We start from the raw sequence: 115,343 nt of genomic DNA on the forward strand, positions 1-115,343 counted from the left end.
GAAGTCCGCCGCGAACTGATCGAACGCTACGGCATCGGCACCACGATGGAAGGGGGGCTTTCGGTCCATACATCGCTTGATTCCCACCTGCAGCAGGCGGCCACCACGGCGCTGCGCGAGGGCCTGATGCGCTATGACCGCGCGCATGGCGGCTGGCGCGGCGCGTTCACGCATATCGACGCGGCCGACGTGGGCGGGGACTGGGCGGGCATGCTTGCGCATGTAACGCCGCCGCCCGCCATGCTGGAACAGTGGCGCGTGGCGGTGGTGCTGTCCGCCGCCACGGGCCGCGTGGGCTGGCTGGAAGGGCATGATCCCGCCGTGCCCCATACGGGGGAACTGCCCGCGCGCGAGCGTGCGTGGATGCATACGGGCAAGGGCTTCCAGACCGGCGATGTCATCATGATCGAGCCGCTGGCCGCTGGCGGCGGCGTGGCCGTGCGGCAGGTGCCGCAGGTGGAGGGTGCGCTGGCCAGCGTCGATGTCCGCACCGGGCGCGTCGTGGCGATGGTGGGGGGGTGGTCGTTCAAGGCCTCGCAGTTCAACCGCGCGACACAGGCGGCGCGCCAGCCGGGTTCGTCGTTCAAGCCGTTCGTCTATCTGGCGGCGATGGAAAACGGGATTTCGCCGTCCCAGAAATTCGATGATTCACCTGTAAGCTACGGCGAATGGCACCCCAATAACTATGAAAAGGATTTCTGGGGCCCCACCACGCTGCATGACGCGCTGCGTGAATCGCGCAATCTCGTCACGATCCGCCTCGCCGCCCAGATCGGCATGAAACCCGTGGCTGGTCTGGCGCAGAGCCTTGGCCTTGTCCACTCCATGCCGCTGGTGCTGCCCGCGGCCCTGGGCGCGGTGGAAACCACCGTAATGCGCGAGGCCGGGGCCTATGCCACCATCGCCAATGGCGGCCGGCTGGTGACGCCCACCCTGATTGACGACATCAAGGACCGCAATGGCAACGTCCTGTGGCGGCCCGAGGGACTGGCATGGCAGCCCGACGGCGCCCCCGCGACCGGGCCGCAGATGGCCGATACCCGCCCGCAGGTCGTCTCCGCCGCCAGCGCCAGCCAGATCGTGACGATGATGCAGGATGTCGTGCGCCGGGGCACCGGCGTGCATGCGGGCGCGGGCATCGACCGCCCCATCGCGGGCAAGACCGGCACCAGCCAGGATTTCAATGATGCATGGTTTGCCGGTTTCTCCCCCGATCTGGTGACGGTGGTGTGGATCGGGTATGATACCCCGCAATCTCTGGGCAAGAACGAGACGGGTGGCGTCATTGCCGGTCCGATCTGGAACCAGGTGATGAAGGTGGCGCTGGCCGACCGCCCGCGTCTTGACTTTCCCGTGCCCGAAGGCGTGCAGCTTGCCCGTTACGATACGGGCATGGGCATGGCGATCGATGCCTTCAAGCCAGGCCAGGCGCCCGGCGTGAGCGTCGATCTGGGGGCGGGGTCCGGCACGGCGCTGACCGCGGCGGATACCGGGGCCGAGAACATGCCTGATTCCGAGAATGACATGGCGGCCAGCCCCGGCAATCCCGCCGCCCCTGTCGCGGGGGCGACCTCGGCGGGGCAGCCCGTGGTCCCGTCCGGTCCGGTCGTGGCCCCCGTTTCCGGGGGTGACATCGGCATGGGCGGGCTGTATTGACGCCCATTGCCGGGCATGACGGCGTGCATGCCCGAACAGTTTACCGTTGACCAAGGAGCAAGCCCATGTCCGCCGAGACAGAGGCCCTGAACGACCAGATCAAGCAGTCGGTGGCGCTGCTGAGGAGGCATCTTTGACTGGGATGTCGCAATCGACCGCCTCGCGGAACTGAACAACCGGGCCGAAGACCCCGAACTGTGGAACGATTCGGAAGCCGCGCAGAAACTCATGCGCGAGCGTACGATGCTGGCCAACCAGATCGAGGGCGTGCAGCGGCTTGAAACCGATGTGAACGATACGCTCGAACTGGTTGAACTGGCGGAGATGGAAGGCGACGAGGCCGTCGTGGCCGAGGCGGTCGGCGCGCTGCGGGCCCTGGCGGAAGAAGCCAAGCGCCGTGAGACGGAAAGCCTGCTTTCGGGTGAGGCGGACAGCAATGACTGCTATCTGGAAGTCAATGCGGGCGCAGGCGGGACGGAGGCGCAGGACTGGGCGGAGATGCTGCTGCGCATGTACACCCGCTGGGCCGAGCAGCATGGCTACAAGGTCACGATGATGGAAAGCTCGGAGGGCGAGCAGGCCGGCATCAAGTCCGCCACCATCCAGGTTTCCGGCCCCAACGCCTATGGCTGGCTCAAGACCGAGGCGGGCGTGCACCGGCTGGTCCGTATCTCCCCATTCGACGCGGCGGCGCGGCGGCAGACCTCGTTCGCATCCGTATGGGTCTATCCGGTGGTGGACGATTCCATCGAGATCGAGATCAACGAGGCCGACCTGCGGGTCGATACGTTCCGTGCCTCGGGCGCGGGCGGCCAGCATGTCAACAAGACGGAATCGGCCATCCGCATCACCCACATCCCCACGGGCATCGTGGTGGCCTGCCAGACCGACCGCTCGCAGCACCGCAACCGCGCCACCGCCATGACCATGCTCAAGGCGCGTATGTACGAGCAGGAACTGCAAAAGCGCGAGGCCGCCGCCGCCCAGACCGAGGCGAACAAGACCGATATCGGCTGGGGGCACCAGATCCGCTCCTACGTCCTTGCGCCCTACCAGCTGGTCAAGGATCTGCGCACCAATGTCGAGAAAACCAATCCCGACGCCATTCTGGATGGGGATATCGACGACTTCATGGCCGCGGCACTCGCGGCCCGTGTCGGGGCCACCCGGTCGGAGGCCAGCGCCCAGGCCCAGTGAGCGGGCCAGTGAGCGGCCCCGTACCCCTGTTTTCCACCCGCGGCCCCTGGTCGCGGGTTTTTTTTATGTTCCGGGTCGGATCATTGTTACGTAATAATAAATTTGTTTCGTAACTGCCGCATAACATGCTTGACACGCATGGCCCGACCACGCCCAATTCACGCTCTGGCAATCAATGGCGGGCAGGCCACGCGCGGGGTGTCGCGTGGCGGCGGGGAAACGGGAACGGCATGTGGTCTGACGAAGTCATGGGGATGGATTACGCGGCGCGGCAGCGGCGACGCACGCCATATGTGCGTATCATTGGCGTGATCGTCCTCATTCATGTCGTCGCCGTGTCGGTGCTGGCCTACGGGCTGCGCCCCAAGGCCACGCCCATGTTCCCCACCCCCTACCGTCCGCTGCCGCCCCTGACTGTCCGGATTATCCGTGAACCGCTGCCCGCCGCGCCGCCAGCCCCCCGGCTTGGGCCCCCGGTCATGATCCAGCCGGTGGTTCCCGTCATTCCCGCACCGCATATCGGGCGTGACAGGCGTGTGCATCAGCCGGAAATTGTTCCGAATTCGATACAGGCGGATTGATTTTCAATGTCCGGGCTGGTCAGATGGCAACCAGGATTTGCAGGCCCGAGCGTGGCCTTATTCGTCAGAGGATTTCATGTAAATGACCCGACACCATCGTAATATTGCCGTCGCAGCCGCGCTGCTGACCGCACTGCCGGCGTTTGCGTACGCAAAAACCGGCGGCGCGGCCGAAGCCAACCCGTACGGGCTGGAAGCGTTGTGGACGAATGGTGACTTCATCGCCCGCACCGTGCTGCTGATCATGGTCGTGATGTCTGTCGGGACATGGTACATCATGCTGTCCAAATTCGTCGAACAGGCCCGCATGATGAAGGCGGCGAAGGAAGTGAAGGCGAAATTCTGGCAGGCGGCCGACATACGCCAGGGCGCGGCCCAGCTCGATACCGCATCCCCGTTCCGCTATATCGCCGATAGCGGCATCAAGGCCGCCGAACACCATGAAGGCACGATGCAGGAATCCATCGACCTGCATTCGTGGACCTCGATGTCCATCCAGCGCTCGGTGGACTTCATCCAGAACCGCCTGCAGGGCGGGCTTGCCTTCCTTGGGACGGTGGGGTCCACCTCGCCGTTCGTGGGTCTGTTCGGCACGGTCTGGGGCATCTACCACGCGCTGACGGCCATCGGCATCGCGGGGCAGGCCTCGATCGACAAGGTGGCCGGTCCGGTGGGTGAATCCCTGATCATGACTGCCATCGGCCTTGGCACCGCGGTGCCGGCGGTGCTGGGCTACAACATGCTGGTGCGCCGCAACAAGGGCGCGATGGATGAGGTGCGTGACTTCGCGGCGGATGTGCAGTCGATCCTGATTGGCGGCTACCGCCATGAATCGCACGACGTGGCGGAATAGATTTTCAGACCATATGTGATCCGCGTTCAGGTTATGGCACGGCAGGCACGCATGGCGTGGCCTGCCGTGTTCGGGTCGGGCGGCGGATTGATTGATGGGCGGCGCGGGTCCATCGTGACGCCCTGGCCGATCACTCGGGCCATGACCCGTTCATGGAAGGATATCCAGTTGAAAAACATCACATCCAAATCGCTGTTCCGGCGGCAGGGGCGCCTGCTGGCCGGGGTCATGACGGTGGCGCTGGCGGGCGTGACGGCCCTGCCGCCGCAGGCCGCGCATGCGGCCGATGTGCTGGGGCAGCAGGTGGGCACGGCGCTCCAGCAGGCCCAGACCGCGCTGGCCGCCCATAAATACCCGCAGGCCATGACGGCGATTGATGAAGCGGACAAGGTCGCGGGCAAGAGCGATTACGAATCCTACACCATCGAGCAGATGCGCGCCGCCGTTGCCGCGCAGTCCGGCAATGTTCCGGTGGCGATCTCGGCCTATGACAGGCTGATCGCATCCCCCCGCACCCCGGCGGCGACAAAGGAACAGATGGCGCTGGCCGAAGGCAGCATGGCCTTTACCGCAAAGAATTATCCGCAGGCCATTGCCGTGACGGAGAAATACATCAAGGCGGGCGGCAAGAACCCGCAGATGCTGACCATCCTGATCCAGTCCTATTACCTGCAACATGATTTCGCCAACGCGGCGCGCGTGCAGCAGGCGCAGATCGACGCCGCGATCAAGGCGGGTGGCAAGCCGACGGAAAACCAGCTCCAGCTTCTTGCCGCCTGTCAGGCGCAGTTGCGTGACAATGCGGGCCTGACCCACACCTATGTCCAGCTCGCCACCTATTACCCCAAGCCGGATTACTGGGCGCAGGTGGTCCATTCCGTGCTGAGCAACCCGAACATGGCGCCCGCCCTGCGGCTGGATATCGACCGCGTGCGGCTGGAGGCCGGGCTGGTCAAGACCTCGGCCGAATATATGGATATCGCCGAACTGGCCCTGCAGGCCGGACTGCCGCAACTGGGGCTGGATATCCTCAATCAGGGTTATGCCAGCGGCGTGCTGGGTCATGACGCCAATGCCCCGCGCACGGACCGCCTGAAGGCGCTGGTGAGTCAGAACGCGACGCAGGCCAAGGCGGCGCTGGACACCACGGCGGCGCAGGCCACCACGGGCAATGCGATGCTGACGGCGGGGTACAACTATGTCCTGTCCGGTCAGGCGGACAAGGGGCTGGCCCTGATGAAGCAGGGGCTCGCCAAGGCCCCCACGGATGTGAACATCGGCCGCCTGCATCTGGGCCTGGCGCAGGCCGCAGCCGGGCAGAAGGCGGATGCCATCGCCACGCTCGACAGCGTGGGCGGCACCAATGGCGCGCGCGACATCGCGCAGTTCTGGGTGCTGAAACTGGGCGCCGCCCCCGCCGCGCACTGAACGGCCAGCGTGTCACGACTGGCGGGGCGTCGGAGGGATCCGGCGCCCCGTTATGGTTTCAGGCCCGGGCGGGACAGACATTTTATGACATGAACGATGGTCTTATCCCGCCCCGATGCGTTGGATATGCTGCTGCTGTCGCTTGAATGGCGTCATGACTGCCCCGAACACGAACATGGCCGAGAGAATGACACAGATACCCGCCACCGCCGATCTGCCCGCCCGTATCCTGGTGGTGGAAGATGACCCCGGCATGCGCACCCTGATCGTCCGTGCGCTGCAGGGCGACGGCTACCGGGTGCGGGGTGTGCAGGGGGGGCCGGAAATGTGGGATGCGCTGAAGGTGCAGGCAGCCGACCTCATCATTCTGGATGTCATGCTGCCGGGCACCAACGGGCTTGACCTGTGCCGCAGCCTGCGCGCGCGCGCCGATCCCCTTGGCCCCGATGAGCAGCCGCTGAGGGAAGTGCCGGTTATTATCGTCTCCGCGCGCGGCGAGGAACTGGACCGCGTGCAGGGGCTGGAACTGGGGGCCGATGATTACGTCCCCAAGCCCTTTGGCCAGAAGGAACTGCTGGCGCGGGTACGCGCGGTGCTGCGGCGGCGCGGCGGCGGGGTCACCACGCCCAGCGCCGGGCGCCCGCGCAAGGAAACCGTGCGCTTTTCCGGTTGGACGCTGGATCTGAGGCGGCGGGAACTGACCGACCCGGCGGGTAGTGCCGTGGAAATATCGGGGGCCGAACACGACCTGCTCACCAGCTTTCTGGACAATCCGCAGCGCGTGATCGGGCGTGACCGGCTGCTTGAACTCTCGCGCACCCGGCTGGGCGATGTGTCGGACCGGAGCGTGGACGTGCTGGTCAGCCGCCTGCGCCGCAAGCTGGGGCCGGATTCGGATGGCCTGATCCGCACCGTGCGCGGCATGGGATATATCTTTACCGCCGAGGTCGAACGGGTCTGACGCGCGACATGGGGCAGGATGCGACGCCGCCGGCGCGTCCGGCGGTTCCCGTGACGCGGCGCATCACGCTGTGGCCGCGCGGGCTGGTCGGGCGCGTCATGTTCGTGCTGCTGGCGGCGGTGGCGCTCGTCTTTATCGGCAGTTCCGTTTTTTATGAGGAAGCCGAGACCTACACCATAGACGACGCCCAGCTGGAACAGGTGGGGGAGCGGCTGGTGATCGACGCCCGCGTGCTGGCCGCCACCCCCACATCGCAGCGCATGGTGCTGGCGGCCATGCTTTCCACCGGGGATCTGACGGTGGACTGGCGCACCCAGACGCAGCAGGGGATGATGAAGGGGGAATCCCCCTCGCTGCGCAAGCTGCATGACCGCATGGCGGGACCGCTGACCGCCCTGCAGGGCGATGCGCTGAACCTGTCGGGCACCATAGCCGAGACGACGGACGTGCGCGGCACGCTGCGCCTGCCCGATGGCAGTTACATGGGGTTTCTGGCCCCGGACATCCTGCAACCCCACCACATGCGGCGCGGCCTGCTCTCGGCGGCGATTCTGGCGGGGGCCGTGCTGCTGGCGGCGGGGATGCTGGTGCGCGCATTGAGCATGCCGCTGCGCGCGCTGGCCGATGTGGCCGATACGGTCGGCTCGGGCCGGTGGGTGCCGCTGGCCGACAAGGGTCCGCGTGAGGTGCGGTACCTCGCCCATGCCATCAACAAGATGCAGGATCGCATCAACCGCCTGATCACCGACCGCACCGAAGCCCTGGCCGCCGTATCGCATGACCTGCGCACGCCGCTGGCCCGCCTGCGGCTGCGCGCCGGATTCCTGGACGACCCGGCGGCCCAGCAGGAAATCGAGGCCGATGTCACGGAAATGGAGGCCATGATCGCGGGGGTGCTGGCCTATCTGTCGGGGGAGAAGGATCCCGAACCCGCGCGCCCGGTCAACGTGGCCTCGATTCTCGCGACACGGGTGGATGACGAAGCCGATCAGGGCCGCGATGTGACCTATGACGGCCCCGATCAGGCGCAGGCCGTGGTGCGCCCGCTGGCCATGAAGCGGGTGATGGGCAATCTGATTGACAATGCCGTGAACTATGGGGGCAACGCCCATGTCAGCCTGCGGGTGACGGAGCATGCGCTGTGCATCCGCGTGGAGGATGACGGCCCCGGCCTGCCGGAGGCCGAGATCGGTCGTGTCACCACGCCCTTCTACCGTGTGGAAGGCTCGCGTTCGCGCAGTACGGGCGGGCTGGGGCTGGGGCTTGCGATCGTCAGCCGCGAGGTGGCGCGGGACGGCGGACAGTTCCGCCTGTTCAACCGGCCACAGGGCGGTTTGTGCGCCGAAATTGTCCTGCCCCGCAATGCCGTGATACGGCAGGGCGCCTAAACGCGACCGCCTGGGGTTGGATTTGCCGCCGGGTCGATCATATAACAGGACTGGGAAAGTACTTTTGCATCTTTTCCCGTCCCGTCATGTCTGGAAGACCGAGCAATGTTCATTGAAACAGAAGACACACCCAATCCCGCGACCCTGAAATTCCTGCCGGGGCGTGAGATCATGGCCAATGGGGCGACGGCGGATTTCATCAATCCCGATTCCGTGGCGGGGCGCTCACGCCTTGCGGAACTGGTGTTCGATCTTGATGGTGTGGCGCGCGTCTTCTTTGGCAATGACTTCGTGGCCGTGACCCGTGGCGACTCGGTCCAGTGGGATGAACTGCGCCCGCAGGTGCTGTCCGTGCTGGCCGATTACCTGGCCACCGGCCAGCCGGTTGTGGAAAGTGACGCGCAGGTTGTGGAAGAACTGGTCGCACCGGGGGATGAGGACATCGTGCAGCAGATCAAGGAACTGCTCGATACCCGCGTGCGCCCCGCCGTTGCGGGTGACGGGGGGGACATCGTGTTCCGTGGGTATCGTGACGGGATTGTCCGGCTGACCATGCAGGGGGCATGTTCGGGCTGCCCCTCCTCACGCGCGACGCTCAAGCACGGGGTGGAGAACATGCTGCGCCATTACGTGCCGGAAGTGGTATCGGTGGAGCAGGTAGAGGCCTGATCGGCGGGCCTGCGTAATCTGGGAATGTTTCATGGCGCTTGATGATGCTGGGCTTGATCTTCTGTTTCGCAAGGCACGCACGCCGCTCGCCTGGAACGACCGCCCCGTGGGGCAGGAGACGCTGCGGCAACTGTATGATCTGGTCAGCCTCGGGCCGACGTCGGGCAACTGCTGCCCGGGCCGGTTCGTGTTCATCACCACCGAAAGCTGCCGCGAGCGCCTGCGTCCCGCCCTGTCCGCCGGTAATGTGCCGCGTGTGATGACCGCGCCCGTCACGGTTATCGTGGCGCATGACCCGCTGTTTTTCGAGCGTATGGATACCCTCAGCCCCATTGCCGGTGTGCGGCAGTGGTTCGCGGCCGATGTGGGACTGGCGGAGGAAACCGCCTTTCGCAACGGGACGCTTCAGGGGGGCTACCTGATCATGGCGGCGCGCGCGCTGGGCCTGTCGGTGCTGCCGCTGTCGGGGTTTGACGCCGCGATGGTGGAGGACGCCTTTCTGGCGCAGCAGGGCTGGCGGGCCAATTTCCTGGTCAGCCTTGGCTATACCGACGGGCCGCCCCCCACGCCCCGCGCGCCGCGCCCTGGCTTTGATGATGCCTGCGTGGTCATATAACCCATGCGTATTCTGGTCATGGATGGCGCCGCGACCGGCGCGCAGGCGCAGGCCGTCATTACCTGCCTGAAGGCGGGGGAGGATGGCCTGTCGGTGCTGGCCACCCGTGTCGCCACGGGGCGGGGGGCGGCGGAACAGTTCCCGCTTCTCGCACGGGAACTGTTTGCCGAATGTGGATGGACCCACGCCATGCCGGAACTGGTGGGCGTGGTTGTCGGGCCGGGATCGTTTACGGGGCTGCGGGCCTCGCTGGCCTTTGCCCATGGGCTTGCCGCCGGGTCGGGCTGCGCCGTGGCGGGCGTTACCGGCGGGGAAGCCGTGGGGGCCGCCCTGTGCGCGGCCGCCCGCCCGCTTGGCGCCCACGCGCTGCACTGCACGATCGCCCGGCGCGATCGCGTATTTGTCGAGACACTGGAAGCGGGCGGCGCGTCCGGCACGGTCTCGGCCCATATGCTCGGTGCGCTCGACCTGCCTGCCGGCCCGTTGCTTGTGGCGGGGAACGCGGCCGCCCTGGTGGCCGAAGCCCTGCCGCACCGGGGGGATCTCCACCGCGCCACCCTGCCCGTATCCGACCCGTGCGCCATCGCCACGGTCGCCCTGCGCCGACTGCGCGGTGAACTGCCGCCGCGCGCGGCCGTGCCGCTTTATGTCGATGCGCCGGAAGCCAAACTGCCCATGGCGGGGCTGCGGCCACCGCCGGTCATGTCAGGCGCATGAGTACGGGCACGCTCCAGCCCGCGTCGGTCAGGGCCCGTGCCCTCATGCTGGCGCGGATTCACGCCGCCGCCTTCCCCCCCACCCATCAATGGGACGCGAAGGCGATGGAAACGCTGATGGGCATGCCCGGCGTGTCCGTGTTGCTGGCGGACGGGGCGACGGAGGGGGATGCGCCAGGTTTCATCATGGTGCGGACCATGGGCGATGAGGCCGAAATCCTTACCTTCGCCGTCATGCCCCTAGCTCGCCGGCGCGGGATCGGGCGTGAGCTGCTGGCGCGGTGCGCGGACCAAGCGGCGCTGGCGGGGGTGGCGACCGTGTTTTTGGAAGTCGCGCGCGATAACGCGCCCGCCATGGCGCTGTACCGCAGGGCGGGATTTACGCAGGTGGGCCTGCGCCGCAACTATTACCCCGATGGCATGGACGCATGCGTCATGCGCCGGGAGATTTAAGGACGGTCAGGCGATGGGTCATGCCATCTGCTTCTGTCTGTATTTCCTCCACAACATGACCCAGCAGCTTCAGGCTGCGCGATACATTGTCCAGCGGGGTGGGGCCGCGCAGGCGCACAAGCAGTCTTTCCCCCGCCGGAAGTCCGTCAAGCGCCAGACGCGTGCGAACGAAAGTCATGGGGCACACTTCATTGGTTATATCTATCGCCGTCATCTCAATATCGGACATATTACCATCAAACCTTTGGTGAAGTCGGTTGCGATCCATCGGGAATTATTTATATAGGACGTATATTTATTCCAGCATGACAGGATCAGACGAATGGCGGATGCAACTGCGGAAGTTGAAGTGCGGGAACTGACCGCCGAAATCGTTTCGGCCTATGTATCGCGTAACGAGCTCAGCGCGGAGACCCTTCCCGATCTGATTCACCGGGTTTACGAGGCGATTTCCACCCTCGGGCGCGTGGAGCCCGTGGTGGAAAAGCCGGTGCCGGCGGTTCCCCTCAAGAAATCGGTCTTCCCTGATTATATCATCTGCCTGGAAGACGGGAAGAAGCTCAAGATGCTCAAGCGCCACCTCAAGACCGCCTATAACATGACGCCCGAGGACTATCGCGAACGCTGGGGCCTGCCGCATGACTACCCCATGGTCGCCCCCAATTACGCCAGCCACCGTTCCACGCTGGCGCGCAAGATCGGCCTCGGCACGAAACGTGAGGACTGAACCACCTGTCGTATGGTAACGTAGACAAGCATCTACATGATCGGCTACGCCCGTAAACATGGCAACAGACAGTAACGGACTGCAATCGCGCATCGAGCGTATGTGCACGGAGCGCGGGCTGAAAATGACAGGCCAGCGCCGCGTTATCGCGCGCGTGCTGTCTGAGTCCCATGACCACCCGGATGTGGAGGAACTCTACCGCCGCGCCGCAGCGCTCGATGAGCGTATTTCGGTCGCCACGGTCTATCGCACCGTGCGCCTGCTGGAAGAGAACGGCATTCTCGAGCGGCGTGACTTCGGCGGTGGCCGCGCCCGCTACGAAGCCACGGAGGAAGGTGACCACTACCACCTGATCGATGTGGAAAGCGGGCAGGTGGTGGAATTCACCCATGCCGGGCATGCCGCGCTGCTGCGCAAGATAACGGCGGAACTCGGGTTTGATCTGGTATCCCACCGGCTGGAACTGTTTGCGCGCAGGTTGCCGGACGTGTCACAAGACCAGACCGACCAGGCGGCACCAACACAGCGGAAAGGCAGATCACAGCCTTGAGTATTGAGAAAACCATACAGTCCCTTTCTACCCTGGACCTGGAACGCAACGGTTTTCCTGAGCTGCGGGGGGGCAATCTTGGTGTCAGGATCGCCGAAACCGAGGAAGAGCGTGATGCCGCCCAGGCGCTGCGCTACCGGGTTTTTTACGAGGAAATGGGGGCCCGCCCCGATTCCCGCACCGCGCGGCTGCGGCGTGACGTGGATGAATTCGACGAATATGCCGATCACCTTCTGGTGATCGACCATGCCATTTCATCCGGCGCGAAGGGGGTTGTGGGGACCTATCGCCTGATGCAGGGCGATGCGGCGAAAAAGCTGGGCCGGTTCTATTCCTCCAGCGAATACGACATCTCGCCCCTGACCGAATTTCCCGGTCGCCTGCTGGAAGTCGGGCGGTCGTGCGTGGATCGGGATTACCGGGGCCGCTCGGCCATGCAACTGCTGTGGCGCGGCATCGCGTCCTATATCTTCCTGCACCGGATTGATGTGCTGTTCGGTTGCGCCAGCCTGCCCGGCACCGATCCCGATGCCCTGTCGGATGAACTGACCTATCTCTACCATAACCACCTTGCCCCCCCGGCGCTGCGTGTCAGGGCGCTGGCGGAGCGGCGGGTGGAAATGCTGCGTTCGGACCCGCAACTGATCGACCACCGCCGTTCGCTCGCTCGCCTACCCCCGCTGATAAAGGGCTACCTGCGGCTGGGTGGTTATGTGGGCGATGGCGCGGTGATCGACGCGCAGTTCAACACCACTGATGTCGCGGTTCTGGTCAAGAGCGAACTGCTGGCCGACAAATACTACCGTCATTACGAACGCCGCCTGCGTGACGCGCTGGACTAGTCCGGCGGGCGGCACCAGAGCGGAATACGGCGCTTCATAATGTTTCTGTACGAGAATTACATGAAGCTGTCGCGCCTGCGCGGGTGGCGGGCGGATCTCGTCATGGCGTTGGCGGGGGGCGTGTACGCCCTGGGTTTCCCGCCGTTGCACATGGTGTTTGTGCTGCCGGTCGCGTTCTGCCTGCTGGCGCGCGCGATTGACGGCGCGGCGGACTGGCGTGAGGCCGCCCGGCGCGGCTTCATGTTCGCGATGGGGCTTTATACGATTGGCCTGTACTGGCTGATGTACGCCATCCTGATCCGGGCGGATGATTTCTGGTGGCTGGTGCCGCTGGCCTCACCGGGCTGCGCGCTCATCCTCGCACCGCTGAGCGCGCTGACAGCCGGGCTGAGCAGGCTGGTCCCGCGTGGAACCGGACGGCTTCTGGCATTTGCGGCCCTGTGGACGTTGACGGACATGGCGCGGGTGTTCGTGTTCAGTGGCTTTCCATGGAATCCGCCGGGAAGCGTGTGGGAGTTTCCCGGTCTCGCCGGAGATATCATGATCCAGCCCGCCGCATGGATCGGCGTGGACGGCCTGACCCTGCTGACCTGCCTGCTGTCGCTGGCGCCCCTGTACGCGCGGGTGGGGCGGCTGGTCTGCCTTGCGTTGATGGTGGCGTGGGTGACCGGCGGCGCCCTGCGCCTGACCAGCGTGCATGACACCTATCGGCATAACCCCGAGGTTGTTCTGGTGCAGGGCAATGTGCCCGAGACGGACAAGATTACCGGAAGCTCCGATGTCGCGATCTTTCGCCGTTATCTTGCCCTGACCCGGCAGGGCGTCACGCAGGCCCTGCGGGAATCGGATGGGCGGCCCGTTGTCTTCGCGTGGCCGGAATCGGCCTTTCCGGGGCTGCTTCTGGAAGATGACATCGCCCGGCCCATGATCGCGCAGGCCGGGGCAGGGGCGGCGGCGGGGATCATCGGCACCGTGCGCTGGGCGCAGGACCGCCACTGGCGCAACAGCATGGCGGCACTTCTTCCCCCCGATGGGCATGCCGCCGCCCTTTACGACAAGGCGCATCTGGTGCCCTTTGGTGAATACCAGCCCGCTTTCCTGCCCTTTCACGTCGTACCGGGGGATGGCATGACACCCGGCCCGAATGTGGGAACATGGCACTTGCCCGGCATCGCCCCGGTTGGTCCGCTGATCTGTTACGAGGTGATTTTTTCCGGTCAGGTGGTCGATCCCCATGACCGGCCGGACTGGCTCATGAACAGCACCAATGATGCGTGGTACGGCAACAGCGCCGGCCCCCGCCAGCATCTTGCCGCGGTCCGCCTGCGCGCGGTGGAGGAGGGGATTCCCGTGGCCCGCGCCGCCAATACCGGCATTTCGGCTGTTTATGACGGGCGCGGCCATGAACTGGCACGGCTGGGCTGGGACCGGCAGGGGGTGCTTGTCCATGCCCTGCCCGATGCCCTGCCCTGCACGCCTTTTGGCCGTTATGGCCGCCTGATTCCCCTGTTTCTGGCCCTGCTGACGGGTCTTGCGGGGCTGTGGTGCGGCCGGGTATGGCGCAGGGCGGGCTAGGGAAAAATCCGTTTTATTGACCCCGGTCCAAATTCATGCATTTTAAATGCAGGAATTTTCCCGAATCACCCCTAGCTCCCGGGGCATGGAACGATTTTATGCCGGTCCCGAACCAGTATGACGGATAATTACGAGTGTATTATAGCAGGGAATGATTTAAAAAGGATTAACATTCTCAACCAGCGTATCCCTGTTCTCATTTTTGAATTTGCCCCTCATACCGATCAGGAAAGGTAACGCCATTATTGTGACCGGAAAACTGCTTGCAACCTCCAATCCGGTAGATGTGCATGTGGGCAATCGTATCCGGCTGCGTCGTACGTTGCTGGGTATGTCCCAGGAACGGTTGGGGACGGCCTTGGGGCTGACATTCCAGCAGATCCAGAAATATGAACGGGGCCGGAACCGTGTCGGTGCGTCACGCCTGTATGATCTGGCGGTTGTGCTGGGCGTGCCGGTGGCCTTCTTTTTTGAAGGACTGTCCGAGCAGGGGGATGCCGCGCCAGAAGCGGGAAATGTAGCGGGCATGGCCGCGCCCGATGAGGCAGTGCCCACCGGTTCGCTTGAGCAGTGCGCGCCCTCATCGGTCCAGCCCGATGACCTGACCCTGTTTTCGCGCCGCGAGACGATTGATCTGGTCCGCGCGTATTACGGCATTGAGGACAGCGGCACGCGCCGGCGCGTGCTGGATCTTGTCCGCTCCATGAGTGCGAACTGAGACCGGGCTATTCGCGCCGCAGGACCTGATCGTTCATGAAGGATGCGATTTTGCCCGCCCGGAAGTCGGCGCGCAGGCGTTCCTCGTCATATTCCGTGCGCACCCAGTCCATGAAGGGAAGACGCCCTTCCGCTTCCGCCTGGTAGCGCAGGAAAAACGCGTCGAGCACCCCGGTACGTGACGTGTTGAAATGCCCGTTCTTCCATGAAAGCTGGCGCAGGGCCTCCTTCGCCGTGCCGCCTTCAAACAGAATGACAAGGCCCGCCGCCAGTCCGGTACGGTCCGCGCCGGATTTGCAGTGCATGAGCATGGGAAAGCGGATGTCGCGATAAAGCCGCTCGAATCGCTCGATCCGATCCTTGTGCGGTGCATTGCGGCTTTCAAACGCCATATCGACATGGCGCAGCCCGATCCGGTGCGCTGCCTCCCGCGACAGGACATCGGAACCGCATTTGCGCTGCCCGCGCAGGTTGACCAGCGTTTTCAGACCATGGCGGCGCACGGCAAGCCGCAGCCGCCATGGCGTGGGATGGTTGCAGCGATAGACGCGGCCGGGAATGACCACACGGAAGTTGGTCCATGTCTGGCGCAATATGGCATGGTCAACAAACAGGCTGTCGATCCATGCGCGGCTTCGGCCGGCAATGGTGGACAGGTTTCCCTCAAACACCAGCCATGTCCTTTCAGATGGAACAGATACGAAAAAGGCGCCGGAGTTTTCACATCCGGCGCCCCATCAGTCAATCATGAATGGTGAAACAGTATGTTACACCTTGCGTTCAAGCTGCAGTTCCTTGATCCGGCCAATGGCGCGGGCGGGGTTCAGGCCCTTGGGGCAGGTCTGGGTGCAGTTCATGATCGTGCGGCAGGCATAGAGCTTGAGCGGATCTTCCAGCGCATCCAGCCGGTCGCCCGCATGCTCGTCGCGGCTGTCGGCAATCCAGCGATAGGCTGCCAGCAGCGTCGCGGGGCCAAGATAGCGGTCCCCGTTCCACCAGTAGGACGGGCACGATGTCGAGCAGCAGAAGCACAGGATGCACTCCCACATGCCATCGAGCTCCGCGCGCTCCTCGATGCTCTGGCGGCGTTCGGCATCCGGCGGCGGCGCGGTATCGGATTTGAGCCACGGCTCGATCGAGCGGAGCTGGGCATAGGCCCCATCCAGATCCGGCACCAGATCCTTGATGATCGGCATGTGCGGCAGCGGGTAGATCGCGACGTCGCCTTCAATGTCCCTGATGGGCTTGAGGCAGGCCAGCGTGTTTTCCCCCGCGATGTTCATGGCGCAGGAACCGCAGATTCCCTCGCGGCAGGAACGCCGGAACGTCAGGGTGGAGTCGATATCGTTCTTGATGTGGATCAGCGCGTCGAGCACCATCGGCCCGATGCGGTCCAGATCGATCTCGTAGGTATCGACCACGGGGTTGTTGTCATCATCCGGGGTCCAGCGATAGATCCGGAAGGTCTTGACATTGGTGGCGCCGGTGGGGGCCGTAAAGGTGCGGCCTTTTCCCACGGTGCTGTTCTGTGGCAGTCTGAATTCGACCATCGTCTCGTTCCTTTTCCGCCGTTACGTCAGTAGACGCGCTTCTTGGGGGGGAAGACCTGCACATCGTTGGTCAGCGTTTTCATGTGCACGGGGCGGTAGCTTAGCGTGACATCGCCCGTGTCTGTCATGTGGGCGACGGTGTGCTTCATCCAGTTCTTGTCGTCACGGTCGGGATAGTCGTCATGCGCCTGCGCGCCGCGGCTTTCGTGGCGTGCTTCGGCGCCCGCCATCGTAACGGTGGCGTTGGCCAGCAGGTTCTCGAACTCGAGCGCTTCCATAAGGTCGCTGTTCCAGATCAGGGACCGGTCGTTGATCGAGATATCGGGCAGTTCGCCCCAGATTTCCTTGATCTTCTCGACACCCTGCGCAAGGCTTTCGGTGTTGCGGAACACGGCGGCGTGCTTTTGCATGGTGCGCTGGAGCTTGCCACGCATATCGGCCACATGCGTCTTGCCCTTGGCGTAGCGCAGGCGGTCAAAGCGCGCGATCGCGGCGTCCCCGGCCCCTTCCGGCAGCGGCGGGATCGTCTCTTCGCTCTTGATGGTCGCGGCGGCGCGCTGGGCGGCGGCACGGCCAAACACGACCAGATCCAGCAGCGAGTTCGTGCCCAGGCGGTTCGCGCCATGCACTGACACGCAGGCCGCTTCACCCACGGCCATAAGGCCCGGCACCACCGCGTCCACATCCTCCGCCGTGGGGCGGATGACTTCACCATGGTAGTTGGTGGGAATGCCGCCCATGTTGTAATGCACGGTCGGCAGCACCGGCACGGGTTCCTTGGTCACGTCGATGCCCGCGAAGATGCGCGCCGTTTCCAGGATGCCGGGCAGGCGTTCATGCAGGATGTCGGCACCGAGATGCTCGAGATGCAGCATGATGTAGTTCTTTTCCGGACCACAGCCACGGCCTTCGTTGATCTCGATGGTCATGGCGCGCGAAACCACGTCGCGCGATGCGAGATCCTTCGCCGTGGGGGCATAGCGTTCCATGAAGCGCTCACCCTCGGAATTGGTCAGGTAGCCACCTTCGCCACGGCAGCCTTCCGTCAGCAGGCAGCCGGCGGGGTAGATGCCGGTCGGGTGGAACTGCACGAATTCCATGTCCTGCATCGGCAGGCCCGCGCGGATCGCCATGCCACCGCCATCACCCGTGCAGGTATGCGCCGAGGTGCAGGAATGGTAGGCGCGGCCATAGCCGCCGGTCGCGAGCACGACCTTCTGCGCGCGGAAGCGGTGCAGCGAGCCGTCTTCCAGGCACCATGCCATGACGCCACGGCATGCGCCGTCCTCGTCCATGATCAGGTCGATGGCGAAATATTCGACGAAGAATTCGACGTTATGCTTCAGGCACTGCTGGTACAGCGTGTGCAGGATGGCATGGCCCGTGCGGTCGGCGGCGGCGCAGGCGCGGGGCACCGGGGCCTCGCCATAGTTGCGCATGTGGCCGCCAAAGGGGCGCTGGTAGATCTTGCCATCTTCCGTGCGCGAGAAGGGCACACCCATGTGTTCCAGTTCATGCACGGCGGGCACGGCCTCGCGGCACATGTATTCGATGGCGTCCTGGTCGCCCAGCCAGTCCGATCCCTTGACGGTATCGTACATGTGCCAGCGCCAGTTATCCTCGGCCATGTTGCCAAGCGATGCGCCAATGCCGCCCTGTGCGGCGACGGTGTGGCTGCGTGTGGGGAAAACCTTGGTCACGCAGGCGGTCTTGAGGCCGGCGGCCCCCATGCCCAGCGTGGCCCGGAGGCCAGAGCCGCCAGCGCCGACAACAACCACGTCATATGCGTGGTCAACAACCCTGTAGGAGCCGGTGAGTGGTGAAGTGGTCGCGTTCATTTCTTGGACGTGTCCCGATGTTCGTCCGGACGGCAGGCGGCGTGGCCGCGCGCCGGTCCGCGAATGTCATGTTCCGTGCAGGTTGGCCGCGCGGGGCTCAGCCCGCGGCGATCCGGCCCCGGCTGCTGCCGGCCAGCGCCAGCTTCAGCACGGAAACCGTGCCGAACAGCCCCAGAAGGAAGACGATTCCCTTCATCAGCAGCCCCGCGGGCAGGTGCGCCTTGCCATGCACATAGTCATCAATGATGACCTGCAGCCCAAGCTGGGTGTGGTAGAAGGTCAGGATCACCAGTGACAGCATCATGGTCGTGTTCAGGGGGCGTGCGCCCCATTTTGCGACTTCCGGCTGCGATGCGCCGGCCAGGCGGAACACCTGGATCACGAACCAGCCCGACAGCGGCACCAGCGCCACGGCCGAAGCACGTTCCGCCCACCAGTGGGCGACACCGGTCTGCCCCGACCCCAGCCCGCGTGCGCGCGAAAGCTGGGAACGCATGACCTTGATATGGGGCTTGTGTGGATTGCTCATGCTCAGGACGCCTTCTTGCGGGAACGACAGATCGCAACGCCAAGGATCCCCAGCACCAGCGCCAGCGTGGTTCCCACGGTCACGCCCACGGCCACGGGGCCATCCTCGTTTATTTCCTTCTTGTCGAAGCGGTAGCCGCTATCCCACGCAAGGTGACGCAGTCCCGCCACGAAGTGGTAGACCAGCGCCAGCGCCCACCCGGCCAGCATGAGCTGGCCCAGCGGGTTGCCGGTCACTTTCTGGACCTTGCTGAAAGATTTGGGTCCCTTGGCAGCCGCGCTGATCCAGCACAGGCCAAGGGCTGAGCCGCCAGCGGCAGCAACCCCGGCGGCGCGGTTCGCGATTGAAAGGAACATGGAAAGACGGAAGCGGTAGACCTGGAGGTGTGGGGACATAGGCCGCCTGGTCAGAGTTCCGTCGCTTCGCTGCCCTACGTAGAGCGCATCACGGACATCCTGCATGGTCGTCTCGTCAATTTCCCTGTTATGGCTTCGGTTTGTTCCGTCGCCTTGTCTGAATCCGGTCCTACGCCGCACGGAAGGCCGGGTCAACGCAGGCCCGGAACACGAGGTTGAGAGACCCCATGCCGCCCGGGGGAGAACAGGAGCGCAACCCTGCCCCCCGGGCGTGCATGACGGCTGGCCTTCAGTGGCCGAGCAGATCGAGCGCGATCATGGTTTCGGCAATCTGGACCGCGTTCAGCGCCGCACCCTTGCGCAGGTTGTCCGCGACGCACCAGAACCCGAGTCCATTGGGCACGGTGGGGTCGATGCGCAGGCGCGAGACATAGGTCGCGTCCTCCCCCACGGCTTCGAGGGGGGTGACATAGCCGCCATCCTCGCGCTTGTCGTGCAGCACCACGCCGGGCGCTTCGCGCAGGGCTTCACGGGCGCGTTCAATATCAATGGGTTCCTCGAATTCCACCGTGACGGCCTCGGCATGGCCGATGAACACGGGAACCCGCACGCAGGTAGCGAAAACCGCGATGTCGGGGTCGAGGATCTTGCGGGTCTCGACCGCCATCTTCCACTCTTCCTTGGTCGATCCGTCATCCATGAAACGGTCGATATGGGGAATGCAGTTGAACGCAATCTGCTTGGTGAACTGCTCGGCCTTGAGCGGATCGCCCACCAGGCTGCCGCGCGCCTGGCCGAACAGTTCGTCCATCCCGCTCTTGCCCGCGCCGGCCACGGCCTGGTAGGTGGCCACCACAACGCGCTTGATTGTGAACAGGTCATGCAGCGGCTTGAGCGCCACGACCATCTGGATGGTCGAGCAGTTGGGGTTGGCGATGATGCCGCGCTTCGCCTTCTTCACATCATTGGGATTGACCTCCGGCACCACCAGCGGCACGTCCGGCTCCATGCGGAAGTGGGAGGTGTTGTCGATCACGACGCACCCCGCCTTCGCCGCGCGCGGCGCATGCACGGCCGACACCGCCCCACCGGGGGAGAAAAGGGCGACATCCCAGCCGGTGAAGTCGAATGTCTCCAGATTCTGGACCTTCAGCACCTTTTTATCGCCAAAGGAGACTTCCTTGCCCGCCGAACGGGCGGACGCCAGGGCCACGATCTCATCCACAGGGAACTGGCGCTCGGCCAGAGTCTTGAGGATTTCGCGCCCCACAGCGCCGGTGGCGCCCACCACCGCAACGCGGTAACCCATAATCTTCTTTCCTGTCCTGCCCGGGCATTCCGGGGGAATGGCCGGTTTTGCGTAACTGTAGCGACACCTAGAGCCTGTAACCGAAAGGTGCAAGCAGCGCGGGCCGCGCAAAACCGCGAATCGAATCGGGGCCGGGGCCAGGGGGGCATGTCCCATGCGCGGATAGCCCTTGTCGCGTGTCGCATGCCCGGTGCAGGCTCGATCCATCGCGCCATGGGGCAGGGCCGTCTCCCTTTACCGCCCGGATGTGGCGCGCAGGCAAGAACGGTTAGAGAGATCATGGCCTTATCACCTGACATTTCCGCAACGCCGGCCGCGACCGGCCAGCGCCCGGTTTCCCCCGCCGGGGCGCGCACCGCGCCCCCCTGCACGCTCGTCATCTTCGGCGCGCATGGGGATCTGACCAAGCGGCTGCTTGTTCCGGCTCTTTATAATCTTGTGGGCAGCCACCTGCTTGATGACGGTTTCCGCATCATCGGCGTGGACCGCGTGGACACCACCACCGCGCAGTGGCGCGACGGGCTGCATGACATGATGGAGTCCTTCACCAGGGATCCGGACGCGGAATTCCATCCCGCCAGCATCGACGCCGCCCAGTGGGACTGGCTGGCCAGCAGGCTGGAATACGTGCAGGCGGATTTTGGCGATGTCGCCGCCATCCGCGCGCTGGGCGAAAAGCTGCCGGGCAACGCCATCTTCTATCTCGCCATCCCTTCGCGCTTCTTCGCCCCCGTGGTGGAAACGCTGGGCAAGGCGGGCGTGGTGACGCAGAAGGAGGGCGCATTCCGCCGCGTGGTGATTGAAAAGCCCTTCGGTTCCGACCTGGCCAGCGCGCGCGCGCTCAACCGGCAGGTGCTGGCGGTACTCGATGAGTCGCAGGTGTTCCGCATCGACCATTTCCTGGGCAAGGAGACGGTGCAGAACATTCTCGCCATGCGGTTCGGCAACCTGATATTCGAGCCGCTGTGGCGTAACGAATATGTCGATCACATCGAGATCACCGCCGCCGAGACCATTGGCGTGGAACAGCGCGGCGCGTTTTACGAACCCACGGGCGCGTTGCGCGACATGGTGCCCAACCACCTGTTCCAGCTTTTCGCCATGGTGGCGATGGAACCCCCCAATACCTTCTGCGCCGAGAGCGTGCGCAACGCCAAGGAACAGCTTTTCGAGGCCGTCACCCCCATGGACCCGCGCGACGCGGTGCGCGGGCAGTACGCGGCGGGCACGGTGGATGGCAGGCCGATGGTCGGCTACCGCGAAAGCCCCGGCGTTTCCCCGCACAGCAATACCGAAACCTATGTGGCGCTGAAACTGCATGTGGATAACTGGCGCTGGGCCGGGGTGCCGTTCTACCTGCGCACCGGCAAGGGTCTGGGCGGGCGGCGGACAGAAATCGTCGTGCAGTTCCGCAAGCCGCCGATGCTGATGTTCCGCGGGACCGAGACGGACGACCTGCCGCCCAACCGCATCATCCTCAACATCCAGCCCGCGCAGGGGCTGACGGTGGAAATGGGGGCCAAGAAGCCGGGCCCGGAAATGGACCTGACCGATGTGCAGGCCCGCTTCAGGTATGAGGATGTTTTCACCAGCACCCCCAATGTCGGCTACGAAACCCTGCTGTATGACTGCCTGATGGGGGATGAAACCCTGTTCCAGCGCGCCGATAACATCGAAGCGGCATGGAAAGCGGTCGATCCCGTCCTGCAGGCATGGGCTAAGGACACGACCGGCCCGGAAATCTATCCCGCCGGTGCGTCCGGCCCCAAGGGGGCGGATGAACTGCTCAAACGCGACGGGCGGGCATGGTATCCGCTGGATCGCGCCTGACCTGCGGTAATTGTCCGCGGATTCATGAAAAAGGCCCGTACCATGGAAGGTACGGGCCTTTTTTCAGGTCAAGGGCCTGATCCCTTACTGCGCCGGGGTAGCGGGGGCGGCCGGGGTGGCGGGCGCTGTCGCCGCCGTGTCCGCGGCCTGCTGCCTGCGTTCGGCATGCTCGGCATCGCCCTGGCGGAACAGGGTGTCGGCATGCGTGCGCTGCTTTTTCGAGAAGCTCTCGTAAAGCGCCGCGAAGCTGGAGTTCAGCGTCTGCATGTCATGCGCGCGTTCGACCGTCAGCTCGGCATAGGACTGCATGTTCTCCACGGCGTTCATGCCGGGCAGCTTTTCGCGGCGGCTGTCGATGGCGTCGTGCAGGCGCTGGGCGTTGTCGCGCATGGTCTGGGCGAAGGGGGTCCACAGGGCTTCCTGCTTCTTGGTAATGCCCAGCTCGTCATGCAGCGCCGTGATGTGGGCGTCCACCTGCTCCGGCGCGGGATCATGCGGGGTATGGGCAAGAGAGGCGGTGGCGTTGGCTGGCGGGGCGGCAGGCTGCGGATTCGCGGCCATGGCCATGGCGGGAAGAAGCACGAACGCGGCGGCGGGCAGGAACCGGCGGAACATCATGTTATGTATTTTCCTTCGCATCGGTTGGTTGCGGGGTGGGGATGTCAGGTGGGCCGGCGCGGTCAGTAGCCGCCGCCATAGGGGTAATAGGCCGGCGGCGGTGGCGGCGGGGGCGGGGCGGGATAATAGGCGGGCGGCGGCGGGGCAGAGTTCCTTTCCGCCAGCGCGCTGCCCAGCATGGCCCCCACCGCTAGACCGGCGATCCCGCTGCCTACGGCCAGCCCCGCGCCACCCCCACGGGGGCCGCCACGCCAGCCGCCGCGACCCGGCGGCGGGCCACGATGCCAGCCCGGACCACCCGGCCCATGCCAGGGCTGGGCATGGCTGGCGGGAACGGATGCGATCAGGATTCCCAATGCAAGGCCGGTGGACAGCAGGGAAGTAGCAAATTTGCGCAGATGCATGGACTCGGAAAACCTCGACATATCGTAAAGCCGGATAACGGAGCCAATGTAACCCGGGCTCGTGTCGAAACAATGGCCGGGGCCGGGGCTCTAGGCGACCCAGGGCAACCGCTTCGTCAGGGCAGATAACCTGTGGCGGCGCAGTTCGTTGCGTGCGCTGGCGTCATTGGCCATATAATTGAGCTGGATGGTGTAGCGCGGGCCGACATACTGCCGGTGGCCGTGCCATGTATCCGGCCCGTTGGGAAAGATGACCAGCGTGCCGGCGAGGGGGGGGATCTCGGCGGCGAAATCCTCCAGGTCATGGGCGTTGCGCAGCAGCCGCAGGCATCCCTCGTGGCGCGACCAGGCGCCGTTATCGGCGGGGTTGAGATAAAGCAGCACCGTCACCCGCTTGCATGCGGAGTCGCGGTGGATGCGCCCGTCCTTGGCGCGCGTGCGCCCGCGCAGGGTCAGCATGGTGGGCGCGTCATCGAGTTCCAGCCCGAATTTGGCGGCGATGAGCCCGCGCAGGCGCGGCTGCTGCAGTTCCGCCACCAGTTGCGCCATGACGGGGGACAGGTTCAGCGCCTGTGGCGGGAACGACCCGCCCGAGCGGATGACGGGCAGACTCGCGCTTATGGCGCGCAGGTCCGCCGGGCGGATGAACTGCGGCACGACCGCGTGGGCGAACGGCGTGGTGGATACGGGGGCCGCTTCCAGCGCCGCGTAGTCGGGAATAACGGGGTGAATCATGCCATCCTGCACGTTCTCAAGTGAACCGTGGCGAGACTAGGACCGGATTCAATCCATCGCAAGCGCCCCCGCCCGGTTCAGCCCGTGACCGTATCGACCGCGTCCAGCACGCGGCTGGAATAGACCAGGGCCGCGCCCGCGTTGAGCGCCACGGCGACGCCAAGTGCTTCGGCTATTTCCTCCTTCGTGGCCCCGGCCTTGACGGCGGCCTTGGAATGGACGGCGATGCACCCGTCACACCGCGTGGTGACCGCCACGGCCAGAGCGATCAGCTCGCGTGTTCTGGCGTCCAGGTGGCCCGTTGCGGCGGCGGCGTGGTCCAGTGTCTGGAGTCCCTTGAGCGTGTCGGGGGCCAGCGTCGCGAAAGCCTGGACGGATTGGCCCAGATGGGCGCGGTAGGCGTTCCAGTCGGTCATCACAAGTTCTCCATTTGGTGGGGTTTTAGTTCACCAGATGGAGAGAACGCCTGTCATGACACAGTTTGGCGAGTTCATGGCCTTGAAGGGCTTTTTTTTCCGGACTATCGGCGAAAGATCATGGATACAGACATCGCCCCCGTCCGCCCGTCCTCTGCGGTGTTTCCCGCAGGCACCGGCCCCTTCGCCGCCTACGAGGCCCGCGTGGCTTCCGGCTGTCTCGACCGCGACCCCGAACAGGAAAAAGCCGCCCGCAGGCTGGATCAGTTATGGCGGGAACTGCGCGACTACCACCCCCAGGTGGAGCAGCCCGAACCGCAGTCCACCGGCTGGCTGGGCGGGCTGAAGGCGCGGCTGGGCCTGTCCCACCCCGCACCGGCCCCGGCCCGCCCGCGTGGCGTGTACATGGTCGGGCAGGTGGGGCGTGGCAAGACCATGCTCATGGACCTGTTCTTCAGCCTGGCCCCGGTGGAGCACAAGCGCCGGGTGCATTTCCACCGTTTCATGCAGGAGGTGCACCAGCGCCTGCATGACATGAAAGCCGCAAACCCCGACCTGGCGGACCCGATTCCGCCACTGGCCCGCCAGATCGCGCAGGAAGCGTGGCTGCTCTGCTTTGATGAATTCCAGGTCAATGACATCGCGGACGCCATGATCCTGGGGCGTCTGTTCGACTACCTGTTCGCGGATGGGGTGGTGGTGGTCGCCACGTCCAACACCCGGCCCGAGGACCTGTTCCAGGACCGCCCCGGCGCCGATGCCTTCCGCCCCTTCATCGCCACGATACTGAAGGAGGTGGATACCGTCATTCTCGATTCCCCGCGTGATTACCGGCGCGGCAACGCGCATGGCATGCAGACATGGATCACCCCGGCCAATGCCGCGGCCCGTTGCGCGCTCGATTCGATCTTCACGCGGCTGGCGGCGGGCGCGCCGGTCCGGCCGGTCACGCTGGACATCATGGGCCGCAGCCTGAAGGTGGCGCAGGCGGCGGGGCCGGTCGCGCGGTTCAGCTTCGCCGATCTGTGCGGCAGGCCGCTGGGGGCGGGTGACTATCTGGCGCTGGCCACGCGCTTTCCCAACCTGGTGCTCGATGGCGTGCCGCGCATGGGGCCGGACAATTTTGACGAAGCCAGACGTTTCATCGTCCTGATCGACACATTGTACGAACAGAACGTCAAGCTGTTCGCCTCCGCCGATGTCGGTCCCGACGCCCTTTACGCCAGCGGGCAGGGGGCGACCGCGTTCGAGCGCACGGCCTCGCGGCTGGAGGAGATGCAGAGCGCGGCCTACATGCAACTGCCGCATCTTTGCGCATAACGGGCAGCGGCGGTGGCGGGGTCACGCCATCGTGACGGTTATGGCGATGGTGTGACTGATGGGGCGGTAGGCAAGCGGCACTGTCTTTGCTTGGGTATGGGCGAGTTCTCATCGGCCGGGTGTGGTCGTGGATACGGACATGCATGCCGGTACGCCTTCAGGCCCCGGCGTATGCACGAAAATGTCAGTATGCGCGGCAAGCAGACCTGATCCTGATGAATGACGGCGGCATCCCGAAACGGGTGCGGCTAGGGTAGCGATACAAAATCGGGCCGGACATGAAGCCGGACCCGACAATAGCGCGGCCACAAAGGCCGCCAGCGAGGAGATGTCTTCAATATGGCGGGCGTAGATATTCTTTCGACCGCATTCAGCGGCGCCAATACGGCTTATCTGGCTGAATTGTATGCACGCTGGGCGGCCGATCCCAACAGCGTCGATCCTTCCTTCGCCTCCCTGTTCTCGGCGATGGATGAGCAGGATGCGGAAATTGTTCATGATGCGGAGGGCGCTTCATGGGCGCCGCGCCCGCCCATGATCACCGGCGACGAGCCGGCCCCCCTGCCCAATGGCAAGGCGGCGGGTGTGACGGCCGAGGGCCTGCGCGCGGCGGCGGATGACAGCCTGCGCGCGACCCAGCTTATCCGGGCGTTCCGCGTGCGCGGCCACCTGGAGGCCCGGCTGGACCCGCTGGGGCTGCAGGTGCCCAAGCCCCATGCCGACCTGGACCCGGCCACCTACGGCTTCGGCCAGAAGGACATGGACCGCCCGATCTATCTCGGCCATATCGTCGCCCGCCTGATCGGATCCGACACCGCCACGATCAATCAGGTGCTCGACGCGCTGCGTGCGGTCTATTGCGGGCCGATCGGCGCCGAATTCATGCATATCCAGGACCCCGAGCAGCGCATGTGGGTCCAGGCGCGGCTTGAGGGCGATAACTGGCGCAAGGGTGCGACCCCGCAGGAAAAGAAGGTCATCCTCCAGCACCTGACCGAGGCGGAAGGCTTCGAATCCTTCTGCCAGAAGCGTTATGTCGGCACCAAGCGCTTCGGCCTTGAAGGTGAGGACGTGACCATTCCCGCGCTGCATGCGATCATCGACCAGGCGGCGCAGGGTGGCGTGCGCTCGGTCGCCATCGGTATGCCGCATCGCGGTCGCCTGAACACGCTCGTCAACATCGTGCGCAAGCCCTACACCGCCATTTTCAGCGAATTCGCCGGTGTGTCCTTCAAGCCCGATGACGTGCAGGGCTCGGGCGATGTGAAATACCATCTGGGCACCTCCACCGATGTCGAGATCGGGGGCACGCCCGTCCATATCTCGCTCCAGCCCAACCCGTCGCATCTGGAAGCGGTCGATCCGGTCGTGATCGGCAAGGTGCGCGCCACGCAGGATGATGACGACCACACCCAGCGCGGCCGCCACATGGGCCTGCTCCTGCATGGTGACGCGGCCTTTGCCGGGCAGGGCATCGTGTATGAAACCCTGGCGATGTCGCAGTTGATCGGCTACCGCACCGGCGGCACGATCCATGTCGTGGTCAATAACCAGATCGGGTTCACCACGGTCTCCGTCCATTCCTTCTCCGGGCTGTACTGCACGGACGTGGCCAAGGCGGTGCAGGCCCCGATCCTGCACGTCAATGGCGACGAGCCGGAAGTGGTGATCTACTGTGCCCGCCTTGCCGCCGAATTCCGCCAGAAATTCGCAGCCGACGTGGTGCTGGACGTGGTGGGCTATCGCCGCCATGGCCACAACGAGTCCGATGAGCCCTCCTTCACCCAGCCCATCATGTACAAGGCGATCGCGGCGCGTCCGACCGTGCGCAAGCTGTATTCCGATCGCCTGGTGCGCGAAGGCGTCGTGACCGAGGATCAGGTCACGGCCGAATGGGATGCCTTCCACAACAAGCTCGAAGCCGCCTATCAGGCAGCCCAGGGCTACAAGCCGAACAAGGCCGACTGGCTGGAAGGCGCATGGAAGGGGCTCAAGCCCCCGCCGGTCGACACCACCCGCCCCGCGCCGGAAACCGGCGTGTCCATCGAGCGGCTCAAGGCGGTTGGCGCGGCGCTGGCGCATGTGCCGGGGGATTTCAACGTCAACCCCAAGATCGCCCGCCAGCTCAAGGCCAAGGCCAAGATGTTCGAGACGGGTGAGGGGATCGACTGGGCAACGGGCGAGGCGCTTGGCTTCGGCACGCTGCTGCAGGACCGGCACAAGGTCCGCCTGTCGGGCGAGGACTGCCAGCGCGGCACGTTCAGCCAGCGCCACGCGGTGCTGATCGACCAGGTGAACCAGAACACCTACATGCCGCTGAACAACATTGCCAAGGACCAGGCGGCGATCGAGATCTACAACTCGCTGCTGTCCGAATTCGGCGTGCTCGGGTTCGAATACGGCTATTCGCTGGCCGATCCGAACGCGCTGGTGCTGTGGGAGGCCCAGTTCGGGGACTTCGCCAATGGCGCGCAGGTCATCATCGACCAGTTCATCGCATCGGGCGAGACCAAGTGGCTGCGCATGTCCGGCCTCGTCATGCTGCTGCCGCATGGTTACGAGGGGCAGGGACCGGAGCATTCCTCCGCGCGTCTCGAACGCTACCTCCAGCTCTGCGCCGAGAACAACATGCGCGTGTGCAACCTGACCACGCCCGCGAACTACTACCATGCCCTGCGCCGACAGCTTTTCCTCGATTACCGCAAGCCGCTGATCATCATGACGCCGAAGTCCCTGCTGCGCCACAAGCTGGCGGTGTCGGAACTGAAGGATTTCGGCCCGGGCACCCGCTTCCTGCCGGTGATCGGGGAAATCGACCAGATCGCGGCCCCGGCCAAGGTGGATCGCGTGGTGATCTGTTCGGGCAAGGTCTATTACGACCTGCTGGCCGAACGCCGGGAACGCAAGCTGGACAATGTCGCCATCGTGCGGCTTGAGCAGTTCTATCCCTTCCCCGACAAGCTGCTGGGCGCGGAACTGGCGCGCTATCCGGGGGCCAAGGTGATCTGGTGCCAGGAAGAACCCGAAAACATGGGCGGCTGGAACTTTGTCGATCGCCTGATCGAAGGCGTGCTGGCGGATGTCGGCCACAAGAGCACGCGCCCGACCTATGTCGGACGGGTCGCGGCGGCCAGCCCGGCCACGGGCCTTGCCAAGGTCCATATTGCCGAACAGACCGCGCTGGTGAACAAGGCGCTGGGTGTCGGGGCCTGAGGGAACACAGGCCAACGAACATGTAAGGGGGCGGCGGTCCGGCCGCCTCCATGAATAATGATAAGGCCCATCCGGTGCGGGAATGCCGCGCCGGGCGGGCAAGGGATTGGGAAACAGGAAATGTCCGCCGAGATCAAGGTACCGACACTGGGTGAAAGTGTTACAACAGCAACCGTTGCAAAATGGCTGAAGCAGCCCGGCGATGCCGTGAGCGAGGATGATCCGGTAGTCGAACTGGAAACCGACAAGGTCAGCGTGGAAGTCCCGGCCCCGCAGGCGGGTGTGCTGGGGCCGATTCTGGTGCCCGAAGGCACGGAAGTGGAGGTCGGCACCCTGCTGTCCACCGTCGAGGCCGGTAGTGGCGCGGCCCCCAAGGCCGCCGCCCCGGCCCCGAAAAAGGAAGCGACGGCCCCCGCCGGCGTGCAGGCACAGCCCGTGGCCAGCGGGCCGGTCGCGCGCCCGGCCACCCCGCCGTCCGATGTGGTGGCACAGGGTGCCGCCGCCGTGGCCTTCCCCGCCGCGCGCAAGATCATGACGGAGCAGGGTGTCTCCGCCGCGCAGATCGGCGCGGGCACGGGCAAGGATGGCCGGATCACCAAGGGTGACGTGCAGGCGTTCCTGTCGCAGCCGCGCGCGGCCCAGCCCGCCGCGGCCCCGCGTGCGCCCCGGCAGGACGACCCGCGTGAAGAGCGCGTGAAGATGACCCGCCTGCGCCGCACCATCGCGCGCCGCCTGAAGGACGCGCAGAACACCGCCGCCCTGCTCACCACCTTCAACGAGGTGGACATGTCGGCGGTGATGCAGATGCGCGCCGAATACAAGGACCTGTTCATCAAGAAGCATAACGGCGTCAAGCTGGGCTTCATGTCCATCTTCAGCCGGGCCGTGATCGCGGCGTTGCAGGAATTCCCCGCCATCAACGCCGAGATCGACGGCGATGACGTGATCTACCGTGAATTCGTCAATCTCGGCATTGCCGTGGGTGGCCCGAACGGTCTGGTCGTGCCCGTGATCCGCGACGCCGACCAGATGAGCTTCGCCCAGATCGAGGGCGCGATTGCAGGCTTTGGCAAGAAGGCCCGCGAAGGCACGCTGAAGATTGATGAACTGTCCGGTGGCACGTTCTCCATCACCAATGGCGGCATTTACGGCTCGCTCATGTCCACGCCGATCATCAACGCGCCGCAGTCGGCCATCCTTGGCATGCACGCCATCCAGGAGCGCCCGGTCGCCGTGGATGGGCAGGTCGTGATCCGTCCGATGATGTATATCGCGCTGACCTATGACCACCGCATCGTGGATGGCAAGGAAGCGGTGAGCTTCCTTGTGCGGGTCAAGCAGAACGTGGAGGATCCGCGTCGTCTGCTGCTGCAGGTCTGATGCCTGCCGGGGCCGCGCGCAGGCGCGGCCCGTACGCGCTACCGCTGTATTGCAAGCAGGACTGAAGAAACATGACAATTGACATCAAGGTGCCCACGCTGGGCGAAAGTGTGACCACGGCGACTGTCAGCAAATGGCTGAAGCAGCCCGGTGATGCCGTGAACGCGGATGATCCGGTGGCCGAACTGGAAACCGACAAGGTCAGCGTGGAAGTTCCCGCCCCGCAGGCGGGCGTGCTGGGCGCGCATGCCGTAAAGGAAGGCGATGAGGTTGAGGTCGGCACTGTCCTGACCACCCTTACCCCCGGCGCGGGCGGCCAGCAGGCGGCCCCGGCCGCGAAACCGGCGCAGCCGGCGGCACCCGCCGCGCCAGCCGCTGCTCCTTCCGCGCCGGCCGCCGCGACGCAGGCCCCATCCGAGACGGATTACGATGTGATCGTGATCGGGGCGGGCCCTGGTGGTTACGTATGCGCCATCCGCGCCGCGCAGCTTGGCTTCAAGGTGGCCTGCGTGGAAAAGCGCGCGACACTGGGGGGCACCTGCCTCAACGTGGGCTGTATCCCGTCCAAGGCGCTGCTCCAGCAGTCCGAGAACTTTCATGCCGCCAAGGATGAATATGCCGATATGGGCATCATCATCGACAGCGTGAAGCTCGATCTGGCGAAGATGATGGCGCGCAAGCAGTCCGTGGTCGAAGCCAACGTGAAGGGCGTGGAGTTCCTGTTCAAGAAGAACAAGATCACCTGGCTCAAGGGCACCGGCAAGGTCGAGGGCACGGGTCGCATCTCGGTCGATGGCAAGCCGGTCACGGCCAAGCACATCGTCATCGCCAGCGGCAGCGACAGTGCGGGCCTGCCGGGGATCGAGGTGGACGAGAAGCAGATCGTCACCTCCACCGGGGCGCTTGAACTCTCCGCCGTGCCCAAGCGGCTGGCCGTGATCGGTGGCGGTGTGATCGGCCTGGAGCTGGGCAGCGTGTGGCATCGTCTGGGCGCGGATGTGACGGTGATCGAATATCTCGACCGTCTGGTTCCGGGCACGGATAACGAGATCGCCAAGAGCTTCCAGCGCATCCTGACCAGGCAGGGCCTGAAGATGAAGCTGGGCCACAAGGTGACCAAGGCCGAGAAAGGCCCCAACGGCGTGACCCTGACCGTGGAACCCGCGCAGGGCGGTACGGCGGAAACGCTGGAAGCCGACGTGGTGCTGCTGGCCATTGGCCGCACGGCCGCGAGCAAGGGCTTCGGGCTGGAAGAAGCTGGCGTGGCGCTGGACAAGCGTGGCCGGATCGTGACCGATGCGCATTATGCCACCAATGTGCCGGGCATCTACGCCATTGGCGATGTGATCGCGGGTCCGATGCTGGCCCACAAGGCCGAGGAAGAAGGCGTCGCCGTGGCCGAACTGCTGGCCGGGCAGGCGGGTCATGTGAATTACGGCGCAATCCCCGCCGTGGTGTACACATGGCCGGAGGTCGCGACCGTTGGCAAGACGGAAGAAAACCTGAAGGATGAAGGTGTTTCCTACAAGGTTGGCAAATTCCCCTTCACCGCCAATGGCCGTGCCCGCGCCATCGGCATGACGGACGGATTCGTCAAGGTTCTGGCCGACGCCACCACCGACCAGGTGCTGGGTGTGCATATTCTTGGCCCGATGGCGGGTGAACTGATTGCCGAATGCACCATGGCGATCGAGTTCGGCGCATCGTCCGAGGATATTGCCCGCACCTGTCACGCCCACCCCACGTTGAGCGAGGCGGTAAAGGAAGCGGCGCTGGATGTGGACAAGCGCGCCATCCATATCTGATCCGGTATCCGGAACGAAAAAACCCACGGCAGGTCTCCTGTCGTGGGTTTTTTTTGGTCAGGGCCTGAAGAAGTTTTTGGTGAAGCTTTTTTCAAAAAGCTTCAAGAAACGCTGGTTTCTGGAAAAAAGACGCCCCCCAAAAACCTTTTACTGCGTCTCAACCGCCGCGCACCGGGTATTCAGCCTGTCACCGGCTCCCATGTCATTTCCCGCGTAACATGGATCAGTTCCGTGGCCGAAACGGCGGGCGAGATGAAAAATCCCTGCACATGATCCACACCCAGCCTGCATGCGATGTCGAACTCGGCCTGGGTTTCAACGCCCTCTATGGTGACGGTCAGGTTGTAGCCATGGCCAAGCTTGATGAGTGAGGCGAGCATGCTGCGGGCCTTTTCGTCCGTGGCGACATCCCGGATAAGGCAGCGATCCAGCTTGAGCGCGCGCAACGGCAGTTCGCTCAGTGTGGAAAGGCGGGCCATGCCGTAACCGAAATTATCCATGGCCAGCCCGAATCCCTCCTCCGCCAGTTGACGCAGGTGCGCATAGCTTTTCTTGGCCCGGCGGCCCTGAAGCATCTGTTCGGTCACCTCCAGCATGAAGGTTTCGGGCGGCAGGTCGCGCCGCCGGATTTCACTGAACAGGTTGCCCTGTTGTTCAAGGTTCAGCAGGTCCAGATGTGACAGGTTGACCGCCACGCACAGGCCGGACATGCCTGCCTGCTTCCATTTTTCGATATCGTCATGGAAGGACTGGATAAGATGTGCCTCCATGTCCTGTGCCAGAACGGAATCGGTAAAGACCTCGGCAAACAGCCCGGCGGAAAGAAGCCCGCGTTCGGGGTGATGCCAGCGCATGAGGGCCTCCGCCTGTTCGATCCGGCCCGTGCGTGTGTTGAGGATGGGCTGGTAATACACCTCGAACTGTTTTTCCCGCACGCCCACCCGGGCTTCGGCCAGTAGCCTGGCCCGCTTTATGGTGGTCTTGTGCAGGCCCGGCGTGAACATGCGCGCCTGCTTGCCGCCCGCCTGCTTGGCGGCATAGACCGCGACATCCGCGTTTTTCTGCAGGCCTTCCAGCGTCTCGTCACCCGTTATGCGGGTCGCGCCAATGCTGCCGGAAATGCGCACCGTCGCGCTGTCCAGCATGATCGGCTCTTCCAGCAGGTGCTGTATTTTCTTCAGTATGGTCTCAAGCGGCGTGATCTTCAGGCTCTTGTGCAGGATCAGGGCGAACTCGTCGCCCCCCAGCCGACTGATCACGTCATCTGGCCCGATCAGTTCAAGCAGGCGGGTGGCAATGGTCTTGAGTACCTCGTCACCCGCATGGTGGCCATGGATGTCATTGACGGGCTTGAAACCGTCCAGGTCGAACATGACCAGCACCCGTGGCTCGGCGCTGCGGCGCTTGCTGGCTTCCAGCGCCGTGACGAGATGGGCATTGAAACCACCCCGGTTGAGCAGGCCGGTCAGCATGTCGGTCGCGGCCTGTTTCCTCAGCCGCATCTTGGTGTTCATAAGCTCGGTGATCTCGAAACGGGCGGCGACGAACCCGTTGATGTCACCGCGCATGTTGCGGTGGGGAATGATGGTGGTTGCAACCCAGTAATGACTGCCGTCCTTGGCGCGGTTGCATATGTTGCCATGCCATGTACGACCGGCATGCAGCGTCTTGTACATGTTGCGGAAGAATGCCTGGCTATGTTCGCCCGATTTCAGGATGCTGTGGGTATTGCCCAGAAGTTCCTGACGTGAATACTGGCTGATCTGACAAAATCTGTCGTTGACGTACGTAATGGTTCCGTTCTGGTCCGTGACAGCTACAATAAGGACATTGTCCACCACATCCGCCCAGAAGTCGGCATCTTCATGCGTTAGGGCGCGAAGCCTGTGGTCATGGTGAGCGGACATTCTGTTACCTCAAGTACGGAGCCGAAAACCGGGTGCTGCCTTCCGGCAATCTAGGACGATTTTTTTTCGGTGAAACATCTTTGGCGGTGACGGGTCAGGCCGGAACGAACGAACCGTTCCGCGCCATATCCTTACCGCTACGGCCCCGTTGCCATAGGCGCAAGGGTATTACCAGCGCAAGGCGCGTGGCTGGCTGTAATTTTTAGATAATAATCGTTTATATTTAGTTAAAATACCGCCCTGACGGACCGCCAGCCCCCTGTCCGGGGGGAAGCCGCGCCATGTTTCAGGCCGTCATCTTTCCGGCGGGCGGTTTTTGCCCGCACAGGCCGAACACCCGCCACATCCCCTGGCCTCACGTGGCAGGCTGCGCCGGGTCGCGTAACGGACCAGTCCATCGGGCGCGTGGCATCGGCGCAGGAGCAGGCCCGTCGCACCCCATAGTTTCTGGCGGCCGGCAGGGAACAGCCGCCCCGCCCAGTACAGCGCGCAGAGCGCGACAGCCCCGCAGGCCAGCAGGATCTGGAGCAGGGAACCGGGCGCCATCAGAACATCAGTGCGATATGGTAGGTCAGGAAAGCGGCGGCGTAGGCAAGGGCGAACAGGTACCCCGCAGTAAGGCCGACCATGGACCATGACAGCGTTTCGCGCCGGATCACCGCCAGGGTCGCCACGCATTGCGGCGCATAGACATACCACGCCAGCAGCGAAAGGGCGGTGGCCAGACTCCAGTGCGAGGGCAGCATCTGGCCAAGCTGGCTTGCGGCCAGATCCGTATCCGTGCCCGAACCAAGGGAATAGACCGTGGCCAGCGCCCCCACCGCGACCTCACGCGCCGCAAGGCCGGGGATCAGGGCGATACAGATCTGCCAGTTGAAGCCGAGCGGGGCGAAAACCGGCAGCATGAGATGGCCGATCCGGCCGGCGAGGCTCCAGTCAATGGCCGGCCCCGGCGCGCCCGCGGGCGGGGGCGGGAAGCTGGACAGCCCCCATAGCAGCACCGTGAGCGAGACGATGGTGGTCCCCACGCGCACCAGGAATATGCGGGCGCGTTCCCACAGCCCCAGCGCGAGATCGCGCGGGTTGGGCAGCCGGTAGGCGGGCAGTTCCATAAGCAGCGTGGCTTCCTGCCTGTCGGTATTGCGCCAGCGCAGCACGCGCGCGACCAGCAGCGCCGAACCGATGCCGATCGCATAAAGCCCGAACAGAACCAGCCCCTGGAGGTTGAGGAACCCCGCGATGCTGCGGTGGGGAATGAACGCCCCGATCAGCAGCGTATAGACCGGCAGCCGCGCGGAACAGGTCATGAGCGGGGCGATCAGGATCGTGATCAGCCGGTCGCGCGGGTTCTGGATGGTGCGGGTGGCCATGATGCCCGGCACCGCGCAGGCGAAGCTGGACAGCAGCGGTATGAAGGAGCGCCCGCTCAGCCCCGCAACCGACATGAACCGGTCCAGCAGGAAGGCCGCGCGCGGCAGGTAGCCCGATTCCTCCAGCACCAGTATCCACAGGAACAGGATCAGGATTTGCGGCAGGAACGTCACCACGCTGCCCGCGCCCGCGATGACGCCATCAACGATCAGGCTGCGTATGACGCCCGGCGGCAGCATCCGCCCCACCGCCTGCCCCAGCATGCCCATGCCCGCGTCGATTCCGTCCATGAGCGGCTGCGCCCATGCGAACACCGCCTGGAACATGAAAAACAGCAGCACGACCAGCAGGACCGGCCCCCAGACCGGATGCAGCACCCAGCGGTCGAGCCGTTCCTCCATCCGGTCGGACAGGGGGGAGGAATGGGTCACGCAGTCCGCCAGGATCCCGCGCACCATCGCATGCAGGTCCGTGCCGGGGGGGAGCGGGGTAGGAACGGGCGGCAGGGCGCCGTCCAGTTCCTCCAGCAGGCTGCATGCGCCATTGCGCCTGATGCCGACCGTGGCGACGACAGGCATGCCAAGCTCCGCCTGCAGGCGCGGCAGGTCGATTTCCATGCCGTTGCGCCGGGCGGCATCGACCATGTTCAGCGCCAGGATCACGGGGCGGCCTATGGCGCGCATTTCCAGCACGAAACGCAGGTGCAGCCGCAGGTTGGTCGCATCCGCAACACAGACCAGCAGGTCGGGGGGCGTCTCCCCCCTATAGGTTCCGGCGCAGACATCGCGGGTCACGGCCTCATCGGGGCTGGTGGCGTTCAGGCTGTACGCGCCGGGCAGGTCAAGCAGGCGGACGCGGCGGCCCCCGGCGGTGGTGAACCAGCCTTCCTTGCGTTCAACAGTGGCGCCCGCGTAATTGGCCACTTTCTGCCTGCTGCCGGTCAGCAGGTTGAACAGGGCGGTCTTGCCGCAGTTGGGGTTCCCGACCAGTGCGATGTTAAGGGTGGTCATTCCTGCTCTTTCACCGTGTGGACGTGTACCCGTTCCGCCTCCGTGCGGCGTAGGGCGAAGCGGGTGAACCCGATGCGTACCGCCAGCGGATCACCGCCCATGGGCGCGGTCGCGACAACACGCACGGCCTCGCCCGGTACGAAACCGAGTTCACGCAAACGCCGTGCCACGGGGTCGGCGTTGTCCGGGTCGTCAACGCTGTCAATCACACCATCGGTGCCGCGTGGCAGGTCGCTCAGTCGCATGGGTAAGACTTCATCCAGCCGATAAAAGTAAGTAATAATTATTATTAATTATTCATTGCAGTGCTGTCCATCATGTTTATCCATTTGCCTGCACTGTTTCCGGGGCGGGTATGTTCAGCGCACATGCAGGACCGTTACTGTCCGTTATGGATGGGCGGATAATATATGGAAGAACGTGCCCGATACATGCCCCCGCCGCGCGCCCCCCGCGCCGCGTTCGGCCCCGTATCCATCGCGCATGTCCGCAAGGGGCGTGTCGTTGCCTGGATCGGTGACGGTGGCGTAGTGGAATTCATGCCCGCGCAGGGTGGCGCCCGCGCGGCCTATGGCGCAGTCATGGCGCAGGGTGGCGGCGCGGTAGCCAAGGTTCATCCGGCGTGTGGCGAAGGACGTGGCATGGCCCAGCAGGCCGGTCATGCGATGGGTGTGGCCCGCTGCATCCGTCAGGCTTTCCCCCAGCACCATGAACCCCCCGCATTCCCCATGCACCGGCCGGGTGGTCGCGAAGCTGACCAGCGCGTGGCGGAAACGCGCCGCCGCCGCCAGTCGTCCCGCATGCAGTTCGGGGTAGCCGCCGGGCAGCCAGCAGGCATCGCAGTCTTCCGCCGGGCCTTCGTTACCGAGCGGGGAAAAGGAGTGGAGTTCCGCGCCCGCCGCGCGCCAGCCCGCCACGATATGGGCATAGAGAAAGGAAAAGGCCGCGTCGTTCGCCACCGCGATCCGCTGTCCCGGCGGGGGCAGGGCGGGCGTTGCGGCCTGCGTAGCCGTGATGGCGGGCGCCCGGGCGCAGGCGAGGATGGCGTCAAGATCCAGATCGCGTTCGGCCTGCGTGGCCAGCCGGTCGGCCAGCGCGGCCAGCCCGTCATGCTCGCGCGCCTGGACCAGCCCCAGGTGGCGTTCGGGCATCTGAAGCCCCGCATCGCGCCCGAACGCGCCCACAACCGGAATTCCGGTGGCGGTAATGGCCTGTGTCGCCATGGCGGCGTGCCGGGGCGAGCCGACACGGTTCAGGATCACGCCCGCGATCCGCACCGACGGGTTCAGCCGGGCAAAGCCCAGCGCCACCGCCGCCGCCGACTGGCCCTGCCCCGAAATGTCCACAACCAGCAGTACGGGCAGCGCATAGCGCGCGGCAATGTCCGATGGCGCGCCGCGCGCGTTCTCCGGGCCCAGCAACCCGTCGAACAGCCCCATGGAGGCTTCCGTCACCAGCAGGTCACAGCCATGGGCGGCCTCTGCCATGATGGTGTCCAGCAGGGGGGCCGACATGGCCCAGCTATCAAGGTTGGGGCTGGCGTGGCCGGTCAGGGCTTCATGAAAGGCGGGGTCGATATAGTCCGGTCCGGTCTTGGCCCCGCGCACGGCAATGCCCCGGCGGCGCAGGGCGGCCAGAATGGCCAGTGTCAGCGTGGTCTTGCCGCTGCCCGAGCGGGGTGCGGCGATCATCAGCCCTCGTGTCATCATGTCCGTTCCTGCTAAACCGGTGGCGACCGGAGCCATTCCTTACCCTGCTGGAAAAGAAGACCTCTCAGATGGAGCATACCCATACCAGCCTGCGCCGGGGCTGGACTACCGGCAGTTGCGCCACCGCCGCCGCCCGCGCCGCATGGAGCAGCCTGTGCGGGCTGGGGTTTCCCGATCCCGTCACCATTACCCTGCCGGGTGGCCAGCGCGTGGCCTTCGCGCTGGCCGCCCATGGCCAGGAGGGGGATAGCGCATGGGCGGCGGTGGTCAAGGACGCGGGCGATGACCCGGACGTGACCCATGGCGCGCATGTGCGCGTGGACGTGCGCCCGGCCCCACCGGGCAGCGGCGTCATTTTCCGCGCGGGCGCGGGGGTGGGCACCATCACGCTGCCGGGGCTGCCCCTGCCACCGGGGGAGCCCGCGATCAATCCCGTGCCCCGCCGCATGATCCGCGCGGCGCTGCGGGAGGTGACGGGGCACGAGCCGGATGCGGAGGTGACGGTTTCCATCGCGGGCGGGCAGGAAATGGCGCGCCATACGCTTAATGGCCGGCTGGGCATCGTGGGGGGGCTGTCCATTCTGGGCACCACCGGCATCGTGGTGCCGTTTTCCTGCGCCGCGTGGATCGACAGCATCCATCGCGGCGTGGACGTGGCCCGCGCGCTGGGGCTGGGGCATGTGGTGGGGTCAACGGGCAATGTGTCGGAACAGGCGGCGCGCGCGCTGTATGGCCTGCCGCAGGAAGCCATGCTGGAAATGGGGGATTTTGCCGGCGGCCTGCTGAAATACCTGCGCACGCACCCGGTCGGGCGCGTTACGGTGGCCGGTGGCGTGGCCAAGATGACCAAGCTGGCGCAGGGGTTCATGGACCTGCATTCGCGCCGGGGGCAGGCCGACATGGCGCGTCTGGCCGATCTGGCGCGCATGGCGGGGGCCACGGCGGCGCTGGCGGCGCAGGTCGCGCAGGCCCATTCGGTCGCGGCGGCCTTCGCGCTGGCCCGGCAGGCCGGGGTTGACCTGGGCCCGCCCGTGGCGCGGGGCGCATGGGCACAGGCGCGCGCTGTGCTGGCGGGGGCTGACTGCTTGCTGGACGTGCTGCTGTTCGACCGGGCGGGAAAGCTGGTGGCCCGGCATGGCCCCTGTCCCGTCACGGACTGAGGGCTGTGCGGCCGGGTGCCGGGGTCAGGAGCGGAAGCGACGGTGATAATCCGCGTCATACAGCGCGCTTTCACGGAAATCCTCTGTGCCCAGCGCGGGGCCGACCAGCACCAGCGCCGTGCGTTCCACCGGGTTGCGGGCAAGCTGGTCGCCTATGGTGGCCAGCGTGCCGCGCAGCACGAGCTGGTCGGGCCACGTGGCGCGTGCCACGATGGCGACCGGGCAGTCCGCGCCGTAAAGCGGGATGAGTTCGGCTACGATCCGGTCCAGCACATGAATGGCCAGATGGATGGCCAGCGTGGCCCCGGTCGCGCCGAAGGCGGCCAGCTTCTCACGCTCCGGCATGGCGGAAGCCCGGCCGCTCACCCGCGTCAGCACCACGCTCTGCGCCACTTCCGGCACCGTCAGCTCCCGCCCCAGCACCGAGGCGGCGGCAGCGAAGGCGGGCACGCCGGGTGTCATCGTCCATGGAATGCCGTGGCGGTCCAGCCTGCGGATCTGTTCGGCCACCGCGCTGTAAACCGACAGGTCGCCCGAATGCAGGCGCGCGATGTCCTGCCCCGCCGCGTGGGCCCTGATGTATTCCTGCTCGATCAGGTCCAGCGTAAGCGGCGCGGTGTCCACCAGCCGGGCATCGGGGGGGCAGTGTTCCAGCATTTCGGCGGGTACGATCGACCCCGCGTACAGGCAGACCGGGCACCGCGCCAGCAGGTCGCGCCCGCGAAGGGTCAGCAGGTCGGCGGCGCCGGGGCCCGCGCCGATGAAGTGTACGGTCATGCGTCATCTCCCTGTGCCATGGCACATGTTGCGTGGGTGCCGGTCATGCGCGGCACGATCAGTCCTGAATGCGCGCCCGCCGCCGCCAGCGCGCAGCCTTCCGCCACCGAGGCCACGCCCACCGCCGCCTGCGCGCGCGCGGAACGGGTGACGCAGCGCGGCTGGGCGGCCAGCAGTTCGGCGGGCGTGACGGCGCGCAGCCTCAGGCCCAGATGGGCCATGGCCGCCTGCAACCCGGTCTCGCGGTAGCGGAAGGCGGGCACGGCCACAAGATCCGCCTGCCGTCCGGCGCGCGCCTGCACGGCCCGGAGCAGGGCGATGATGTCGTGCATGTCGCACCCGCTGCGCAGGCCCAGCCCGGCCACGATCATGGCCGCGCGCCCCCGGCCCGGTGGACGGCGTAGGTGGTGACCCCCATGCCGGGGCGGAAGGCGTGAAAACGCCCGATCGGCTCCAGATGCTCCACCTGCATGCGGGTCAGCGTGCCGCCCCATTTCGCGTGCGCGGCCATGACCGCCGCCTCGCTTTCCAGCGTGACGGCATTGGCGACCAGCCGCCCATGGGCGGGCAGCACCTGCCATGCCGCATCGAGCATGCCGGGATTGCTCACGCCACCACCAATGAAAACGGCGTCGGGCGGGGGCAATCCATCGGCCAGCATCTGGCGCAGGATGTCGGGCGCGCTGCCAGCCACGACCCGCAGGGCCGGCACCCCGAGGTTGAGGGCGTTATGGGCGATCCGCGCGCCGCGCGTGGCGGATTTTTCAATGGCGATGGCGCGGTTGGCGGGGTGGCGCAGCATCCATTCAATGCCGATGGAGCCGGAACCGCCCCCAATATCCCACAGCATCTCCCCCCGGCGCGGGGCCAGGGCGGACAGGGTGGCGGCGCGGATTTCGCGCTTGGTGATCTGCCCGTCATGGGCGAACAGCCCGTCGGGCAGGCCACAGGCCAGCGGGATGACCAGTGCGTCACGGTCCGCCACGATCTCCAGCGCCATGAGGTTGAGCCGGGGCGGGAGCGGAGCGTCGTCTTCCGCCATCCGCGCGACCGTTGTGGTGTGGCGGGTCTGCCCCGGCCCGCCCAGCGCGCCGAGCACATGCATGACGGACGCCCCGAAACCACGCCCCAGCAGCCAGCGCGCGAAGGCTTGCGGCGTCCCTTCATCGGCGGACAGGACAACCAGCCTGCTCCCGGGTTGCAGGGCGGGGGCCACGGCTTCCATTGGGCGGCCGCACAGGGAATGGAGGCTGACATCCTGCTCCGCCCATCCCAGCAGGTTGCACGCCCGCGCCATGGCGGAGGGGGCGGGCAGGCAGGACATTTCCTCCATGGGCAGGTGGCGGCGCAGCGTGGCCCCGACCCCGAACACGAACGGATCCCCCGACGCCAGTACGCAGACCGGCCGACCGCGCCAGCCCAGCAGTTCCCGCACGCCATCGGCAAACGGGTGCGGCCACGCCAGCGTGCGGCCCGTGATCAGCGGCGCAGCCAGCGCGAGATGGCGCGCGCCCCCCACCACAAGCGCCGCCGCCCCGATCAGGGCGCGCGTGGCGGCGGGCAACCCCTCGACACCGTCTTCCCCAATGCCGATAACATGCAGCCATGGCGCATTCATGCGCCGACCACCGGCAGGGAAAAGGGGAAGGGATGCGGGTTCTCGTTCTGGGCGGCACGACGGAGGCCCGCATGCTGTACGGCCTGCTGGAAGGGCAGATGGCGCGCTTTGAAGTCACGGTCTCGCTGGCCGGGGCCACGCGCGCGCCGGTCCTGCCCGCGCTGGAGGTCCGCATCGGCGGGTTTGGCGGCGTGGAGGGCCTGCGGGCGTGGCTGGTGGCGCACCGCATCGACGCCGTGGTGGACGCGACGCATCCCTTCGCCGTACAGATGAGCGGCAATGCGGTACAGGCCTGCGCGCAGGCGGGTGTCTGCCTGCTGCGGGTGGAGCGCCCGGGCTGGACGCCGGTGGCGGGCGACCGCTGGACCATCGTGCCCGACATGGCGGCCGCGGCCCGCGCGCTGGGCACGACCCCGCGCCGCGTGCTGCTGACGGTGGGGCGCAAGGATCTGCTGCCGTTCCGGGATGCGGGGCCACATGACTGGCTGCTGCGCAGCGTGGACCGGCCCGACGCCAGCCTGCTGCCGCCCGGCGCGCGGGTGGTGCAGGCGCGCGGCCCCTTTGACGCGGCAGCGGAGGAAACCCTGCTGCGCACCGGGCGGATCGGGGTGATCGTGACCAAGAATTCCGGCGGCACCGCAACAGCGGGCAAGCTGGCCGCAGCCCGCGCGCTGGGGGTGGAGGTGATCATGGTGGCCCGCCCCCCGGTCGCACCCGCCGCCGTGGTGCCCGACGCGCTGGCCGCCATGGCGTGGCTGGAGCGGCTTTACGCGCACGGGGCATCCACCCGGCGGGAAGTGTAAAGCCATTTTTCCCCATCCGCCCGGGTGATGACATGGGTCAGCGGGCAGCCGATCAGAACCAGCGTGCTCATATCCACCTGTTCGGGGTCGGCATGGGTGATGTCGGTCAGGATGACCCGCTCATCCACCCGCCCGATGGCGCGGGCGAAGGCGACCGGCACCGTGCCGGGCAGGATGGTGCGCAACAGGTCGAAGGCTTCCCCCAACTGGTCCGGGCGCGCTTTCGAACGCGGGTTGTACAGCGCGATCACCAGCCCCGCCCGTGCCGCGGCCGCCAGCCTGCGATGGACCACTTCACGCGGCTTGAGGTTGTCGGACAGGGAAATGACGCAGAAATCCCCCCCCAGCGGCGCGCCCAGACGGGCGGCGGCGGCCAGCACGGCGGAAACGCCGGGAATGACCGTGACATCCACTTCGCGCCATGCGGCGGGGCCATGGTCAATCGCCTCGAACACCGCGCTGGCCATGCCGAATACGCCCGCGTCCCCGCCGGATACGACCGCCACGCTCCGCCCCGCCAGCGCCAGTTCCACCGCATGGCGGGCGCGCTCGATCTCCACGCGGTTGTCACTGGCATGGCGCACCACGTCCGGACCCGCCTCGACACGGGCGACATAGGGGGCGTAACCGATCAGGTCGGTCGCCTGCGCCAGCGCCATGGCGGCCTGCGGGGTCAACTGGTCCACGTTGCCGGGGCCAAGCCCGACGATGAAGATACGGCCCGTGCCGGCGGTCATCGTGCCGCCTCCCGGCCGGGGACGAGGATGATGGAGAAATAGGGGGCTGGCCCCTTCATGTCCGTCAGCTTCATGCAGCGCTGCTGCGGCTGTGTCGCGCGTTCGACATAGATCGCCCGCTCCTCGCGCCCGGCACGGCGCAGGGCGGTGCGCACTTTTTCAAGGTTGCGGCCCAGCTTCATGATGACGGCGGCATCCGCCTGCTCCAGCCGTGTGGTCAGGGTGTCCTCATCCAGCGTGCCGGGAATGACGCTCAGCACGTCATCCCCATGCACCATGGGGCGCTGCGCGGCGGACCAGCAGCCCGCCATGGCGGTAATGCCCGGTACCACCGTGCAGGTGAAACGCGGGTGCAGGCGGTCGAAAACATACATGGCCGAGCCGAACAGGAACGGATCCCCCTCGCACAGCAGGGCGACATCCCGCCCGGCCAGCAGATGGGTTGCGACATGTTCGGCGCACTCGTCGTAAAACGCGGCCATGCGGACCAGATAGGCGGGATCGCATAGCGGGACTTCCGTGGTGAACGGATAGGCGAAGCGCAGCCCCACCGCGTGGGGGGAGAGCATGTCCCCCGCGATCTGGCGGGCATGGCCGGGCCGGTCGTGGCGGCAGAACCACGCCGCCACCGTCGCTTCACGCAGCAGGCGCGCGGCCTTTACGGTCATGAGTTCGGGATCCCCCGGCCCCATGCCGAGGATGGACAGGTGGCCGGGTGTCATTCCGCCTCGCTCGCCAGCGCGTTGACGGTGGCCGCCGCCATGGCGCTGCCCCCCAGCCGCCCCCGCACAATGATGAAGGGCAGGTCACCGAACGCGGCAAGTGCTTCCTTGGATTCAGCAGCCCCCACGAAGCCCACCGGCATGCCGATCACCGCCGCCGGGCGCGGCGCGCCCGCGCGGATCAGTTCCAGCAGGTGGAACAGCGCCGTGGGCGCGTTGCCGATGGCGACGACCGCCCCCGCCAGATCATCGCCCCACAGATCCATGGCCGCCGCCGAACGGGTATTGCCGATTACCCTGGCGATGTCGGGCGTGCGCGGGTCGCGCAGGGTGCAGATGACCGGGTTGTCGGCAGGCAGGCGCGCGCGGGTGACGCCATGGGCGACCATGTTCGCATCGCACAGCACCGGCCGCCCGGCCACAAGGGCGGCGCGCGCGCTGGTGACGAAATCGGGCGACATGTGGATGGCCTTCGTCACATCCACCATGCCGCAGGCATGGATGATGCGTACGACCACGCGCGCTTCCTCGGCGCTCAGTCCGTCCAGATCGGCTTCGGCGCGGATAATGGCGAAGGAACGGGCATAGATCGCCGCCCCGTCATGGATGTAGTCGTACGGTTCCGTTTGCGCGGTCATGCCGGTCCAGTTCTCCCGTTCCGTGGCGTGGTGTCCTGATGCTGCGGGGTCCAGCCCCGCACGATCGGATGTATCTGTGCCAGTGAAAGCCCGATGTCTACAGGCGTATCGTCCGCCCGGCCATGCGGGCACAGGGCATAGCCCTGCGCCTGCGCCACCAGCGTGATGTCGGCGCGCGCCGGGTGGGCGCATCCCTTGGTGCAGCCCGAAACATGCAGGCTGACCCCATCGGGCAGGTCGGGCGCCAGATCCATCGCGTCCGCCACCACGTCGCGTGCGGCGCATGCGCAGCCCCGCGCGCCGATGCACGCCCATACGCGCAGGCGCGGGTCGTCCGCGCGGGTGATGAGGGCGTCAACGGGGGGTGGGGCCGCGCAGTCTTCCAGCACGACCGTGCGCCACGGGCCGATGCGCATATGCCCGTTGCCCGCGCTGTCGGCCCATCGCGCCACGGCTTCGAGCACGCTGGCGTCGATCGGGCCGGGGGGCAGGACCGCGCCCATGGCGTGGCCGGGCAGGGGACCGGCCAGCGGGGGCGCATGCGGGCCTGTGGCCGGGGCGGGACGGGTGGCGTCCAGCAGCCCGGCGCGGGCGAAGGCCGCGCGTGCCCGCGCCGGATCGCGCACGGTGCGCGCCGGGGGTTCCATGGCCGCGAGCGCATGGGCCAGCGACAGGACGATGGCGGCGACTTCCGCGCCCGCGCAGGAACAGGCCCGATCCCCACACGCCACCAGCCAGCCGCCGCCCTCGGCCCGCGCCACGATATCCGCCCGCAGCGTGCCCGCCGGGACATACCCGCCGCAATCGACCGCGATCAGGAACTTGGCGGGCAGGCCGCGTAACGTATCGGCGCCGGCAAGGGCGGCATCCAGCGCGCGGATGACATCTGGCGCGTCCGGCGCGGCCTGTGGGTCGATCCCGGCCAGAGGGGAGAGCAGCAGGCCACGCCGCGCCTCGGTCGCGGCATCTGCGCTGGCCAGCCCGGCATTGCCCATGTCGCGGGCGAAGGCGCGCGCGCTGTCGGGGGTCAGGCCGCGCAGTTGCAGGTTGCCCCGGCTGGTCAGTTCGATCAGCCCGTTGCCATACTGGCGGGCCGCCCGTGCGATGTGGCGGGCCTGCGCGGTGGACAGGCGGCCCAGCGGCGGGCGCACGCGCACCAGCCAGCCATCGGCGGCCTCCATGGGGGTGTGCAGGCCGGGGCACCAGCCGCGTATGCCGGGGGGTACGGTCATGGCGCGGGGTCAAGCAGCAGGGCGGCGCTGTTGCTGCGCGGCCGCCACAGGTCGCGCCGCATGGCGTCGGCCAGCAGGCGGCGGATGGCGGCGTGGGCGTCGGGATTGGTTTCGCGCATGAAGGCATCCATTTCCGGGTCATCAAGCAGGGCGGCGAAGGTCAGGTCGAACTGCCGGTCGAAGCGCGCGGGCACGGTCGCGGCAAAGCCATGCAGCGCCGCCATGCCGCGCGCGATCTCGGCCGTGCCGCGATAGCCGTGGCGGCGCATGCCCGCAAGCCATGCCGGGTTGGCCAGCCGCCCGCGCACCACCCGGGCCACTTCCTGCGCCGTGGCGCGCAGGCGCGGGGTTTCGGGGCGGGAAGTATCGCCATGCAGCAGGCGGGGCGCATTGCCCAGCATGTCCGCCGCCGCCGCCATGCCGCCTTCATGCGTGGCCATGTCGGCGCTTTCGAGAATATCGGTTTCGGCATGGTCCTGCACATGCAGCAGCACGCCGGCCTGCGCCATGCGCTGGGCCAGCGCCTGCGCGTCCTGCCCGCCTTCGCGCCCGCCGCCATAGGTCCATGCCGAACCGTCCAGCCATGCCTGCCCCAGTTCGGCGGGCGTGCGCCACGCGCCACTGGCCAGCGGGTCTTCCACGCCGGTGCCGTAGGCGCCGGGGGCCGCGCCAAACATGCGCGCGGTCGCGGCGCGGCGGGCTTCGGCCTGTAGCCCGGCGGTGCTGGCGGCCAGCGGGTTGAGGTCGGGCGCTTCGAAATCACGTTCGGCCACGGCCTGCACCGCCTGTTCGAACAGGGCGATCTGGCCGGGGAATGCATCACGGAACAGGCCGGACAGGCGCAGCGTCACATCCACGCGCGGGCGGCCCAGCTCGGCCATGGGAATGATCGTGATGCCGCTGACCCGGCCCGATGCGCCATCCCATACCGGGCGCACCCCCATGAGCAGCAGGGCCAGGGCCAGATCCTCGCCCCCCGTGCGCAGGCTGGCCGATCCCCACAGGTCGATGACAAGGCTGCGCAGCGGCTCGCCCTGATCCTGCAGATGCCCCTCCAGCAGCACGGCCGCCGTGCGTTCGGCCAGTACCAGCGCCGAACGGGTGGGAATGGCGCGCGGATCCGTGGCGTACAGGTTGCGCCCGGTGGGCAGCACGTCGGCGCGGCCGCGCGTGGGCGCGCCCGCCGGACCCGCGGGAATGAACCGGCCATCAAGGGCCGCGAGCAGCGCATGGCGTTCCGCCCCGCCGCATTCATGCAGGCGGGTGGCGATCGCGTCGGGCGCGACGCCGCCGCACGAGCGCGCGATGGCCCGCGCCAGTTCGCCCGCGCGCGGGGGCGGGTGGCCAAACACATGCAGCCCGTCGCGGATCTGCAGATCCTTGACATCACACAGATAGGCATCGAGCCGGGCGAGGGCCTCGTCCTCGTCATCGGTGCGGGTCATGCCGCTTTCGCCCAGCAGGCCGATACTGTCGGCGCGTTGCAGGATCTCGCCGCGCAGGATCGCCCCGCGCCTGCGGTCCAGGCCGTCGGCGGCGGCATATTCATCAATCAGGCGTTCCAGTTCGCCCGTATCCGCCCCGGATGTCCCGGCGGGCACGATGGGGGGCGTCATGTGGCCGATGGTGACCGCCCCCAGCCTGCGCCGCGCTGCGCAGGCCTCACCGGGATTGTTGACGATAAACGGGTAGATCACCGGCAGCCCGCCCACCAGAACCGATGGCCAGCATGTGGCGGAGGGGGCCGCCGCCTTGCCGGGCAGCCATTCCAGCGTGCCATGTGTGCCCAGATGTACCATGGCGTGCAGACCGGCGTCATGGCGCAACCACAGGTAGAAGGCGACATAGGCATGCCGGGGTGGGGTGTCGGGATCATGGTACCCGGCATGGCGGTCGCCGGTTGCGCCACGGTCGGGCTGGAGCGCCATCAGGACATGCCCCGCCCGCAGGTGGCGCAGGTGGAACTGGCCGCCCATGCATGCTGGGTCGTCTTCCGGCGCGCCCCAGCAGGCGGCCAGTGCATCCCGCAGGTGCGTGGGCAGCGCGTCCAGCCACTGGCGATAGGTGGCCACGGACACGAAGGGGCGCGCGGGCGCGCGGACCAGTGCATGGGCAAGCTGTTCCGCGTTGGGGAGGGGGGACGCACCCGTGTCGTACCCCGCCCCGCGCAGCAGGTGGAGGATGTGTTCAAGGCTTGCGAAACTGTCCAGCCCCACGGCATGGGCGGCCTGCCCGGTGGGCACGCCCTGCGCGCCGGGATAGTCGGACAGGATGATGCCGACCCGCCGCGCGGCGGGCGCGGTATGCCCCAGCCGCGCCCATCCCGCCGCGCGGGCGCAGGTCAGTTCTATGCCGGGGGCGTAGGGCGCATGGCGGGGCGGCAGGTCGGGGGCCGTTTCCTCCTTGAAGGAGATGGGGCAGGCGGGAATGCGGCCATCGAGTTCGGGCAGCACCACCTGCATCGCCAGATCCGCCTGCGACAGTCCGCGCGTGCTGTCGCGCCATGTCGCGTGGGCGATGCCGGGCTGCTGCGCCTGCAACACGGGCACCCCCGCCAGATCGAGCGGGGAATGGCTGTCCGGCCCGCCTTGCGTGGAAAAGAAGGTGGCGTTGACGATGACATCGGGCGGGGCCTGCGCGATCCGCGCCGTCACCACCCGGGCCGAAGCCGGATCCTTGAGCGACGTGACATAAAGCAGGTCCGCCCCGATGCCCTGGCGCGCCAGTCCGGTGGCCAGCGCCGTAATGGGGGCGATGTCACCGGCCAGCAGGTGCGCGCGGTAGAACACCACCATCGCGCGCAGGGGCAGGGCGGGGTCCGCCGCGTGCAGCAGGTCCGCCGCGGGAAGTTCCACGGGCTGGACGCCGTCATCCGCCCCGCGCCCGGCCAGATGCGCCATGAGCCGCAGGGCGGTGGCCATGTTCGCACTCCCGCCCGTGCGCAGCAGGCGCTCAAGCCGGGCGAGCAGGTCGTCCGCCACGGTGGACAGCCGGGCAAGGCGGGGGTCGTCACGCCCGTCACCGGCGACGAAGGCCAGCGCAATCCCGGCCTCCCGGCAGGCGCGGGCCAGTTCCTCCGCCCCGTAGCGCCAGTATTCCACCCCCCCGAGCAGCCGGACCACCACGCAGCGCGATTCCATGATGGTGCCGGCTACGTACAGGTCGATGGACATGGGATGCAGCAGTCGCGACAGGCTGGCGGTGCGCAGGCTCGCGCCGGGGGCGGCCTGTGCCCCATGCGCGGCGTTCAGGCACAGCAGGTCGCTGTCCGAAAAGGACAGGAACACGATATCCGCCGGGGCATGCCCCAGATCTTCCGCCTGATCGCCGTCATCCAGCGTGCGCACCTCACGTGCCAGCAGATGCATGGTGGCTACCCCGTTTCGCTGCCGCTTCCCCGCGCTTTACGCCTGCGCCAGCGCGGCCGCAATGGCGGCGTGGTCCATGCCCTTGCACCCGATCACCACCAGGTCGCCCGTGCGCGGCGCATCCTTGGCGAGGGGACGGTCGAACTGGTGGCGGAAGCGGCTGCCCACGCCCTGTACCGCCAGCCGCATCGGCTTGCCGCGCACGGTGGCGTACCCCTTCATGCGCAGGATGTCGTGCTGTTCGGCCAGCGCCTTCAGGCGGTCGATGAAGCCCTCCACGCTGTCCTGTTCGGGAAGGGGAAGGACGAAGCTTTCAAAATCATCATGTTCATGTTCGCCGCCTTCCGCATCATGGTGGGAAGGGCGCGCGGCCAGGTCATCTTCCGCCGCCGCGTCAAGGCCGAGCAGGATGGCCGGATCCACCTGCCCGTCGGTCGCGCGCACGATCTTGACGGCGCGCGGCACCTCGGCGCGGATGGCGGTCTCCACCGTGTCGGCCTGCGCGGGGGTCAGCAGGTCCGACTTGTTCAGCACGATCAGGTCGGCGCACAGAAGTTGGTCCTCATACACTTCGGCCAGCGGGTTGTCGTGGTCGAGGGAGGGATCCGCCGCCTGCTGGCGCGCGACCTCCGCCGGGTCATCGGCAAAGCGGCCACCGGCCACGGCGGGACCGTCCACCACCGTCACCACGCCATCCACCGTCATGCGGGTGCGGATGGTGGGCCAGCCGAACGCCTTGAGCAGCGGCTTGGGCAGCGCCAGCCCCGATGTCTCGATCACGATATGGTCGGGTGGGGTCGGGCGGTCGAGCAGGGCTTCCATGGTGGGCAGGAAGTCGTCCGCCACGGTGCAGCACAGGCAGCCATTGGTCAGTTCGACAATATCGTCATCACCGCAGCCTTCGATGCCACAGGCGCGCAGCGTGTCGCCATCAATGCCCAGCGTGCCGAATTCGTTCACGACAATGGCGATGCGCCTGCCCCGGGCATTGGCCAGCACATGGCGCAGCAGCGTGGTCTTGCCCGCGCCCAGAAAGCCGGTGATGACGGTAACGGGCACCTTGGCGCGCGCCGTGGCGGAAGTGTTCATGGCGATCAGGCTCCAGAAAAAAGGGAAGCGGGAAAGCGTCCGCGCACCATGTCCGACAGGCTGGCCGGGCGGCGCGAGGGCATGACGGTACCACTGCGTGACGTGGCGTAGGCGGCGATGTAGGTAAGCAGGTCCGCCGCCTTCTCCGGGCCGAGACCCGCCAGCAGCCAGCCCCATTTGCCTGGCGTGGCGACCACGGCGGCACAACCGCTGTCACACATGGCCAGGCAGTTGACCGCATGCACCACGATTTCCGGGTTGCCGGTAGCCAGCGCGGCCAGCGCATCGTGCAACTGGCGGCCCTGCGGGCTGTCCGACGCGGGCAGGCCACGGCGGCAGGTCACGCAGACATGCACATGCACGGGTGACACGTCCGGTGGCCGTTGCGCTGGCGGCTGTTGCGTGGGTGTGCTCATGCTCCATGCCCTTTCGCGGCATTGCTGCGCGCAGGCAGCCATACAAGGCGGGGTGCATGGTGACACGGCGCCACGCCGCGCGGGAACGGCGGGTGGCCCATCGCGTGCCGGGCACCCCGCCAGCCATGCGATCAGATTCGGTTCCGGCCCGGCCATGATGGTATGGCGCGGCGCCTGATGGCAGGTCTCCTGACTTGTGGCGCAGGGGTGAACCCCTCATTCCGGCGGCCTTCCCGGCCCCGGGATCCGGGACCAGTGACACTACCAGCCCCGTGGCGGGGCGGGCCGGAAAACAGCCACCTACAGTTGCGGGGGCAGTGACGGCCTTGCCCGTGGGCGCACCGTCTTCCCTATTCTCCCGGTGAAGGGAACCATCAGGCGCGGATTTAGACGATTGTGCGCCCCCCTGTCAAAGACCGTCCGGCGGCGCGCCGGTCATGGCCACGCGCCACGTCGCGTGGCGTGTCAGCACCGTGCGGCTGCGGGGCGCGATATCCAGATGCGACAGCATGCGGGCCGTACCGCCAAGGGCCGCGACCACGATGGCCCTGACCACCGTGGCGTCGGCCAGCGCGCTCAGGCGGGGCGGGGTGGGGGGAAGTGCCGCCAGCCACACCGCCACGCGGTGCAGGAGTTCCGTCCGGCTTTCCCCGCCGGGCGGCGCGAAGTCGGGGTCGGAAACCCAGCGCGCCAGATCGGCGGCGGGCAGGTCACGAAGCGCGCGGCCCCGCCATTCCCCCATGGCGGCCGCGCGTAGGGCGGGGGCAGGGTGGAACGGGCCGGTCATGCCGTGGGGGGGCGATTCGGGCGGCCACGACTCGATAGGCAGCAATGTCAGGTCGGCATCGGGCAGGTGGGCCGGAACATCCGCCCCCAGGCCGGGGGACGTCCCATCGGGGAAGATACCCCGGCGCAGGCAGTCGGGCGCGGGCAGGGCAAGGCAGGTCAGGATCTGGTGCATCAACAGGCGCCCCGCGTGTGGGGAAAGGGTGAGGTCCGCAATGTGACGATTGACCTTCCAGGCTGATTATTGGAAACATGACGCCAGATCCGGTTATGGACGGGTGTGGCACGCCATGCCATGGTCCATGCATACTGCTCCGGGTCGTGCCTGATCCATGGAGTTTTCCAGTATGAGCCAAGATACATCCGCCCTGTCCGCCGGTCGCATCGCCGCACCGCAGGTTTCCATCCCGGTTCGCGACCTGCTGCCGTGGGGTGTGTTCGGGCTGGTTCTGGCCTCGCTGCTGCTTTACTTCGTCGGGGCCGAACAGGGGGCGACCTCGCTCGTATCGGGCCATTACGTGCATGAATTCGTGCATGACGGCCGCCACCTGCTGGGCTTCCCCTGCCACTGATCCGCGCGGGCCGGTAGGGCGCGGGGCCCCAGCGCCCCATGCGCCGCCCTGATTACTGAACGGCATTTCCGGTGGGAAATGCCGTTTTTCGTTCAGGCCACGTCAACCACGGCGCGGCCACGGACATGACCGGCCAGAATGCGGGGCGCCAGCCCGATGGCGTCGGCCAGCGTCACGTCATGCAGCATGCTGTCCAGCAGCGTGGGGTCGATGTCGCGCGCAAGCCGCGCCCATGCCGTCATGCGCCGGGGGCGGGGGCACATCACGCTGTCGATTCCCTGCAGGCGCACGTTGCGCAGGATAAAGGGCGCCACCGTAAGCGGCAGCGCCATGTCCGCCGCCAGCCCGCACGCCGCCACCGTGCCGCCGTACTGGATGGACGCGCACATGCTGGCCAGCGCAGTCCCCCCCACCACATCGATGCCCCCCGCCCAGCGTGTGCGTTCCAGCGGCTTTCCGGTAGGGGCCAGCGCCTCACGCGGCAGGATTTCGCTGGCGCCCAGGCTGGTCAGATAGGCATGAAGCTGCGGGCGACCCGTCACCGCCACGACCTGAAACCCCAGCCGCGCCAGCAGCATGATGGCCATGCCGCCAACCCCCCCGCCCGCGCCGGTCACGATAACCGGGCCACTGGCGGGGGTCAGGCCCCCTTCCTCCAGAGCCATGATGCACAGCATGGCCGTCAGGCCCGCCGTGCCGATTCCCATCACCTGGCGCGAGGACAGGCCGGCGGGTTGCGGCAGGAGCCACCGTCCCGGCAGCCGCGCCACCTGTGACAGGCCGCCCCAGTGGCTTTCCCCCAGCCCCCAGCCGGTGGCGATGACCCGGTCCCCCACGCGGTAGAGGGGATCGCTCGATGCGCTGACGCGACCGGCCAGGTCGATGCCCGGTATCATGGGAAACCGCCGGACCACCGGCACGCCCCGGGTAATGGCCAGCGCATCCTTGTAATTGAGGCAGGAATGATCGACGGCCACCGTCACGTCACCCTCCGGCAGGGCCGTGGGGTCAACCTGTTCCAGCCGCGTCGTGGGCGTATCGGTGGTGCGGGTGATCATCAGGGCCTTGAACATGGGGGTGGGCTTCCTCGGTCGTGTGTACGGGTGTGGGTCGGGGCCGGCAGGGCCGTGCCTTTCATGCAGTATTCAGGCAGGCTTGCCTATTCAAAGCCACCGCCCTTCGCAGGAACGTGAAAGGAAAGGATTGCGAAAAATCGTGATGACAGAAGGAATTTTTTAAAGACCACCCGGTCCGCCCGCGGGGCGCGCGGGCGATCGTGACCACGTCCCTCCCCGATGGGGGAATGCGCAGGGCTGGTGTGATTTTCGCACGCTTCTCCGGGGCCGGGCGGTGTGGTGTGCTGATTATTCAGCCACGATCTGTACAGGCAGGAGGCATCCGATGTCCGACGTTAGAGTATCTTCGTTCTCGGCTCTTTCATCCATGAATGCGCTCTGGCAGGCCCGCTACGGCACGCCGCCGCCCGCCACCCCCCTGCCCGAAAGCCCGGTGGCGCGCAGCCTCATGATGCACCGCTCCGTGCGCCGCTTCAGCCCCACCCCCTTGCCCGATGGCGTGCTGGAAGCCGCCGTGGCCGCCGCGCAGTCGGCCGCGACATCGTGCAACCTGCAGGCATGGAGCGTCATTGCCGTGCATGACGCCGCCCGCCGCGCGCGGCTTGCGAAGCTGGCGGGGGAGCAGGACTTCATCACGCAGGCGCCGCTGTTCCTTGTATGGATTGCCGACCTGTCGCGGCTGGAGCATGTGGGGCAGGCGCGGGGCCGGGAACTGCCGGGGCTGGACTGCCTGGATACGTTCGTGGCCAGCGTGATGGATACGGCGCTGGCGGCGCAGAACGCGGCGGCCACGTTTGAATCCTACGGGCTGGGCACCGTGTACGTGGGCGCCGTGCGCAACCAGCCGGAGGCCTTCGCCGCCGAACTGGGCCTGCCGCCGCGCACGGTGGCCATATCGGGCATGAGCGTCGGCTACCCGGACCGCAAGCACCCCACCGCCATCAGGCCGCGCCTGCCGCAGCCCGCCGTCCTGCATGCCGAACGTTATGACGCCGCCGCCGCGAACGACCCCGCCACCATCGCCGCCTATGACGGGCGGCTGCACGCCGCCCGTGTCAGCCAGGGCCTGCCCGCGCGTGACTGGAGCGAGAGCGTGCTGGCCCGGATGGGGGATGTCGCGGCGCTTCATGGCCGTGAGCACCTGCCCCGCACCCTGCGAAGCCTCGGTTTTGTGCTGGGTCAGGAATGAAAGCAGGGGTCCTGTGCTGCTGGCGGGGTTGACCGGCGGAATGTTCTGGTGAACTTCTGCTAGCGCTGCCCGCGCGTGATGGCGGGCAGGAGCGCGCTCTGTGTATCGCGCCAGCGCCACGATGAAAGAGAAATAACGGCTATGGACAGCGCCACGACCCTTCCCTTCACGCTCTCCCCCAGCACTTCGCCGGTCCCGCCGCAGCGCCGGGCGGAGATTCTGGCCAATCCCGGTTTTGGGCGTGTCTTTACCGATAACATGGTCGTTATCCGTTATGAGGAAGGCAAGGGGTGGCATGACGCCCGCGTGCAGCCCTATGCGCCGCTGTCACTGGATCCGGCGGCGGCGGTGCTGCATTACGCGCAGGAAATTTTCGAGGGGATGAAAGCCTACCGCACGGCGGAGGGACACATCACCCTGTTCCGCCCCTACGCCAATGCGGCGCGCTTTCGCAAATCGGCCGAACGGCTGGCCATGGCGCAGGTGCCCGAGGATCTTTTTGTCGAGGCGGTGCGCCAGCTTGTGCGTATCGACGCCGCATGGGTGCCCGGCAACCCCGATGAGAGCCTGTACATCCGTCCCTACATGATCGCGAATGAGACGTTCCTGGGTGTAAAGCCCGCCTCGCAGTACCTGTTCATGGTCATTGCCTCGCCCGTGGGGGCCTATTTCGGGGAAGAGGCGGTCAGCGTGTGGGTGTCCGACTTCTGCCGCGCCGCCCCCGGCGGCACGGGTGAGGCCAAATGCGGCGGCAATTACGCCGCCAGCCTTCTGGCCCAGCAGGAAGCCAAGGGGCATGGCTGCGCGCAGGTGCTGTTCCTTGATGCGGTCGAGCGCCGCTGGATCGAGGAAATGGGCGGCATGAACGTGTTCTTCGTGTTCGATGACGGCTCCATCGCCACCCCGCCGCTGACCGGCACGATCCTGCGCGGCATCACGCGTGATTCGCTGCTGACGCTGGCGCGCGGCATGGGCCTGGACGTGCGTGAGGAACGCTACGCCATCGACCAGCTTTACGCCGATGCCGCGTCGGGCCGCCTGAAGGAAGTGTTCGCCTGCGGCACGGCGGCGGTGGTCTCGCCCATCGGGCGTTTCCGGGGGCGTAAGGGGGAAGCCGTGATTGGCGCTGGCGCGGGCATCGGCCCCGTTACCGAAAAGCTGCGTAACGCCCTGATCGGCATCCAGCGCGGCACGGCCCCCGACCCGCATGGCTGGGTGGAAAAGGTTCTCTGAGCTGTAAATTGCACGAAATGCCGCCCCCCGCATGCGGTGCGACAGATATTCGCCGCATGCGGGGCGCCGGGTGTCATTCCGCCGGTGTCACGGCGTCTTCCACCGGCACATAGAGGCGGTTGCCGCTATTGCGGAATTCCTCCTTTTTCTGTTCCAGACCGGCCTCGCGCTCGGCATTGGCCCGCAGGTCGTGGCTTATGCGCATGGAGCAGAATTTCGGCCCGCACATGGAACAGAAATGCGCGTTCTTATGGGCTTCGCGCGGCAGGGTCTCATCATGGTAGGTACACGCGGTATCCGGGTCGAGTGACAGCTTGAACTGGTCGTTCCAGCGGAAATCGAACCGCGCGCGGCTGATCGCGTCGTCGCGGATGCGCGCGGCCGGGTGCCCCTTGGCCAGGTCGGCGGCGTGGGCGGCGATGCGGTAGGTGACGACACCCACCTTCACGTCATTGCGGTCCGGCAGGCCCAGATGTTCCTTGGGCGTGACGTAACACAGCATGGCCGTGCCGAACCAGCCGATCATGGCCGCGCCTATGCCCGATGTGATGTGGTCGTAACCCGGCGCGATGTCGGTCGTGAGCGGGCCAAGCGTGTAGAAGGGCGCTTCGCCACATTCGCGCAACTGCTTTTCCACATTGACCTTGATCTTGTGCATGGGCACATGGCCCGGCCCCTCGATCATGACCTGGCAGCCCTTGGCCCATGCGATCTTGGTCAGTTCACCCAGCGTTTCCAGCTCCGCGAACTGGGCGGCGTCATTCGCATCGGCAATGGAGCCGGGGCGCAGCCCGTCCCCCAGCGAGAAGGCGACATCATAACGGCGCATGATGTCGCATATCTCCTCGAAATGCTCGTACAGGAAGCTCTCGCGGTGATGGTGCAGGCACCACCCGGCCATGATCGACCCGCCGCGCGAGACGATGCCGGTGACGCGCCTGGCGGTCAGCGGCACATGGCGCAGGCGCACACCGGCATGGATGGTGAAATAGTCCACCCCCTGTTCGGCCTGTTCGATCAGCGTGTCGCGGAAGATTTCCCATGTCAGGTCTTCGGGCACGCCGCCCACCTTTTCCAGCGCCTGGTACAGCGGCACCGTGCCGATGGGCACCGGGGCGTTGCGCATGATCCAGTCGCGGATATTGTGGATGTTGCGCCCGGTGGACAGGTCCATCACCGTATCCGCGCCCCAGCGGATGGACCAGACCATTTTCTCCACTTCCTCCGCCACCGATGAGGTGACGGCCGAATTGCCGATATTGGCGTTCACCTTCACCAGGAAATTGCGCCCGATCACCATGGGCTCAAGTTCGGGGTGGTTGATGTTGGCGGGCAGGATGGCGCGGCCCGCCGCGATTTCGGAACGCACGAATTCGGGGGTGACGAAGGCGGGAATGTCGGCGCCGAAATCCTCGCCATCGGCGCGGCGTTCCTCCGCGCCCTCGACCATGGTGGCGCGGCCAAGGTTCTCGCGGTGGGCGGCGTAGATCATTTCCTCGGTAATGATTCCCGCGCGGGCGAATTCATACTGCGTGACCATCTGGCCCGGCCGGCCTTCATGCACCGTGTGCGGCGCGGGGCAGGCGGGGACGAGATGTTCCCCCTGCGCGAAGCCGTTATCTTCGGGGCGGACGGCGCGCGGGGTGATGGCGGGCAGGTCGCGCGCGGCGATCCATGGCGCGCGCACGGGTTCGAGGCCCCGGCGCACGTCGATAGTCACGCGCGTATCGGTATAGGGGCCGGAGGTGTCGTACACGCGCACCGGGGGTTCGTTGGCGCTGGGTTCCAGCGCGATTTCACGAAATGGCACGCGGATATGGGCGTGGCCTTCGGGTGATGACCAGATCTTGACGGACCCCAGGATGGGGCCGGTCGTGACATGGTCGGGAGAGGAAGGCGCAGCGACGGAGGTCATGGCAGTGCTCCTTGTTTTCTCTCCGACAGGGGGTGGGAGAAAACCGGGCCGCGCGGCCTTGCGCGCTTGACCTGCCCCGCAGGGGGAACAGTTACATGCCGATTGTCCGCACCAGTCCCTCCGCCGGTATGAGCCGGATCAGGTTCCCCGGAGCGCACCATGCGCCCGGAAGGGTCTCCACATGCGTAAACCAGGTTACGCCAGCGGTATCTCAGCCCTTTTTCAGGACTCCCCTTGGTCGTTTCAGAATCATGAATCCCGCTGTTTTTGTCAATGATGTTACGAATGTATGGGCATCGGGGCGTGAAAAAGAATTCGTGTGCTGATTTGCCAGTGGCCGCGTTGTGATAGACTACGGGCCGACAACATCTTTTTCGGGGAAGCACGACAGTATGACAGGCAGCGCGATTTCAGACCGGATTGCACAGGGCAGCGGGCGCACGCCGGCGGATACGGTCATCCGTAACGTTCGCCTGTTCGATCTTGTGACCGGGACGCTCCTGCCAACGGACATCGCCCTATGCGGGGACACCATCGTCGGCACGCTGGACAGTTATGAAGGCGTGAACGTGATCGAGGGGCATGGCCGCATCGCCGTGCCGGGATTTATCGACACGCACCTGCATGTCGAATCCTCGCTCATCACACCATTCGAATTCGATCGCTGCGTGCTGCCCCATGGCGTGACCACCGCCATCTGCGACCCGCACGAAATGGCGAACGTGCTGGGGCGCCCCGCCCTTGATTACTTTACCGAGGCGGCACTGCGCACGGTCATGGACCTGCGCGTCAACCTGGCAAGCTGCGTGCCGTCCACCGCGCTGGAAACATCGGGCGCCACGCTGGGGGCGGCGGACCTGCTGGCCTATCGGGACCACCCCAAGGTCATTGGCCTGGCCGAGTTCATGAACATTCCCGGCGTGCTGAACTGTGATCCGGTCTGCATGGAAAAGCTGGAAGCCTTCGCCGGGGGGCATATCGACGGACATGCCCCGCTGCTGCGCGGGCGCAGGCTCAATGGCTACCTGTCCGCCGGGATCACGACCGACCATGAGGCGACGGCGGCGGATGAGGCGCTGGAAAAAGTGCGCAAGGGCATGATGGTCCTGATCCGCGAAGGGTCGGTGTGCAAGGACCTGCGCGCGCTGGCGCCGCTGCTCACTCCGGTCACGTCCCCGTTCTTCGCGTTCTGCACCGATGATCGCAACCCGCTGGAAATCGCGCATGAAGGGCATCTGGATTACCTGATCCGCCTTGCCATTTCACTGGGGGTGGAGCCGCTGGCCGCCTATCGCAGCGCGACACTCAGCGCCGCGAACGCCTTTGGCCTGCGTGACCGTGGGCTGATCGCGCCGGGGCGGCGGGCGGATATCGTCCTGCTTGATGACCTGCGCGAATGCCGGGTGTCGGATGTGATCAGCGCCGGGCGGCTGGTGAATGACGCGCTGTTCGCCGCGCGCGAGACCATTCCCGCCGTCGGCATCGACAGCATAAGCCTGCCCGCGCCGGTGACGCCCCAGGACATGGCCATGGCGGGCAGCGGCACACAGCGCCCGGTGATCGGCCTTGTGCCGGGCCAGATCATCACCCCGTTCCTGCATGCCGACCTGCCGGTGCGCGACGGCATGGTGCAGCCGGATCCGGCGCAGGATATCGCGCGCATCTGCGTGGTGGCGCGCCATGGGCATAACGACAATATCGGCCGTGGCTTCGTGAAGGGATTTGGCCTGTCCGGGGGGGCGCTCGCGTCCTCCGTCGGGCATGACAGCCATAACATATGTGTGGTCGGCATGAATGACGTGGACATGGCCACCGCCGTCAACCACCTGGAAAAGACCGGCGGCGGTTTTGTGGTGGTGCGTGACGGCAGGGTCGTGGCCGACATGCCGCTGCCGGTGGCGGGCCTTATGAGCGACGCTCCGTTCGAGACCGTGCGTAACCAGCTTGAAGTGCTGCGCGCCGCCGCGCGGACCTTGGGCTGCACATTGGATGAACCGTTCCTCCAGCTTGCCTTCCTGCCGTTGCCGGTTATCCCGCATCTCAAGATCACGGATTTCGGCATGGTGGATGTCAACCGGATGGAACTGGTCTGACACGGGGCTGCGCAGGTGACGACCCTGGCTGACCCGCCCGTGCGTGAGGCCACGGCCACGCTGCGCGCCTATCGCGCGGACTGGGTGCATTTCACGCGCTGGTGCGCGGACCAGGCGGTCTCCCCCATCCCCGCGCGACCGGAGGTGGTCGCCAGCTACCTGCGTAGCCTGACGGAATTCGCCCCCGCCACCATCCGCCGCCGCCTTGCCGCCATTGGCAAGATGCACCGTTTTAACGACGTGGCATGGGACGTGCGTGATACGCGCATCCGTAACGCACTGGCCGCAATGGTGGAACAGGTCCGTTCTCCCGCCCTTCCACCCGGGATCGTAACGCCAGACATGCTGCGCGCCATGGTCGCGCGGTGTGAGGAAGGTGCCCGTGGCCTGCGCGACCGCTGCCTGCTGCTGTTCGGTTTTGCCGGCGCGCTACGCCGGTCGGAACTGGTGGGCCTGCAGGTCGAGGATGTGCGTATCGAACCGGCCGCGGTCGTGCTGGACGTACGCGAGGAAGGGGGTGAGCAGCCCGTCATCCTGCCCCTGCCGCAGGACCGGGCCTTATGTCCCGCCGCCGCCTTCGCCGCCTGGCAGCAGGTCGCGCACCGGCTGACAGGGCCGCTGTTTCGCGGTATTTCCCGGGGTGATCGTGTGGGAGGCCGCGCGCTTACGCCCTATGCCGTGACCCGTATCCTGCAACGCCGCGCCCTTATGGCCGAGGTGCCGCCTGATACCGTCGCGCGGCTCAGCGCCCATGCCCTGCGGTCGGGCTATATAATGGATGCGTTACGGCGGGGGATGGAGATGGACGCGCTGTGCCGCCATACGCGCTACCGTGATCCGCGCGCCCTGCGTCCGTATGAACGCCAGCTTGCCGATGAGTGAAAACCTGCGCCTTCCCTGGGCGGACCTGTTTCCCACCCCCGCGCGGGCGGAGGAAGCACCCGCCTCCCCCCCACGCCGCGCGCCGGGGCGGCGTGGGCGGCGGCCGCTTTCGGCCTGGCCCAGCCCGTCCGAACCTGCCGCATGGCAGTCATGGCGCCTGCTGGTGTACGGGCCGGATGCGGCGATGGATGATTTCGTGGCGCAGGCTGCAGGCCCGGGGCTGATCCCGTGGCCTTTCGATGCCGAACGGGTCGAGGAAGATGTCTTTGCCCTGGCCATCGGTCCCCATGGTTCCGGGCGCGGGGCGCGGGGCCTGTCGGTGGAAGGCTGCCGTATCCTCGCGCGCCAGTTCCGTGCGGCGGCGGAGGCGCGCCATGCCCGCCTGACCCTGCGGGCGGGTGATTCCTGCCCGCTGGATTTTCATCGTCTCGTACCCGTGCCGGACAGGATCGTGTCACTTGGCGCGACGCACCCCGATGCGCGGGCCTGGCTGCGGGCGAACTGGGGCATGGTGGAAGCGCCGGTGCAGGTGCGTATCCTGCCCGGCCTCAAGGCTGGTCGCCGCCTGCCGCGCGGGCACCGGGCCATCGTTTACGGTTTTTTCACCCGCAATGGCGCGCCCGATCCCGTCATCCGCCGGCTGGAGGAGCATTATCCCACGCTGGCGTTCCGCCTGACGGAACGTTCACTGGCATGACGGGGCAACTCGCGCTTTTTGATGGCGTTCTGCCTGACGGTGAGCCGGTCATCGTACTGGATGCCTATCAGGGTGGCCTGTCGCACCTGCTGCAACTGGCGCATGCGCGTGAGATCGACCTGGCCCGGCTGGATATTGTCGCCCTGATCGACCAGCTTGCGCAGGCCGCGCGGGAGCGGGCCGCCCTTCCGCTTGGCCTCAAGGCGCAGTGGGCGGTCATGGCGTCCGGCCTGCTCCTGCTGCGTTCGCGCCTCATGCTGCCCGCGGATGATCCCCGCCAGCAGCATGCGGCACAGGAAGCGGCCGACCTGCGCGCGCGCCTGCTGGCGGCGGAAGGGGCGTCGCGCCTGGCGGGCTGGCTTGCGGCCCGTGAGCAGCTTGGGCGCGATGTTCATGCCTTTGGCGGCGCGGCCACCGTGGATGATGATGACGCCGCGCAATGGGAAGTGGACCGCATCGAATTTCTGTGGGGCTGCCTTGCGGTGTTTGATGGCAACTGGGGCATCATGGCGGTGGACGCGCCGTTTTACGCGCCCGTGCAGCTTGACCTGTTTTCGGTCGAAGATGCCCGCCAGCGTGTCCGCGCCTGTCTGGTGCGCGAGACGGGGCGGGTGCCGCTGGCGCGTATGCTGCCCGAGGCCATGCGGGAGATGCGTGAAGACAGTCTGTCCGCAGACCAGCGGCATTCGGACCAGCGGCATTCGGACCAGCGGCGTTCGGCCCAGCAGCGTTCGGCATGGAGCAGTACGTTCGTTGCCTGTCTGGAAATGGTTAAGCAGGGCGAGGCCCATGCCTACCAGCACGCGCCCGAAACCCTGCCGGAGTTCAGCCGCGTGCCCGATGGCGCGGCGGCGGACGGGGCGGACAGGGACGGCCGGAAACAGGGACGGCAGGGGGCGTGAGCTGTCTCAACTGTATTTCCGCGCAGCCATTTCATATCTGTATGACAACATAATTTTGGACTTGGGATAGGGTGGGGAACGGTCTCGGATTTTTTTACCTGTTTTTTTTAACACTTTGCTTGACTAGGATTTTTTTTTGATCAAGCTGGACGAAACTTTTTTTTAGTAACCTGACGGGCAGCGGGAAAGCAGGCGTCCCGCAGGCTGCTTTTCATCTCGGTCGCATGATCCGCGTGGCAGGCTGTTCACATCAGCCGTTTCGCATAAAATCGGGGTTGATTTCGAGGTGTTAATAATGTTTATGGATAAAACGTGATGAATGAATGGCTTGGTCTGTTATGGCAGTGTAAATTCGGTGCATACGCACCGAAATATGCACGGCCAGAGAGCGCTGTGGTCGTGTTCTCCTGTTCCGCCAGGGGAAGCGATCATCGTGCCGTGGGGCCAGGCCGGGGAGAAAAAGGCGGATCGCAACAGTCGTTTCGTAGCAACTGGTCATACTCCCAAAGTAAACTTTAGTGAAATCAGAACATCCAGAATAATTTTGTAATAATCCTTCCTAAAAACTATGCCGTTCTGAGTGAGGTATGGGTATGACGTATGCGGAACAGAGTGACAATACACTACAAAAGGTGATAATTTTCGCCATTGTCCTTGTGTTCGAAGCGGCACTGGTGATGGCGCTCCTGTATGGCCTGCACTCACCGCCGGAGGCGCCGAAAGCACCGGCACGCCCGCCGGTGCAGGTGCGGATGATAAAGGAACCCCCGCCACCACCGCCGCCACCACCACCACCGCCGCCACCGCCGGAAATCACGCAGCAGCCGCCGCCGTACATTCCGCCACCGAAGATTCAGGTGCCCGCGCCGCCGCCGCCGATGCACGTGACGCATACCAAGCCGCCAAAGGCGATGCCGCCCGCGAAGGCCGCGCCGCCGTCCGATGCGGCGGTATCCAACGCGCCGCCGGTTGCCGATCACTCGGCCGGTACGTCGCCGCTGAACCATGTGGTGCCGGAATATCCGGAAGAAATGTCGGAAGAAGGCCGCGAAGGCATCGTTTCGGTCGCCTGCGACGTTGAGGCGACAGGTGTGACCAGCAACTGCCAGGTGGTCAGCGTAAAGGGCGGTGACGCCTTTGCCGAAGCCGCCCTGAAGGCGGTGCGCCGCTCGCGTTACGCACCGGCGGTCAAAAATGGTGTGCCCGTCAAGGAATATCACCATCTCTACACGATCACGTTCAGTCTGAACGACTGAGCCTGAGTATCAAGGTCAGGCGCGGCGGGGGCCGGCAGCACCCCGTCGCCTCGGAAAAAACATCCTGCTCCAGAGGATTTTGGTTAAATGATCAGACTGCATCGTAAACATACTCTTGTTGCCTCGGCTGCGTTCGCCGCCATGTTGTGTGCTGCCTCTCCGCTCGCAGCCCTGGCGCAGGACGCCGCCCCGGCCGCGAACGATGCGGCCACGGCACCGGCGGTTTCCGCGCCCACGACCGATGGCTCCGGCGCCCCCGCCACCCCCGCACCGGGCACCGACGCCCCGCCCGTGCAGGCCACTGCGCCGTCTGACGCCACCCCGGCGCCCACGGATGCGGCCCCGGCCCCGGCGGCTCCGGCTGAAGCCCCGGCACCCGCTCCCGCCCCGGCGGCGGACGCCACCCCACCGGCCGACGCCCCCAAGGCGCCGGAGGGCAACCCCTACGGTCTGGGCGCCCTGTGGGCCAATGGTGACTTCATCGCCCGTGGCGTGCTGCTGATCATGGTCTTCATGTCGCTTGGCACGTGGTACATCATGATCACCAAGTTCTTCGAGCAGGCCCGCGTCATGGCCGCCGCGAAGCAGGTGGTCAGCGATTTCTGGACCAAGGGCTCCATCAAGGACGGCGCCGCCGCCCTGCCCGTCAACTCCCCGTTCCGCTACATTGCCGATACGGGCGTCAAGGCCGCCGAACACCATGAAGGCACGATGCAGGAATCCATCGACCTGCATTCCTGGACCACCATGTCCATCCAGCGTTCGGTTGACGTGATCCAGACCAAGCTGCAGGGCGGGCTTGCCTTCCTTGGCACGGTGGGGTCCACCTCGCCGTTCGTGGGTCTGTTCGGCACGGTCTGGGGTATCTACCACGCGCTGACGGCCATCGGCATCGCGGGTCAGGCCTCGATCGACAAGGTGGCCGGTCCGGTGGGTGAATCCCTGATCATGACCGCCATCGGCCTTGGCACCGCGGTGCCGGCGGTGCTGGGCTACAACCTGCTGGTGCGCCGCAACAAGGGTGCGATGGACCGCATCCGCAACTTCGCGGCCGATGTGCAGTCGATCCTGATGGGCGGGTATCGTCATGGTGGCGACATCACCATCCATCCCGACAGCTCCCCGACCACAACGACTATCGATAACCGGGTGGCCTGATCATGGGTATGCAAGTTGGAGGTGGCGACGATGAAGACGAGGTGGTGTCGGCCATCAACACCACACCGCTTGTCGACGTCATGCTGGTGCTGCTGATCATCTTCCTGATCACCATCCCCGTTGCGACGCATACCATCAAGGTCAGCCTGCCGATGGATGCCAACCAGCCCACCCGGACGTTGCAGAACAACATCGTCGTCGCGGTGACGCCAACGGGTCAGACATACTGGAACGAGACGCCGCTCACCAGCTATGCCGATCTCGAATCCCATCTGGAACATGTGGCGGTGGAAAACCCGCAGCCACAGATCCAGATCCGTGGGGACCAGGCCGCGCATTACGAAGGCGTGGGCCGGATCATCGCGGCCTGTCAGCAGGCGGGTATCGTCCACATCGATTTCATTACCGAACAGCCGCACGGCTGATATCCAGTCCCGGCCGGGGTTCATCCCCCGGCCAATTTCGGGAGAGTAGACACCATGGGCATGAATGTCGGCTCAAACAGCACGACAGAGGATGAAGGTATTGTCGATATCAATACCACGCCCCTGATTGACGTCATGCTGGTGCTGTTGATCATGCTGATCATCACCATTCCGCTTCAGACACATTCAGTTTCGATCGACCTGCCGCAGGGCAACCCCCCGCCGTCACAGGCCCAGCCGGAGCCGGTGGTGGATACGGTGGCGATTGATTTCGACAACACCATTACCTGGAATGGCGAACCCGTTCCCGATGATGCGGCCCTCCAGGCCCGGTTTACCGAAGCGGCGGCGCAGCCGGTCCAGCCCGAAATGCACATCCATCCGGACCGTCTGGCCAGCTACAAGGTCGTGGCGCGGGTACTGGCCGATGCGCAGCGGCTTGGCGTGAGCAAGCTCGGGATCGTGGGGAGCGATCAGTTCATGGATGCGCAGTAAGCTGTGTATTTCTGAATAAGTTACAGTCTGGTCAATCAAAACGGCCTCTCCTTCGGGAGAGGCCGTTTTTTTATGCCGCGGGCCATGGGCAATAATGCCTTTTTTTCAGGCACGGCAGGCTGTGACTGCTGTGGCATCAAAGACACAAAACCTACATTGTTGGTGGCTGTTCTGTGTCAATACGTTATGAAACCCATTATCAAAAACAAATAGAATCGTTATTTATCAGTAAGATATGTTGTGGGGACTGGGTGTGTGACCCGGTGTTGTCAAATAGATAAACAGCGTGTTGCATTTTTTAAACTTTCCGGGCGCATATGTATTTCTTAAGTCAACATATATGCGGAATGTTCAGGTTCCGTAACTACCTCGGCATGACCGGAACACGACGGGACCTGCGGGTAGTCAAGGCAGACGGGGATGGCTGCCACTGGAAAATCGTAGGGCCGCCGGAATATCGGGGCGCAGACAGATTTGCGGGGGAATGAATGAAGACGGGCCGGGATATTTATAGCGTGGTGAAACGCCAGGTACGGAACGCGGGCGGTCGCACCGGTCTTGCGGGGCTGGGCATGCCGGGGCTGAAAGCGCGCCTGCGTGCCATGTCCTGCCTGGTTGGCACGGTCTGTATCGCCACGGGGGCCGATGGCTGGGCGCAGGCGGCGACGCCTGACCAGACGCAGCAGCATGCCCCCGCCAAGCGTGTCGCTACGGCGCCAAAGCACACCACCGCCGCAAAACCGGCCACGGCGCAGTCCGCGGGTGTAGTCAACCATCAGGACCCTGAAGAGATTCATGTCGCGTCCTCGCGGCACGCGAATGATGGCGGCGGCGGCATGATGCGGCTGGAAACGGCGCCCCATGCGGTCCAGACCGTGAGCAAGCAGTTTATCGAAATGCGCAACCCGACCAGCACCGCGCTTGATCTGGTCAAGAACCTGCCCAGTATGAACGTGACCACGCCCGATCCTTCGGGCATGGAAGGTGGTCAGATCCAGACCCGTGGCCTGACCGATCTGGATATGGGGCTTATGCTGGACGGCGCGCCTGCGGCGGCTGCCAAATACCTCAACGAAGACATCGATTCCGAAAACCTCGAGAGCGTGGAAGTCACGCCCGGCAGCTCGGGCACCGACCTGCCGGTCATGTCCGCTGCCGGCGGTGTGCTGAGCGAGCGTTCCCACACGGCATCGCACAAATTCGGCGGCATGACGGACTTCTCCTACGGGACGAACAACATGTCGCGTGAGTTCATCCGCCTTGAATCGGGTGACATCGGCAATACCGGCGTACGTAGCTACTTCTCGTTCTCCAACACGCATTCACGTTCATGGATGGGTTCGGGCATCAACTCGCGTAAGCACATCGATTTCGGGCTGCAGAAGGATTGGGCCAACGGGTCCAATGCACGGCTGTTCGTTTCATGGAACTACGAAGACTTCACGATTGACGCCTATCCCGACAGCCAGGCGTTCGAGGCATACAAGCACAACGGCACCGGCTACGGCCGCAACTCCGACCCGACCAGTGACAACTACTGGAAGAACAATAACGACCACTGGAACCAGATCTTCCTGACGGCGCCGATCCATGTCGTGCTGCCCGCGAAGTTCACGTTCGACCTGCAGCCCTATTTCAGCTTTGGTCAGGGCTGGGATGGTTCGCCGGGTAACGGCACGCCTTATACGACCCCGTCGGGCTACAACAGCAACGGCAGTCCGTACTGGGATGTGAAGCAGGGCCAGAATAACTCGACCGCCTACTTCCTGGAAAATGAAGCGCGTCAGGTTGGTGTCGTGGCGAAGATGGGACGCCATCTCGACCAGCACAACTACCTGTCGTTTGGCTACTGGTACGAAAACAACCAGACCATCCAGAATTATCCCACCAGCTACACGATGGCTAATGGTGCGAACCCCAGCCCGAACTGGGCATCCTATCAGCAGACGGGGTTTGGCACGACTGGCGTGAATGCGGGCTACGAACTGCATGCCCTGTTCATTCAGGACACGGCCAAATATTTCAACGACAAGCTGCAGATTCACGCAGGCTTCAAGTTTGTCATGTCCGATGCGTGGGATAAGGGCTGGACCTCCAACCCCAATACCGGGTCATGGGTCTATGGCAAGAACGGCACGGCTTCCGGCCGGATGGGCGCCAATACCACCGAGCCGCTGCCGCAACTGTCGATCGGCTATACCTTTAACGATCACCACCAGATCTACATCAACGCGGAAGGCGACTATCGTGAGCCGAGCGCGACCGATCTGGGCTGGCTGGACCCGCAATATTCCAAGATGCTGAAGAACCAGTATTCCATCAAGGAAGAACTGGGCTACCGTTACCACGACAAATACGTGATGTTTGATCTGTCACTGTTCAACTACAATGTGACCAACCGCATCATGGATACCTATATCGGCGCCAATCAGTACATGCCGATCGAGGCGGGCAACCAGACCATGCGCGGCTTCGACGCCATGATCGCGACCCGTCCGTTCCATGGTTTCAGCCCGTATGCATCGTTTGAATACCTGCACGCGACACAGGATTCGAATGTTACGGACCCCAACTCCGGCATTACCTATGCCGCGAAGGGCAAGCAGGCGATCATGGCGCCGCGCATCATGGCGAACTTCGGCCTGACCTATAAGTACAAGGGCTTCTTCGCCAACGGCAGCGTGCACTACACCGGCGCACAGTCCGTGGCGCTTGACAACAGCGAGCGTATCCCCGGTTACGTGACGGATACCCTGTCGCTTGGCTATCACTTCAAGCCGTTCATGTATGCGAAGTCGCCGACCTTCCGCCTGAACTTCACCAACCTGACGGGTTCCATCGTCCGGACGGGTGCGATGGGTGCGATCTATCACGGTGGCCAGCAGGGCGGGTCGACCTGGCCCGTGTTCTACGGTGCCGCCAACGGCCGTTTGACTGAAGGCAACTCCTTCATGGTCGAACCGCGCTTCACCATGACGGGCACGGTCTCCACTTCCTTCTGATCACTCTCACGCATGGGGAACCCCGCCTTTGTCCAAAGGCGGGGTTCTTTGCGTCGGTGCCGTCGCGTTCATATGGTGGGCGCGGACCTGTAGCCTGGGGAAATGGATCGTGACAACGGGCACAACACACCCGGTTGATGAAATGCTGCCTGCGGGCATGCTGTTCGCCTTTGGCCTCCAGCACGCGCTGGTCATGTATGCGGGCACGGTGGCGGTGCCGCTTATCTTCGCCGCCGCCATGCATCTGTCCACTACGCAGACGGTGCTGCTGATCAATTGCGGGCTCATGACATCAGGCATCGCCACGATCGTGCAGAGTGTGGGGTTCTGGAAATTCGGCTCGCGCCTGCCCATCGTGCAGGGGTCATCCTTCGCCATGCTGGCGTCCATGCTGCTGATCGGGCAGATCTACGGGGTGCGTTCGGTTTTTGGCGCGGTCATCGGCGCGGGCGTGGCCATGGTGCTTCTGGCCCCGGTCATGGCGCGGCTCATGCGGTTTTTCCCGCCGGTGGTGATCGGCTGTCTCATCACCATTATCGGGCTGACGCTGGTGCCGGTGGCGGGGCGGTGGATCGGTGGCGGGGGCGCGCCCGGCACGCCGGGGTTCGGTAGTGTCGCGAATCTGGCGCTGGCCTTCGCCACCATTCTCATCACCGTGGCGGTACAGGCATGGGGCAAGGGGTTTTTGGCCAATATCAGCGTACTGGTCGGGCTGCTGGCGGGCAGTATCCTGGCCGCGCTGTGCGGCATGGGGCATTACGGCATGGTGGCGGATGCGCCCTGGTTCGCCATCAGCACGCCCTTTGCGTTCGGCCTGCCGGAATTCCATGTCATGCCGGTGGTCATCATGCTTCTCAGCATGGTCATCATTGTGGCGGAAACCACCGGCAACTGCCTTGCGATCGGGCGGGTGGTCGATATGCCGGTAACCGATGCCACCATAGCGGGCGCGCTGCGGGCCGATGGCCTGTCCACCATCCTTGGCGGCCTGTTCAACAGCTTTCCCTATAACGCCTTTACGCAAAATACCGGCCTGATCGCCATAACCGATATCCGCAGCCGCTTTGTCGTGGCGGCGGCGGGCGTGGTCATGATCGGGCTGGGGCTGTTTCCCAAGCTGGGCGCGCTGATCGCAGCCCTCCCACCCCCGGTACTGGGCGGCTGCGGGCTGGTCATGTTCGGCATGACCACGATCGGTGGCGTGCGCGAACTGCTGCATGTCCGTTTCGAGGGGACGCGCAACGGGCTGATCGCCGCCGTGTCCATCGGGCTGGGTGTGCTGCCCATGGCGTGCCCGGACCTGTTTACCCATCTGGCCGGGCTGTGGCGGCTCCTGCTGGGCAATGGCGTGCTGCTGTGCATCCTGTCCGGCGTGCTGCTTAACCTGCTGGTGGGCGATGAGAAGCCCGGCGACGTTTCCTGAAGCGTCGTGAAAAAAGCCTCACCAAAAACTTCCTTAGGTTTTTCAGGCAGCCCTTAACGTGTCGCGCGCGGGGCTGAACCCGGCTGGATCAGCCGGATGGCGCTGCACAGCATGCCCACGAAGGCGGCGGCCGAGCCGAAGGCAAGGCAACTGCGCTCCGCATCATGCGTGATCAGGCCAAAGACCATGGCGACGCACATGGCCCCGGTGGCCTGTCCGCACTGCCGTGCGATCTGGATCATGCCCGATGCGCTGCCCGAGCGCCCGGGCGGGGCCGTGACCATCATGATACGGTTGTTGGGCGGCTGGAAAATGCCAAATCCCATGCCCGCTATCGTAATGCGCCACGCGATGTCGAACCAGCCGGGCGCGGGCGGCAGGAAATAGAGGGCCAGAAACCCGATTCCGGTCACGAACAGCCCGACCGATGACAGGATGGCCGCCGAGACCCGGTCCGCCAGCCGGCTGATAAGCGGGGCGACCGCCATGATGCCGACCGGCCACGGTGTCATGAGCAGGCCGACGATGGCCGCCGGGTAGTGAAACAGCGACTGGAGCGTAAACGGGAACGAGACCATGAACAGGTTCGAGGCGACAAAGCCGGAAAACCCGACCACCGTTCCCATGCGGAAGGCGCGGATGCGCAGCATGTCGAGCGGGAACATGGGATGCGCCTGCCCATGCTGGCGGCGCACCAGCAGCCAGCCCGCGGCCAGTCCGGTCACGACCAGCACCACGACCCGGCCACTCCCGGCATGGTGCGCCACGGAATCCCCCGCCATGATCAGCGCGCCGAAGGCCAGTACGTTGAGCAGCGCGCTTGGCGCGTCGAAGGAACCCGGATTGACGGGCGTGCGCGGCAGCGACACCAGCGCCAGAACGAGCGCCGTAAGACCCAGCGGAATGTTGATCAGGAACAGCCACGGCCATGTGGCGCAGGACAGGATGACCGAGGCGACGGTCGGCCCCGCCCCCACGCCCAGCGCCACCATCACGCCGTTGAGCGCGATCCCGCGCCCGATGATGGCGTGCGGATAGATGAAGCGGATCAGCGCGATGCTGACGCTCATGATGCATGCGCCCCCCACGCCCTGCACCGCGCGCGCCAGCGACAGGGCAAGCAGCGTGTGCGACAGCGCACAGAACACGGAAGCCACAGTGAACAGCGCCAGCCCGATCTGGCACAGCCGCGCGAATCCGATGCGCGTGCCAAGGGCCGCCATGGGCAGCAGGGAGACCACGCTGGCAAGCTGGTAGGAATTGACAATCCACACAGCCGAGGCGGGCGAGACATGGATGTCATCGGCAATGGTCGGCAGCGCCACATTGGCGATGGCGTAATCCAGCAACGCCAGCAGCACGGACAACGCCACCGCCGTCATGGCCCGGGCGCGGGCCGCACCGTGCAGGCCTTCGCCTTCGATCAGGACAGGTTTTGACTGGGGGGGCATGGCTACAGGCTTTTCGGACGGGGGGCGCTATGTTCTGCGTGGGGAACGGTATCGGCAGGCCGCCGCACGCTGTCCCGTCGGTTCATGCGGGAAAGCGTGCGCAGTGGGGTCAGTCCCGCGCCGACAGGGCGCGCTGGCCGATGTCGTGGCGGTAGATGCCATCGGGCCAGTCGATCACCTTCACCGCCGCATAGGCGCGTTCACGCGCCTGGGCCAGCGTGTCTCCCGTCGCGCAGACACTCAGCACCCGCCCGCCGGCGGCAACGATCTCGCCCCGGCTGTCCAGCTTCGTGCCCGCCTGGAACACATGCACATCCGACAGCGCCTCGGCGGCTTCGATGTTGCGGATCACGCCACCCGTAACGGGCTTGCCGGGGTAGCCGCGCGCCGCCATGACCACGCTGATCGAGGACTGGGTGGAAAAGCGGATATCCGTCCGGTCAAGCCGGCCCGCCGCCACGGCGGCCAGCGCCGCCAGCAGGTCGCTTTGCAGGCGGATCAGCAGTGCCTGCGCCTCCGGGTCGCCCAGGCGGACGTTGTATTCGATCAGTTGCGGGCCGTCCTGTGTCAGCATGAGACCCGCGAAGATGATGCCGGTAAACGGCGTGCCGCGCCGCGCCATCTCGCGCAGCATGGGGCGCACCAGCACGTCGAGCGCCGCTTCCTGCCGCGCGCGGTCGAAACCGGCGGGGGGCGAGACCGCGCCCATGCCGCCGGTATTGGGGCCGGTGTCGTTATCGCCAATACGCTTGTGGTCCTGCGCCGCGCCGATGAGTACCGCCGTCTCCCCCGCGCAGAAGGCGAACAGCGAGACTTCATCGCCCATCAGGCAGTCCTCGATCACGACGCTCTGGCCCGCCTGCCCCAGCGTGCCCTCGGTCATCATGTCGGTAATCGCCTGCTCGGCCTGTGCCAGATTCAGCGCCACGACCACGCCCTTGCCCGCCGCCAGCCCATCGGCCTTGACCACCACGGGCGCGCCGTGGCGGCGCACGTAATCCAGCGCCGGACCCGCCGCGTCGAACCGCGCCCAGCGCGCGGTGGGAATGCCCGCCGCGTCACACACTTCCTTGGTGAAGGTCTTGCTGCCCTCCAGCGCGGCGGCGGCCTGCGTGGGGCCGGCGCAGGCAATGCCCGCCTGCGCGCAGGCATCGGCAATGCCCGCCACCAGCGGGGCTTCCGGGCCGGGAATGATCAGGTCGATGCGTTCACGCTTCGCCAGCGCGATCAGGCCCGGCACGTCATCGGCCCGTATGTCGCAGTTCGTGCCCAGCGCCGCCGTGCCCGGATTGCCCGGCGCGATAAACAGGGAGTCGAGTAAGGGGGAGCGCGCGATGGCCGTGGCCATGGCATGTTCACGTCCGCCCGATCCAACCAGCAGCACCCGCATCACTCTCATTTCTCCCGTTTTTCATCTCTGCCCTTTCGGGGTGGCCGTCTCTATCATACCTTGGGGGAATGGATGAACAGTTTCCCGACTCCGGCCCGGCCATGGGCGGCAATACCCCGGAATTTTCGGTTGCCGAAATTTCTGGCGCCATCCGCCGTACGCTTGAAGGCACGTTCGGCCGCATCCGCGTGCGTGGCGAGATCACGGAGTTCAAGCGTTACCCCTCGGGGCATCTTTATTTCTCGCTCAAGGATGAGGGGGGCAAGCTCTCCGCCGTGGTATGGCGCGGTACGGTCTCGCGGCTGGGGCTAAAACCGGAAAGCGGGCTTGAAGTCGTCGCCACCGGCAAGATTTCCGCCTATGGCGAGCGTTCGTCCTACCAGATGGTGATCGACCGGCTGGAATACGCGGGCGAGGGCGCGCTGCTGGCCCGTATCGAGCGCCTGCGGCTGCGGCTGGCGGCGGAAGGGCTGTTCGATGCCGGACGCAAGCAGGCGCTGCCGTTCCTGCCGCGTGTGATCGGGGTGGTCACATCGGCGCAGGGCGCGGTGCTGCATGACATACGCACCACGATCGCGCGGCGCTTTCCCCACCCCGTTCTGGTCTGGCCGGTGCCGGTGCAGGGCGAGGGCGCGGCGGAACGGATCGCCCATGCCATTGCTGGTTTCGATGCGATCGGGGGCACGTCCGCCCTGCCGCGTCCCGATGTGCTGATTGTCGCGCGCGGCGGGGGATCGCTGGAAGACCTCATGGCCTTTAACGACGAAGCCGTGCTGCGTGCGGTGGCGGCGTGCCGCATTCCCGTCATTTCCGCCGTCGGCCACGAAACGGATACGACACTGATTGATTTCGTGTCCGACTGCCGCGCCCCCACCCCCACGGCGGCGGCCGAACTGGCGGTGCCGGTGCGCGCGGAGCTTGAGGCCGGTCTGGCGCAGCGCGACGCCCGCCTTCGCGGGGGGCTGGGGCGGAGCCTGCAACTGCTGCGCGCGCGTCTGGACCGGGCGGCGTCCGGCCTGCCCGACCTGCCCGCCGTTATGGAAAATGCGCGGCGGCGGCTGGATGACCGGGGCTACCGGCTGGATCTGGCCTGGCCCACGCATATACGTCACCTGCGCGCCAGCCTGCGCAGCGCGTCCGACCGCCTGCCCGCCCCGCAGATGATCCTGGCCCTGCGTCGCGCCGACCTTGCCCGGGTCGATACCGCCCGCCGGCAGGCGATGACCGGCTACCTGCACCGCCGGGGGGCAATGCTGCAGGGGCTGCGCGTGCCGCCCGCCGTGCTGGTGGCGCAGTGGCGGGCATGTGCCAGCCGCCTGGCGGGGGAAGGGGGGCGGCTGGCCTCCCTGTCGCCGCAGGCGGTGCTGGAGCGGGGATACGTACTGGTCACGGACCGCGCCGGCAAACCCCTGTCGCATGCCGCACAGGCGCGCAGGGCCACACAGGTGACCCTGACCTTCGCCGATGGGCAGGTCGCGGCCCGCCCCGTGCGCCCCGGCCGACCGGCGCAGGGGGATCTCGATCTCTAATGCCATGGGCAGGACATGTGATGATGCGCATCCCCTCAGCCGTTACCGGCGCTGTTTTCGTGCTGCTGGCTGGCTGCACGGGGCAGGCGGCCCATCAGCCCGCACCGCGCGGGACCACGCCGCAGGTCACGCCCGGCCGTATCCCGCCGCAGGGTTTCGCCCCTGGCCTGACGGGGGAGGAAGGCGCGCCGCCACCGGGCATCGTGCTGACAAACGATCCGTCCGCCCCGGCTGATACGCCGCTATGTGGCCATGCCGCGCGTGAGGCCAACAGCATCGGGGCCATGGTCCATCCCGATATCACGCCCGTTGTCAGCAGTTGCGCGGCCAATGCCTGTTTCGATGCGCAGACCGGCACCTATATCGCGGCCGATGGCAGCCGCCGGGTCTGCCGCTGACCCCCAATGCGACATATAGGTCATATGCCGCCATGTAAGGGTGCGGGCGGCATATTCTCATTGACTTCATCCCGCGGGATGGTTGACGCTTCCCGTCATGACCGTCCCTACATCATCCACTTCAGGTGATCCGCAGGCGACAGTGCACATGTTCCCCCTCAAGCGCATGCTGCCGCTGCGCGAGGCGGCGGAATATGTCGGTATCACGCTGCTGCGGCTGCGATGCCTGCGCCTGGTAAGGGCAGGCCCCCATGCGGCCATGCGTAATGGGCGCGATGTCATGTTCCGCGTTGAAGATCTTGATGAATATGTGGACGGGCTGTATCGCCGCGCCAATATTTCCCATGCCGAACAGGCCCGCCACCGCAATGAATGGCGCGCGCGGATAGCGGGCCTGCCCGCGGGCGCGCGCGGCCGCATATCCGATTCCTTCATGCAGATCGTGACGCGCGACGAATTTCTGGAAACCGGGGCGAACCGGGGGTTCCGCGTGCTGTTCTTCGGCGGGCTGTGCCTTATTTTCCTGTCGCATACACCGCTGATCTGGCGGCTGTAGCATAACCGCCGCGCCCATTTTGCCGCGAACGTGTTTTTTTACCTGTACGGGTATGTTCTTTCCCCATACGATCCGCTACGCAAGAAACGACGGTAGTAGAACAATAATGGATCGGATGATGACAGGTATGCGCAGCAGCATTATGGCCCGGACCGGACACGCGCGACTGCGCGGCGCGCTTTGTGGGTTGGCGCTGGCCCTGACCCCGGCCCTCGCCATGGCGCAGGACGCGGGCGGGCAGCAGCAGAGCCCCATCCTGCCCATGCCGCCGGTGCCCGAATTCAAGCCGCTGCCCGCCGGGTCGCGCCCCGCGGCGCCTGTTATCGGTATTTTCAATACGCAGCAGATCATGGCGCAGTCCCTTGCCGTGCAGAAGCTCCAGACCGAACTCGGCGCCCGGCGTGAGGCGCTGGTGCGCGATGTCCGCGCCGAGGACGGGCAGCTTCAGGCGCTGCGCCAGTCCATCATCAAGGCGGGCAAGGCCCCCACGCCCGAACAGCAGCAGGACCTGCAGAAGCGCGTGATGGCCGACCGCACCAAGTTCGGCAACCGCAACCGAATCCTGGAAGAAGACGCGCAGGTCGCGCTCAATCAGGTCCAGCGCGAGATGCAGCAGATCGTCAGCGCCATTGCCGCCGCCCGTGGCATGACCATGGTGCTGCAGGCCGGAACCGCCGCGCTGCATGATAACAGCCTTGATATCAGCGATCAGGTCGTGACCTACCTCAACCAGGCGCTGCCCACGGTCTATCTGCCCGGCCCGACCGAAGACCCCGAGGACATTGCCAAGAGCGGCAAATACCCCGTCATGCCCTTCCAGCCGCCCGCCGATAACAATGGCGGCGAATAAGACGCTATTTTAAAATAACTCACTGTAAAAAATAATAAAATTTTTCAATAGCCTGCCTGCCCCGCGATCATGGTGTCGCGGGGGCGGGGTCAGGCCAGCAGGTCCGCCGTGATCGCCCCGGTCGCCGCAATGGCGTCAGTAGCGGACAGGCGGACCAGATAACCACGCTTTCCCCCGTTTATGACGACGAAGGGCTGCGCAAGCGCCTCGGCCGCAAGGGCCGTGCGCACGCGGCGGCGCTGGCCGAAGGGGCTGATCCCGCCCACGCGGAAGCCCGTGCTGCGCTCCGCGGCCGTGGGCTGCATCATCTCGGCCGATTTGCCGCCAAAGGCCGCCGCGACCTTTTTCATGCTGAGTGTGGCGGCCACCGGCACCACCACGCAGGCGGGGCGTCCATCCACCATGACCATGAGCGTCTTGAAGACCCGCTCCGGTTCCTCGCCTATGGCGGCGGCGGCGTGATTCCCGGTCTGTCCGGCTGTGGGGTCGTATTCATATTCCACGACCGTGAACGCAATACCCGCCTTTTCCAGCGCCGTGGTGGCGGGGGTGGCCTTGCTCATGCCTGTATCTCCTGCATGGTGTCCGCCTGCACGTAAGCCCCCTGTGGCTGGGGGCCGGGCAGGCACAGGCGGATGATCTGCGGCGCAATGGCTTCGGGCCGGGACAGGCTGGCCATATCCAGCGCGGGCATGGCCAGCCTGCGCAGGCGGGTCGCGACCATGCCGGGTTCAAACAGGTTGATCCGTAGCGGACTGTCCTGCGACAGTTCACGCACCCATGTCCGTACCAGGGCGTCCTGCGCCGCGCGGGTGGCGGCCACCATGCCCCAGAATGGCGCGGGCGCATGGGCGTGGCGGTCGGTCAGGAAGACCGCGCGCCCGGCGCGCGCGCGCTCAAGCAGCGGGCCAAGCGTGCGGATCAGCCGCCATGTGGTCAGGGGGCCGGCCTGCATGGCGGCGGCCAGATCCTGTGGCCGGATATGGGGCAGGGGGGAAAGCACGCCCAGTTCCCCTGCGCAGTGGACCAGTATGTCCAGCCCCCCTTCGCCCGCCGCCACGGATGGGCCGAGCGTGTCCAGCCGGTCGCCATCCGTCAGGTCCAGCGGCAGCAGGATGGCACCCTGTCCGGTATGCTGGCGGATCAGGTCATCGGTCCGCTCCAGCCCGCCTGTCGTGCGCGCCACCATGATGCAGCGCGCCCCCGCGCGCGCCAGCGCCACGGCCACGGCCTGCCCGATGCCGCGACTGGCCCCGGTGACAAGGGCGACGCGCCCGTGCAGGTCGGGGCGGGTGGGGGAGTCGTTCATGCAGGTTCGGGGTGATGCTCGGCTTCGTAATCCACCAGTTCAATCGGGTAGTCGCCGGTGAAGCAGGCATCGCAGTAGCGGTTGCACGCCGCCTGGCGGTCCTTGTAGCCCAGCGCGCGGTACAGCCCGTCGAACGAGATGAAGGCAAGGGTGTCCACGCCAATCAGCTTGGCCATTTCATCAAGGCTGTGCTGGGCGGCGAGAAGCTGGCTGCGCTCGGGCGTGTCGATGCCGTAGAAGCACGAATGGGTGGTGGGCGGAGAGGAAATGCGCATATGCACTTCCTTCGCCCCCGCCGCGCGCACCATGTCCACGATCTTGCGCGAGGTGGTGCCGCGCACGATCGAATCATCGACCAGCACGACGCGCTTGCCATCCAGCACCGGGCGGTTGGTGGAATGCTTCAGCTTGACGCCCAGATTGCGGATCTGGTCGGTCGGCTCGATAAAGGTGCGGCCGACATAATGATTGCGGATGATACCCAGTTCAAACGGTATCCCGCTTTCCGCGGCGAACCCCATGGCGGAGGGCACGCCCGAATCCGGCACGGGTACGATCACATCGGCGTCCACGGCGCTTTCGCGCGCCAGCTCCACGCCGATCTGCTTGCGGGTGTCATACACGGCCTTGCCATCCATGACGGAATCGGGCCGGGCGAAATAGATGTATTCGAACACGCAGAAGCGCGACTGCGTGGTGGCGAAGGGGTGGACGGAGCGGATCCCTTCGTCATTGATGATCACGATCTCACCGGGTTCGACATCGCGCACGAACTCGGCCCCCACGATGTCCAGCGCGCAGGTCTCGCTGGCCAGCACCCATGCGCCCGTCGTGCCGTCTTCCTCACGGATCTGGCCAAGGATCAGCGGGCGCACGCCCAGCGGGTCACGCACGCCGATCAGCGCGTCACGCGACATGGCGATGAGCGAATACGCGCCGAGCACCTGCTTGAGCGCGTCGATCAGCCGGTCCACCACATTGGCGTAAAGCGATATGGCGATGAGGTGGATGAACACCTCGCTATCCGTGGTGGACTGGAAGATACAGCCCCGCCGCACCAGCGCCTTGCGCAGGGTCTCGGCATTGGTCAGGTTGCCGTTATGGGCGACGGCAAGGCCACCGAACTCAAAATCGGCAAAAAGCGGCTGCACGTTACGGATCAGCGTCGCACCCGTGGTGGCGTACCGGTTATGCCCCACCGCACAGTGGCCCGGCAGCGTGGCCATGACGCGGGAATCGCCAAACACGTCGCCCACCAGCCCGAGACCCTTGTGGGTATGGAAGCGTTCCCCATCGTAGGACACGATGCCGGTGGCTTCCTGCCCGCGATGCTGGAGCGCATGCAGGCCGAGCGCCGTCAGCGCGGCGGCGTCCTTGGTGTTCCATACGCCAAAGACGCCACATTCCTCATGCGGCTTGTCATCATCATGACGCCACTGCGCGGCGATGTCGTCGCGTTCGGGCTGCGTGGTCGGGTTACCGGAAACAGCATGGAAGCAGGGACGGGACATGGTCAGCGATCTTTCCTTGACGGACGGGGGCGGCGGGTACCGACGAAAGGTTCAGATGGGCGCGTCATGCCGCGTCCCGGCGGGTTGCGCAAGATGCGCGGGGAAGTTATCGGGCGTAAAGGCCCGCAGATACGTCATGCTGCGGCCGATAAGGGGGACAATCCGGCTGGTGCGCATCACTTCGGGCCATTCGGTCCGGGGCATGAGGGCGGTTATGCCCCCATACAGGATGACAAGGCAGATATAGCCGCGCGCCAGCCCGAACAGCAGGCCCAGCACGCTATCGAGTCCGGACAGGATGGACCCCTGCACCGCCCGCCCCGAGAGATGGGCAGTGGTGGTGAAAATGACAAGAAGGAAGAGAAACAGCACGGCGAAGGACGCCATCGCGGCCAGCGTATGGTTGCTGATCCACTGGCTGGCATAGGGCACCAGCACGCCATACCACGCCACGGCCAGCACCGTGGCCATGACCCAGGCGGCCAGCCCCAGCACCTCGCGCGAGAAACCACGCACCGCGCCCACTATTGCCGACAGGCCGACAATAGCGGCGGCTATGATGTCAATCCAGTTCATGCATGCCGGACAGGGTGAATGCCGGCCGGCCTGCAACGGGCATGGACCCGGTCATCTGTCGCGATATTCCCTGCTGTTCCGTCAGCGGCCAGCTTATGCCACCCGCCTGCCCCAGCGCATAGGCCAAAAAATGGATTCCAGCCATTTCATGTAACCATACGCCCGGTTTCAGGGCAGTTTGGTGGTGCGGATTTTCCATGGCCGCCTGCGCGCGCCCGGCGGGATGGACCCGCGTTCGGCCATGTTGAGGGCAAGGAGCAGGTTGCCCATGCGGGTGCGCCGGTCGAGTTCGATCCACACATCTTCCGCATTGAGATCATGGGCCGCCCAGATTTCCAGCAGGTGGGTCAGCACGTCGGCGCTATGGCGGACAAGATCGGGGCGGTCCCCGGTCATGAGGTCCATCACACATTTTTCGGCGGCACAGGCGAACGCCCGCCCGGCCTGGCGGCTGGTCGCCTGGTCTGGCGTCGCGCGGTTGCGGGGGCGGCGCAGCCGGTCATGCAACCGGCCGAGCACATGGGTCGCACCCGGCTGGTCGGACGGTGTGTGACGGGAAGGTGACATGACACGATGATGGACATTATTCCCCCCGCCGGTCAACAAGTCCCGATGCGGCGGGATCAGGGCCCCCGGTGCAGCTTGGTACCAAACAGCCGATCGAGGAAAATGGCGGTAATGGCAAAATTTGCTTCCGGTTCCACGCAATGATGCTGGATGTGATGCTTTTTTATGGCGCGTAGCACCGAAACCCGCATGGGGAGCTGATGGCAGGCATAATGCACGATGTCATAACAGACATAGCCCAGAATGAACCCGCCCGCGATGCTGCCCCCCGTGGCCCTGCCGGCGCACAGGACGGCAAGGCCCCACACCCCTGCCGCCAGTGGAATGGATACGCTCAGTGGCATGAGGTTGCGCAGCGGATGGTTGGGCTGGAGGTGATGGTTGCCGTGCAGAAGGAAGATCAGCTTCCTGCCCATGTCCGAATCGAGGCGGAGATGGAAAACGAAGCGGTGGATCAGATATTCCACCACGAACCAGCTTGCCAGGCCGCCCGCCGTGTTCAGCACGAAACTTTCGAACGACCGGCTGGCCCCGGCGTCCACGGCAAGGACGACAGCCAGCACGACCATCCAGACCAGTAAAAAGGTCTGGAAGGAAACCTGCGTCAGTCGTTCAAGAAGCGCGTTCTGGAACAGCCGGACGGGAACTTCATCATGCGATTTATGCTGATGCGCCATATTCCCATTTCCTACGGGCATTATTTTTTGACTGTATTAAACCTGTTCCACAATTCATGGCCTTAATAAGACCGAGCCAATATCATGAAACATCCCCTGCTGACATTGTGCCCTGTCTGAAGACCACTTTTCCGCCTCTATAGCTACAGAAGGGGAAAAGTTGCCATGAAAAATAAAAACCCTGTTAATGGAAAGGCCGAACACTACACGTATTTCCACCATAGACGCATTCTCTTTCATTTGCCAGATTTCCGATGGATAATGGTGGAATGTCATCCTGTGTGTCCGCCCGGTCCCCTTCCGTGCCCGTCTGGGTTGATGGTCGCAATATCGGCAGGCGGGGCGGCACCGGCATAGCAACCTATGCGCAGGGCCTGCTGGACAGCCTGAACGCGGGTGGGATCGGGGCTGCGTGCCTGCTGGACCATGCGCCCGGCCAGCCCTCCCCGCCCGTGGGCGGGATGATCCGCAAACTGGCCCGTTTCGCCCATGCCCTGCGGCCTGAAATGCGGATGGAAGATGTTTTTCCCCCCTTCTGCGCGGATATGTACCGCATCGCGCATGTCCGTAACGCCACATGGGGCAGGCAGATGGCGCTCCGTGCGGCTGTACCGCCAACCGTCATGCACTGGACGTCCCCGCTGCCGTTACGGCTGGAGGGCGCGCTGAACATCACCACGGTTCATGACCTGATCCCCCTGACCAGCCCGGGCCTGACCGGCATTGACAGCCGCCGTTTCCGCGCCACCCTGAATACCCTGTTCGCGACCATGGATATCGTGGCGACCGTATCCGAAACCACGCGGCAGGAGATACTGGCCCATTTCTCCCTTCCCGCCGAACGGGTGGTCAATCTCTACCAGCTTGTCGATATCCCGGCCCCGGTCCTGCCCGCCATCCGGCAGGCCGCTCCTGTGGCCGAGCCGGGCTGCTTCGTTGTCGTGGGCCGGGTTGAGGCGCGCAAGAACATTGAACGCCTGATCGCCGCCCATGCGCAGTGCGGCACGCGCCGCGCACTGGTCATCATCGGGCCGGATGGGGATGACCGGCCGCGCTGCACCACCATGGGCGGGGCGCCGGTACGCCGGGTGCAGTGGTGTGAACGGCTGTCGCTCCTGCGTGCGATCCATGACGCGCATGCGCTGCTGCTGCCCTCGCTGGCCGAAGGGTTCGGCCTGCCGATCGTGGAGGCCATGGCGCTTGGCACCCCCGTCCTTACCTCCCGTAGCGGAGCGACCGAGGAAATCGCCGGAGGGGCCGCGCTGCTGGTTGACCCGACCGACACCGCCGATATCGCCCGTGGCATGGCGGCCCTGGACAGTGATGACCCCAATGACCCGCTCCGGGCACGGCTGATCGCGGATGGGTATGAAAGGGCCGATTTCTTTTCGGCCCCCCGGCAGGGGCGGCGGTTCGTGGATTTTTACCGCTCCCTGGGGGTTTCGGGACATGAAAGATTCTGATGGTTTCTTCTTCCCCAAAAAAAACAGGCCTAACCCGTTTCCAGGGCATGCCGTTCGATCACGCCATGCAGTTCGGCGGGAGACAGGGCCTGCGCCGCTGCCGCGTGGCTGGCGCGCGCCACGGGAAAATCAATCACGACAAAGGGCGTATCACGTTCTTTTCCCGGTTCGACCGATCCGGGGATGGAGGGGCGATGGTCGCCAAAAAATACCAGTGTCGCGGTCCGTCCCGTTGCTTCCAGCCCCTTTGCCAGCCGGTCCAGCATGCGGTCGCTTCCTTCCAGATGCCGCAGGTAATGGGCAAGGCCCCCGCCTTCGCCTTTCGGCCAGGGGCCGTGGTTTTCCATCGTCACGACATACAGGAATAATGGCTGCGTGGCTTTATCGACCCGTTGCAGGACCGCATCGGCCACATCGCAATCGGGCGTATAGGGCATGGAAAGGGAGGCGGCATGCGCAAAGGCCGCCCCCCCCACGAGTTCGTGGAACCCGATGGCGGGCATGAGGTGGTCACGACTGTAGAAGCCCAGGTTATGGGGGTGCATGAAAACCGTCTCATACCCCGCGTGGCCCAGCCGGTAGGGCAGGGCGAAGTCCCTTTCCCGCCCGGCGGTCAGGAACGGATCGAAATAACGAAAGCCGAGATCCGCCTCGCCGCGTCCGAACAGGACGCCGTATTCGGTCCGCATCGTGTAAGCGCCAAAGCCGCTGACCTCCAGCGTCCCCCAGGCGGAGGCGAGCTGACGCGCCTGATCCAGACCGGGCATGGGCGGGATTGCAACATCGCGTCCCAAACCCAGCCTGCGTGGGTCGGCAAAGGATTCGCACTGCACCACCACCACAATGTCGCGCCGGGGCCGGGTTGACGGGCTGATGGGGGGCGGTGGCCTGCCGTCCGGTTCCGCCTGCCAGCGGTGCCAGTAGAGATGGAGCGAACCGACCAGGCCCAGACGGGTGATGTCCGCTTGGGCGTCGGGCACGGGCGCCCAGCGGGTGCGGGGTATCATGCGCAGGCCGATGAATGACCCCATGGCCATGAGCGCGCCAGACAGCCGCATGCCCGCATGCAGGCCCTGACACGCAACATGGATGAACAGCGCCGGAAGCAGCAGCACAATGGCCACCACCGCCACGCGCGCGGGCAGGGGAACGGAAAACAGGTAGAATTTCGGATTTCGTAAAAAGCTCCGCGCCACCACGACATCACTGAACAGCAGCGGTTCGCCAAGCAGGGAGAACTTGATGTTGGAGGCGATGACCCCGACCAGCACACCCAGCACCATCACGCAGGCGGACAGCCATACCGAACCCGAGATCAGCACGCACCAGCCGAACAGCCCCCCCATGACCAGACCATGCAGAACCAGCCGGGGGCGGGACCACAGGCCGCGCCCCACCGGGCGGGTCAGGTGTTCCATGAAAAACGTTATGCAGAACGCCCCCATGAAAACGGCGATGGATAACCCGAAGTCTGACGCAAATCCCATGTCGGCACCATATTCCGCCGCGTAAAATGGGTCGAGCGCCGTATGCGCGCGGGGCAGGGGGCTAGACCAGGGCGTTGCGCCAGGCGCTGACGGCGTTCATGCCTGTTTTCAGCAGTTCCTCCGCACGCCGTGGGCTGTCGGCCTCGACATAGACCCGCAGTTCCGGCGCATTGCCCGAGGGACGGAGATGGATGATCTCTCCCTGATCGAAGGTCATGCGCAGGCCATCGGTCCGATCCACATGCGAAAGCGCGCCGCAGGCTTGGGTAAAGCCCAGCGCGGCCGCGCCCTGCGTCGGGTTTTCGGCCAGTTGGGCAATCTGCGCCTGACTTTGCGCGGTCGGCATTTCGACCAGACGGTCGCTCAACGTAAAGCGCCGGGGCAGGGTGTTGACGAGTGCTTCCAGATCCCCGCCCCCCGCGCGCGCGGCCACAAGCGCGCAGATCATGGGCAGGACGGAATCGCGTGTCGGCAGGGCGGCCAGCGTGCGCCCGTCGCGTTCCACGTCGCTGGCCAGAAGGAAGCCGCCATTGGCCTCGAAACCGACCGAGGGCACGTCCCCCGCCTGTGCGGCCTCCGTCATGGCGGCCACGACGAAGGGGGAGCCGATGCGGGTGCGGTGGACGGTTTTCGCGAACCCGGCCTGTTCCAGCGCCGTGTTGCTGCTGACCGGCGTGGTGACGGCGGCAGCGCCCAGCGCACGGGCGGCAAGGATGCCCAGCACGTCCCCGCGCAGCCAGTTCCCGGCCCGGTCGGCCAGAAGCGGGCGGTCGGAATCCCCATCGGTTGTCACGATGGCGTCCAGCGTGCCATCGGCGGCCCATTCGCGGGCAAGGGCCGTGTCTTCAGGCCGCACGGCTTCGGTATCGACGGGCGTGAAACTGTCCGTCCGGCCCAGCGGCACGGCCCTGCCGCCCAGCGCCTCGATGATTTCAACCAGCACGTCCCGCCCCACGGCGGAATGCTGGTAGACGCCCAGCGTCAGGCCCGACAGGGCGTCGGGGCCAAAGAAATCGCGGTACCGCGCCACGAAGGCGGAACCGACATCCGTGACATCGGGCAACGCCACCGGGATCACGAGCGTACCCGTGGCGTCGAAGCACCCATCGGGGAGGGTGACATCGCATTCGCGCATCGCGGCTTCATCGGATTTGAGGAATTCGCCGTGCGCGCGGTTGAATTTGATGCCGTTGCGGTCCGCCGGGATATGGCTGCCCGTCACCATGAGCGAGGGGATCCCGCGCGAGAAAGCATGCAGGCAGAGCGCGGGCGTGGGAACGAAACCACAAAAAACCGGCTCCCCCTTCATATACCGGATGGCGGCCACGCAGGCGCGGATGATGCGCGGCGTACTGGGGCGCAGGTCGCCCGCTATGGCGACCTGCGTGCCGGGGGCGAATTCCCCAAGCTGCGCGAGATGTTTGAGATAGCCCACCGTATAGGCGAAGCAGACCGAATCCTTCATTGCGCTGACAAGGCCGCGCGCGCCGCTGGTTCCAAAGGCCACGCCTGACTGCTGCATCCACTGGGCTATTTTCATGGGATTTTTTTTCTCGCAATTCTGCTGTTGTTCAAAACGGGCATTTTCCGGAGTCTCCCGCAACGGGCGCCCGTGGGGAACCAACAGGAAAGGCAGGGCAGGGTTGTGGGAGGGGGCGGGATATTTCTTCAGGGCTGTTAAGCCATCATTAAGCAAATTCAATTATGTGCAGTAGTTCGCAATATATTGCCACAAATTCTTATCGGTATTACCTGCCGCGCTCTCCTCTGGGGGCTTTCAAACAGCCCCTTAACAGTGGCGTTGATGCTGTATTTTCACGTTCAGGGCTGCCGGGTCGTCCTGCACCCCATGCAAAAAAAAGCAGGGGGCGCACCCTTCTCTTTTCGTTCATGACGAACATATAATAAAACGGATTTTACCCGGACGACATGATCACGGAACAGTCGTGCCGGCAGGTCGGAAGGCAGGCAGACGCGCCGGATGGAACGAAATTATTGAGAACTGCCGATGGACTTCCCTTATTAAGATCTCCCCCGATACGGGAGCGGATGCCCGCCCTCTCCACCATCCGCGCCGATGACACGATAACCGATCCGGCACGGCCTGACCCGGACTGGTTGGAAATTGCCGATCTGGTTGTCAAAAAGCGTATCGGCGGGGCTTTCTGGCATCCCCCGGCGCCCCTGACGCGCCCGGTAGTGGTATGTGATGGCGGGAGACACGCGGGCGGCGGGCAGAAGGCGCTGGGGAAACTGCTGTCATGGGTGCTGCGGCATCATGCGGCAGCCGAGATCGTGCTGGTCGCGCCGCACCCGCATGGCTGTGCTGTCGGCATGGCGCGGCGGCGGGGCGTGGCGGTGGTGTCCGCGCGCACCGATCCGCATACGCTGCTGGATGGCGCGGCGCGGATTTATGGTACGGGCCTGTCGGATCTGGCTGATCTGGGGGCGCTGCGGGGCCTTGCGGTCATGCGGCATGATGGGTCGGATCATCCCCCCCTGCCGTGGACCCGGGCCGATGCCAGCCGCAGGCTGGTTGCAGGTACCGACTACATCAACCCCTATACGCGCGGGGCAATGGGGTGTCGCGACGCCATTGCGGTTCTTGATCTGTGGCGGCGGACCATCCTGTCCAACCGGCGGATTGCCGCATGCGCCGGTATGTCGCTGTGGAAACGCCGCCGTATTGCGGAACTGTTTGCAACCGCGCCGGGGTATCCCCCGTTTATCCGTCGTCCGGCGGCCCTTTGGCGGTTGGCGTCACGCATGGGCGGGGCCCATGCACGGGGGGTGGCCGTATGGGCAACACGCATGCCGCAGGGACTTGAGGAAATGGCATGCCAGGCGGGACTTGAAATCTGGCGCGTGGAAGACGGGTTCATCCGTTCCGTGGGCCTGGGCAGCGGGCTGCAGGTGCCGTGCTCGATCTTTCTGGACCGTAGGGGCATCTATTACGACCCCTCCCGTCCCAGCGACCTGGAACATATTCTGGCCACCCATTCCTTTGACGCGGAACTGCGCGGGCGTGCGCGCGCACTGATCGCGCGCATTGTCGCCGGTGGCATTTCCAAATACGGCGTGGATACGGGCGGGGACGCCCCTGTGGGCCTGCCGGGCCGGATGCCCGGCCAGCGTGTCATTCTGGTGCCCGGACAGGTCAGCGACGACATGTCCGTCCGGTTGGGGGGTGGGCGCATTGCCAGCAACCTCGACCTGCTGCGTGCGGTGCGATCCCAAAATATCGACGCATTCATAATCTACCGTCCCCATCCTGATGTCGATGCGGGCCATCGCGCCGGGGCGCTGGATGAGTCGGAAGTGGGGGAATACGTGGATCAGATCAGCCGGGGGGGAGCAATCTCCACCCTTCTGTCGCGGGTGGATGAAGTCCATACCCTGACATCCCTTACGGGATTCGAGGCGCTGCTTCGTGGCCTGCGTGTCGTGACCTATGGCGCGCCATTTTATGCCGGGTGGGGCCTGACCACGGATTTCGGCCCGGTGCCCCGTTCACGGCGCTATCGCAGCCTTGCACTGGAGGAACTTGTGGCGGGCACGCTCCTCCTCTATCCGTCCTATATTGATCCTGTTACCCGACTGCCATGTGAACCTGAAATGCTGATTGACAGAATTCAAGATATACGGTTGTGGCGTCCCACTTTTTTAATGAGGGTTCGCGAAATGCAGGGTCGCGCCAGATGCTGGCTTGGCCGCGCGGGAACGCGTGGCGTCAAAGACGTGAAGAAAGGCTAGACCCTGATGCACGATCCTCGCACCAGGCCACAGCCCGCCACCAGGCGGTTTCTCCTGCTTCAGGGCCTGATGGGACCATTCTTCCGCCGGGTCGGCAAGGGCCTGCGCAAGGCGGGATATGAAGTCTACAAGATCAACTTCAATGGTGGCGACCAGCTTTTCTGGCGTCTGCCGAACGGGATCGATTACACGGGGGATGGCGAACATTGGCCCGCCTTCCTGGCTGATGTGATCGAGCGGCACGATATTACCGATGTCATGCTGTTTGGTGATTGTCGGCCCATGCACCGCGCGGCCATCGCCCTGTGCGGCCACCGGCACATTCCCGTACATGTATTTGAGGAAGGTTACATCCGCCCCGACTGGGTGACACTGGAAATCGGGGGTGTTAACGGCCATTCGACACTCCCCCGGGACCCTGAATGGTACCGGGAGGAAGCCGCCCGCCTGCCGCCCGTGCCCGAGCACCGGCCGGTTCCCTCATCCTTCCGGCGCAGGGCGCTGGAAGCGGTCGCCTATAACGCGGCGGATATCCTGAGCCGCTGGTACTTCTGCAAATGGAAGGACTATCGCCCCTGGCATCCATGGGCGGAAGGTATTGGCTGGCTGAAACGCCTGCGTAACCGCAAGACGGCGGAAAGCCGGACGCAGGCCGTCATGGAAACCATTGCCGACAGCGCGCGGCCGTACATGATATTCCCGCTGCAACTGGATGCGGATGCGCAGGTACGCCTGCATTCCAATTTCGCGGGCATGGAACCCGCCATCCGGCATGTGATCCGGTCCTTTGCCGGTCATGCGCCTGCCGGGACCGTCCTGTTGATCAAGGAACATCCGCTGGATAACGGGCTGCGGGACTGGCGCGGGCTGGTCGGGGACATCGCACGCGAATATGGGGTGGACCAGCGTGTCTACTACATTGAAACGGGCGATATTGCCCTGCTGGTGCAGAAAGCGCGGGGCGTGGTCACCATCAACAGCACCACGGGCACGCTGGCGCTGGCATCGGGCATACCGGTCCTGGCGTTGGGCGAGGCGGTCTATAACATTCCCCAGATTACCGATCAGGTCGATCTGGACACCTTCTGGGTGAACCCGACACCGCCCGACAGGGCGACATACGATGCCTTCCGCCGTGTCCTGATCGACCGTTGCCTGATCGCGGGGGGGTTCTTTTCCGAAGAGGGGCAGAACCAGCTTGTGGCGGGGGTTCTCAGGCGGCTGAGTAAAATCACGGTCCCGGAACGGATCATTCCGGTGGCGAAGGCGCCGGACAGGGGCCAGGCGCTGCCAACCGTGCGTGTGCCGACAAAACCGGCCTCCTATATCGTGCAGTCAAGCGTTGTTACGCACGATAAGGTCTGACATATCGTGCCCTTGTGTTCTCCGCCCATGTTCATGGATATCTCGCGCCTGCTTTCACGGGCAGGCAATCCGGTTCCCACGGGTATCGACCGGGTGGAAATGGAATATGTCCAGTACCTGCTGGATCATGCGGCGGAGCGCACGACATTTGTCGCGATGCATCCGTTCGGTCATATCGGTGTGCTGGAGCATGACGAGGTCATCACCTTCATCGAACAGACCGCGGCCCTGTGGGATGGAAGGGAGACATGCCCCCATAAGGCGACATGGAACGCCAGACGCCTGGTATTCACCCGCACCCTCATGTCGCGTCGCACGCTCCCGTCGGGTGGCGTCTATCTGCTGCTGTCGCATCACCATCTGAACCGTCCTGACGCCATAGCCCGGTTCATACGTCGCCATGGGGCGGTATTCGTGCCCATGATCCATGATCTGATCCCGTTGGAATTTCCCGAATATGCGCGGCCGGCCGAACCGGCGCGGCATCTGCGCCGCATTGCCACGGTCACCGCGCTGGCGGATGGCGTGATCGTACCCTCAAAAGTCGTGGCGGACTCCCTTGCGCCGTTCATTGCCCGTTCGGGACGCAACATAACGGTTACGGTCATACCCCATGGCCTGCACCTGCATGCGCTACAGCCAGCCGCCAATACCGCGCCCGCGCGACGGGAGCGCCCCTATTTCGTGTCCCTGGGCACCATAGAGCCCCGTAAGAACCATCTCCTGTTGCTCAATATCTGGCGTGATCTCGTGCATGAAATGGGTGACGCCGCGCCGCAGCTCATACTTGTGGGGCGACGGGGCTGGGAAAATGAAAATGTTCTCGACATGCTCGACCGCTGCCCTGCGTTGCGTGGGCATGTCATTGAACATAATGACCTGTCGGATCTTCAGGTCGTAACCCTGTTGCAGCATGCGCAGGGGCTGCTTTTTCCTTCGTTCGCGGAAGGGTTCGGTCTGCCCTTGGCTGAATCCCTCAGCCTTGGCGTGCCGTGTATCTGCAGTGACCTGCCCGTTTTCCGGGAAATCGCGGGTCAGGCCGTAACCTATCTGGAACCTGTGGATGGTCCGGGGTGGCGGTCCGCCATATTGGCGCATATGCCACAGGCACGGCCGCGCAGGCTCGATCAGGCCGAAATCGCGGCGCTGGGCTTTGCGGACTGGCCTGGCCAGGTGGCGAAGGGCATTGCGTTTGCCGGTACCATCGCGGCCCGGCACGGGCGGCCATAGCGGGCGGAATCTGTGTCTGTCCCGCGCGTCATTTTGGAAAAACAATAAAAACGGCCAGTTAATGATCTACCCGTCCTGAACCGGGCCGGGACCGTTATCTGGCCATGTACGCCGCGGTGATGCCCGGGCTTACGATGGTGCTCAGAAGATTGAAGAATTTATTGAAGTTATTTATTTTTGCGTTGGCAATGTAGATCAGGTCACTGTTCCGCATTGGGAAATCCTGCGCCAGGAAAAAATTCGCAGGGTTCATCATGTCCAACTGATAGACGACAGGTACGGTGGCCTGTCCCGCATCCACCGGAACATTCAGTTTCTGGGCAATGTTCCGGTCTTCAAACCGGAACAGATAAACGGCATTCGGGTCGGCACGGCTGTCCGATGGCCCCCCCACACGGGCCAGACCTTCCGCAAGGCTCAGGTCGGGTGTGGAAAAGGGGACTTCCGATATTTTGTCGCTTGCCCCGAATACGGTAAAATTACGTGGCATGTACAAAAGCTGCACCCTGTCGCCTGACTGAAGCAGGATATTCTGTTCGGGCGTATCTTCCACAATTTTCAGGGGTGCCTGTACGATCCTGTCATTGCGGGTCAACTGTACCAGGGTGTCCTCGGCCGGGTGGGTCGCCCCACCGGACAGCGCGACGATATCCAGAACCCTTTCCTTGTTGGGGGTCAGCGGCACACGGCCCGAACGTGTGACTTCCCCATAGATGATGACGGAATTGGTCTGGTCGCTCGTGGTGCGGACAACGACCTGCGGCGCACGGGAAATTTTCGTCATTCCCGCACGGATGCGGTCTGCGATCTGGGTGGTTGTCAGGCCGGAAACATGGAACTGGCCAATATAGGGCAGCACGATATTTCCGGCGGCATTGACCTCCACCGGCGGCAGGGCCGTGGCCATGGCGCCCGATGTCGGTGCCCCCCCGATCCCGGTTGATGTGGTCAGATCCTGCGAAGAACTGGTGCTGTGCGACTCATTGCCGCCGTTGAAAAGACCGTTCCCCACTTCATAGATGGAGATCTGCAGGTCATCTCCAGGGCCGATCTGGTCATTCTGGCTGGGAGTGGAAGGGGTTGATTCGAGGGACGCCAGCGTGGGTGGCTGCTCCTGGTGCAGTAAAGTAACCAGCTCGGGCGTTATCGGAATAATGCGGAAACCCACCGTATTCTTTTTGGGGTTCTTCTGCTGGTCGGTAATCTGGGACTGCACCGGACCGCTGCTGGGAAGCGTGTTGCACCCTGCCTGCAGTACAAGAAGGGGCAATCCCAGAATCATGGCCCACCGGCCTGCGCAGGCCGACGGCCTGCCGGCCGAATCTTTTTCCTGCCCGGATGTGACAACAGTTTTCCCGCAACTGGAAAGAACACGGCAAAGCATCGACAGGGCAGGGATCTGGGCTGACATTCTGGTAAAATGGTTTCTTCTGACTGTTGCGGGGGCATCAAGTTGAAAGCAGGATATCCAGACGGATAACCCCCTTCAGGTTTACTATGCGGGCCCCAGATGATCAACTGGAACCGAACCAAGGGCAACAGATAAACCAAAGATATAATTGGCCTACATAAGGACGCGTTACATCCCGGTGCCGGATTTACTTTTGAACAGGATTAAAAAGTTGTGTTCATGCTTTTTAGGAGGGAACTATTGGTAAAGAACCTGCGATGCGGCAATGGCCTCTTCCACCGTGTCATAAAACGTCAGGTGACCATCACGTAAAATGGCGCCTGTATCACAGTAGTCACGCAGCGTATTAGGGTCATGCGAAACCATGACAAGACTGCCGTGCTGGCGACGCTCAAGCAGGGCGTCACGGCACTGCGTCCGGAAGGACTGATCGCCTACGGCCGTGACCTCATCCACCAGATAACAGTCGAATTTGATGGCAAGCGAAACCGCAAAGGCCAGACGTGACAACATACCTGAGGAATATGTCTTTATCGGGACATGGAAATAATGGCCCAGACGTGCAAAGTCGTTGACATAATAAAGCATTTCATCAATAGGCCGACCGTAGATGCGCGCGATGAACCGCGTGTTGTCCGATCCGGTCAGGCTGCCCTGAAACGCGCCACCAAACCCCAATGGCCATGAGACGGACATTTCCCGGGTGATCGTGCCGCTGGTCGGATATTCAATGCCTGCGATCATACGGGTCAGGGTTGATTTCCCCGCGCCGTTCACGCCCACCACGCCAATCGCCTGGCCCCGCTCGATTGTAAAGGACTGATGATCCAGCACGCATTTGTTGATACCACGGGCATGATAGACTTTGGTGACATTATCAAATCTGATCATGCGGGTATTCTACGATTTTCGCGCCAGCTTGACGACAGGAATTTACGCGGTCGGTCATGTTAAAACCGACAGGTGCGGATCCACGCGAAGTGCAGCCGCATTATGGATTCCCGGCCATTATTTCATCAGCATGTTCCGACAGGGCATATCGGTCTGGGGGGATAAAGTTTTTCTGTTTTCAGTGCCCTGTCGATATATTCCTGTTTTCTAATGGTGTGTTTCAGGTAATAATCCCGATATTCGTCTGGCACTTTCGGGTGCAATGCACAGACGAACGCGGATATATCGAATATAAATAATATTATTGAAATGATGGTATATTTTTTCATCTAGATAAGTAAAATATTCCTGTGGAACCACAATTCGATTACGACGATATGCAGGATGAACAGAATCGTCAAGATTTTAGATTGTGTCTTCATGGGTTTGGAAAGCACGAGAAAAGCCAGGAATTCCATCATGAGCGGATTAGAAAACGCATAGCGTTCAATGGACTGCAAACCCGTGGACGCTGCGATGAACATGATGGGCAGGAGGATAAGGGCGCTGAGATCCCATTTCATCCGGATCATTCGGTATGAAAAATAGCATGCCCCAATAAAAAAGATGAAAAATTCAATCCTGTGGTTATGTCTCTGTTTTATATCATGAATAATACCAAGGGGGAGGAACCTGAAATGCCTGTTCCATGTTGCCTCCACATGAGAAAATGCAAAACCGTCGCCTGTTACATGTAAAAGATAGAATACAAAGATGGAAAGACCCGCCCCGGCAGCGGAAAGAAGCAGGGCACTTTCCTGAAGGGGGGAGACAAGTTTTTTCCATGTGGAAGAAATGTTTTTCATATCCATCTGTCGGCCGGTCCACCACCCGGCGATCAGTGAAGCGGCAACAAAGCCGGTAGGGCGGGAAAGACTGAGCAGGAAACACAAAAAGGCTGCCCATGGAACGGCGTTACGCTGGAGGGCGATAAGGATGGAGATTAGGAGAATGCCAAAAACACCCTCTGAATACTGGGCGGTGTACCAGACATTGAATGGATATATGACACAGAAAAGGGCAAAGCCGGTTCTATCGACACCAATGCCGCGCCCGGTCATTTCCCTGTGGCACAGATAGATAAGCACGGGCCACAACACAAGGTTGAGATCCAGTTCCGCCCATAGGGTACTGATATGGAATACGGCCTGTATGATATGGGACAATGCGGGATAAAGCGGGAAAAAAGGCCAGTTGGCCTTGGCCATTTCCCGCGGATCATGAAGAACGGGAAGGGGGGAATACCCGTGTTTGGCAATATCCAGATACCAGATACAATCCCATTGGCATGTACTATTTGCCACGGATGTGTGGGGAGGCGTAAGGATATAATACAGCAGGAAGTTCAGGGAGCATAGAAAACATATAAATATGAAAAATATCAGGTTATTATTGTTAACTAATGTTCTGAATTTTTCAAAACCATACTTCATAATTTATTCTCATATAAATAATTTTTAGAGTATCTATTTATATTTTTGTGTCAATGTGAGTATTCTGCTGTGGAAACCCTCTTTCTCCTCGATATGAAACCGGGGGCGCTGCTTGGTTTCCAGATAGATTTTGCCGATATATTCTCCAATAATCCCAAGGCTCAGCATCTGGATTCCGCCAATAAAGAAAATGGCGACGATAACGGATGCCCATCCCTGTATCGGGTTTCCGGCTATTTTATTTATCAAAACCACGACAATCGCCAGCACGGACATAAAACTGATACAGAAACCACCCAGCGTGATCAGCCTGAGTGGCGTGACGGTCATGGACGTGATGCCCTCCAGCGCCAGCGCGATCATTTTATGAAGGGGGTATTTGGAAACTCCCGCCGTACGCTCCCTGCGGTCGTAATGAACTTCCGTTGAGGGAAAACCGATAAGCGGGATCAGGCCGCGAATATAAATGTTCCGTTCCCGGTATTCCAGCAGCGCATCCCGGGCACGGCTGCTTAACAGGCGGAAATCGGCATGATTGAAGACCTGCCGGACCCCCATCGCGGTCATGAGCCGATAGAACATTTCCGCCGTTATGCGCTTGAAAGCCGTATCCGCCTGCCGACACGACCGGACACCGTAAACAACATCATGCCCGCCCAGATAGGCGCGCACCATTTTTTCTATGGCGGCAGTGTCATCCTGCAGGTCGGCATCGATACTGACGATAATATCCGCCCCATCCGCATGGGCCAGACCGCTTAACAGGGCAGCCTGGTGCCCCTTGTTGCAGGACAGTTTGAGACCGCGGACATAAGCATGCCGCGTAACGGCAGTATTGATCTGTGCCCATGTATCGTCGCGGCTGCCGTCATCCACGAATAACAGGTAGCTTTCCGGGCTTATCAGGCCGCCCTCAACCATGGTGCGCAGGCAGTTTCCCAGTTCCGTCAGGCAGACAGGAAATATCTCTGATTCGTTGTAACAGGGTACAACAATGGCAAGACACGGGGCGGGACAGGGCTGCACGTTCATACGGTATATCTATACGGCCAGATTATTGGATACTGATCGAAAAGGGTTTTATAATATAATGATAATATACTGAAACGTCAAAAAAGAGGCAGACCAGTTCCGAAGCCGGTTCTATATGTTTTACATGAACATGATTGTCATTCTCTGCATAAAACTACCGACATACATGAATATCTTCCGCAAATATTTTCACCCGGAAGTTTTTTAAAAAAAGATTTACCAAAAAATTTCTTATGATCCGCAAAATGCGTCCTGGTCAGGTTGTTCCAGACACCCTTCTGTCATGCCTGCATAAAGGGATGTCTGGCCGCAAACACGGCCCTGCTGGCGGCGGACGGGGCGGAACAAGCCATGGGGGGCGTAGCGTGCCCCCCGTCATGATGCCCCGCCCGATGCCGCTCAGATCGAGAAATACTTGGCCCGCGGGTTGAAAATAACAAGCGCCGAAGTGGACTGTTCGGGGTGAAGCTGGAACCCGTCGGTCAGGGAAACGCCGATTTTCTCCGCATCCAGCAGCTTCAGGATCGGTTCCTGTTCCTCCAGCCGGGGGCAGGCGGGATAGCCGAACGAATAGCGCGACCCGCGATAGCCCTGCTGGAGCAGCCTGGCCATGTCGCGGTCATCCTCGGCGGCAAAGCCCATTTCGGCACGGATGCGCTTATGGGTATATTCCGCCATGGCCTCCGCCATCTCGACCGAAAGGCCATGCAGGTAGAGGTAGTCCTTGTAACGGTCCGCCTCGAACCACTCACGCGCCTTGTCGGATGCATCCTGCCCGACGGTCACCACCTGCAGCCCGATCACATCACGCTCGGCGTCGTCAATATCGCGCACGAAGTCGGCTATGCAGGCCCCATCCTCACGCGGCTGGCGGGGCAGGGTGAAGCGCGCGGCCTCCGTCGTGCCGTCTTCGCCAAACAGCACGAGGTCATTGCCCTCGCCCGCGGCCTTCCAGTAGCCGTAGCTGGCGCGGGGATGCAGGATATCATATTCCGTGCACAGCGCCAGCATGCGGCGCAGGACCGGACGCAGTTCCTGGCGTGCCCAGACCATGAAGTCCTCAAGCGAGCGGCCCTGCTTACGGAAGCCCCACTGGAACTGGTACAGCGAGCGTTCGTTCAGGAACGGCAGCACCGCTTCCGGTGTCGCTTCCAGCATCCGTGGCCCCCAGAAGGGCGGGTTCAGCACGGGTTCATCAGCCGTCATGCGCTCCCGGCGCGCACGGGCCTGGGCCACATCCACGGGGCCGAAGCCACGATTGGCCGCGTCCTCGATATCCTGCGCCCGGTTGTCGCGCCGGGTCTTGCCCGCGCGGCGCGACTGGATGGCGGTCAGATAGGCGTCGAATTCGCCCTGCACCACCTTGTCCATAAGCGACAGGCCATCGAACGCATCCCGCGCATAGGCCACGCGCCCGCTTTCGCCATAGGCCGCCGTGCAGTCTTCTTCCACATAATTGCGTGTCAGCGCGGCCCCCCCCAGCATGACGGGCGCCTCGATGCCCTGACGGTGCATTTCCTCCAGGTTTTCGCGCATGATGACGGTGGACTTGACCAGCAGCCCGGACATGCCGATCGCGTCGGCCTTGTGCTCACGCGCCGCCGCGATCATGTCCGCCACCGGCACCTTGATGCCAAGGTTGATGACCCGGTAGCCGTTATTGGTCAGGATGATATCGACAAGGTTCTTGCCGATGTCATGCACGTCCCCCTTCACGGTGGCCAGCACCATGGTGCCACGCGCCTGCCCCTCGGTCCGTTCCATGTGCGGCTCAAGCCAGGCGACGGCGGTCTTCATCGTCTCGGCGGACTGGAGCACGAAGGGCAACTGCATCTTGCCCGCGCCAAACAGTTCGCCCACCACCTTCATGCCATCCAGCAGCACGGTGTTGATGATGTCGAGCGGCGGCATCTCCTTCATCGCTTCCGCCAGGTCCGCCTCCAGCCCCTTGCGGTCGCCATCGACAATGCGGTCCTTCAGGCGTTCGGGCGCGGTCTCGGCACGTGATTTCTTGACCGCGTCGGCCGCCTTGCGGTCCGCGAAGATTTCCAGCATGCGCTGGAGCGGGTCATAGCCCTCGCTCCGGCGGTCGAAGATCAGGTCTTCGGCCACCTTCACTTCCTCGGCCGCGATCAGGTGCAGCGGGCGGATTTTCGAGACATGCACGATCGCCGCCGTCATGCCCGCGCGCACCGCGTGGTCCAGGAAGACCGAGTTCAGCACCGCGCGCGCCGCCGGGTTCAGCCCGAACGAGATGTTGGACAGCCCCAGCACGATCTGGATGTCCGGGAAGCGTTCGCGGATCAGGCGTATGCCTTCCAGCGTCCATTCCCCCAGCTTGCGGTCATCTTCCGTGCCGGTGCCGATGGTGAACGTCAGCGGGTCGATCATCAGGTCGGACTGGGGCAGGCCGTGCTTTTCACACGCGAACTCGACCAGCCTTGTCGCGATGCGCAGCTTGTCTTCCGCAGTCTTGGCCATGCCCGTTTCATCAATGGTCAGCGCAATGACGGCGGCCCCGAATTTGCGCGCCAGCAGCATGCGCTCATTGGCTATGGCCTCCCCATCCTCGAAATTGATGGAGTTGATGATGGGCTTGCCCCCGTGGCGCTTCAGCGCGGCCTCGATAACCGGGGTTTCGGTGGAATCAATGACCAGCGGCGCATTGACCGAGGAGGTGAAGCGGGTCACGACCTCGTTCATCTCCTTCATTTCGTCACGGCCGACGAAGGCCGTGCAGATATCCAGCGCGTTCGAGCCTTCGGCCGCCTGTTCGCGCCCCAGCGCGACGCAGCCGTCCCAGTCGCCCGCTTCCTGCAACTGCCGCCATTTTTTCGAGCCGTTGGCGTTGCAGCGTTCCCCGATGGAGAAATAGCTGTTTTCCTGCCGCAGCGGCATCTGTGAATACAGGCTGGCCACCCCCGGAACCCATACCGGCCTGCGGGGTACCGGGGCGGGGCGGATGCGGCCCGTGCCTTCGGCGCGCTTGCGCAGCATCTGGTCCAGCGCCTGCGTATGCGGGGTGGACGTGCCACAGCAGCCGCCAATCAGGTTCAGCCCGTCCTCGGTAATGAAGCGCTCGACCCAGCTTGCCATTTCTCCCGGCGTCAGCGGGTAGTGGGTCTTGCCGTTGATCAGCTCGGGCAGGCCCGCATTGGGCTGCACCGAGATCAGGCCGGGCCAGTTCTCGCTCAGCCAGCGCACGTGCTCGGCCATTTCCTGCGGGCCGGTGGCGCAGTTCAGGCCCATGAGCGGCACGTCCAGCGCGTTGATGACCGTGGCCGCCGCCGCGATGTCGGGACCGACGAGCAGCGTGCCGGTCGTCTCGACCGTGACCTGCACGAAAATGGGGGTATCCGTGCCCATCTCGGCGCGGGCGATCTTGGCGCCGTTGACGGCGGCCTTGATCTGGAGCGTGTCCTGGCAGGTCTCGATCAGCAGGCAGTCCACGCCGCCTTCAATCAGGCCACGGCACTGTTCGGTCAGGCCCGCCTCGAGCGTGTCATAGTCGATATTGCCCAGCGAGGGCAGCTTGGTGCCCGGCCCGATGGAGCCGACCACGTAGCGGTGCCGCCCGTCGGAAAAACTTTCCGCCGCTTCGCGCGCCAGATGGGCGGCGGTGCGGTTGATCTCACGCGCGCGGTCGGCCAGCCCGAACTCACCCAGCGTGATGGGCGTGCCGCCAAAGCTGTTGGTTTCCACCATGTCCGCCCCGGCCTCGAAATAGCCACGGTGGATCTCGCGCACCAGTTCGGGGCGGGAGAGGTTCAGGATCTCGGTGCAGTTTTCCTGCCCCCAGTAATCGCGTTCAACCTCCAGATCCAGAAGCTGCACGCGTGAGCCCATGCCGCCATCACACAGCAGAACCTGATCACGAAGGGCATCAAGAAGATGGGGACGAGTGGTCATTGTTATCCTGAAATCTCATGGCGGGGCCAAGATACCGTGCAGGGCCGCGTTTTCGGCCCGTATATCCGGCTGTTCTTGCCCAGGGTATGTCTGGTACTCTTTATTCCCCCAACTTCCAGCCGGTGTCCAGTATCATTGCCCGGGGGGAAGGAGCGTCGCGGCCCCGACCCGCTGAACGGAGAATGTCATGACCGCCGACGGGCGCATCCCCCTGGAATTCCTGACCACCACGACCGGGCTGGCCCCGCGCCCCGACACCCTGCTGGTGACAGGCGCCGACATGCCTCCCCCCCCCGGGTGGGCCGGGTTGGTCGTGGTGCCCGCCCGGGCCGCCACCGCGTTCGGGCACGGAACGGGCTGCCAGTGCTGCACGGGGCGGGGTGGAACGGTTGCGGCGACACTGGGCGACATTTTCCGCCAGCGCGCCACCGGCGGGCTGGAATGGTTCACGCGCGTGGCCGTGCTGCCGCCCGTGGGGCAGGCGCGGGCCTGGCGCGCGGCGCTGGAGGGGGATGTGCTGGTCAGCGCGCGCTTCGCCCTGCCCGCCGCCTGATCGGAACCGAAAAACACGCCCGTTAAGGAACCCTTCAGCTTTCTGCCCCTAGGCTTGGCGGCCATAAGGAACGAAAAGCCGCAAGGCAGAGGGGTGCCGTGGGCCATACAGACCACTCAGCGGACCCGGCCGCCAGCGGGCACGGGGCCGCACGGCGCGCGCCGGAACTGATCCGCCTGCAGGCGGTGCTGCGCGCGGCGCGTTTTCATGGCATCGACCTTGACGTGCATGATTTTGCCGGCGCGCCGGATGAAAGCGTGCCCTCCATTCCGGCACTCATACGCTGGGTGGAGGAAAATGGCGGCACCGCCCGTGGCATGCACCTGCAATGGCGCGCGCTGGTGCGCATGCGCGACATGCCGCCGGTCGTGCTGATGTTCGCCGATGGGTCGGCGGGGCTCATGGTCGGCGCGGATGAGGCGACGGGCGTGGTCTGGCTGGCCGATCCGTTCGCCAGTCCCGACGCGCCGCCGGTCGCGGTCAATGAACTGCGCCTGCGCGATGTCTGGACGGGGGCCGTGCTGCTGGTGCGCGCGGGGCATCAGGGCGCGGCACCCGAACCGCCGGTCGATTTCGCATGGCTGCGCGGACTGGTGCTGGGGGAGCGGCGGCTGCTGCGCGATGTGATCATCGCGTCCATGGTCATAAGTGTCCTGGCCGTTTTCCCGCCGCTTATCGTCATGCAGGTGATTGACCGGGTGGTGAATTTCCACTCCATGGCCACGCTCATTTCCCTGACCGGGCTGGTCGGGGTCATGGCGTTTTATGAAATCCTGCTGACCCATGCCCGGCGCGAGATCACGCTGGTGCTGACCACACGGCTCGATACGCGCATCTCGCTGGCGGTGTTCGACCGGCTTCTCGCCCTGCCGCTGGAGTTTTTCGAACGTGAGCAGGCGGGCAACGTGATCGGCCGGGTCGGGGCCATCTACCGGGTGCGGCAGTTCCTGACCGGGCGGCTGCTCAATACCTTTCTGGACCTGTTCACGCTGCTGGTGGTGCTGCCGTTCCTGTTCTGGCTCAGCCTGCCGCTGGCGTGGATGACGCTGGCGGCGGCGGGGCTGATCGGGGTGGTGATCGTCGTGGCGATGCCCGCCATGGCGCGGCTCGTGGCCCGGCAGGTACGCGCCGAGATGGACCGCAGCGCCGCCCTGCACGAAACGGTCGCCGGTATCCGCACGGTCAAGACGCTGGCGCTGGAGCCGGTGCGCCGGGAGGTGTGGGATGAAAAGACCGCCAGCGTCGTCACCGCCTCGCTGGATGCGGGGCGCATGGGCAACTGGGTGGCCACCGCCGTCATGCCGCTGGACCTGTTCATCAATCGCGGCATCATTCTGGTCGGGGCCTACCTGGCCATTACCGCCACGACTTCGGGCCTGGAGGCGGGCGCGCTCATGGCGTTCGCGATGCTGGGCGGGCGTGTCGCCGCCCCGCTGGTCAGCATGGCGCGGCTGATCGACGATTTGAACGAGGTCCGCAGCGCCCTGGCCGAGGCAGGCTCCGTGCTCAACCGCCCGACCGAGACCCGCGCCCTTACGACCGGCCTGCGCCCGCCCATTCGGGGTGCGCTGTCCTTTTCGGATGTCGGCTTCACCTATCCCGGCGCACCAGGCCCCGCCCTGTCGGATGTCACGTTTCGCGTGCCCGCTGGCGCGATGCTGGGGCTGGTCGGGCGCAGTGGCTCGGGCAAGTCCACCATCACCCGGCTGCTGCAGGGCGTGAGCCGTGGCTATACCGGGCACCTCCGGCTTGATGGCGTGGATCTGCGTGAAATCAACCTGACCTACCTGCGCCGTTCGTGCGGGGTTGTGTTGCAGGACAATTTCCTGTTTCGCGGCACCATCCGTGACAACATCATCGCCGGCCGGCCCGGCCTGACGCTGGAAGACGTGGTGCGCGCCGCCCGCCTCGCGGGGGCCGAGGAATTCATCGAGCGCATGCCCGCAGGCTACGATACATGGATCGAGGAAGGTTCGACCAACATATCGGGCGGGCAGCGCCAGCGCCTTGCGATCGCGCGCGCGGTGATTTCCGACCCGAGGCTCCTGATCCTTGATGAAGCCACCTCCGCCCTCGATCCGGAAAGCGAGGCCGTGGTCAACGCCAATCTGCGCCATCTTGCCCATGGGCGGACCATGGTGATCGTGTCGCACCGTCTCGCCTCGCTGGTGGATTGCAGCCAGATCTGCGTACTGGACCGGGGGCGTGTCGTCGATATCGGCACGCATGGCGAGCTTCTGGCGCGGTGCGGTCTCTACCGCACCCTGTGGATGCAGCAGAACCGTTTCACGGACAGGGGGGACGCGGCATGAGCGCGCAGGATCATGACCTGTCCCCGGTTCCAAATCCGCAGGGCGCGGCCACGGGGGAGATGTCCGTCGTGCCGCCAGCGGGGGGGCAGGCCCCGGCTGAGCTGCCGCCCGCGCTGCTGGCCTTCTATTCGCCCAGCGCGGCGCTGATCGAACTGCCGCCATCGGACGCGGCGCGCTACGTGATCTGGATTGTCGGCGCGCTGGTCGCGGCGGCGCTGGCGGTGATGACGTTCCTCCCGCTGGACAGGGTGGTCAGCGTCAACGGCAGGCTGAGCCCGTTTGACGACACGATGGTCCTCCAGCCGCTGGAAACCGCGATCATCCGCTCCATCGACGTGCATGAGGGCGACCGGGTGCGCAAGGGGCAGGTGCTGGCCCGCCTCGACCCGACCATGACTGACGCGGATGTCACCAACCTGCGCCGGCAGGTCATGGCCTACCGCGCGGAAGTCGCCCGCCGCATGGCGGAGGCGACCGGCCAGCCCTACGTGGCGGATATGAAAGACCCCGCTTCCGTGCAGGAGGCGGCGGCCTATCTGCGCCGGCAGGCGGAATACAACGCCCAGATGGCCAGCTATGACCGCCAGATCGCGGGGCTGGAAAGTGAGTTGCAGGGCCATGAGGCGAGTGCCGCGATGTATGCCGCCCGTGTCCGTGTCGCGCGGGATGTGCAGGATATGCGCGTGCGCCTTCAGCATGAGCAGGTGGGCAGCCGCCTGTCCACGCTGGCGGCGCAGGATACCCTGATGGAGGTGGTGCGCGCGCAGGTCTCCGCCCGGCATGAGGCCGACAGCACCCGCGCCCGGCTCGATGCCATGAAGGCCCAGCGCGATGGGTACGCCAGCAACTGGCACGCCACGGTGTACCAGGATCTCGCGCTGGCCCAGCACCGGCTGGCCGATGCCGATGGCGGCTACAGCAAGGCCATGCTGCATCATGACCTGATCGTCATGCGCGCCGGGCGCGACGCGGTGGTACTCAGCATCGCGCACCTGTCCACCGGGTCCGTCATACAGGCGGCCTCACCCCTCATGACGCTGGTGCCGCTGGGCGGTCATCTGGATGTGGAGGCCAGCCTGCGGGGCGTGGATGCGGGTTATGTGCGCGTGGGCGACCGGGCCTTGCTGAAATTCGCGGCCTTTCCCTACACCCAGTACGGTGGGGCCGAGGCCAGCGTGCGTGTCATCAGCGCCGATTCGTTCGATACCCGCTCTGCCCCGGGGGCGGAAGCGGCCCAGCAGGGCGGTGATGGCGCGCTCGACCCGCAGGCGGCCTATTACCGCGTGCGCCTGTCCATTGACCGTTACACCCTGCATGGGGTGCCGCCTTTCTTCCAGCCGCAGCCGGGCATGCCGGTGGAAGCCGACATCCATGTCGGGCGGCGGACCATGATGCAGTACCTGCTCAACCGCCTGCTGCCCGCCGTGACCGACGGCATGCGCGAACCCTGAGCGGGCGGCGTCCGGTGCGCGGGCTTCTGTCCGGTCTGGTGGGGGGGCTGTCCCCCATTGCCCGTTTCCGCCGCGCGTGCCGCCTGCTGGAACACGAAACGCGCGCGGCGCAGGGTTTCGCCCTGCTGGGCGTGCTGGCGCGCGACGGCATGGTGGCGGCGCAGTATCAGGTGGCGCGCGCCTATCTGGAAGGGACCGGCGTGCCCCGCAGCCCCCTTGAGGGCGTGCGCTGGATGCACGCGGCCGCCAGCGCGGGCCATGCGGAGGCCGGTTTTTCCCTTGCCCTCATGCTGCTGCTCGACCCGCCGCACCGGCGCGGGGCCGATGGCCTGCTGCCCGTGGCGCTGCCCGCCGGGCTGGAGCAGTGGCCCGACCCGCTCGCGGCCATGGGCTGGGCACGTCGCGCCGCGCAGGCCGGCCTGCCGGAGGCACAGGCCCTGTATGGCTATCTGCTGGCCACGGGTCCGGACTGCGCGCGCGACCCGCAGGCGGCAGGGGCATGGTGCGCGCGGGCGGCGCGGGCGGGATGCCCGCAGGGTGATCTGGGTCTGGCGGTAGTACATCTTGCAGCCGGTGGCGACGTGCCGGGCGCCGATCCCGATGCGGTGGCCGCCCTGGTCCGTGCGGCGGAACATGGCCTGCCCACGGCGCAGTACATGCTTGGCCTGCTGCATGAACGGGGCTGGGGCGTGTTGCCCGATGGCGCGCGGGCGGCGCAGTGGTACGCGCGCGCCGCCGAACGGGGCGTGCGCCCCGCGCAGGCGCGTTATGGCGCGCTGCTGCTACAGGGAAAAACGGGGGCCGCGCGCGATGTCATGGCCGCCGAGACATGGCTGCGCCGCGCGGCGCTGGCGGGGGACCGGGAGGCCGCGACCCTGCTGGGGGATCTGCATGTTCATGGCGAAGCCGCCATTCCCGGCGACCATGAGGCCGTGAAATGGTATCGCATGGCGGCGGAGCAGGACCACGCCATGGCCTGCCACATGCTGGCGCTGCTGTATGTGGCCGGGCGCGGTGTCGCCGCCGATGCCGCGCAGGCCCGCATCTGGCTGGAACGTGCCGCCGCATTGGGGAATGTCGCGGCCATGACGGATCTGGCCGCAACATTCCCGGCCGCAACATTTCCGGCACAGGGGCCGGGAAATGGGGTCGTCGGTGCCCCGGTCGTTGATTTCGCGCCAGCGGCGCGGGCGGGTGACCCGGTCGCGGCGTTCAACCTTGCCGTCAGCCTGCATGCGGGCGTGGGGTGCGCGCCCCAGCCGGGGCAGGCGGTGGTGTGGATGGAACGCGCGGCCCGTGCCGGTGTGGTCAATGCCCAGTACTGGCTGGGGCGCATGCTTCTGGGCGGCGGGGGCATGCAGGCCGATCCGGCGCGCGCGCGGTACTGGCTGGAACTGGCGGCGCGCCATGGCCTGCCGGAAGCCTGTCTGGTCGCGGCCCAGCTCAGGCTGGATGGGCGGGGCGGCCCGCGAGACCATGCGGGCGCGCTGGCGCTCTATCACCACGCGGCCCGCGCGGGGCGGGTGGAAGCCATGTTTTCTCTTGGCGCGATGTATGGCGGGGGGCACGACATAGCGCCCGACCGCGCACGGGCGCTGCACTGGTTCCGTCTGGGCGCGGAGCGTGGCCATGCGCTGTCGCGGCTTATGCTCGGGCGGTATCTGGCCCGTGGCCTGGCGGGTACGGTGGATGTCCCGCAGGCTCGCTACTGGTTCGGGCAGGCGGCGGCACAGGGTGTGGACGCGGCGCGGGCGGAACTGGAGCATATGGATGCGGGATAGGCCGCCTCCTGATCCCCCCGCGCCACCCATTGCCATGCCCGGCGCGGACATGGCGGCGGCCATGCGGCATGCGCACGATCTCGCGGCACGGGGGCAGCCCGCGCTGGCCCTGGCGTGGATGGAACGCGCGGCGCGGCTGGCCCCGGCGGATGGCGCGGTGCGGTACGCACTGGCGGCGGCCCGTCTGGGGGCTGGTGATGGCGTGGGGGCGGCCCGCGCGGTGGAAACGGTTCTGGCGTCGCAGCCTTTTCGTGCGGGGGCGCGGCTGCTGGTGCTGGCCTGCTGCATGGCGGGCGCATGGGCGCGCGCGGCCGTGGCGCTTGAGCATTTCCTGCGCGTGTACGGATTTGATCCGGCCCTGCGCCTTCCCGCGGATCTGGTCTGTCGGCACATGGCGCTGCCCGGCTGGTGCGCGCTGGATCCGGATGGCGGATTGCATTGGGGTGGCCTGCCTGATGGAAACCGGCCGGAGGTCAGGCTGGATGGGCGGAAGATCCGGTCTCCTGATCCTGCCCGCAGGACCCTGACCCTGCCGCAGCACTGGCGGCGGGCGCGTGACATTATGGTGGTGCATAATGGCATGCCCCTGCTGGGCAGCCAGCCGGACCCGGCGGCGTTATGTTGCCTGATGGGGGCCGTCTGGCCCGATGTGCAGGGAATCACGGGCTGGATTTTCATGCCCGCGCAACCGGATCGCCGCCCCGAACTCCATGTGGAAGATGCATATGGCAGGCGACCGCTGGCCCTGTCCGCTACGGTGCGCGAGGGCGTCCATGGCCCCGGCCTGCCCGTATGGGGGTTTGGCGTGAACTGGGCTGATCTCGCACCCCATGGCGCCGTGCGCGTCGTCATGGCGGATGGGCGGGATCTGACCGGATCCCCCCTGCCGGTGCGCCTGCCGCGCGCGCGCCGGGTGTTTCCCGTCGCGCCTGCGCGCGGGGCCGCGCCCGCGCGCGCGCCGCGACGGGCGGCCTGCTGCTGGGTGGTCATTCCGGTCTATGCCGACCGGGCGCGCACGCTCGCCTGTCTGGACAGCGTGCGCCAGAGCCTGCCGTCACCTGTGGGCGGCGTGACGGTACAGGTCATGGTGGTGGATGACGCCACGCCCGATCCCCTGCTGGCCCGCGCGCTGGATGACCGCGCCGCCCAGGGGAGCATCATGCTGCGGCGGCACGCGGCCAATGGCGGCTATCCGGCGGCGGTCAATACGGCGCTGGCTGATGCGCGGGGCATGGATGTCGTCCTGCTCAACAGCGATACGCTGGTCGCGCCGGGCTGGCTGGAGGAGTTGCGGCGCGTGGCCTATGCGCGCGCCGATACGGGCACGGTCTCACCCCTTTCCAATGACGCCTCGATCCTGACATGGCCGGATCCGGCCCGGCCGCGACCGCTGGCCGGGGGGGTGGAGGCGGTGCGCCACCTCATGGCCGCGGCCCTGCGCGCCAATGGCGGGCGGGATGTGGACATTCCCACCGCCCATGGCTTCTGCATGCTGATCCGCCATGACTGCCTGCGCCAGACCGGCGCGTTCCGCCCGGAACTGTTTGGCCGGGGGTATGGGGAGGAAAATGATTTTTCCATGCGCGCCCGGCTGGCGGGCTGGCGGCACCGGGCGGCGCCGGGCGTGTTCGTGGGGCATGTGGGGAGCGTTTCCTTCGGGTGGAGGCGCGCGGCATTGCAGCAGCGCAACCTGTGGGTGCTGAACCGGCTCTTTCCCGGTTATGACGCGCTGGTGCGGGCGCATGTCGGGGCCGACCCGCTGGCGGCGGCGCGCCAGCGGCTGTCCCTGCTGGTCTGGCGGGGGGCGGGAGTGCGCGCGGGACTGCACGGCGCGGTGCTGCTGGTCACCCATGCCGAGGCGGGCGGGGTCGGTCGGGTCGTCGCCCGGCGCGCGGAAATGTGGCGGGCACGGGGGCTGCTGCCGGTCGTGCTGGCACCCGCGCCCGGCGGGTTCGTGCTGAGCGATGGCACGCGGGAAGGAGACTGCCCGCCGCTCTCCCTCCGGTGGCCTGAATATGGCCCCGTGCTTGTCGCGCTGCTGCGCGCGCTGGGGCTGGCGCGCATCGAGGTTCACCACCATCTGGGCCATGGCGGCCGGGTGCGCGAACTGTGCGACCGGCTGGGCCGCGAATTCGGGGTGCCGTATGACCGCCATGTGCATGACTATGCGGGCATCTGCCCGCGTATCACGCTGGTCGGCCCGGCGGGCCGGTATTGTGGCGAGCCGGATATGGCGGGGTGCCGGGCCTGTATCCATACGCTGGGCGCGCTGGGGGATGAGGCGGATGTCGGCCGCCTGCGCCGCGATACGGCCCGCGACCTTGCCCGCGCGCGGCGCGTGGTCGTGCCCAGTGCCGATGTGGCGCGCAGGCTGGGGCGGTACTTCCCCGCTATTTCCTATGACATACAGCCACTGGAAGATGACCGCCCCGATCAGGGCCTGACCTGTTTCGCTGCCGCCGGGGATGAGTTGCCCGCCTCCGGCCTGCCGCCGCCCACGGGGCGGTGCCGGGTGGTCGTGGCCGGGGCGATCGGCCCGGAAAAGGGGCATGGCGTCCTGCTGGCCGCCGCGCGTGACGCCACGGCGCGCGACCTGCCGCTGGAGTTCATGGTGGTCGGGCATACATGTGATGACGCGCCCCTGCTGGAAACCGGGCGTGTCTTCATCACCGGCCCGTACGAGGCGGATGACGCGGTGACCCTTCTGCGCGGCTGTGCGGGGCAGGTCGGTTTCGTGCCCTCGGTCTGTCCCGAGACATGGTGTTTCACCCTCACCCTGCTGTGGCGGGCGGGGCTGCGCAGTGTGGCTTTCGACCTGGGCGCGCCCGCCGCGCGCATCCGCGCGACGGGACGCGGCTGGTGTGTCCCGCCCGGACTGCCCGTTCACCAATTGAATACGTTTTTGCTGTCTTATGCCCGGGCCCGTTCATGACCACAGGAAAGAGGCCCGTCTTGCTTCCCATTTCTCAGGCCGGTCAGCATTTTCCCTTTTCCTTCTGTCCGGGAAGGGAAGGATAATGGGAATTCAGCCCACCCCCCTCCCCGCCGGGCAGGCAGGCACGATACAGGCCAGCGCCCGGCTTATCCGGCTGGAGGCCGGTACGTACTGCATCTTTCACGCCCCGGCCCCGGTGGTCGCCGCCGTGGGGGGCGTATCGGGCATGCGGATCAGCGTGCCGCCGGGCATGGCGCATGTGCGGATCAGCACATTTGATGCGGAAGGCTGGATCGGCGCGCGGGACGGGGCCGCGCTGGTACGGGTGCCCGACGATGGGGGGGCGGTACTGGTCACCACCTATCGTGACGGGACGGAAGGCCGTGACCTGCCGGGGGTGCAGGTGGTGCGCCTGTCCGGTCCCGCCCCGCGCGTGGACAACCCGGTACCCGCGCCGCCGGGCGCCGAACCCGTGGTTGTGGAAGAGGAAGGCGGCATGACCGCCCATATCCAGCGCCGGGGCGACGTAAAGGCCGCACTGGGGGAATGGATGGGGGAGCGTGGCAGCGGCCAGTGGGTGGAGGGATTCGCCATTGTGCCCCCGGACGGCATCGCCGCGTGCGATCTGGAATATCAGGCCATACTGGGTCAGGACTGGTTCTCCCCCTGGGTGGAGGGCGGGGCGTATTGCGGCAGCCGGGGCATGGCCCTGCCGGTGCTGGGGCTGCGCGTCCGGCTGAAAGGGGAGGCCGCCCGGACATTGCAGTGCCATGTCGAGGCCGGTTTTACCGATGGGACCCGCCTTGGGCCGGTGGAAGACGCCCCGGTCATGACCCCGGCCCTGACCCCGCTCGAGGCCTTCCGCATTCACATCCGGCCCCGCGCCATCGACCAGACCCCGCCCCCTGCGGCCCCGGCGGAAGACGTAGTGCTGGCGGCCACCCCACCTGCCACGCGCGCGCGGCGGCCCCGGCGGGCCATCCCCGCCCGTACGGCATCGCCACAGGGCAAAACCGCGCGGAACGTGGCCGATGGCCCCCGGCCATGGTGGCGGCGCAAACCCGCGCAATCGTAACGGGACGGAGGAGGGATGGATGAAATACCTGTTCGTACACCAGAATTTTCCGGGCCAGTTCGTGCATCTCCTGCGCGACCTGCATGCGCGGGGCGGAAACGAGGTTGTTTTCATAAGTGAAACAGGGCGCATGCAGATGCCCGGCGTGCGGCGGGTCTGCTACAGCCTGCCACCGGCGGCGCGCGTTGACGCCCCGGCCCCCGTGGGGGAACTGGCCCGTGGCATGCAGCGCGCGGCGGAGGTGGCGCGCGCGGCGCGCACGCTGCGCGGGCTGGGATATGTGCCCGACATCATCATCGGCCACCATGGCTGGGGGGAGATGCTGGAACTGGCCGATGTGTACCCCGATGTGCCGATGCTGGGATATTACGAATTCTTCTACCACCCCACCGGCCTCGATGTCGGGTTCGACCCGGAATTCGCGCCGCCAGCCAGTGTGGCGCCCCTGGTGCGCGCGCGTAACAGCCTGAACCTGCTGGCCCTCGCGGGGCCGGGATGGGGGCATACGCCCACCCGCTTCCAGCGCGATACCTATCCCGACTGGGCACGCGGGCGTCTGACCCTGATGCCGGAGGGTGTGGATCTGGAAAAATGCGCGCCCGCGCCCCATGCCCGCATGCAGCCTTTCACCCTGGGCGATATTCATGTCCGGCCGGGTGAAAAACTGGTGACCTATGTCGCGCGCGATCTGGAACCCTATCGTGGGTTCCATGTCTTCATGCGTGCGCTGCCCCGTATCCTGCGCGCGCGACCGGATGCGCGGGTGATCATGGTGGGGGGGGACGGGGTCAGTTATGGCGGTCGCGCACCCGCCGGCGCGACATGGCGGCAGCATATGCTGGCGGAACTGGGGGGTGTGCTGGATCTGTCGCGGGTCCATTTCGCGGGCCGGGTGGATCATGGCGGTTTCCGCCGCCTGCTCCAGCGGTCGGACGCGCATGTGTACCTGACATATCCGTTCGTGGCGTCATGGTCCCTGCGTGAGGCCATGGCCTGTGGCTGCGCCATTGTGGGGAGCCGGACCCCGCCGGTGGAGGAGTTCGTGCAAGATGGCCGCACCGCGCGGCTGGTACCCTTCCTTGAACCCGGGCGCATAGCCGATGGCGTGCTGGAACTGCTGGAAGACAGGCGTCTGGCGCGCCGCCTGCGCGCGCAGGCGCGCGCCCGGGCGGAAGACAGTCTGGACATGCGGACCTATATGGCGCGCTATCACTCGCTGATCGGCCAGCTTGTCGCCTGCGGGGGGCGTCCCGCCCTGTCGGAAGTGGCCTGACCGCCGGGCCATGCGGACCCGGCGGCGGCGTGCAGTTGTTTATTTGGCCGCTACGGCCTTGACGGATTCAAGGATCGCCTCTCCGGCGGCCTTCTTGTCCGCCCAGCCGGAAACCTTGACCCACTTGCCCTTTTCCAGATCCTTGTAGCGGGTGAAGAAATGCTCGATTTCCTGCAGCACGATCTCGGGCAGGTCTTCGAGCTTTTCCACCTTGGAATAATAGGGATGCACCTTGTCGTGCGGGACGCAGATGATCTTTTCGTCCTGCCCGCTCTCGTCTTCCATCTTCAGCATGCCGATGGGGCGCGCGCGCACCACGCAGCCCGGCACCACGGCGGCGGGCATCAGGACCAGCGCATCGGTCGGGTCGCCATCGGCGGCCAGCGTGTTGGGGATGAAACCATAGGCGGCCGGATAGACCATGGGCGTGAACAGGATGCGATCCACCACCACCGCGCCGCTGTCCTTGTCGATTTCGTATTTGACGCCGGAACCCTGCGGAATTTCAATCACGACATTGATGTCGTTGGGCACGTCCTTGCCGGCTGGAATCTTCGATACGTCCATTATGTCAGGCCTCCTGCCGCCTGTCCTGTTCGTTATGTGCCGCGACGTCGGCCGCCCCGGCGTGATCTGACGGGGTGACCGTATAGCCCGCACCGATTTGTGCGCAAGTCATGTTCTGTGGCGGCCGGGCCCGCATGCGCCCGATCATGAACGTGGCGCCGGTGCGCGCCAGTGCGCGGGGCGTGGAAAAAATGTAGGGAAAAGCATGCATGGACCTTGCCAAATCCTTCCACATGCGCGAGATCAGGGGCTGCCTGCGCGCCCGTAGCTCAATTGGTTAGAGCGGGCCGCTCATAACGGCTTGGTTGCGGGTTCAAGTCCTGCCGGGCGCAGGCTTTCTAGCATGCGGCACTGTAGCCCGGCGCGCGCCGCGTCCGTGCGGGCCGCGCGCGTGATCTGCCACTTTATCCCTCAGTTATCAGGAGCCGACCGTCATGGCCGCCACACAATATGTCTATGTGATGAAGGACCTGACCAAGGCGTATCCGGGTGGGCGTGAAGTGTTCAAGGGGATTACCCTGTCCTTCCTGCCCGGCGTCAAGATTGGCGTGCTGGGCGTCAACGGGGCGGGTAAGTCCACGCTGCTCAAGATCATGGCGGGCGTGGAAAAGGAATTCGGTGGCGAGGCATGGGCCGCCGAAGGCGCGCGCGTGGGGTACCTGGAACAGGAACCCAAGCTGGATGAAAGCCTGACGGTTGGCGAGAACGTGGCGCTGGGCTTTGGCGAGCTGAAAAAGGCCGTGGACCGCTTCAACGAGATTTCGATGAAGTTCGCCGAACCCATGAGCGATGACGAAATGAACACCCTGCTGGCCGAACAGGCCGAATTGCAGGAAGTGATCGATGCGGGCGATGGCTGGGAGCTTGACCGCAAGCTGGAAATAGCCCTGGAGGCCCTGCGCTGCCCGCCCGCCGACAGCCCGGTGGACAAGCTCTCGGGCGGTGAGCGCCGCCGTGTGGCCCTGTGCCGCCTGCTGCTGGAAAAGCCCGACCTGCTGCTGCTGGACGAACCGACCAACCACCTTGATGCCGAGAGCGTATCGTGGCTGGAAAAGACCCTGCGTGATTACGAGGGCACGGTGATGGTCATTACCCATGACCGTTACTTCCTCGATAACGTCACCAACTGGATTCTCGAACTCGAACGTGGCCGTGGCTATCCGTTCGAGGGCAATTACTCCTCGTGGCTGACGCAGAAGCGCAAGCGTCTGGCGCAGGAAGAGAAAGAGGAAAGCGCCCGCCAGCGCGCCCTTGCGGCGGAGCAGGAATGGATCGGCTCCTCCCCCAAGGCGCGTCAGGCCAAGAGCAAGTCCCGTATCGCCCGGTATGAGGAAATGCTGGCCCAGAATAACGAAAAGGCCAATGGCGTGGCCGATATCGTCATTCCGCCCGGCCCGCGTCTGGGCAGCACCGTGATCGAGGCGGAAGACCTGCGCAAGGGGTTCGGCAACCGCCTGCTGATCGATGACCTGAGCTTCAAGCTGCCGCCCGGTGGCATCGTGGGCGTGATCGGGCCGAACGGCGCGGGCAAGTCCACCCTGTTCAGGATGATCATGGGGCAGGAAACGCCCGATAGCGGAACCCTGACCATTGGTGAGACGGTCAGGCTGGGTTACGTGGACCAGTCACGTTTCAGCCTGGATGACGACAAGACCGTGTGGGAGGAAATTTCCGGCGGGACCGATGTCATCTATCTTGGCAAGCGCGCCGTGCCGTCGCGCGCCTATGTGGGGGCCTTCAACTTCAAGGGCGCGGACCAGCAGAAGAAGGTGGGCGTGCTGTCGGGCGGTGAGCGCAACCGCGTGCATCTGGCCAAGATGCTGCGCCGGGAAAGCAATGTCATCCTGCTGGATGAACCGACCAACGACCTTGATGTCGATACCCTGCGCGCGCTGGAGGATGCCCTGGCGGAATTCGCGGGCTGCGCGGTCATCATCAGCCATGACCGCTGGTTCCTTGACCGTCTGGCGACCCATATCCTCGCCTTTGAGGGGGACAGCCACGTGGAATGGTTCGAAGGCAACTTCCAGGCCTATGAGGAAGACAAGCGCCGCCGCCTCGGCCCCGATGCGACCGAGCCGAGCCGGATCAAGTACCGCCCCATCGAGCGTTGATTCCATTTGCCACCCGGCCCGTTATCTGCCTCAATAACCGCAGGTCGTAATTCCTGCCGTGACGGAGGCAGCCATGGGTGGCAGATACCGCATACAGACAGGCCGACTACAGCTTGATCCGGTCTCCTGGGGGGATCTGGAAGATATTGTCCGGCTCAAGGCCAGCGCCACCGTAACGGGGCGGCTGGCGGGCGGTGTGTGCAACCGTGTCCTGAGCGAGCGGGACATGACGACCGATCTCATGACATGGGGGCGGGAAGGCGTGGGCATGTTCGCCGTGCGCCAGCAGGGCCGGTTTATCGGTCTGGCGGGCGTGCAGCCATCCACCGTCTCGCCTGACTGTCACGAGCTGCATTTTTCCATTTTCCCGCATGAACACGAAACCGGGCTTTCACGCGAGGCCACCAGTCTGGCGCTGGCCTTCGCGCATGAAGGCGGGGTCAGGCGGGCCATTTCCTATGTAAGGGAAAGCGATATTGTAGGCCGTCAGGTTTTTGGCGGCGCGGGAATGAGCGTGTGCGACACGCCGCCAGAGGCGCATGGACCCGATATCCTGCTTTACCAGAGCCTGCGTCCCGCGGCGAAGCCCATGTCGCTGCATTAAGGACTGTTTCAAAACAGTCCATTAATAGGAATAAAGGTTTCCAGGTGCCGCCTTTTTTCAAAAAGGCAGCGTTCCCTGTAGCTTTCCGGGAAAAAACATCTTTGAAATTTTCAGGCTGTTCTGTCGGCCCGAGGGAAACCGGGACAAGGCCCGCACCATGACCGGGGTGCGGGCGTTGCGGTTCAGTGGTGGTTGGCGATCTGCTTGTCGAGCGCGCGCAGGAGCACATCCACATTGCCGCCATTACGCGCGATGAAGGAGCCGTAGTCCTGCCGCTGGGTCAGGCGCAGGCTGGCGCCTTCGCCCACCACGTCCACCACCTTCGGGCCGCCACTGCTCGTGCTGATGATCCACTGCGTGTCCGCGCCAGGCTGGCCGGGACGGTTGATGACGGTGGACACCGCCGTGTCATCGCCCGACGGCACGCTCGTGCCGACCACGAAGGTCACGCCACGGTAATCCCCGATCTTGTCGGTAATGGCGTTGACCAGCACGTCATGGAACAGCTTGAGGTAGCGGGCCTGCTGCTCGGGGGTGGCGATGCGCCAGTAACGGCCAAGGCAGAAGCGGGCGATGGCGTCCACATCGACATACTGGTTGAGCAGGGGCAGGATGTCCTGCTTCTTCTTTTCCAGCGGCTGGTCGCTGTTGACGATATTGACCAGCTTGTTGCCGAACATGCTGACAAAGGAACGGGCCTGCGTAAGGGCATCAACCGCCCATGCCGGGGCAACGGGCAGGGCGGCAGCGCATGTTGCCAGCAGGGCCAGTGCGTGGCGACGGGGGAAGGGTGTCTGCATCGCTATGTCCCTTTTTCCGGTTATCTGTTTGAGTACCAGTCAGGCACGGTGGCCCGGCGGTCGTTCTTGATGTTTTCCGCTATCGCCTTGCGCTGCTGCTGGTAGGCGCTGCGGATGGTGGCGTAGGGATCGAGCGAATCCTTCATCACCTGGTCCAGCGCATCGACATTGGTGGCCATGCCGTTGATGGTGCCCATGATGTTATAGGCCCAGTTGAAGGTCAGCAGCCCATAGCCACGCGGCACGTAGTTCCATGGTGACAGCCCGACATCAATACCGTAACCCACGCCGTCACGGAAGGAGGACGGCCCCAGCACCGGCAGGAACAGGTACGGCCCCGACGGCACGCCCCATGTCGCCAGCGTCAGCCCGGCGTCATTGTCATGATGCGTGTAGCCGGCGTAATTCGCCACATCGATCAGCCCGCCGATGCCCGCCGTCATGTTGATGCACCAGCGCACGAAGGCGTCACCCGCGCGGCGCGGCTTGCCAGCCCCCACGTCGTTAAAGAACACGACCGGCTCGTTCATGGTCTGGTACAGGCTGCCGAACGAATTGCGCAGCGGGCGCGGCACGGCCCAGATATAGGCCTTGGCCACCGGGCGCAGGGTATATTTATTGGCCCACATGGTCAGGCCGAACGCCTTGCGGTTCAGCTTCTCGTATTTGTCGTTGGCTTCCTTGTATTCAGCCAGTGCGTCCGGGTCGGTGGGGGGCGGGGCCGCGCAGGCGGCAAGTCCGAGCAGGCCAAGCGTCACCCCCACGACACGAAGCGCCGAGCGGCGTAGGGACGGGAACGGGCGGGACGACCAAGAATTCGATCCTGTCTCTGCGCGCATGCTCGTTTCCGCTTCCTCTGTCTTCGCTTCTTCCGCCGTGGTGGCATGGCGGAATGGCCCAATGCGTTTGGCCCAATGCGTTTGCAAGAATCCTGAACCGGGCGATAAGCCCTTTCTTGCGTCACTCTCTAGCATGGGATTGCCGTTGTGCAATCCGCTAGCCACCTGATGGACATATATTGTGCCTGCATTGCAGCGCGCACATGGGCGCAAATCCGCCGCTGGCAGGGGGCATGCGGCGGGGGCGCTGGCGGAATTGCCGCGTGAAGTGTGACGTAAAATCCACAGCCATCCGCGCATGTTTCCCGCGCGGCGACCG

The 115,343-nt window shown here is 65.2% G+C and carries 102 protein-coding genes, 1 tRNA gene and 2 riboswitches (1 of these 105 cut by a window edge); of the genes, 54 read left to right on the forward strand and 49 right to left on the reverse strand.

Features of this window, described 5'->3' with window-relative positions; genetic code table 11:
- From LDL28_RS09935 to rimI, 11 genes are all read left to right on the forward strand, one after another.
- On the forward strand, positions 1-1,656 hold the 3' portion of the coding sequence (locus tag LDL28_RS09935) for a penicillin-binding protein 1A (RefSeq protein WP_233058400.1). 909 nt of this gene lie to the left of the window's left edge; only the last 1,656 of its 2,565 coding nucleotides appear in the window; its start codon lies beyond the left edge, outside the window; its stop codon occupies positions 1,654-1,656.
- 65 nt (positions 1,657-1,721) lie between these two features.
- Positions 1,722-2,853, forward strand: a protein-coding gene (gene prfB, locus LDL28_RS09940; RefSeq protein WP_233058401.1) for a peptide chain release factor 2 whose coding sequence is annotated in 2 segments (ribosomal slippage) — positions 1,722-1,790 and positions 1,792-2,853 — 1,131 coding nt in all. Because the reading frame shifts where the segments join, the coding sequence is not laid out codon by codon here.
- A gap of 230 nt (positions 2,854-3,083) precedes the next feature.
- The gene (locus LDL28_RS09945) at positions 3,084-3,434 is read left to right on the forward strand and encodes a hypothetical protein (RefSeq protein ID WP_233058402.1); all 351 of its coding nucleotides are present in this window, start codon (positions 3,084-3,086) and stop codon (positions 3,432-3,434) included.
- A gap of 82 nt (positions 3,435-3,516) precedes the next feature.
- On the forward strand, positions 3,517-4,287 hold the full coding sequence (locus tag LDL28_RS09950; RefSeq protein WP_233058403.1) for a MotA/TolQ/ExbB proton channel family protein: 771 nt from the start codon (positions 3,517-3,519) through the stop codon (positions 4,285-4,287).
- A 33-nt stretch (positions 4,288-4,320) separates the two neighbouring features.
- A complete protein-coding gene (locus LDL28_RS09955) occupies positions 4,321-5,715 on the forward strand; it encodes a hypothetical protein (RefSeq protein WP_233058404.1) in 1,395 nt (464 codons plus the stop codon).
- 187 nt (positions 5,716-5,902) lie between these two features.
- A complete protein-coding gene (locus tag LDL28_RS09960) occupies positions 5,903-6,676 on the forward strand; it encodes a response regulator transcription factor (RefSeq protein WP_233059261.1) in 774 nt (257 codons plus the stop codon).
- An 8-nt stretch (positions 6,677-6,684) separates the two neighbouring features.
- Positions 6,685-8,064, forward strand: a complete 1,380-nt coding sequence (locus LDL28_RS09965; protein WP_233058405.1) for an ATP-binding protein — start codon at positions 6,685-6,687, stop codon at positions 8,062-8,064.
- A gap of 105 nt (positions 8,065-8,169) precedes the next feature.
- A complete protein-coding gene (locus tag LDL28_RS09970) occupies positions 8,170-8,733 on the forward strand; it encodes a NifU family protein (RefSeq protein WP_233058406.1) in 564 nt (187 codons plus the stop codon).
- 31 nt (positions 8,734-8,764) lie between these two features.
- Entirely contained in the window at positions 8,765-9,349 is a 585-nt protein-coding gene (locus LDL28_RS09975; RefSeq protein ID WP_233058407.1) for a malonic semialdehyde reductase, read from the forward strand.
- 3 nt (positions 9,350-9,352) lie between these two features.
- Entirely contained in the window at positions 9,353-10,066 is a 714-nt protein-coding gene (gene tsaB / locus LDL28_RS09980; RefSeq protein WP_233058408.1) for a tRNA (adenosine(37)-N6)-threonylcarbamoyltransferase complex dimerization subunit type 1 TsaB, read from the forward strand.
- Positions 10,063-10,518: a ribosomal protein S18-alanine N-acetyltransferase gene (gene rimI / locus LDL28_RS09985; RefSeq protein ID WP_233058409.1), complete on the forward strand. Its 456-nt coding sequence runs from the start codon at positions 10,063-10,065 to the stop codon at positions 10,516-10,518. Before tsaB ends, rimI begins: the two co-directional genes overlap by 4 nt.
- Here rimI and LDL28_RS09990 read toward each other — a convergent pair.
- Positions 10,499-10,747 (reverse strand): sulfurtransferase TusA family protein, encoded by a 249-nt coding sequence (locus tag LDL28_RS09990; RefSeq protein WP_233058410.1) that lies wholly within the window; start codon positions 10,745-10,747, stop codon positions 10,499-10,501. The two genes, rimI and LDL28_RS09990, sit on opposite strands and share 20 nt — an antisense overlap.
- A gap of 93 nt (positions 10,748-10,840) precedes the next feature.
- Between LDL28_RS09990 and LDL28_RS09995 the strand changes: the two genes are divergently transcribed.
- From LDL28_RS09995 to LDL28_RS10015, 5 genes are all read left to right on the forward strand, one after another.
- On the forward strand, positions 10,841-11,245 hold the full coding sequence (locus LDL28_RS09995; RefSeq protein ID WP_233058411.1) for a MucR family transcriptional regulator: 405 nt from the start codon (positions 10,841-10,843) through the stop codon (positions 11,243-11,245).
- 58 nt (positions 11,246-11,303) lie between these two features.
- The gene (locus LDL28_RS10000; RefSeq protein WP_233058412.1) at positions 11,304-11,795 is read left to right on the forward strand and encodes a Fur family transcriptional regulator; all 492 of its coding nucleotides are present in this window, start codon (positions 11,304-11,306) and stop codon (positions 11,793-11,795) included.
- Positions 11,792-12,637 (forward strand): GNAT family N-acetyltransferase, encoded by an 846-nt coding sequence (locus tag LDL28_RS10005; protein ID WP_233058413.1) that lies wholly within the window; start codon positions 11,792-11,794, stop codon positions 12,635-12,637. The genes LDL28_RS10000 and LDL28_RS10005 overlap by 4 nt, the downstream gene beginning before the upstream one ends.
- Before the next feature lie 36 nt (positions 12,638-12,673).
- Positions 12,674-14,212, forward strand: a complete 1,539-nt coding sequence (gene lnt / locus LDL28_RS10010) for an apolipoprotein N-acyltransferase (RefSeq protein WP_233059262.1) — start codon at positions 12,674-12,676, stop codon at positions 14,210-14,212.
- A 259-nt stretch (positions 14,213-14,471) separates the two neighbouring features.
- A complete protein-coding gene (locus LDL28_RS10015) occupies positions 14,472-14,930 on the forward strand; it encodes a helix-turn-helix domain-containing protein (RefSeq protein WP_233059263.1) in 459 nt (152 codons plus the stop codon).
- A 7-nt stretch (positions 14,931-14,937) separates the two neighbouring features.
- Here the strand turns inward: LDL28_RS10015 and LDL28_RS10020 are convergent, their stop codons facing one another.
- The 6 genes from LDL28_RS10020 to LDL28_RS10045 all read right to left on the reverse strand — a co-directional run bounded on the left by LDL28_RS10020 (position 14,938) and on the right by LDL28_RS10045 (position 20,511).
- Entirely contained in the window at positions 14,938-15,600 is a 663-nt protein-coding gene (locus tag LDL28_RS10020) for a fused DSP-PTPase phosphatase/NAD kinase-like protein (RefSeq protein ID WP_233058414.1), read from the reverse strand.
- A 96-nt stretch (positions 15,601-15,696) separates the two neighbouring features.
- Positions 15,697-16,479 (reverse strand): succinate dehydrogenase iron-sulfur subunit, encoded by a 783-nt coding sequence (locus LDL28_RS10025; protein ID WP_233058415.1) that lies wholly within the window; start codon positions 16,477-16,479, stop codon positions 15,697-15,699.
- A gap of 26 nt (positions 16,480-16,505) precedes the next feature.
- A complete protein-coding gene (gene sdhA, locus LDL28_RS10030; protein WP_233058416.1) occupies positions 16,506-18,317 on the reverse strand; it encodes a succinate dehydrogenase flavoprotein subunit in 1,812 nt (603 codons plus the stop codon).
- Positions 18,318-18,414: 97 nt separating this feature from the next.
- Entirely contained in the window at positions 18,415-18,846 is a 432-nt protein-coding gene (gene sdhD, locus LDL28_RS10035) for a succinate dehydrogenase, hydrophobic membrane anchor protein (RefSeq protein ID WP_233058417.1), read from the reverse strand.
- A 2-nt stretch (positions 18,847-18,848) separates the two neighbouring features.
- Positions 18,849-19,241, reverse strand: a complete 393-nt coding sequence (gene sdhC / locus LDL28_RS10040; protein ID WP_233058418.1) for a succinate dehydrogenase, cytochrome b556 subunit — start codon at positions 19,239-19,241, stop codon at positions 18,849-18,851.
- A 250-nt stretch (positions 19,242-19,491) separates the two neighbouring features.
- The gene (locus tag LDL28_RS10045) at positions 19,492-20,511 is read right to left on the reverse strand and encodes an aspartate-semialdehyde dehydrogenase (RefSeq protein ID WP_233058419.1); all 1,020 of its coding nucleotides are present in this window, start codon (positions 20,509-20,511) and stop codon (positions 19,492-19,494) included.
- Positions 20,512-20,790: 279 nt separating this feature from the next.
- Here LDL28_RS10045 and zwf point away from each other — a divergent pair, with 279 nt between their 5' ends.
- Positions 20,791-22,341, forward strand: a complete 1,551-nt coding sequence (gene zwf / locus LDL28_RS10050; protein ID WP_233058420.1) for a glucose-6-phosphate dehydrogenase — start codon at positions 20,791-20,793, stop codon at positions 22,339-22,341.
- Between the two features lie 84 nt (positions 22,342-22,425).
- Here the strand turns inward: zwf and LDL28_RS10055 are convergent, their stop codons facing one another.
- The 4 genes from LDL28_RS10055 to LDL28_RS10070 all read right to left on the reverse strand — a co-directional run bounded on the left by LDL28_RS10055 (position 22,426) and on the right by LDL28_RS10070 (position 24,514).
- A complete protein-coding gene (locus LDL28_RS10055) occupies positions 22,426-22,959 on the reverse strand; it encodes a Spy/CpxP family protein refolding chaperone (protein WP_233058421.1) in 534 nt (177 codons plus the stop codon).
- Between the two features lie 62 nt (positions 22,960-23,021).
- Positions 23,022-23,363, reverse strand: a complete 342-nt coding sequence (locus LDL28_RS10060) for a hypothetical protein (protein ID WP_233058422.1) — start codon at positions 23,361-23,363, stop codon at positions 23,022-23,024.
- A gap of 90 nt (positions 23,364-23,453) precedes the next feature.
- A complete protein-coding gene (locus tag LDL28_RS10065) occupies positions 23,454-24,098 on the reverse strand; it encodes a 2OG-Fe(II) oxygenase (protein ID WP_183480056.1) in 645 nt (214 codons plus the stop codon).
- 77 nt (positions 24,099-24,175) lie between these two features.
- Positions 24,176-24,514, reverse strand: coding sequence for a carboxymuconolactone decarboxylase family protein (locus tag LDL28_RS10070; protein WP_233058423.1), 339 nt, complete (start codon positions 24,512-24,514; stop codon positions 24,176-24,178).
- A gap of 120 nt (positions 24,515-24,634) precedes the next feature.
- Here LDL28_RS10070 and zapE point away from each other — a divergent pair, with 120 nt between their 5' ends.
- From zapE to lpdA, 4 genes are all read left to right on the forward strand, one after another.
- Complete coding sequence (gene zapE / locus LDL28_RS10075; RefSeq protein ID WP_233058424.1) at positions 24,635-25,834, forward strand: cell division protein ZapE; 1,200 nt, start codon at positions 24,635-24,637, stop codon at positions 25,832-25,834.
- 339 nt (positions 25,835-26,173) lie between these two features.
- Positions 26,174-29,047 (forward strand): 2-oxoglutarate dehydrogenase E1 component, encoded by a 2,874-nt coding sequence (locus LDL28_RS10080; protein ID WP_233058425.1) that lies wholly within the window; start codon positions 26,174-26,176, stop codon positions 29,045-29,047.
- Positions 29,048-29,167: 120 nt separating this feature from the next.
- Positions 29,168-30,427 (forward strand): 2-oxoglutarate dehydrogenase complex dihydrolipoyllysine-residue succinyltransferase, encoded by a 1,260-nt coding sequence (gene odhB / locus LDL28_RS10085; RefSeq protein ID WP_233058426.1) that lies wholly within the window; start codon positions 29,168-29,170, stop codon positions 30,425-30,427.
- 71 nt (positions 30,428-30,498) lie between these two features.
- Positions 30,499-32,232: a dihydrolipoyl dehydrogenase gene (lpdA, locus tag LDL28_RS10090; RefSeq protein ID WP_233058427.1), complete on the forward strand. Its 1,734-nt coding sequence runs from the start codon at positions 30,499-30,501 to the stop codon at positions 32,230-32,232.
- A gap of 179 nt (positions 32,233-32,411) precedes the next feature.
- Here the strand turns inward: lpdA and LDL28_RS10095 are convergent, their stop codons facing one another.
- From LDL28_RS10095 to LDL28_RS10115, 5 genes are all read right to left on the reverse strand, one after another.
- Positions 32,412-34,139: a bifunctional diguanylate cyclase/phosphodiesterase gene (locus LDL28_RS10095; RefSeq protein ID WP_233058428.1), complete on the reverse strand. Its 1,728-nt coding sequence runs from the start codon at positions 34,137-34,139 to the stop codon at positions 32,412-32,414.
- Positions 34,140-34,433: 294 nt separating this feature from the next.
- Positions 34,434-34,685, reverse strand: coding sequence for a DUF6587 family protein (locus tag LDL28_RS10100; RefSeq protein WP_233058429.1), 252 nt, complete (start codon positions 34,683-34,685; stop codon positions 34,434-34,436).
- Positions 34,685-36,520, reverse strand: a complete 1,836-nt coding sequence (gene feoB / locus LDL28_RS10105) for a ferrous iron transport protein B (RefSeq protein WP_233058430.1) — start codon at positions 36,518-36,520, stop codon at positions 34,685-34,687. The genes LDL28_RS10100 and feoB overlap by 1 nt, the downstream gene beginning before the upstream one ends.
- Entirely contained in the window at positions 36,517-36,765 is a 249-nt protein-coding gene (locus LDL28_RS10110) for a FeoA family protein (protein ID WP_025813674.1), read from the reverse strand. Before LDL28_RS10110 ends, feoB begins: the two co-directional genes overlap by 4 nt.
- A 144-nt stretch (positions 36,766-36,909) precedes the next feature.
- A complete protein-coding gene (locus tag LDL28_RS10115) occupies positions 36,910-38,229 on the reverse strand; it encodes a cobyrinate a,c-diamide synthase (protein WP_233058431.1) in 1,320 nt (439 codons plus the stop codon).
- Positions 38,230-38,297: 68 nt separating this feature from the next.
- On the opposite strand from LDL28_RS10115, the gene LDL28_RS10120 reads away from it, so the two are divergent.
- The gene (locus LDL28_RS10120; RefSeq protein ID WP_233058432.1) at positions 38,298-39,389 is read left to right on the forward strand and encodes a cobalt-precorrin-5B (C(1))-methyltransferase; all 1,092 of its coding nucleotides are present in this window, start codon (positions 38,298-38,300) and stop codon (positions 39,387-39,389) included.
- 24 nt (positions 39,390-39,413) lie between these two features.
- On the opposite strand, the gene cobM is transcribed toward LDL28_RS10120, so the two are convergent.
- Genes cobM through cbiE form a run of 3 tightly spaced genes read right to left on the reverse strand, consistent with a single transcriptional unit; the run spans position 39,414 to position 41,784 of the window.
- Positions 39,414-40,166, reverse strand: a complete 753-nt coding sequence (gene cobM / locus LDL28_RS10125) for a precorrin-4 C(11)-methyltransferase (RefSeq protein WP_233058433.1) — start codon at positions 40,164-40,166, stop codon at positions 39,414-39,416.
- Positions 40,163-40,537: a cobalamin biosynthesis protein gene (locus tag LDL28_RS10130; protein ID WP_233058434.1), complete on the reverse strand. Its 375-nt coding sequence runs from the start codon at positions 40,535-40,537 to the stop codon at positions 40,163-40,165. Before LDL28_RS10130 ends, cobM begins: the two co-directional genes overlap by 4 nt.
- Positions 40,534-41,784 (reverse strand): precorrin-6y C5,15-methyltransferase (decarboxylating) subunit CbiE, encoded by a 1,251-nt coding sequence (gene cbiE / locus LDL28_RS10135; RefSeq protein WP_233058435.1) that lies wholly within the window; start codon positions 41,782-41,784, stop codon positions 40,534-40,536. Before cbiE ends, LDL28_RS10130 begins: the two co-directional genes overlap by 4 nt.
- Before the next feature lie 32 nt (positions 41,785-41,816).
- On the opposite strand from cbiE, the gene LDL28_RS10140 reads away from it, so the two are divergent.
- On the forward strand, positions 41,817-42,587 hold the full coding sequence (locus LDL28_RS10140; protein ID WP_233058436.1) for a cobalt-precorrin-6A reductase: 771 nt from the start codon (positions 41,817-41,819) through the stop codon (positions 42,585-42,587).
- Here the strand turns inward: LDL28_RS10140 and cobJ are convergent.
- The 8 genes from cobJ to LDL28_RS10180 all read right to left on the reverse strand — a co-directional run bounded on the left by cobJ (position 42,551) and on the right by LDL28_RS10180 (position 51,750).
- Positions 42,551-43,324 carry a precorrin-3B C(17)-methyltransferase gene (cobJ, locus tag LDL28_RS10145; RefSeq protein ID WP_233058437.1) on the reverse strand — a complete coding sequence of 258 codons (774 nt, stop codon included), beginning with the start codon at positions 43,322-43,324 and terminating at the stop codon, positions 42,551-42,553. The two genes, LDL28_RS10140 and cobJ, sit on opposite strands and share 37 nt — an antisense overlap.
- On the reverse strand, positions 43,321-44,046 hold the full coding sequence (locus tag LDL28_RS10150; RefSeq protein ID WP_233058438.1) for a precorrin-2 C(20)-methyltransferase: 726 nt from the start codon (positions 44,044-44,046) through the stop codon (positions 43,321-43,323). The genes cobJ and LDL28_RS10150 overlap by 4 nt, the downstream gene beginning before the upstream one ends.
- A complete protein-coding gene (locus LDL28_RS10155) occupies positions 44,043-44,684 on the reverse strand; it encodes a precorrin-8X methylmutase (RefSeq protein ID WP_233058439.1) in 642 nt (213 codons plus the stop codon). Before LDL28_RS10155 ends, LDL28_RS10150 begins: the two co-directional genes overlap by 4 nt.
- A complete protein-coding gene (gene cobG, locus LDL28_RS10160; protein WP_233058440.1) occupies positions 44,681-45,916 on the reverse strand; it encodes a precorrin-3B synthase in 1,236 nt (411 codons plus the stop codon). The genes LDL28_RS10155 and cobG overlap by 4 nt, the downstream gene beginning before the upstream one ends.
- Entirely contained in the window at positions 45,913-49,284 is a 3,372-nt protein-coding gene (gene cobN / locus LDL28_RS10165; RefSeq protein WP_233058441.1) for a cobaltochelatase subunit CobN, read from the reverse strand. The genes cobG and cobN overlap by 4 nt, the downstream gene beginning before the upstream one ends.
- Positions 49,285-49,320: 36 nt before the next feature.
- Positions 49,321-50,373 carry a cobalamin biosynthesis protein CobW gene (gene cobW, locus LDL28_RS10170; RefSeq protein WP_233058442.1) on the reverse strand — a complete coding sequence of 351 codons (1,053 nt, stop codon included), beginning with the start codon at positions 50,371-50,373 and terminating at the stop codon, positions 49,321-49,323.
- A 5-nt stretch (positions 50,374-50,378) separates the two neighbouring features.
- The gene (locus LDL28_RS10175) at positions 50,379-50,789 is read right to left on the reverse strand and encodes a DUF1636 domain-containing protein (protein ID WP_233058443.1); all 411 of its coding nucleotides are present in this window, start codon (positions 50,787-50,789) and stop codon (positions 50,379-50,381) included.
- 161 nt (positions 50,790-50,950) lie between these two features.
- Positions 50,951-51,180: riboswitch (cobalamin riboswitch) on the reverse strand.
- Positions 51,181-51,198: 18 nt separating this feature from the next.
- The gene (locus LDL28_RS10180) at positions 51,199-51,750 is read right to left on the reverse strand and encodes a histidine phosphatase family protein (RefSeq protein WP_233059264.1); all 552 of its coding nucleotides are present in this window, start codon (positions 51,748-51,750) and stop codon (positions 51,199-51,201) included.
- A gap of 172 nt (positions 51,751-51,922) precedes the next feature.
- On the opposite strand from LDL28_RS10180, the gene LDL28_RS10185 reads away from it, so the two are divergent.
- Positions 51,923-52,147, forward strand: a complete 225-nt coding sequence (locus LDL28_RS10185; protein WP_233058444.1) for a CbtB domain-containing protein — start codon at positions 51,923-51,925, stop codon at positions 52,145-52,147.
- Between the two features lie 92 nt (positions 52,148-52,239).
- Here LDL28_RS10185 and LDL28_RS10190 read toward each other — a convergent pair whose 3' ends face one another.
- Positions 52,240-53,220: an MDR family oxidoreductase gene (locus LDL28_RS10190; protein ID WP_233058445.1), complete on the reverse strand. Its 981-nt coding sequence runs from the start codon at positions 53,218-53,220 to the stop codon at positions 52,240-52,242.
- Between the two features lie 328 nt (positions 53,221-53,548).
- Between LDL28_RS10190 and LDL28_RS10195 the strand changes: the two genes are divergently transcribed.
- Together LDL28_RS10195 and LDL28_RS10200 are read left to right on the forward strand one after the other, a co-directional pair.
- Positions 53,549-54,412 (forward strand): nitroreductase family protein, encoded by an 864-nt coding sequence (locus LDL28_RS10195; RefSeq protein WP_233058446.1) that lies wholly within the window; start codon positions 53,549-53,551, stop codon positions 54,410-54,412.
- Positions 54,413-54,553: 141 nt separating this feature from the next.
- A complete protein-coding gene (locus tag LDL28_RS10200) occupies positions 54,554-55,645 on the forward strand; it encodes a branched-chain amino acid aminotransferase (RefSeq protein WP_233058447.1) in 1,092 nt (363 codons plus the stop codon).
- Positions 55,646-55,718: 73 nt separating this feature from the next.
- On the opposite strand, the gene thiC is transcribed toward LDL28_RS10200, so the two are convergent.
- A complete protein-coding gene (gene thiC, locus LDL28_RS10205; RefSeq protein WP_233058448.1) occupies positions 55,719-57,560 on the reverse strand; it encodes a phosphomethylpyrimidine synthase ThiC in 1,842 nt (613 codons plus the stop codon).
- Positions 57,561-57,657: 97 nt separating this feature from the next.
- Positions 57,658-57,805, reverse strand: a riboswitch (TPP riboswitch).
- Positions 57,806-57,952: 147 nt separating this feature from the next.
- Here thiC and ade point away from each other — a divergent pair.
- The 10 genes from ade (at position 57,953) to LDL28_RS10255 (ending at position 69,893) form a co-directional block, all read left to right on the forward strand.
- Positions 57,953-59,653, forward strand: coding sequence for an adenine deaminase (gene ade, locus LDL28_RS10210; RefSeq protein ID WP_233058449.1), 1,701 nt, complete (start codon positions 57,953-57,955; stop codon positions 59,651-59,653).
- A 15-nt stretch (positions 59,654-59,668) separates the two neighbouring features.
- Positions 59,669-60,535 carry a tyrosine-type recombinase/integrase gene (locus tag LDL28_RS10215; RefSeq protein ID WP_233058450.1) on the forward strand — a complete coding sequence of 289 codons (867 nt, stop codon included), beginning with the start codon at positions 59,669-59,671 and terminating at the stop codon, positions 60,533-60,535.
- Entirely contained in the window at positions 60,528-61,232 is a 705-nt protein-coding gene (locus LDL28_RS10220) for a hypothetical protein (RefSeq protein WP_233058451.1), read from the forward strand. The genes LDL28_RS10215 and LDL28_RS10220 overlap by 8 nt, the downstream gene beginning before the upstream one ends.
- Complete coding sequence (locus LDL28_RS10225) at positions 61,229-62,134, forward strand: hypothetical protein (protein WP_233058452.1); 906 nt, start codon at positions 61,229-61,231, stop codon at positions 62,132-62,134. Before LDL28_RS10220 ends, LDL28_RS10225 begins: the two co-directional genes overlap by 4 nt.
- A 587-nt stretch (positions 62,135-62,721) precedes the next feature.
- A complete protein-coding gene (locus LDL28_RS10230) occupies positions 62,722-63,390 on the forward strand; it encodes an energy transducer TonB (RefSeq protein ID WP_233058453.1) in 669 nt (222 codons plus the stop codon).
- An 87-nt stretch (positions 63,391-63,477) separates the two neighbouring features.
- Complete coding sequence (locus tag LDL28_RS10235) at positions 63,478-64,548, forward strand: MotA/TolQ/ExbB proton channel family protein (RefSeq protein WP_233058454.1); 1,071 nt, start codon at positions 63,478-63,480, stop codon at positions 64,546-64,548.
- Between the two features lie 2 nt (positions 64,549-64,550).
- Entirely contained in the window at positions 64,551-64,973 is a 423-nt protein-coding gene (locus LDL28_RS10240; protein WP_233058455.1) for a biopolymer transporter ExbD, read from the forward strand.
- Between the two features lie 54 nt (positions 64,974-65,027).
- Entirely contained in the window at positions 65,028-65,468 is a 441-nt protein-coding gene (locus tag LDL28_RS10245; RefSeq protein ID WP_233058456.1) for a biopolymer transporter ExbD, read from the forward strand.
- 488 nt (positions 65,469-65,956) lie between these two features.
- Entirely contained in the window at positions 65,957-68,470 is a 2,514-nt protein-coding gene (locus LDL28_RS10250) for a TonB-dependent receptor (protein ID WP_233058457.1), read from the forward strand.
- Between the two features lie 109 nt (positions 68,471-68,579).
- Positions 68,580-69,893, forward strand: a complete 1,314-nt coding sequence (locus tag LDL28_RS10255) for a nucleobase:cation symporter-2 family protein (RefSeq protein ID WP_233058458.1) — start codon at positions 68,580-68,582, stop codon at positions 69,891-69,893.
- Positions 69,894-69,946: 53 nt separating this feature from the next.
- Here the strand turns inward: LDL28_RS10255 and LDL28_RS10260 are convergent, their stop codons facing one another.
- Both LDL28_RS10260 and purD read right to left on the reverse strand, forming a co-directional pair.
- Positions 69,947-71,344, reverse strand: a complete 1,398-nt coding sequence (locus tag LDL28_RS10260) for an MFS transporter (RefSeq protein ID WP_233058459.1) — start codon at positions 71,342-71,344, stop codon at positions 69,947-69,949.
- Between the two features lie 109 nt (positions 71,345-71,453).
- Entirely contained in the window at positions 71,454-72,734 is a 1,281-nt protein-coding gene (gene purD, locus LDL28_RS10265) for a phosphoribosylamine--glycine ligase (RefSeq protein ID WP_233059265.1), read from the reverse strand.
- 68 nt (positions 72,735-72,802) lie between these two features.
- Here purD and xseA point away from each other — a divergent pair, with 68 nt between their 5' ends.
- The 4 genes from xseA to LDL28_RS10285 all read left to right on the forward strand — a co-directional run bounded on the left by xseA (position 72,803) and on the right by LDL28_RS10285 (position 76,067).
- A complete protein-coding gene (gene xseA / locus LDL28_RS10270; RefSeq protein ID WP_233058460.1) occupies positions 72,803-74,263 on the forward strand; it encodes an exodeoxyribonuclease VII large subunit in 1,461 nt (486 codons plus the stop codon).
- A gap of 20 nt (positions 74,264-74,283) precedes the next feature.
- The gene (locus tag LDL28_RS10275; protein ID WP_370636311.1) at positions 74,284-74,661 is read left to right on the forward strand and encodes a hypothetical protein; all 378 of its coding nucleotides are present in this window, start codon (positions 74,284-74,286) and stop codon (positions 74,659-74,661) included.
- Positions 74,662-74,809: 148 nt separating this feature from the next.
- Positions 74,810-75,217: a DNA-binding protein gene (locus LDL28_RS10280; protein WP_233058461.1), complete on the forward strand. Its 408-nt coding sequence runs from the start codon at positions 74,810-74,812 to the stop codon at positions 75,215-75,217.
- A 127-nt stretch (positions 75,218-75,344) separates the two neighbouring features.
- Complete coding sequence (locus LDL28_RS10285; RefSeq protein WP_233058462.1) at positions 75,345-76,067, forward strand: OmpH family outer membrane protein; 723 nt, start codon at positions 75,345-75,347, stop codon at positions 76,065-76,067.
- Positions 76,068-76,156: 89 nt separating this feature from the next.
- On the opposite strand, the gene ybaK is transcribed toward LDL28_RS10285, so the two are convergent.
- The 7 genes from ybaK to LDL28_RS10320 are packed head-to-tail and all read right to left on the reverse strand — an operon-like array spanning position 76,157 to position 80,707.
- Positions 76,157-76,630 carry a Cys-tRNA(Pro) deacylase gene (ybaK, locus tag LDL28_RS10290; protein ID WP_233058463.1) on the reverse strand — a complete coding sequence of 158 codons (474 nt, stop codon included), beginning with the start codon at positions 76,628-76,630 and terminating at the stop codon, positions 76,157-76,159.
- Complete coding sequence (locus tag LDL28_RS10295) at positions 76,627-77,376, reverse strand: SDR family NAD(P)-dependent oxidoreductase (RefSeq protein WP_233058464.1); 750 nt, start codon at positions 77,374-77,376, stop codon at positions 76,627-76,629. Before LDL28_RS10295 ends, ybaK begins: the two co-directional genes overlap by 4 nt.
- Complete coding sequence (gene purF / locus LDL28_RS10300) at positions 77,373-78,887, reverse strand: amidophosphoribosyltransferase (protein ID WP_233058465.1); 1,515 nt, start codon at positions 78,885-78,887, stop codon at positions 77,373-77,375. The genes LDL28_RS10295 and purF overlap by 4 nt, the downstream gene beginning before the upstream one ends.
- 51 nt (positions 78,888-78,938) lie before the next feature.
- Positions 78,939-79,463, reverse strand: coding sequence for a CvpA family protein (locus LDL28_RS10305; protein ID WP_233058466.1), 525 nt, complete (start codon positions 79,461-79,463; stop codon positions 78,939-78,941).
- A complete protein-coding gene (locus tag LDL28_RS10310) occupies positions 79,450-79,608 on the reverse strand; it encodes a hypothetical protein (RefSeq protein ID WP_233058467.1) in 159 nt (52 codons plus the stop codon). The genes LDL28_RS10305 and LDL28_RS10310 overlap by 14 nt, the downstream gene beginning before the upstream one ends.
- Before the next feature lie 23 nt (positions 79,609-79,631).
- Positions 79,632-80,030 (reverse strand): phosphoribosyl-ATP pyrophosphatase, encoded by a 399-nt coding sequence (locus tag LDL28_RS10315; RefSeq protein WP_233058468.1) that lies wholly within the window; start codon positions 80,028-80,030, stop codon positions 79,632-79,634.
- Positions 80,031-80,086: 56 nt separating this feature from the next.
- Complete coding sequence (locus LDL28_RS10320) at positions 80,087-80,707, reverse strand: sterol desaturase family protein (protein WP_233058469.1); 621 nt, start codon at positions 80,705-80,707, stop codon at positions 80,087-80,089.
- 269 nt (positions 80,708-80,976) lie between these two features.
- On the opposite strand from LDL28_RS10320, the gene LDL28_RS10325 reads away from it, so the two are divergent.
- On the forward strand, positions 80,977-82,170 hold the full coding sequence (locus LDL28_RS10325; RefSeq protein WP_233058470.1) for a glycosyltransferase family 1 protein: 1,194 nt from the start codon (positions 80,977-80,979) through the stop codon (positions 82,168-82,170).
- A 29-nt stretch (positions 82,171-82,199) separates the two neighbouring features.
- Here the strand turns inward: LDL28_RS10325 and LDL28_RS10330 are convergent, their stop codons facing one another.
- Both LDL28_RS10330 and LDL28_RS10335 read right to left on the reverse strand, forming a co-directional pair.
- Positions 82,200-83,657 carry an LTA synthase family protein gene (locus LDL28_RS10330; RefSeq protein WP_233058471.1) on the reverse strand — a complete coding sequence of 486 codons (1,458 nt, stop codon included), beginning with the start codon at positions 83,655-83,657 and terminating at the stop codon, positions 82,200-82,202.
- Positions 83,658-83,718: 61 nt separating this feature from the next.
- On the reverse strand, positions 83,719-85,179 hold the full coding sequence (locus LDL28_RS10335) for a phosphomannomutase (RefSeq protein ID WP_233059267.1): 1,461 nt from the start codon (positions 85,177-85,179) through the stop codon (positions 83,719-83,721).
- 527 nt (positions 85,180-85,706) lie between these two features.
- Between LDL28_RS10335 and LDL28_RS10340 the strand changes: the two genes are divergently transcribed.
- Genes LDL28_RS10340 through LDL28_RS10350 form a run of 3 tightly spaced genes read left to right on the forward strand, consistent with a single transcriptional unit; the run spans position 85,707 to position 90,005 of the window.
- Positions 85,707-87,410, forward strand: a complete 1,704-nt coding sequence (locus LDL28_RS10340; protein ID WP_233058472.1) for a hypothetical protein — start codon at positions 85,707-85,709, stop codon at positions 87,408-87,410.
- 6 nt (positions 87,411-87,416) lie between these two features.
- Positions 87,417-88,775, forward strand: a complete 1,359-nt coding sequence (locus LDL28_RS10345) for a capsule biosynthesis protein (protein WP_233058473.1) — start codon at positions 87,417-87,419, stop codon at positions 88,773-88,775.
- Between the two features lie 27 nt (positions 88,776-88,802).
- Positions 88,803-90,005: a glycosyltransferase family 1 protein gene (locus LDL28_RS10350; protein WP_233058474.1), complete on the forward strand. Its 1,203-nt coding sequence runs from the start codon at positions 88,803-88,805 to the stop codon at positions 90,003-90,005.
- A gap of 94 nt (positions 90,006-90,099) precedes the next feature.
- Here LDL28_RS10350 and LDL28_RS10355 read toward each other — a convergent pair whose 3' ends face one another.
- The 5 genes from LDL28_RS10355 to metH form a co-directional block, all read right to left on the reverse strand.
- Complete coding sequence (locus tag LDL28_RS10355) at positions 90,100-91,287, reverse strand: polysaccharide biosynthesis/export family protein (protein WP_233058475.1); 1,188 nt, start codon at positions 91,285-91,287, stop codon at positions 90,100-90,102.
- Positions 91,288-91,653: 366 nt separating this feature from the next.
- Positions 91,654-92,307, reverse strand: coding sequence for an ABC transporter ATP-binding protein (locus LDL28_RS10360; protein WP_233058476.1), 654 nt, complete (start codon positions 92,305-92,307; stop codon positions 91,654-91,656).
- 329 nt (positions 92,308-92,636) lie between these two features.
- Positions 92,637-93,554 (reverse strand): hypothetical protein, encoded by a 918-nt coding sequence (locus tag LDL28_RS10365; protein ID WP_233058477.1) that lies wholly within the window; start codon positions 93,552-93,554, stop codon positions 92,637-92,639.
- A gap of 258 nt (positions 93,555-93,812) precedes the next feature.
- Positions 93,813-94,811 (reverse strand): glycosyltransferase family 2 protein, encoded by a 999-nt coding sequence (locus LDL28_RS10370; RefSeq protein ID WP_233058478.1) that lies wholly within the window; start codon positions 94,809-94,811, stop codon positions 93,813-93,815.
- Positions 94,812-95,210: 399 nt separating this feature from the next.
- Positions 95,211-98,720, reverse strand: a complete 3,510-nt coding sequence (gene metH / locus LDL28_RS10375) for a methionine synthase (protein ID WP_233058479.1) — start codon at positions 98,718-98,720, stop codon at positions 95,211-95,213.
- Positions 98,721-98,907: 187 nt separating this feature from the next.
- Between metH and LDL28_RS10380 the strand changes: the two genes are divergently transcribed.
- The 7 genes from LDL28_RS10380 (at position 98,908) to LDL28_RS10410 (ending at position 110,100) form a co-directional block, all read left to right on the forward strand.
- On the forward strand, positions 98,908-99,273 hold the full coding sequence (locus tag LDL28_RS10380) for a hypothetical protein (protein WP_233058480.1): 366 nt from the start codon (positions 98,908-98,910) through the stop codon (positions 99,271-99,273).
- Positions 99,274-99,371: 98 nt separating this feature from the next.
- The gene (locus LDL28_RS10385; RefSeq protein ID WP_233058481.1) at positions 99,372-101,585 is read left to right on the forward strand and encodes a peptidase domain-containing ABC transporter; all 2,214 of its coding nucleotides are present in this window, start codon (positions 99,372-99,374) and stop codon (positions 101,583-101,585) included.
- Positions 101,582-103,036, forward strand: a complete 1,455-nt coding sequence (locus LDL28_RS10390) for an HlyD family type I secretion periplasmic adaptor subunit (RefSeq protein WP_233058482.1) — start codon at positions 101,582-101,584, stop codon at positions 103,034-103,036. The genes LDL28_RS10385 and LDL28_RS10390 overlap by 4 nt, the downstream gene beginning before the upstream one ends.
- 14 nt (positions 103,037-103,050) lie before the next feature.
- Positions 103,051-104,817: a tetratricopeptide repeat protein gene (locus LDL28_RS10395; RefSeq protein ID WP_233058483.1), complete on the forward strand. Its 1,767-nt coding sequence runs from the start codon at positions 103,051-103,053 to the stop codon at positions 104,815-104,817.
- A complete protein-coding gene (locus tag LDL28_RS10400) occupies positions 104,807-107,749 on the forward strand; it encodes a glycosyltransferase (protein ID WP_233058484.1) in 2,943 nt (980 codons plus the stop codon). The genes LDL28_RS10395 and LDL28_RS10400 overlap by 11 nt, the downstream gene beginning before the upstream one ends.
- An 85-nt stretch (positions 107,750-107,834) precedes the next feature.
- Positions 107,835-108,827 (forward strand): hypothetical protein, encoded by a 993-nt coding sequence (locus tag LDL28_RS10405; RefSeq protein WP_233058485.1) that lies wholly within the window; start codon positions 107,835-107,837, stop codon positions 108,825-108,827.
- A 19-nt stretch (positions 108,828-108,846) separates the two neighbouring features.
- Positions 108,847-110,100 (forward strand): glycosyltransferase, encoded by a 1,254-nt coding sequence (locus LDL28_RS10410; RefSeq protein WP_233059268.1) that lies wholly within the window; start codon positions 108,847-108,849, stop codon positions 110,098-110,100.
- A 39-nt stretch (positions 110,101-110,139) separates the two neighbouring features.
- On the opposite strand, the gene ppa is transcribed toward LDL28_RS10410, so the two are convergent.
- Both ppa and LDL28_RS10420 read right to left on the reverse strand, forming a co-directional pair.
- The gene (gene ppa / locus LDL28_RS10415) at positions 110,140-110,667 is read right to left on the reverse strand and encodes an inorganic diphosphatase (protein ID WP_233058486.1); all 528 of its coding nucleotides are present in this window, start codon (positions 110,665-110,667) and stop codon (positions 110,140-110,142) included.
- A 4-nt stretch (positions 110,668-110,671) separates the two neighbouring features.
- Positions 110,672-110,878, reverse strand: a complete 207-nt coding sequence (locus LDL28_RS10420) for a hypothetical protein (RefSeq protein WP_233058487.1) — start codon at positions 110,876-110,878, stop codon at positions 110,672-110,674.
- 47 nt (positions 110,879-110,925) lie between these two features.
- Here LDL28_RS10420 and LDL28_RS10425 point away from each other — a divergent pair.
- The 3 genes from LDL28_RS10425 to LDL28_RS10435 all read left to right on the forward strand — a co-directional run bounded on the left by LDL28_RS10425 (position 110,926) and on the right by LDL28_RS10435 (position 113,385).
- Positions 110,926-110,999 (forward strand) — tRNA-Ile (locus LDL28_RS10425).
- Between the two features lie 102 nt (positions 111,000-111,101).
- The gene (ettA, locus tag LDL28_RS10430) at positions 111,102-112,781 is read left to right on the forward strand and encodes an energy-dependent translational throttle protein EttA (RefSeq protein ID WP_233058488.1); all 1,680 of its coding nucleotides are present in this window, start codon (positions 111,102-111,104) and stop codon (positions 112,779-112,781) included.
- A 73-nt stretch (positions 112,782-112,854) separates the two neighbouring features.
- The gene (locus tag LDL28_RS10435) at positions 112,855-113,385 is read left to right on the forward strand and encodes a GNAT family N-acetyltransferase (protein ID WP_233058489.1); all 531 of its coding nucleotides are present in this window, start codon (positions 112,855-112,857) and stop codon (positions 113,383-113,385) included.
- 182 nt (positions 113,386-113,567) lie between these two features.
- Here the strand turns inward: LDL28_RS10435 and LDL28_RS10440 are convergent, their stop codons facing one another.
- Positions 113,568-114,185, reverse strand: a complete 618-nt coding sequence (locus tag LDL28_RS10440) for a phospholipid-binding protein MlaC (protein WP_233058490.1) — start codon at positions 114,183-114,185, stop codon at positions 113,568-113,570.
- A 20-nt stretch (positions 114,186-114,205) separates the two neighbouring features.
- Positions 114,206-114,943, reverse strand: coding sequence for a VacJ family lipoprotein (locus LDL28_RS10445; protein ID WP_233059269.1), 738 nt, complete (start codon positions 114,941-114,943; stop codon positions 114,206-114,208).
- Positions 114,944-115,343: the final 400 nt, after the last annotated feature.

Origin of the sequence: Komagataeibacter sp. FNDCR2 (assembly GCF_021295395.1) — a bacterium.
Classification (GTDB): domain Bacteria; phylum Pseudomonadota; class Alphaproteobacteria; order Acetobacterales; family Acetobacteraceae; genus Komagataeibacter.

Bases quoted from the DNA above. Each gene is read 5' to 3' on its own strand.
- LDL28_RS09945 (WP_233058402.1), top strand. From the start codon at position 3,084: ATGTGGTCTGACGAAGTCATGGGGATGGATTACGCGGCGCGGCAGCGG.
- LDL28_RS09950 (WP_233058403.1), top strand. From the start codon at position 3,517: ATGACCCGACACCATCGTAATATTGCCGTCGCAGCCGCGCTGCTGACC.
- LDL28_RS09955 (WP_233058404.1), top strand. From the start codon at position 4,321: ATGGCACGGCAGGCACGCATGGCGTGGCCTGCCGTGTTCGGGTCGGGC.
- LDL28_RS09960 (WP_233059261.1), top strand. From the start codon at position 5,903: ATGACACAGATACCCGCCACCGCCGATCTGCCCGCCCGTATCCTGGTG.
- LDL28_RS09965 (WP_233058405.1), top strand. From the start codon at position 6,685: ATGGGGCAGGATGCGACGCCGCCGGCGCGTCCGGCGGTTCCCGTGACG.
- LDL28_RS09970 (WP_233058406.1), top strand. From the start codon at position 8,170: ATGTTCATTGAAACAGAAGACACACCCAATCCCGCGACCCTGAAATTC.
- LDL28_RS09975 (WP_233058407.1), top strand. From the start codon at position 8,765: ATGGCGCTTGATGATGCTGGGCTTGATCTTCTGTTTCGCAAGGCACGC.
- tsaB (WP_233058408.1), top strand. From the start codon at position 9,353: ATGCGTATTCTGGTCATGGATGGCGCCGCGACCGGCGCGCAGGCGCAG.
- rimI (WP_233058409.1), top strand. From the start codon at position 10,063: ATGAGTACGGGCACGCTCCAGCCCGCGTCGGTCAGGGCCCGTGCCCTC.
- LDL28_RS09990 (WP_233058410.1), bottom strand. From the start codon at position 10,747: ATGTCCGATATTGAGATGACGGCGATAGATATAACCAATGAAGTGTGC.
- LDL28_RS09995 (WP_233058411.1), top strand. From the start codon at position 10,841: ATGGCGGATGCAACTGCGGAAGTTGAAGTGCGGGAACTGACCGCCGAA.
- LDL28_RS10000 (WP_233058412.1), top strand. From the start codon at position 11,304: ATGGCAACAGACAGTAACGGACTGCAATCGCGCATCGAGCGTATGTGC.
- LDL28_RS10025 (WP_233058415.1), bottom strand. From the start codon at position 16,479: ATGGTCGAATTCAGACTGCCACAGAACAGCACCGTGGGAAAAGGCCGC.
- sdhA (WP_233058416.1), bottom strand. From the start codon at position 18,317: ATGAACGCGACCACTTCACCACTCACCGGCTCCTACAGGGTTGTTGAC.
- sdhD (WP_233058417.1), bottom strand. From the start codon at position 18,846: ATGAGCAATCCACACAAGCCCCATATCAAGGTCATGCGTTCCCAGCTT.
- sdhC (WP_233058418.1), bottom strand. From the start codon at position 19,241: ATGTCCCCACACCTCCAGGTCTACCGCTTCCGTCTTTCCATGTTCCTT.
- LDL28_RS10045 (WP_233058419.1), bottom strand. From the start codon at position 20,511: ATGGGTTACCGCGTTGCGGTGGTGGGCGCCACCGGCGCTGTGGGGCGC.
- zwf (WP_233058420.1), top strand. From the start codon at position 20,791: ATGGCCTTATCACCTGACATTTCCGCAACGCCGGCCGCGACCGGCCAG.
- LDL28_RS10055 (WP_233058421.1), bottom strand. From the start codon at position 22,959: ATGATGTTCCGCCGGTTCCTGCCCGCCGCCGCGTTCGTGCTTCTTCCC.
- LDL28_RS10060 (WP_233058422.1), bottom strand. From the start codon at position 23,363: ATGCATCTGCGCAAATTTGCTACTTCCCTGCTGTCCACCGGCCTTGCA.
- LDL28_RS10065 (WP_183480056.1), bottom strand. From the start codon at position 24,098: ATGATTCACCCCGTTATTCCCGACTACGCGGCGCTGGAAGCGGCCCCC.
- LDL28_RS10070 (WP_233058423.1), bottom strand. From the start codon at position 24,514: ATGACCGACTGGAACGCCTACCGCGCCCATCTGGGCCAATCCGTCCAG.
- zapE (WP_233058424.1), top strand. From the start codon at position 24,635: ATGGATACAGACATCGCCCCCGTCCGCCCGTCCTCTGCGGTGTTTCCC.
- LDL28_RS10080 (WP_233058425.1), top strand. From the start codon at position 26,174: ATGGCGGGCGTAGATATTCTTTCGACCGCATTCAGCGGCGCCAATACG.
- odhB (WP_233058426.1), top strand. From the start codon at position 29,168: ATGTCCGCCGAGATCAAGGTACCGACACTGGGTGAAAGTGTTACAACA.
- lpdA (WP_233058427.1), top strand. From the start codon at position 30,499: ATGACAATTGACATCAAGGTGCCCACGCTGGGCGAAAGTGTGACCACG.
- LDL28_RS10095 (WP_233058428.1), bottom strand. From the start codon at position 34,139: ATGTCCGCTCACCATGACCACAGGCTTCGCGCCCTAACGCATGAAGAT.
- LDL28_RS10100 (WP_233058429.1), bottom strand. From the start codon at position 34,685: ATGGCGCCCGGTTCCCTGCTCCAGATCCTGCTGGCCTGCGGGGCTGTC.
- feoB (WP_233058430.1), bottom strand. From the start codon at position 36,520: ATGACCACCCTTAACATCGCACTGGTCGGGAACCCCAACTGCGGCAAG.
- LDL28_RS10110 (WP_025813674.1), bottom strand. From the start codon at position 36,765: ATGCGACTGAGCGACCTGCCACGCGGCACCGATGGTGTGATTGACAGC.
- LDL28_RS10115 (WP_233058431.1), bottom strand. From the start codon at position 38,229: ATGATGACACGAGGGCTGATGATCGCCGCACCCCGCTCGGGCAGCGGC.
- LDL28_RS10120 (WP_233058432.1), top strand. From the start codon at position 38,298: ATGGAGCATACCCATACCAGCCTGCGCCGGGGCTGGACTACCGGCAGT.
- cobM (WP_233058433.1), bottom strand. From the start codon at position 40,166: ATGACCGTACACTTCATCGGCGCGGGCCCCGGCGCCGCCGACCTGCTG.
- LDL28_RS10130 (WP_233058434.1), bottom strand. From the start codon at position 40,537: ATGATCGTGGCCGGGCTGGGCCTGCGCAGCGGGTGCGACATGCACGAC.
- cbiE (WP_233058435.1), bottom strand. From the start codon at position 41,784: ATGAATGCGCCATGGCTGCATGTTATCGGCATTGGGGAAGACGGTGTC.
- LDL28_RS10140 (WP_233058436.1), top strand. From the start codon at position 41,817: ATGCGGGTTCTCGTTCTGGGCGGCACGACGGAGGCCCGCATGCTGTAC.
- cobJ (WP_233058437.1), bottom strand. From the start codon at position 43,324: ATGACCGCCGGCACGGGCCGTATCTTCATCGTCGGGCTTGGCCCCGGC.
- LDL28_RS10150 (WP_233058438.1), bottom strand. From the start codon at position 44,046: ATGACACCCGGCCACCTGTCCATCCTCGGCATGGGGCCGGGGGATCCC.
- LDL28_RS10155 (WP_233058439.1), bottom strand. From the start codon at position 44,684: ATGACCGCGCAAACGGAACCGTACGACTACATCCATGACGGGGCGGCG.
- cobG (WP_233058440.1), bottom strand. From the start codon at position 45,916: ATGACCGTACCCCCCGGCATACGCGGCTGGTGCCCCGGCCTGCACACC.
- cobN (WP_233058441.1), bottom strand. From the start codon at position 49,284: ATGCATCTGCTGGCACGTGAGGTGCGCACGCTGGATGACGGCGATCAG.
- cobW (WP_233058442.1), bottom strand. From the start codon at position 50,373: ATGAACACTTCCGCCACGGCGCGCGCCAAGGTGCCCGTTACCGTCATC.
- LDL28_RS10175 (WP_233058443.1), bottom strand. From the start codon at position 50,789: ATGAGCACACCCACGCAACAGCCGCCAGCGCAACGGCCACCGGACGTG.
- LDL28_RS10180 (WP_233059264.1), bottom strand. From the start codon at position 51,750: ATGCACCAGATCCTGACCTGCCTTGCCCTGCCCGCGCCCGACTGCCTG.
- LDL28_RS10185 (WP_233058444.1), top strand. From the start codon at position 51,923: ATGAGCCAAGATACATCCGCCCTGTCCGCCGGTCGCATCGCCGCACCG.
- LDL28_RS10190 (WP_233058445.1), bottom strand. From the start codon at position 53,220: ATGTTCAAGGCCCTGATGATCACCCGCACCACCGATACGCCCACGACG.
- LDL28_RS10195 (WP_233058446.1), top strand. From the start codon at position 53,549: ATGTCCGACGTTAGAGTATCTTCGTTCTCGGCTCTTTCATCCATGAAT.
- LDL28_RS10200 (WP_233058447.1), top strand. From the start codon at position 54,554: ATGGACAGCGCCACGACCCTTCCCTTCACGCTCTCCCCCAGCACTTCG.
- thiC (WP_233058448.1), bottom strand. From the start codon at position 57,560: ATGACCTCCGTCGCTGCGCCTTCCTCTCCCGACCATGTCACGACCGGC.
- ade (WP_233058449.1), top strand. From the start codon at position 57,953: ATGACAGGCAGCGCGATTTCAGACCGGATTGCACAGGGCAGCGGGCGC.
- LDL28_RS10220 (WP_233058451.1), top strand. From the start codon at position 60,528: ATGAGTGAAAACCTGCGCCTTCCCTGGGCGGACCTGTTTCCCACCCCC.
- LDL28_RS10225 (WP_233058452.1), top strand. From the start codon at position 61,229: ATGACGGGGCAACTCGCGCTTTTTGATGGCGTTCTGCCTGACGGTGAG.
- LDL28_RS10230 (WP_233058453.1), top strand. From the start codon at position 62,722: ATGGGTATGACGTATGCGGAACAGAGTGACAATACACTACAAAAGGTG.
- LDL28_RS10235 (WP_233058454.1), top strand. From the start codon at position 63,478: ATGATCAGACTGCATCGTAAACATACTCTTGTTGCCTCGGCTGCGTTC.
- LDL28_RS10240 (WP_233058455.1), top strand. From the start codon at position 64,551: ATGGGTATGCAAGTTGGAGGTGGCGACGATGAAGACGAGGTGGTGTCG.
- LDL28_RS10245 (WP_233058456.1), top strand. From the start codon at position 65,028: ATGGGCATGAATGTCGGCTCAAACAGCACGACAGAGGATGAAGGTATT.
- LDL28_RS10250 (WP_233058457.1), top strand. From the start codon at position 65,957: ATGAAGACGGGCCGGGATATTTATAGCGTGGTGAAACGCCAGGTACGG.
- LDL28_RS10260 (WP_233058459.1), bottom strand. From the start codon at position 71,344: ATGCCCCCCCAGTCAAAACCTGTCCTGATCGAAGGCGAAGGCCTGCAC.
- purD (WP_233059265.1), bottom strand. From the start codon at position 72,734: ATGCGGGTGCTGCTGGTTGGATCGGGCGGACGTGAACATGCCATGGCC.
- xseA (WP_233058460.1), top strand. From the start codon at position 72,803: ATGGATGAACAGTTTCCCGACTCCGGCCCGGCCATGGGCGGCAATACC.
- LDL28_RS10275 (WP_370636311.1), top strand. From the start codon at position 74,284: ATGATGCGCATCCCCTCAGCCGTTACCGGCGCTGTTTTCGTGCTGCTG.
- LDL28_RS10280 (WP_233058461.1), top strand. From the start codon at position 74,810: ATGTTCCCCCTCAAGCGCATGCTGCCGCTGCGCGAGGCGGCGGAATAT.
- LDL28_RS10285 (WP_233058462.1), top strand. From the start codon at position 75,345: ATGCGCAGCAGCATTATGGCCCGGACCGGACACGCGCGACTGCGCGGC.
- ybaK (WP_233058463.1), bottom strand. From the start codon at position 76,630: ATGAGCAAGGCCACCCCCGCCACCACGGCGCTGGAAAAGGCGGGTATT.
- LDL28_RS10295 (WP_233058464.1), bottom strand. From the start codon at position 77,376: ATGAACGACTCCCCCACCCGCCCCGACCTGCACGGGCGCGTCGCCCTT.
- purF (WP_233058465.1), bottom strand. From the start codon at position 78,887: ATGTCCCGTCCCTGCTTCCATGCTGTTTCCGGTAACCCGACCACGCAG.
- LDL28_RS10305 (WP_233058466.1), bottom strand. From the start codon at position 79,463: ATGAACTGGATTGACATCATAGCCGCCGCTATTGTCGGCCTGTCGGCA.
- LDL28_RS10310 (WP_233058467.1), bottom strand. From the start codon at position 79,608: ATGGCTGGAATCCATTTTTTGGCCTATGCGCTGGGGCAGGCGGGTGGC.
- LDL28_RS10315 (WP_233058468.1), bottom strand. From the start codon at position 80,030: ATGTCACCTTCCCGTCACACACCGTCCGACCAGCCGGGTGCGACCCAT.
- LDL28_RS10320 (WP_233058469.1), bottom strand. From the start codon at position 80,707: ATGGCGCATCAGCATAAATCGCATGATGAAGTTCCCGTCCGGCTGTTC.
- LDL28_RS10325 (WP_233058470.1), top strand. From the start codon at position 80,977: ATGTCATCCTGTGTGTCCGCCCGGTCCCCTTCCGTGCCCGTCTGGGTT.
- LDL28_RS10330 (WP_233058471.1), bottom strand. From the start codon at position 83,657: ATGGGATTTGCGTCAGACTTCGGGTTATCCATCGCCGTTTTCATGGGG.
- LDL28_RS10335 (WP_233059267.1), bottom strand. From the start codon at position 85,179: ATGCAGCAGTCAGGCGTGGCCTTTGGAACCAGCGGCGCGCGCGGCCTT.
- LDL28_RS10340 (WP_233058472.1), top strand. From the start codon at position 85,707: ATGCCCGCCCTCTCCACCATCCGCGCCGATGACACGATAACCGATCCG.
- LDL28_RS10345 (WP_233058473.1), top strand. From the start codon at position 87,417: ATGCACGATCCTCGCACCAGGCCACAGCCCGCCACCAGGCGGTTTCTC.
- LDL28_RS10350 (WP_233058474.1), top strand. From the start codon at position 88,803: ATGTTCATGGATATCTCGCGCCTGCTTTCACGGGCAGGCAATCCGGTT.
- LDL28_RS10355 (WP_233058475.1), bottom strand. From the start codon at position 91,287: ATGATTCTGGGATTGCCCCTTCTTGTACTGCAGGCAGGGTGCAACACG.
- LDL28_RS10360 (WP_233058476.1), bottom strand. From the start codon at position 92,307: ATGATCAGATTTGATAATGTCACCAAAGTCTATCATGCCCGTGGTATC.
- LDL28_RS10365 (WP_233058477.1), bottom strand. From the start codon at position 93,554: ATGGCCAAGGCCAACTGGCCTTTTTTCCCGCTTTATCCCGCATTGTCC.
- LDL28_RS10370 (WP_233058478.1), bottom strand. From the start codon at position 94,811: ATGAACGTGCAGCCCTGTCCCGCCCCGTGTCTTGCCATTGTTGTACCC.
- metH (WP_233058479.1), bottom strand. From the start codon at position 98,720: ATGACCACTCGTCCCCATCTTCTTGATGCCCTTCGTGATCAGGTTCTG.
- LDL28_RS10380 (WP_233058480.1), top strand. From the start codon at position 98,908: ATGACCGCCGACGGGCGCATCCCCCTGGAATTCCTGACCACCACGACC.
- LDL28_RS10390 (WP_233058482.1), top strand. From the start codon at position 101,582: ATGAGCGCGCAGGATCATGACCTGTCCCCGGTTCCAAATCCGCAGGGC.
- LDL28_RS10400 (WP_233058484.1), top strand. From the start codon at position 104,807: ATGCGGGATAGGCCGCCTCCTGATCCCCCCGCGCCACCCATTGCCATG.
- LDL28_RS10405 (WP_233058485.1), top strand. From the start codon at position 107,835: ATGGGAATTCAGCCCACCCCCCTCCCCGCCGGGCAGGCAGGCACGATA.
- LDL28_RS10410 (WP_233059268.1), top strand. From the start codon at position 108,847: ATGAAATACCTGTTCGTACACCAGAATTTTCCGGGCCAGTTCGTGCAT.
- ppa (WP_233058486.1), bottom strand. From the start codon at position 110,667: ATGGACGTATCGAAGATTCCAGCCGGCAAGGACGTGCCCAACGACATC.
- LDL28_RS10420 (WP_233058487.1), bottom strand. From the start codon at position 110,878: ATGCATGCTTTTCCCTACATTTTTTCCACGCCCCGCGCACTGGCGCGC.
- ettA (WP_233058488.1), top strand. From the start codon at position 111,102: ATGGCCGCCACACAATATGTCTATGTGATGAAGGACCTGACCAAGGCG.
- LDL28_RS10435 (WP_233058489.1), top strand. From the start codon at position 112,855: ATGGGTGGCAGATACCGCATACAGACAGGCCGACTACAGCTTGATCCG.
- LDL28_RS10440 (WP_233058490.1), bottom strand. From the start codon at position 114,185: ATGCAGACACCCTTCCCCCGTCGCCACGCACTGGCCCTGCTGGCAACA.